The 115,343-nt window shown below is 33.6% G+C and carries 96 protein-coding genes and 1 tRNA gene (2 of these 97 only partly in view); 38 read left to right on the top strand and 59 right to left on the bottom strand.

Annotated elements, in window-relative coordinates; genetic code table 11:
- The 3 genes from FUA24_RS07170 to folD all read left to right on the top strand — a co-directional run.
- On the top strand, positions 1-752 hold the 3' end of the coding sequence (locus tag FUA24_RS07170) for a hypothetical protein (RefSeq protein ID WP_148541003.1). Its footprint begins 1,015 nt before the window's first position; the window shows 752 of its 1,767 coding nt (coding positions 1,016-1,767); its start codon lies off the left edge, out of view; its stop codon occupies positions 750-752.
- A gap of 254 nt (positions 753-1,006) precedes the next feature.
- A complete protein-coding gene (ffh, locus tag FUA24_RS07165; protein WP_148541001.1) occupies positions 1,007-2,335 on the top strand; it encodes a signal recognition particle protein in 1,329 nt (442 codons plus the stop codon).
- A 120-nt stretch (positions 2,336-2,455) separates the two neighbouring features.
- The gene (folD, locus tag FUA24_RS07160; protein WP_148540999.1) at positions 2,456-3,331 is read left to right on the top strand and encodes a bifunctional methylenetetrahydrofolate dehydrogenase/methenyltetrahydrofolate cyclohydrolase FolD; all 876 of its coding nucleotides are present in this window, start codon (positions 2,456-2,458) and stop codon (positions 3,329-3,331) included.
- 96 nt (positions 3,332-3,427) lie between these two features.
- On the opposite strand, the gene FUA24_RS07155 is transcribed toward folD, so the two are convergent.
- The 9 genes from FUA24_RS07155 to FUA24_RS07115 all read right to left on the bottom strand — a co-directional run bounded on the left by FUA24_RS07155 (position 3,428) and on the right by FUA24_RS07115 (position 13,280).
- Positions 3,428-4,849 (bottom strand): DUF1566 domain-containing protein, encoded by a 1,422-nt coding sequence (locus FUA24_RS07155; protein ID WP_148540997.1) that lies wholly within the window; start codon positions 4,847-4,849, stop codon positions 3,428-3,430.
- 176 nt (positions 4,850-5,025) lie between these two features.
- Entirely contained in the window at positions 5,026-5,763 is a 738-nt protein-coding gene (locus FUA24_RS07150; RefSeq protein ID WP_148540995.1) for a LytR/AlgR family response regulator transcription factor, read from the bottom strand.
- Positions 5,763-7,943: a tetratricopeptide repeat-containing sensor histidine kinase gene (locus FUA24_RS07145; RefSeq protein ID WP_148540993.1), complete on the bottom strand. Its 2,181-nt coding sequence runs from the start codon at positions 7,941-7,943 to the stop codon at positions 5,763-5,765. The genes FUA24_RS07150 and FUA24_RS07145 overlap by 1 nt, the downstream gene beginning before the upstream one ends.
- Positions 7,944-8,061: 118 nt before the next feature.
- Entirely contained in the window at positions 8,062-8,943 is an 882-nt protein-coding gene (locus FUA24_RS07140; protein WP_187388200.1) for a leucine-rich repeat domain-containing protein, read from the bottom strand.
- Positions 8,944-9,120: 177 nt separating this feature from the next.
- A complete protein-coding gene (locus FUA24_RS07135) occupies positions 9,121-9,876 on the bottom strand; it encodes a pseudouridine synthase (RefSeq protein WP_148540989.1) in 756 nt (251 codons plus the stop codon).
- Positions 9,877-9,940: 64 nt separating this feature from the next.
- The gene (locus FUA24_RS07130) at positions 9,941-10,768 is read right to left on the bottom strand and encodes an alpha/beta hydrolase (protein ID WP_148540987.1); all 828 of its coding nucleotides are present in this window, start codon (positions 10,766-10,768) and stop codon (positions 9,941-9,943) included.
- Positions 10,769-10,771: 3 nt separating this feature from the next.
- Positions 10,772-11,134 (bottom strand): cupin domain-containing protein, encoded by a 363-nt coding sequence (locus tag FUA24_RS07125; RefSeq protein WP_148540985.1) that lies wholly within the window; start codon positions 11,132-11,134, stop codon positions 10,772-10,774.
- Positions 11,135-11,140: 6 nt separating this feature from the next.
- Positions 11,141-11,698 (bottom strand): hypothetical protein, encoded by a 558-nt coding sequence (locus FUA24_RS07120; RefSeq protein WP_148540983.1) that lies wholly within the window; start codon positions 11,696-11,698, stop codon positions 11,141-11,143.
- Positions 11,699-11,729: 31 nt separating this feature from the next.
- The gene (locus FUA24_RS07115) at positions 11,730-13,280 is read right to left on the bottom strand and encodes a helicase HerA-like domain-containing protein (protein ID WP_148540981.1); all 1,551 of its coding nucleotides are present in this window, start codon (positions 13,278-13,280) and stop codon (positions 11,730-11,732) included.
- 137 nt (positions 13,281-13,417) lie between these two features.
- On the opposite strand from FUA24_RS07115, the gene FUA24_RS07110 reads away from it, so the two are divergent.
- Together FUA24_RS07110 and FUA24_RS07105 are read left to right on the top strand one after the other, a co-directional pair.
- Entirely contained in the window at positions 13,418-14,047 is a 630-nt protein-coding gene (locus tag FUA24_RS07110; protein ID WP_148540979.1) for a 7-carboxy-7-deazaguanine synthase QueE, read from the top strand.
- 10 nt (positions 14,048-14,057) lie between these two features.
- Positions 14,058-14,372 carry a DUF202 domain-containing protein gene (locus tag FUA24_RS07105; protein ID WP_148540978.1) on the top strand — a complete coding sequence of 105 codons (315 nt, stop codon included), beginning with the start codon at positions 14,058-14,060 and terminating at the stop codon, positions 14,370-14,372.
- Between the two features lie 49 nt (positions 14,373-14,421).
- Here FUA24_RS07105 and FUA24_RS07100 read toward each other — a convergent pair whose 3' ends face one another.
- The 5 genes from FUA24_RS07100 to FUA24_RS07080 all read right to left on the bottom strand — a co-directional run bounded on the left by FUA24_RS07100 (position 14,422) and on the right by FUA24_RS07080 (position 21,465).
- Positions 14,422-14,967, bottom strand: coding sequence for a DUF2911 domain-containing protein (locus FUA24_RS07100; RefSeq protein WP_148540976.1), 546 nt, complete (start codon positions 14,965-14,967; stop codon positions 14,422-14,424).
- Between the two features lie 128 nt (positions 14,968-15,095).
- The gene (locus FUA24_RS07095; RefSeq protein ID WP_148540973.1) at positions 15,096-16,406 is read right to left on the bottom strand and encodes a YCF48-related protein; all 1,311 of its coding nucleotides are present in this window, start codon (positions 16,404-16,406) and stop codon (positions 15,096-15,098) included.
- A 45-nt stretch (positions 16,407-16,451) separates the two neighbouring features.
- Complete coding sequence (gene gatB/aspS / locus FUA24_RS07090; RefSeq protein WP_148540971.1) at positions 16,452-19,793, bottom strand: bifunctional amidotransferase subunit GatB/aspartate--tRNA ligase AspS; 3,342 nt, start codon at positions 19,791-19,793, stop codon at positions 16,452-16,454.
- Positions 19,793-21,193, bottom strand: coding sequence for an amidase family protein (locus tag FUA24_RS07085; RefSeq protein ID WP_148540969.1), 1,401 nt, complete (start codon positions 21,191-21,193; stop codon positions 19,793-19,795). The genes gatB/aspS and FUA24_RS07085 overlap by 1 nt, the downstream gene beginning before the upstream one ends.
- A 2-nt stretch (positions 21,194-21,195) precedes the next feature.
- Positions 21,196-21,465, bottom strand: a complete 270-nt coding sequence (locus FUA24_RS07080; RefSeq protein ID WP_187388199.1) for an Asp-tRNA(Asn)/Glu-tRNA(Gln) amidotransferase subunit GatC — start codon at positions 21,463-21,465, stop codon at positions 21,196-21,198.
- Positions 21,466-22,149: 684 nt separating this feature from the next.
- Between FUA24_RS07080 and gyrB the strand changes: the two genes are divergently transcribed.
- Positions 22,150-24,090 carry a DNA topoisomerase (ATP-hydrolyzing) subunit B gene (gene gyrB, locus FUA24_RS07075; RefSeq protein ID WP_148540967.1) on the top strand — a complete coding sequence of 647 codons (1,941 nt, stop codon included), beginning with the start codon at positions 22,150-22,152 and terminating at the stop codon, positions 24,088-24,090.
- A 106-nt stretch (positions 24,091-24,196) separates the two neighbouring features.
- Here gyrB and FUA24_RS07070 read toward each other — a convergent pair whose 3' ends face one another.
- The gene (locus FUA24_RS07070) at positions 24,197-25,234 is read right to left on the bottom strand and encodes a substrate-binding domain-containing protein (RefSeq protein WP_148540965.1); all 1,038 of its coding nucleotides are present in this window, start codon (positions 25,232-25,234) and stop codon (positions 24,197-24,199) included.
- A gap of 144 nt (positions 25,235-25,378) precedes the next feature.
- Here FUA24_RS07070 and FUA24_RS07065 point away from each other — a divergent pair, with 144 nt between their 5' ends.
- From FUA24_RS07065 to secDF, 8 genes are all read left to right on the top strand, one after another.
- Positions 25,379-26,779, top strand: a complete 1,401-nt coding sequence (locus FUA24_RS07065; protein ID WP_148540963.1) for a 3-keto-disaccharide hydrolase — start codon at positions 25,379-25,381, stop codon at positions 26,777-26,779.
- A gap of 14 nt (positions 26,780-26,793) precedes the next feature.
- On the top strand, positions 26,794-28,119 hold the full coding sequence (locus tag FUA24_RS07060) for a Gfo/Idh/MocA family protein (protein WP_148540961.1): 1,326 nt from the start codon (positions 26,794-26,796) through the stop codon (positions 28,117-28,119).
- Between the two features lie 87 nt (positions 28,120-28,206).
- Entirely contained in the window at positions 28,207-29,394 is a 1,188-nt protein-coding gene (locus FUA24_RS07055; protein WP_148540960.1) for a Gfo/Idh/MocA family protein, read from the top strand.
- Between the two features lie 149 nt (positions 29,395-29,543).
- Positions 29,544-30,557, top strand: coding sequence for a DUF6588 family protein (locus tag FUA24_RS07050; RefSeq protein ID WP_148540958.1), 1,014 nt, complete (start codon positions 29,544-29,546; stop codon positions 30,555-30,557).
- A 241-nt stretch (positions 30,558-30,798) separates the two neighbouring features.
- Positions 30,799-31,725, top strand: a complete 927-nt coding sequence (gene mdh, locus FUA24_RS07045; protein WP_148540956.1) for a malate dehydrogenase — start codon at positions 30,799-30,801, stop codon at positions 31,723-31,725.
- Between the two features lie 206 nt (positions 31,726-31,931).
- A complete protein-coding gene (locus tag FUA24_RS07040) occupies positions 31,932-32,576 on the top strand; it encodes a DUF4412 domain-containing protein (protein WP_148540954.1) in 645 nt (214 codons plus the stop codon).
- A 70-nt stretch (positions 32,577-32,646) separates the two neighbouring features.
- Positions 32,647-33,258 carry a hypothetical protein gene (locus tag FUA24_RS07035; RefSeq protein WP_148540952.1) on the top strand — a complete coding sequence of 204 codons (612 nt, stop codon included), beginning with the start codon at positions 32,647-32,649 and terminating at the stop codon, positions 33,256-33,258.
- Between the two features lie 165 nt (positions 33,259-33,423).
- On the top strand, positions 33,424-36,423 hold the full coding sequence (gene secDF, locus FUA24_RS07030; RefSeq protein WP_148540950.1) for a protein translocase subunit SecDF: 3,000 nt from the start codon (positions 33,424-33,426) through the stop codon (positions 36,421-36,423).
- Between the two features lie 68 nt (positions 36,424-36,491).
- Here secDF and FUA24_RS07025 read toward each other — a convergent pair whose 3' ends face one another.
- The 10 genes from FUA24_RS07025 to FUA24_RS06980 all read right to left on the bottom strand — a co-directional run bounded on the left by FUA24_RS07025 (position 36,492) and on the right by FUA24_RS06980 (position 44,079).
- Complete coding sequence (locus FUA24_RS07025) at positions 36,492-37,070, bottom strand: NAD(P)H-dependent oxidoreductase (RefSeq protein WP_148540948.1); 579 nt, start codon at positions 37,068-37,070, stop codon at positions 36,492-36,494.
- 7 nt (positions 37,071-37,077) lie between these two features.
- A complete protein-coding gene (locus FUA24_RS07020; protein ID WP_148540946.1) occupies positions 37,078-37,416 on the bottom strand; it encodes a hypothetical protein in 339 nt (112 codons plus the stop codon).
- A gap of 54 nt (positions 37,417-37,470) precedes the next feature.
- Positions 37,471-38,052, bottom strand: a complete 582-nt coding sequence (locus FUA24_RS07015) for a Crp/Fnr family transcriptional regulator (protein WP_148540944.1) — start codon at positions 38,050-38,052, stop codon at positions 37,471-37,473.
- Between the two features lie 11 nt (positions 38,053-38,063).
- Positions 38,064-38,822 carry a GDSL-type esterase/lipase family protein gene (locus FUA24_RS07010; RefSeq protein WP_246146972.1) on the bottom strand — a complete coding sequence of 253 codons (759 nt, stop codon included), beginning with the start codon at positions 38,820-38,822 and terminating at the stop codon, positions 38,064-38,066.
- Entirely contained in the window at positions 38,770-39,897 is a 1,128-nt protein-coding gene (locus FUA24_RS07005) for an aldose epimerase family protein (protein ID WP_148540942.1), read from the bottom strand. The genes FUA24_RS07010 and FUA24_RS07005 overlap by 53 nt, the downstream gene beginning before the upstream one ends.
- A gap of 40 nt (positions 39,898-39,937) precedes the next feature.
- Positions 39,938-40,405, bottom strand: a complete 468-nt coding sequence (locus tag FUA24_RS07000) for a DUF192 domain-containing protein (RefSeq protein ID WP_148540940.1) — start codon at positions 40,403-40,405, stop codon at positions 39,938-39,940.
- Between the two features lie 2 nt (positions 40,406-40,407).
- Complete coding sequence (gene lgt, locus FUA24_RS06995) at positions 40,408-41,340, bottom strand: prolipoprotein diacylglyceryl transferase (protein WP_148540938.1); 933 nt, start codon at positions 41,338-41,340, stop codon at positions 40,408-40,410.
- A gap of 67 nt (positions 41,341-41,407) precedes the next feature.
- Positions 41,408-42,523: a peptidylprolyl isomerase gene (locus FUA24_RS06990; protein ID WP_148540936.1), complete on the bottom strand. Its 1,116-nt coding sequence runs from the start codon at positions 42,521-42,523 to the stop codon at positions 41,408-41,410.
- Between the two features lies 1 nt (position 42,524).
- Entirely contained in the window at positions 42,525-43,067 is a 543-nt protein-coding gene (gene gldI, locus FUA24_RS06985) for a gliding motility-associated peptidyl-prolyl isomerase GldI (RefSeq protein WP_148540934.1), read from the bottom strand.
- Positions 43,060-44,079, bottom strand: a complete 1,020-nt coding sequence (locus FUA24_RS06980; RefSeq protein ID WP_148540932.1) for a DHH family phosphoesterase — start codon at positions 44,077-44,079, stop codon at positions 43,060-43,062. Before FUA24_RS06980 ends, gldI begins: the two co-directional genes overlap by 8 nt.
- 191 nt (positions 44,080-44,270) lie before the next feature.
- Between FUA24_RS06980 and FUA24_RS06975 the strand changes: the two genes are divergently transcribed.
- Positions 44,271-44,690 (top strand): nucleoside-diphosphate kinase, encoded by a 420-nt coding sequence (locus tag FUA24_RS06975; RefSeq protein WP_148540930.1) that lies wholly within the window; start codon positions 44,271-44,273, stop codon positions 44,688-44,690.
- Between the two features lie 56 nt (positions 44,691-44,746).
- Here the strand turns inward: FUA24_RS06975 and FUA24_RS06970 are convergent, their stop codons facing one another.
- The 5 genes from FUA24_RS06970 to recF form a co-directional block, all read right to left on the bottom strand.
- Positions 44,747-45,520 carry a nuclear transport factor 2 family protein gene (locus tag FUA24_RS06970; protein WP_148540928.1) on the bottom strand — a complete coding sequence of 258 codons (774 nt, stop codon included), beginning with the start codon at positions 45,518-45,520 and terminating at the stop codon, positions 44,747-44,749.
- Between the two features lie 118 nt (positions 45,521-45,638).
- Positions 45,639-45,830, bottom strand: a complete 192-nt coding sequence (locus FUA24_RS06965) for a cold-shock protein (RefSeq protein ID WP_148540926.1) — start codon at positions 45,828-45,830, stop codon at positions 45,639-45,641.
- A 160-nt stretch (positions 45,831-45,990) separates the two neighbouring features.
- Positions 45,991-46,287: a DUF721 domain-containing protein gene (locus FUA24_RS06960; RefSeq protein ID WP_148540924.1), complete on the bottom strand. Its 297-nt coding sequence runs from the start codon at positions 46,285-46,287 to the stop codon at positions 45,991-45,993.
- 1 nt (position 46,288) lies between these two features.
- Positions 46,289-46,972 (bottom strand): 2'-5' RNA ligase family protein, encoded by a 684-nt coding sequence (locus FUA24_RS06955; RefSeq protein ID WP_148540922.1) that lies wholly within the window; start codon positions 46,970-46,972, stop codon positions 46,289-46,291.
- Entirely contained in the window at positions 46,969-48,048 is a 1,080-nt protein-coding gene (gene recF, locus FUA24_RS06950) for a DNA replication/repair protein RecF (protein WP_148540920.1), read from the bottom strand. Before recF ends, FUA24_RS06955 begins: the two co-directional genes overlap by 4 nt.
- A gap of 137 nt (positions 48,049-48,185) precedes the next feature.
- Between recF and FUA24_RS06945 the strand changes: the two genes are divergently transcribed.
- From FUA24_RS06945 to FUA24_RS06910, 8 genes are all read left to right on the top strand, one after another.
- Positions 48,186-48,956, top strand: coding sequence for a tetratricopeptide repeat protein (locus tag FUA24_RS06945; RefSeq protein ID WP_148540918.1), 771 nt, complete (start codon positions 48,186-48,188; stop codon positions 48,954-48,956).
- A 1-nt stretch (position 48,957) separates the two neighbouring features.
- Positions 48,958-49,443 (top strand): 6,7-dimethyl-8-ribityllumazine synthase, encoded by a 486-nt coding sequence (gene ribH, locus FUA24_RS06940; RefSeq protein WP_148540916.1) that lies wholly within the window; start codon positions 48,958-48,960, stop codon positions 49,441-49,443.
- 176 nt (positions 49,444-49,619) lie between these two features.
- A complete protein-coding gene (locus FUA24_RS06935) occupies positions 49,620-49,844 on the top strand; it encodes a hypothetical protein (protein ID WP_148540914.1) in 225 nt (74 codons plus the stop codon).
- Positions 49,845-49,862: 18 nt separating this feature from the next.
- Entirely contained in the window at positions 49,863-50,141 is a 279-nt protein-coding gene (locus FUA24_RS06930) for a riboflavin synthase subunit beta (protein ID WP_148540908.1), read from the top strand.
- Between the two features lie 7 nt (positions 50,142-50,148).
- Positions 50,149-52,032 (top strand): DNA mismatch repair endonuclease MutL, encoded by a 1,884-nt coding sequence (gene mutL / locus FUA24_RS06925; protein WP_148540906.1) that lies wholly within the window; start codon positions 50,149-50,151, stop codon positions 52,030-52,032.
- Positions 52,033-52,035: 3 nt separating this feature from the next.
- Positions 52,036-52,815 carry a rhomboid family intramembrane serine protease gene (locus FUA24_RS06920; RefSeq protein ID WP_148540904.1) on the top strand — a complete coding sequence of 260 codons (780 nt, stop codon included), beginning with the start codon at positions 52,036-52,038 and terminating at the stop codon, positions 52,813-52,815.
- Positions 52,816-52,823: 8 nt separating this feature from the next.
- On the top strand, positions 52,824-53,705 hold the full coding sequence (locus FUA24_RS06915) for a rhomboid family intramembrane serine protease (protein ID WP_148540902.1): 882 nt from the start codon (positions 52,824-52,826) through the stop codon (positions 53,703-53,705).
- 36 nt (positions 53,706-53,741) lie between these two features.
- The gene (locus FUA24_RS06910) at positions 53,742-54,770 is read left to right on the top strand and encodes an endonuclease/exonuclease/phosphatase family protein (RefSeq protein WP_148540900.1); all 1,029 of its coding nucleotides are present in this window, start codon (positions 53,742-53,744) and stop codon (positions 54,768-54,770) included.
- A 1-nt stretch (position 54,771) separates the two neighbouring features.
- On the opposite strand, the gene FUA24_RS06905 is transcribed toward FUA24_RS06910, so the two are convergent.
- The 17 genes from FUA24_RS06905 to FUA24_RS06825 all read right to left on the bottom strand — a co-directional run bounded on the left by FUA24_RS06905 (position 54,772) and on the right by FUA24_RS06825 (position 71,892).
- Entirely contained in the window at positions 54,772-55,080 is a 309-nt protein-coding gene (locus FUA24_RS06905) for a DUF6122 family protein (RefSeq protein WP_148540899.1), read from the bottom strand.
- A gap of 1 nt (position 55,081) precedes the next feature.
- On the bottom strand, positions 55,082-55,702 hold the full coding sequence (locus tag FUA24_RS06900) for a WbqC family protein (protein WP_148540897.1): 621 nt from the start codon (positions 55,700-55,702) through the stop codon (positions 55,082-55,084).
- Positions 55,703-55,742: 40 nt separating this feature from the next.
- Positions 55,743-57,320 carry a signal peptidase I gene (lepB, locus tag FUA24_RS06895; protein WP_148540895.1) on the bottom strand — a complete coding sequence of 526 codons (1,578 nt, stop codon included), beginning with the start codon at positions 57,318-57,320 and terminating at the stop codon, positions 55,743-55,745.
- 164 nt (positions 57,321-57,484) lie between these two features.
- On the bottom strand, positions 57,485-57,661 hold the full coding sequence (locus FUA24_RS26110) for a four helix bundle protein (RefSeq protein ID WP_222861327.1): 177 nt from the start codon (positions 57,659-57,661) through the stop codon (positions 57,485-57,487).
- 58 nt (positions 57,662-57,719) lie between these two features.
- Positions 57,720-58,427 (bottom strand): 4-hydroxy-tetrahydrodipicolinate reductase, encoded by a 708-nt coding sequence (gene dapB, locus FUA24_RS06885; RefSeq protein ID WP_148540892.1) that lies wholly within the window; start codon positions 58,425-58,427, stop codon positions 57,720-57,722.
- A gap of 65 nt (positions 58,428-58,492) precedes the next feature.
- Positions 58,493-59,107: a DUF5683 domain-containing protein gene (locus FUA24_RS06880; RefSeq protein WP_148540890.1), complete on the bottom strand. Its 615-nt coding sequence runs from the start codon at positions 59,105-59,107 to the stop codon at positions 58,493-58,495.
- Positions 59,097-60,008: a ParB/RepB/Spo0J family partition protein gene (locus FUA24_RS06875; RefSeq protein WP_148540888.1), complete on the bottom strand. Its 912-nt coding sequence runs from the start codon at positions 60,006-60,008 to the stop codon at positions 59,097-59,099. Before FUA24_RS06875 ends, FUA24_RS06880 begins: the two co-directional genes overlap by 11 nt.
- 3 nt (positions 60,009-60,011) lie before the next feature.
- Complete coding sequence (locus FUA24_RS06870) at positions 60,012-60,776, bottom strand: ParA family protein (RefSeq protein WP_148540886.1); 765 nt, start codon at positions 60,774-60,776, stop codon at positions 60,012-60,014.
- Between the two features lie 116 nt (positions 60,777-60,892).
- A complete protein-coding gene (gene scpA / locus FUA24_RS06865; RefSeq protein ID WP_148540884.1) occupies positions 60,893-63,040 on the bottom strand; it encodes a methylmalonyl-CoA mutase in 2,148 nt (715 codons plus the stop codon).
- 25 nt (positions 63,041-63,065) lie between these two features.
- Entirely contained in the window at positions 63,066-63,770 is a 705-nt protein-coding gene (locus FUA24_RS06860; RefSeq protein WP_148540882.1) for a hypothetical protein, read from the bottom strand.
- Entirely contained in the window at positions 63,760-65,103 is a 1,344-nt protein-coding gene (locus FUA24_RS06855; protein WP_148540880.1) for a methylmalonyl-CoA mutase subunit beta, read from the bottom strand. The genes FUA24_RS06860 and FUA24_RS06855 overlap by 11 nt, the downstream gene beginning before the upstream one ends.
- On the bottom strand, positions 65,096-65,419 hold the full coding sequence (locus FUA24_RS06850; RefSeq protein WP_148540878.1) for an FtsB family cell division protein: 324 nt from the start codon (positions 65,417-65,419) through the stop codon (positions 65,096-65,098). Before FUA24_RS06850 ends, FUA24_RS06855 begins: the two co-directional genes overlap by 8 nt.
- Complete coding sequence (gene udk, locus FUA24_RS06845; protein ID WP_148540876.1) at positions 65,419-66,024, bottom strand: uridine kinase; 606 nt, start codon at positions 66,022-66,024, stop codon at positions 65,419-65,421. Before udk ends, FUA24_RS06850 begins: the two co-directional genes overlap by 1 nt.
- Positions 66,025-66,182: 158 nt before the next feature.
- Complete coding sequence (locus FUA24_RS06840) at positions 66,183-67,979, bottom strand: hypothetical protein (RefSeq protein ID WP_148540874.1); 1,797 nt, start codon at positions 67,977-67,979, stop codon at positions 66,183-66,185.
- 96 nt (positions 67,980-68,075) lie between these two features.
- Positions 68,076-68,471: a c-type cytochrome gene (locus FUA24_RS06835; protein ID WP_148540872.1), complete on the bottom strand. Its 396-nt coding sequence runs from the start codon at positions 68,469-68,471 to the stop codon at positions 68,076-68,078.
- Positions 68,472-68,476: 5 nt separating this feature from the next.
- Positions 68,477-69,598, bottom strand: coding sequence for a PQQ-dependent sugar dehydrogenase (locus tag FUA24_RS06830; RefSeq protein WP_148540870.1), 1,122 nt, complete (start codon positions 69,596-69,598; stop codon positions 68,477-68,479).
- 2 nt (positions 69,599-69,600) lie between these two features.
- Positions 69,601-71,892 carry a TonB-dependent receptor family protein gene (locus tag FUA24_RS06825; protein ID WP_148541115.1) on the bottom strand — a complete coding sequence of 764 codons (2,292 nt, stop codon included), beginning with the start codon at positions 71,890-71,892 and terminating at the stop codon, positions 69,601-69,603.
- Between the two features lie 104 nt (positions 71,893-71,996).
- Between FUA24_RS06825 and FUA24_RS06820 the strand changes: the two genes are divergently transcribed.
- A tRNA-Pro gene (locus FUA24_RS06820) sits at positions 71,997-72,071 on the top strand.
- Between the two features lie 126 nt (positions 72,072-72,197).
- Here the strand turns inward: FUA24_RS06820 and FUA24_RS06815 are convergent.
- The 6 genes from FUA24_RS06815 to FUA24_RS06790 form a co-directional block, all read right to left on the bottom strand.
- A complete protein-coding gene (locus FUA24_RS06815) occupies positions 72,198-73,346 on the bottom strand; it encodes an alpha-hydroxy acid oxidase (RefSeq protein ID WP_148540868.1) in 1,149 nt (382 codons plus the stop codon).
- A gap of 321 nt (positions 73,347-73,667) precedes the next feature.
- Entirely contained in the window at positions 73,668-74,525 is an 858-nt protein-coding gene (locus tag FUA24_RS06810) for a fumarylacetoacetate hydrolase family protein (protein ID WP_148540866.1), read from the bottom strand.
- A 27-nt stretch (positions 74,526-74,552) separates the two neighbouring features.
- The gene (locus FUA24_RS06805; protein ID WP_148540864.1) at positions 74,553-75,320 is read right to left on the bottom strand and encodes an SDR family NAD(P)-dependent oxidoreductase; all 768 of its coding nucleotides are present in this window, start codon (positions 75,318-75,320) and stop codon (positions 74,553-74,555) included.
- 1 nt (position 75,321) lies between these two features.
- Positions 75,322-76,623 carry an alpha-L-fucosidase gene (locus FUA24_RS06800; protein WP_148540862.1) on the bottom strand — a complete coding sequence of 434 codons (1,302 nt, stop codon included), beginning with the start codon at positions 76,621-76,623 and terminating at the stop codon, positions 75,322-75,324.
- A 19-nt stretch (positions 76,624-76,642) separates the two neighbouring features.
- Positions 76,643-78,304, bottom strand: coding sequence for a UxaA family hydrolase (locus FUA24_RS06795; protein WP_148540860.1), 1,662 nt, complete (start codon positions 78,302-78,304; stop codon positions 76,643-76,645).
- A gap of 168 nt (positions 78,305-78,472) precedes the next feature.
- Entirely contained in the window at positions 78,473-79,351 is an 879-nt protein-coding gene (locus FUA24_RS06790; protein WP_148540858.1) for an AraC family transcriptional regulator, read from the bottom strand.
- 228 nt (positions 79,352-79,579) lie between these two features.
- On the opposite strand from FUA24_RS06790, the gene FUA24_RS06785 reads away from it, so the two are divergent.
- Positions 79,580-83,638 (top strand): hybrid sensor histidine kinase/response regulator transcription factor, encoded by a 4,059-nt coding sequence (locus tag FUA24_RS06785; protein ID WP_148540856.1) that lies wholly within the window; start codon positions 79,580-79,582, stop codon positions 83,636-83,638.
- Here FUA24_RS06785 and FUA24_RS25055 read toward each other — a convergent pair.
- A complete protein-coding gene (locus FUA24_RS25055; protein ID WP_187388198.1) occupies positions 83,627-83,770 on the bottom strand; it encodes a hypothetical protein in 144 nt (47 codons plus the stop codon). The genes FUA24_RS06785 and FUA24_RS25055 overlap by 12 nt on opposite strands.
- Before the next feature lie 487 nt (positions 83,771-84,257).
- Between FUA24_RS25055 and FUA24_RS06780 the strand changes: the two genes are divergently transcribed.
- The 8 genes from FUA24_RS06780 to FUA24_RS06745 all read left to right on the top strand — a co-directional run bounded on the left by FUA24_RS06780 (position 84,258) and on the right by FUA24_RS06745 (position 101,645).
- Positions 84,258-85,847 carry a hypothetical protein gene (locus FUA24_RS06780; RefSeq protein ID WP_148540854.1) on the top strand — a complete coding sequence of 530 codons (1,590 nt, stop codon included), beginning with the start codon at positions 84,258-84,260 and terminating at the stop codon, positions 85,845-85,847.
- Positions 85,848-86,868: 1,021 nt separating this feature from the next.
- Complete coding sequence (locus tag FUA24_RS06775) at positions 86,869-90,105, top strand: SusC/RagA family TonB-linked outer membrane protein (protein WP_187388197.1); 3,237 nt, start codon at positions 86,869-86,871, stop codon at positions 90,103-90,105.
- 24 nt (positions 90,106-90,129) lie between these two features.
- Positions 90,130-91,977 carry a RagB/SusD family nutrient uptake outer membrane protein gene (locus FUA24_RS06770; protein ID WP_148540850.1) on the top strand — a complete coding sequence of 616 codons (1,848 nt, stop codon included), beginning with the start codon at positions 90,130-90,132 and terminating at the stop codon, positions 91,975-91,977.
- A 15-nt stretch (positions 91,978-91,992) separates the two neighbouring features.
- The gene (locus tag FUA24_RS06765) at positions 91,993-94,797 is read left to right on the top strand and encodes a SusC/RagA family TonB-linked outer membrane protein (protein ID WP_148540848.1); all 2,805 of its coding nucleotides are present in this window, start codon (positions 91,993-91,995) and stop codon (positions 94,795-94,797) included.
- An 11-nt stretch (positions 94,798-94,808) separates the two neighbouring features.
- Positions 94,809-96,626, top strand: a complete 1,818-nt coding sequence (locus tag FUA24_RS06760; RefSeq protein WP_148540846.1) for a RagB/SusD family nutrient uptake outer membrane protein — start codon at positions 94,809-94,811, stop codon at positions 96,624-96,626.
- A gap of 34 nt (positions 96,627-96,660) precedes the next feature.
- Positions 96,661-97,530: a DUF1735 domain-containing protein gene (locus FUA24_RS06755; RefSeq protein WP_148540844.1), complete on the top strand. Its 870-nt coding sequence runs from the start codon at positions 96,661-96,663 to the stop codon at positions 97,528-97,530.
- A gap of 373 nt (positions 97,531-97,903) precedes the next feature.
- Positions 97,904-100,414 (top strand): Ig-like domain-containing protein, encoded by a 2,511-nt coding sequence (locus FUA24_RS06750; RefSeq protein ID WP_148540842.1) that lies wholly within the window; start codon positions 97,904-97,906, stop codon positions 100,412-100,414.
- Between the two features lie 391 nt (positions 100,415-100,805).
- Positions 100,806-101,645, top strand: coding sequence for a T9SS type A sorting domain-containing protein (locus FUA24_RS06745; RefSeq protein WP_148540840.1), 840 nt, complete (start codon positions 100,806-100,808; stop codon positions 101,643-101,645).
- A gap of 143 nt (positions 101,646-101,788) precedes the next feature.
- Here FUA24_RS06745 and FUA24_RS06740 read toward each other — a convergent pair whose 3' ends face one another.
- Genes FUA24_RS06740 through FUA24_RS25415 form a run of 3 tightly spaced genes read right to left on the bottom strand, consistent with a single transcriptional unit; the run spans position 101,789 to position 107,512 of the window.
- The gene (locus FUA24_RS06740; RefSeq protein WP_187388196.1) at positions 101,789-102,655 is read right to left on the bottom strand and encodes a family 16 glycosylhydrolase; all 867 of its coding nucleotides are present in this window, start codon (positions 102,653-102,655) and stop codon (positions 101,789-101,791) included.
- 46 nt (positions 102,656-102,701) lie between these two features.
- On the bottom strand, positions 102,702-105,614 hold the full coding sequence (locus tag FUA24_RS06735) for a glycosyl hydrolase 115 family protein (protein ID WP_148540837.1): 2,913 nt from the start codon (positions 105,612-105,614) through the stop codon (positions 102,702-102,704).
- Between the two features lie 26 nt (positions 105,615-105,640).
- Positions 105,641-107,512, bottom strand: coding sequence for a hypothetical protein (locus FUA24_RS25415; RefSeq protein ID WP_222861326.1), 1,872 nt, complete (start codon positions 107,510-107,512; stop codon positions 105,641-105,643).
- 320 nt (positions 107,513-107,832) lie between these two features.
- Here FUA24_RS25415 and FUA24_RS06725 point away from each other — a divergent pair, with 320 nt between their 5' ends.
- From FUA24_RS06725 to FUA24_RS06715, 3 genes are all read left to right on the top strand, one after another.
- Positions 107,833-109,353: a tetratricopeptide repeat protein gene (locus tag FUA24_RS06725; protein ID WP_148540835.1), complete on the top strand. Its 1,521-nt coding sequence runs from the start codon at positions 107,833-107,835 to the stop codon at positions 109,351-109,353.
- Between the two features lie 177 nt (positions 109,354-109,530).
- The gene (locus tag FUA24_RS06720; protein ID WP_148540832.1) at positions 109,531-109,968 is read left to right on the top strand and encodes an RrF2 family transcriptional regulator; all 438 of its coding nucleotides are present in this window, start codon (positions 109,531-109,533) and stop codon (positions 109,966-109,968) included.
- A 63-nt stretch (positions 109,969-110,031) separates the two neighbouring features.
- A complete protein-coding gene (locus tag FUA24_RS06715) occupies positions 110,032-112,290 on the top strand; it encodes a nitric-oxide reductase large subunit (protein WP_148540830.1) in 2,259 nt (752 codons plus the stop codon).
- Positions 112,291-112,563: 273 nt separating this feature from the next.
- Here the strand turns inward: FUA24_RS06715 and FUA24_RS06710 are convergent, their stop codons facing one another.
- Positions 112,564-112,881 (bottom strand): 2Fe-2S iron-sulfur cluster-binding protein, encoded by a 318-nt coding sequence (locus tag FUA24_RS06710; RefSeq protein ID WP_148540828.1) that lies wholly within the window; start codon positions 112,879-112,881, stop codon positions 112,564-112,566.
- A gap of 252 nt (positions 112,882-113,133) precedes the next feature.
- Between FUA24_RS06710 and FUA24_RS25050 the strand changes: the two genes are divergently transcribed.
- The gene (locus FUA24_RS25050) at positions 113,134-113,352 is read left to right on the top strand and encodes a hypothetical protein (RefSeq protein WP_187388195.1); all 219 of its coding nucleotides are present in this window, start codon (positions 113,134-113,136) and stop codon (positions 113,350-113,352) included.
- Here the strand turns inward: FUA24_RS25050 and FUA24_RS06700 are convergent.
- On the bottom strand, positions 113,338-113,724 hold the full coding sequence (locus FUA24_RS06700; RefSeq protein WP_148540824.1) for a group III truncated hemoglobin: 387 nt from the start codon (positions 113,722-113,724) through the stop codon (positions 113,338-113,340). The genes FUA24_RS25050 and FUA24_RS06700 overlap by 15 nt on opposite strands.
- A gap of 245 nt (positions 113,725-113,969) precedes the next feature.
- Here FUA24_RS06700 and FUA24_RS06695 point away from each other — a divergent pair, with 245 nt between their 5' ends.
- Positions 113,970-115,343, top strand: partial view of a triple tyrosine motif-containing protein gene (locus FUA24_RS06695; RefSeq protein WP_148540822.1) — the start only. The gene runs 1,437 nt beyond the window's last position; only the first 1,374 of its 2,811 coding nucleotides appear in the window; the start codon lies at positions 113,970-113,972; the stop codon falls past the right edge of the window.

The raw sequence follows: 115,343 nt of genomic DNA, 5'->3' as shown, positions 1-115,343 counted from the left end.
AAATTTACAATGGTGATGGTGGTAGAATCATCATGAAACGTAATTGTGATGTAGTAATAGATCATACTAAAGAACGTGTTGAGAACTTTTTACAAGAATGTTTATGGAGAATAGCAAGATTGAGCGTAAATGGTGCTGATAATGAAAAAGACTATATTGGAACACCGCTTAAATTCTTTGAAGATAATGTTGTGAAAATTAGAGTTAATGGTGAATTAGTTGAAGGTACTTATGAAGTTTTAGTAAGACCAGCAGGAATTGGTTTAGAAATTAACTTAGAGGGAAGACCAGACTTAAAATTACAATGGCTAATTACATTCTTAGGAGAGAACTTAATTAAGTTAGAAAACGAAAATAACAAAATGGTGTTAATGAGACACTGTCCAGATGTTGACCAAGATATTAACTACATCTTTGATGTATTAGTGTCTAACGTATGGGAGGTAGCTTCATATATGGATCACGATGCAGACTTAACGGAAAATTACATGGGGTATGCATTAGATTTCGAAGAAAATGGGAAGATTAGAATATTTGATCCTAATGAAAACGAAACTAGAGGTTCTTGGTTAGCTTATAGAAATGAAGGTCTTTTCTTAGGTATGAAGTTTGGTGAAGATAATGAGCCTTTCAACGAATTAACTCATAGATGGAAGATTAAAGAAATTACGTCTGATAGAATAGAATTAAAAATCTACAACCCAAATGGGGTTATTGAAAAGATTCTTGTTCTTGAACATGCAGACTGGTAAAAGGTTTATTGATTAGTAACTGTGAAACTTAGATTTTCGGTTTGTTAGGTTAGTTAGCTAAGTTTCTTATAAATGGGCTGTCAAATTTTAAATTTGACAGCCTTTTTTTGATTACATATTTTGTCATTCTCGCAAAGGATAGAAATCTAATAGCTTAACATTATGCGCAGAGCCTAATTATTTTTGCAATAAACAAGCTTTATAAATACAGGTCAATTGATTAACTTTGCAATTCTTAAAATTTCAAGAAAATTATGTTCAATAATTTAAGCGATAAATTAGATAAAGCCTTACACGTATTAAAGGGTCATGGAAGTATTACAGAAGTAAATGTAGCGGAAACTCTAAAAGAAGTAAGACGTGCTTTATTAGATGCGGATGTTAACTTTAAAATAGCCAAAGATTTTACGAATAGAGTAAAGGAAAAAGCCCTTGGTCAAGACGTATTAACAACGTTGCAACCAGGGCAATTAATGGTTAAAATTGTAAAGGACGAGTTAACGGAGTTAATGGGAGGTGATGCCGCTGGGATTAATTTATCTGGAGCACCAAGTATAATTTTAATGTCTGGTTTACAAGGTTCTGGTAAAACTACTTTTTCTGGTAAACTGGCAAATTACCTTAAGAACAAAAAGACTAAAAAACCGTTATTAGTAGCCTGTGATGTATATCGTCCTGCTGCGATAGATCAGTTACATGTAGTTGGAGACCAAATTGGTGTTGAGGTTTTTAGTGACAGAGGAAATAATGATCCTGTTGCAATTTCTCAAGCAGCAATAGCACATGCAAAGTCTAACGGACATAATGTAGTAATTATAGATACCGCTGGTCGTCTAGCTGTAGATGAAGCAATGATGACCGAAATATCTAACATTCATAAAGCTATCCAGCCAAATGAGACTTTATTCGTTGTAGATTCTATGACAGGGCAGGATGCAGTTAACACGGCAAAAGCCTTTAATGATGTATTGAATTTTGACGGGGTTATTCTTACCAAATTAGATGGTGATACACGTGGTGGAGCCGCTATTTCTATTAAATCTGTTGTAAATAAACCTATTAAATTTATTGGTACAGGAGAGAAGATGGAAGCTATTGATGTATTCCACCCATCTCGTATGGCAGACAGAATCTTAGGAATGGGAGATGTTGTGTCTCTTGTAGAAAGAGCTCAGGAACAATTTGATGAAGAAGAAGCTAGAAAACTTCAAAAGAAAATTGCCAAAAATAAATTTGGTTTTGATGATTTCTTAAAGCAAATCCAACAGATTAAGAAAATGGGTAACATGAAAGATCTTGTTGGTATGATTCCAGGTGCTGGGAAAATGATGAAAGATGTAGATATTGATGATGATGCCTTTAAAGGTATTGAAGCCATTATACATTCCATGACACCAAAAGAAAGAGCAAATCCATCCATCATAAATGCAAGTAGAAAAAAGAGAATTGGAAAAGGTTCTGGTACTTCTGTTCAGGAGGTAAACCAGCTTTTAAAACAATTCAACCAGATGAGTAAAATGATGAAGATGATGCAAGGTGGAGGCGGTAGAAAGATGATGCAGATGATGAAGAATATGCGTTAATCTTGTTAGAAGTTAGAAGTTAGAAGTTAAAAGTGGTGTATTGCTGTATTTAAGCGAAACATCTTGAAAATATTTTAAAATAAACTTGGCGTCTTTTGCGCCTTTGCGAGAAATAGTAACATGACAATTTTAGACGGTAAAAAAGTTAGTAACGATATTAAGGAAGAAATAGCTGAACATGTAGCTTCAATGGTTGCAAAAGGCGAAAAAGTTCCTCATTTAGCAGCTGTATTAGTTGGTAGTGATGGGGCAAGTATGACCTATGTGAATGCTAAAGTAAAAGCTTGTGAAAAAATAGGGTTTAATTCAACACTAATTGAATTACCTGAATATACCTCTGAAGAAGAATTGTTAGAGAAAATACATGAGCTAAATACGAATGAGGATATTGATGGATTTATTGTACAACTACCTTTGCCAGAGCAAATAGATGAACAAAAGGTGTTAATGGCTATAGACCCTGATAAAGATGTAGATGGTTTTCATCCAACCAATGTGGGTAGAATGGCATTAGATTTACCAACCTTTTTACCAGCAACGCCATATGGTATTATGGAGTTACTAGAGCGTTATCAGGTTGAGACTTCTGGAAAAAATGTTGTGGTTATGGGTAGAAGCCATATTGTTGGTAGACCTATGAGTATACTTATGAGTCAAAAGCGTAAAGCAGGCGATGCTACCGTAACTGTAGTGCATAGTCGCTCTAAAAATTTAACAGAAATTACTAAAGAAGCAGACATTATTGTTGCTGCTATTGGTATCTCTGAGTTCTTAACTGGCGATATGGTTAAAGAAGATGTGGTGGTAATAGATGTTGGGATAACTCGTGTTCCAGACCAAACTAAAAAGAACGGGTATAGACTTGCAGGAGATGTAGAATTTGAAAGTGTTAGTAAAAAAGCAAGTTATATTACGCCAGTTCCTGGTGGGGTTGGACCCATGACAATTGCAATGCTTCTTAAGAATACATTATTGGCAAGAGAAAGAAGAGCCTGATTTTATAATTGAGTAATAGTTTACTATTGCTTACAATAAAATAAAAACCTCCTTTTATAACTTAAAAGGAGGTTTTTATTTTAAAATAGGGGTATTTTAAAAATCTGTCCAAGTTCGTATTGCTCTTACCTGTAAGGAAGCATTTTTGTTAACTGAATTTAACGAACCATTAGACATGCCAATAAATCGAGCTAAAGTTGTGCTGGTTTCTGTAGAAGTCCAATATGAGTTATTAGGAGATATAGTAACACCTCCATTGGCTGTTATGCCAGCATTAACTTCTGTTAAATTGAGATATATTTCATTCGCTTCGTTCATGCTTGGTAAGAACCAATCATTATAACTATTAAGGTTTAAATTAGAAACTATATCGGCAGCAGTTCCTGCTGTTGAGCAAGAAGTTTCTATTGCAGTTGTGTTTAATTCCCCATCACCAATAGCCTGACCATTGGCTCCAGAAATTGAAGTGCCCGAACATCCCCATGCACCATCAGGTTGACTGCTTGTGGCAACAACCAACCCTTTACTATTATTACTAGCAGGGTCTATCCAAAAAATCACGCCTCCAAATTTAAAATCTCCAATCTCATGTATATCATTTAGTGCTACCAAAGCGTTGGCAGACACAGTTTGAGTACCATTACTTACCGAAATGGTCGCTAACATATTAGGATTGGTTTCGTAATCGAATAAAGAGGCATTGGCAACCGTTAATTCTCCAGTACTTTGATTGATGTCAAATGCTCCGGCAGGGTTTTGAAAGGTAATGGTGTATGTTAAATTTGATCCACTTGCTGTTAAAGTACCAACAACATCGTCGTTTGAGGGGTTTTCATCAATCGTCATGTTTGTTTGTTGTGCTGTTACTTCATCTACATCATTTAGGTTAATGGTAGCTGTGGCTGTTTGGGTGCTTATAGTATTATTAACTTCAATAGTAGCTGTAAGCACAGTGTTGGTTTCATAATCAAATAAATTGGGATTAGAAACAGATAACTCTCCAGTGTTAGCATCTATACTCATTGCTCCTGTTGGTGTTTGAGATATTATACTAAAACTTAATGTGCCGTCTCCTGCTGCTTGTATTGTACCAAGTACATCACCATCGGTTGGATTTTCATCAATGGTAGTTGTAAAATCCTGAATACTTAATTCGTTTACATTAGTTACGTTAATCGTTACATTGGCATTATTTTCTGCACCATCAGCTTCAACCACTGCAGTAATTATAGGGTTGGTTTCAAAATCAAACACCGTAGCATCGGCAACTATTAATTCACCTGTATTTTCATTAATGGCTATAGCTCCGTTAGGTGTTTGCGATATTATGCTAAACGTTAAAACGTTGTTGGTGTTGCTTTGAATTGTACCAATAACTTGTCCGTTTGTGGGGTTTTCATCTATGGTTGCTTGTAAATCTTCTAGGTTAATTTGTGGCGCATCATCGTCACTACAACTATAGGATATCATTAATACTGTAATGAATAACATTTTGATAAATTTGGTGGCTTTTTTCATTTTTTAATAATTTAAAAGTTAAATTGACTTATTAGCTACCAAAAATATTTGGAGAAGGACTATAAAAAAACAGCAATCTTATTTCTGCTTATTCAAAATAAATAAGTGTGCTACCATGGTAAAAATGTGCGAGATATAACGTTAGAAAGAACCCTTCCACTTTAGTTATTAAAGCATTATTTGTTAATCCATCCTAAAAAAGTGTTTAGAAAATGATTCTTTTTTCTGGATGATACAGGAATTTTTTTTCCGTTTTTCAAATAGATGGTTCCAGATTTATCGTATCGGTCTATATATTTTAAATTGACAATAAAGGACTGGTGAATACGTGAAAAGCCAAAGCTGGTTAATCGGTCTTCAAATTCTTTTAAAGTTTTAGAAACTATATATTTGTTATTATTAATGCAATAAAATGTAGTATAGCCTTTGTCTGATTCACAATACATTAGTTCATTTAAATCTATAACTTGAAAACTATCTTGTAAAGACAAAATAAGTATAGAGTCGTCTGAGTTCCAAACCTTTTTTGTGGCTTTTATTTTTTGCTGCTGTGTAGCTACTGTGGTGTTTTTTACTTTTTGCAGTGCTATTTGTAATTCTTCGGCATCTACAGGTTTTAAAAGGTAATCTACAGCCCCAAATTTTAATGCCCTAAGTGCGTACTCTTCATATGCGGTAATAAAAATAACTTTGAAATTAGTGTGTTCTGTTTGATCTAAAAAATCAAATCCAGTGCCGTCAGGAAGGTTAATGTCTAAAAAGACTAATTCTGGCTTACAGGTATTAGATACAACTATAGCATCTTTTACTGTGGTACATTCTCCTAAAATATCAATAGAATTATCAATATGGTGAAGTAAATTTATAAGGCCTTTTCTAATGTATGCCTTGTCTTCTACAATTATTATCTTCATTAAGATTGAATTATTTTATGAGGAATAATTAAAGTTACTAAAGTACCTTGAGAATTATATTCAGTTCTGTCTTCTATTGTAATACTGCCATTTACTTTTAGGTCTTTTGATAAGATTTGTAAACGCTCTGATGTTATAAGTGTAGACATAGATGATTTCTCAGCTACTTTTGAGGTCTTTTGCGCATTTATGCCTATACCATTATCTGCAATTGTACATATTAAATCTTCTTTGGAATAATTTATTGAAATATCTATTTGTTTAGTAGAAATAGTTTCATTAAAAGCATGCTCAATGGCATTTTCAACAAAAGGTTGAATAAGCATTGGCGGGATTTTAAATGCACTTGTATTAATAGCATCAGTTACAGTTATGTTGTATTGGTAGGATGCGTTTTCTAAGTTTTGCAGTGCCAGATAATTTTCTACTGCCAATAATTCCTGAGAAAGTAATACTAATTTATCTCTTGAGTTTTCTAACGTAATTCTAATTAATTTTGAAAATTTTAAAAGATAATTTACCGATTTTTTATCTTCTTTGTTTAATATCATGCCTTGTAATACGGATAGTGAATTGAAGATAAAATGAGGCGTCATTTGTGAGCGTAACAGTTTTTGTTCGGTAACAATTGTCTGGTTTTTGGCTTTTATGGTTCTAAATTTTTGAAAAAAGATAGTAGAGCCTAAGATAATTGATACTGTTAAAAATCCGATAATTGCCCATAAATACTTTTGTTTAGATTTTTCTAAATCTCTGCTAGTTGTAGTAACCTGTTTGGTTAGCTCTAATTCTCTGATATTGGCGGAATCTATGGCTTGTTTGTATTTGTATTCAGCTTCTATTTGCGCAATTTTTTCAACATTCTTTTTGCTAAATAAGCTATCGTTTAGAGTTTTATATAATTCATAGCTTTTAAGAGCTTTTTCATAATAGCCTGTCTTTTTATAAATTTTAGAAAGTGCTTCTAAAGTTTGTTTTTGATACTCTAAAAATCCCGATTTTTCCGAAATTTCTTTTGCTTTTAGCGCATTACCCAGGGCAGCATCATAATTTCTTTGATTTATATCAATTCTAGCTAGCCCAATATAGGCACCACATAATGTTTCTTTGTTTCCTTTTTCTAAGCTTATCTTTTTCGCTTTCTTGAAGTATTGGTTTGAATTTGTATAATCCTTAGATAGCAAATAAATACCACCGATATTATTTAAAATATATGTTGTCTCACTATTGGCTCCAACCTCCTTACTTATGCGCAATGCGTCAATATAATATTTAAGGGCTTTTTGATAATTTCCACTTTCCTCATGTATGTTTCCTATATCGCTTAATGTTGCTGAAATTCTATGTTTGTTATTAATACGCTGGTAAATACCTAAAGATTTTTTAAAGTAGCTTATTGCCTTTTCGTTGTTTTTTTGAATATTATAAGTGTAGCCCATGTTTTTGAAGTTATGAGCAATACTGATACTATCTCCTAACTTTTTGTGAATGGTTAAAGATTTATTAAAATGCTCTAAAGCTAATGGGGTATTACCTTGAATATTATAAATGGTTCCCAAATTATTTAAACTGTAGGCAATACGTTGTTCGTTTTTTTCAACTTTGGCTATAGACAGTGCCTTTTTTAAATACAAGATAGCTTCATCAAAATCTCCCATATCCGAATATGTTGTTCCTAAATTTAAAAGGCTGGCAGAAAGATTGTTACTTCCTATTTCTTCGTTTATCTCAATTGCTTTTTTGAAGTACGTAGCTGCTGTTCTTAACTCTCCTTTATTTTTGTACGTTATGCCTATTGCATTAAAACTGTCTGCTATTCCTTTTGTAAAATCAATGTTTTTATAAATTATTAATGCTTCATTATAATAATTGAGAGCTTGATCGTAATTGGATTGTACCGCTTCGGTTATGCCTTTTATATATATGCTCCTTGCTTTTCCTTTTTCAAAATGTATAACTTTGGCTATTTCATTTGCTTCTTCCAAATATTCAATTGATTTAGGAATATTATTAGTGAAGTGAAAAAATGCAAGTGTGTTTAAAAGATTAACTCTTATTGTATCATTTTCTTTATGGTTTTGTAATTCAATTTTGAGACTATCTATTTTGCTATTTTGAGAAATAACAATATTGGTAAATATTAATAGGAATAGAGTTATGGCAGTGCTGATGATTTTCATAAAAGATGATATGTATGAAGTACTAATAAACAATATATCTAATAAACAACCGCAAGCTATTATTTAAAATTACTTGCGGTTAAATAAATAAGGTGGTTGTTTTTATTTTTGCATAGTTCTATTTTATAAATTTTTTAGCAAGTCTACCTTCATTAAATTGTAACTCTACAATGTATATACCTTTTGATAAAGTTCCAATAGAGATAGAAGTTTCAGAACCTTGAGATATTTTAGCTCCAGTCATATTATAAATGGTATAATTCTTTAAAGTGGCACTATTAGCCGAAGTAACTTCTAAACCATTGTTTCTGTTAATTAATTTAATTTGATTGTTTTTTTCAAAATTCAAGGAGCTTAATGATGTACTTTCTGTGACAGTATTAAAACCTGTCCATAATGCGCCAGGGTCTGTAACATAGGCTCCAGTTGTGCCTACAGGTATTATTAAATCTATTCCACTTCTATTTCCACTACTATGAAACGAGTCATTTATGCTTGTGCTAGTTGTTGTTATTGAAGGAGGTATTGAGGGTAAAGATGTAACTGAGGTTAAAGGGTTACCTATAAAAGCCCCATTGCCAATACTAGTTACATTGCTCGGAATAGTAAGAACAGAAAATTGATTGTTTTGAAAGGCAAAGTCTCCAATGGTTTCAAGGCTACTGGGTAAAACAACAGAAGTTAAGCCAATTGATGAAAAAGCAAATTGACCAATTGAAATAACCGAGTCTGGTATACTTAGGCTCGAGATAGCCTTACTAAGAAAGACGAAGTTGTCAATAGAGGTTACGGTATATGTTGTGCCACCATTTGAAACCGATGCAGGTATAACAACATTATAAGGATTAGAGTCCGATGGTGTATAGAATTTTAAAGAAACTGTACTTGGAGAGGTTATCTCAAACATAAATGAGAAATTGCTGTTTTGAACCGTAAACGTCTGGGAATACCCGATAACACTTATTAATAAAATAGTTAAAAAAAGTAGTTTTTTTTTCATGATGTTCTGGTTTTTAAGAATAAAAAAACCAAGGTACATGACAACTACCTAATGGAACATAGCTAATGTTTATTTGGACATTTTAAAGTAATAAATGCTTACGTTGGCTAAATATTCGAAAAGCCAATTTTTAGATAGAAAAAAGTTAAAATAGATTAGGTGAATAATAACAGTCTATTATTTTCTTTTGATTTTTCTCGGTACAAACTCTTTGGTAGAACCACTTATAAGTTTACTTAATTCTGTAAATTCATTGGTAGTGAGTTCGCGATATTTCCCGTCGGGTAAATCTAAATTAATGTTCATTATTCTTATACGTTTAAGCGTCTGCACCTCATAGTTGAGATGTGAACACATTCTTCGTATTTGTCGGTTTAAACCTTGCGTAAGAATAATTTTAAAAGTGTTGGAGTTCACTTTTTTAACAACGCACGGTTTGGTAGTCTGTTTTAATTCCTCTAGGTATATGCCTTTAGACATGCGCTCTACAAAAGTTTGGGAAATTGGCTTATCTACGGTAACGACGTATTCTTTTTCGTGGTTGTTACTGGCTCTTAGAATTTTATTTACAATATCGCCATCATCGGTAAGAAGTATAAGGCCTTCACTTGGTTTATCTAGCCGTCCAATAGGGAAAATACGTTTATGATAACCAATAAAATCTATAATGTTATCTTTTTCAACGCGAGTGTCCGTGGTACAAACAATACCAACAGGTTTATTAAATGCCAAATAGACAAATTCTTCTTTTTTTGCATTTACAACCTCGCCATCAACAGCAACAATATCATTTGGAGCAACTTTAGTCCCCATTTCTGGGATAACACCATTAATTGTTACTCTACCTTCATCAATCAGTTTGTCTGCTGCTCTTCTTGAACAGTAGCCAGCTTCACTAAGAAATTTGTTAATACGTTTTAAAGTGTTTTCCATGGGGGCAAAAGTACAGCAATTATTTCATTGTGAAATTTACAAAGTCATTAGAACATGTATCTTTTTATTCTTCTAAAAAGTCCAAAATATTTTTGGTAACAGACCTGTCGTTTAAAGAGTGACCAAAACCTTCAGTTGTAATAAGTTTACTGTTTTTGAAACTTTTATTGATGAGTTTTGCATCAGCATACGGAATTATCATGTCTTTTACATCATGAATTATTAAACCTTCCGCTTCAATATCTTTAGAAAATTTAGAAGTTGAAAAATCACTTGGAGTAGCTCCAAATTTTTTCAAAATAATACGATGGAGATGTTTTTCAACTCTTTTGTTGTAGCCTAAAAGTTTAATGTAATTCTTTAGAATACCTGAGAACTCTGACGGAGCTCCAAGTAGTACCATCTTATTTAAAGAGTCTAGTTGGTATTTCTGTTGAAAAAACACTGAAGCCATACCTCCAACGGAATGGCCAATTATTATTTCTGGTTTGTACTTGTTTGCTACTACATTTATAAATTCTGAGTATAACAGTGCATTAAATAACTTACTTCCCGAGGCACCATGAGCTGGGGCGTCTAAAGCAACAATGTTAAAACCTTCTTCAATAAAATGAGTTACCTTATTTTGCCATCGCGCCGAGTTACTTTCCCAACCATGAACTAAAAGAATAGTGGTTTTATCTCCTTGCCAGTGGTAAGTGGCTATTTCAAAATCTTCATATTTTAAAAACTCTTGTTGGGCAGATTCTAAAAATGAAATATGTTTAGGTTTAAGCTTGCCTTTTCTAGGTGTAGAAAACAAATGGAGTGCTTTATTAGCTGCATAGTCTCCCGAAACGTAACTTAAAACGTTTAAATAAGAACCAATAAGTTTTATTATAAACTTTTCCATGTATCAATCTTCTCTATGAACTTTCTCAATAGAAAAAGCAGGAGTGCAAATTGCTAAGTATTCGCAAGTATCTGCAAAAGGATTAGAGTATTGAACTCTTGTATTTCTTTCAATTTTTATAGATTGACCAGCTTCTAAGATTACCTTGTCTCCATCAATTATAAATTGTTTTTTGCCCTTTATAATAAAGGTAAATTCATCAAATTCGGGAGTTTGATAAGGTTCGCTCCACCCTGGGGGTGCTTGCATATGAGCTATACTAATTTGCGAGTCTCCAGTAGTGGGAATACCAAAATGTTCTTTAATAATTTTCCCGTCATTAGTAGGCACAATAAAAGGGTTGTCTTGAATGGTGTACTTTTTCATAAGGTATTAATTATTCCACAATAAGAAAAAGTACTTAATTTTAGCATCATCAGGAATGTGCGCCTCTTGAAATTCTAAATTCAAGTCAAATTGTAAATTTGGAGGTAGTTCCTTCTTATCTATTACAAAACTGGCATTTATTTCTTTAACCGAAATTGCAACAGAATTTATCTGATTATTAATTTTAGAGATCTTGTACGCAGCACTAATATCTTTAAAAGTACTTAAAGTTGAAATGCCTTTAGCAGTTTTATATTGAGGGTCTAGTACTTGAATGCTTTCAATTACAGAAGTTGAATCTAAGACATTTTCGGGGGTTAAAACCAGCATCTTTTCTCCTCCTTTTTTAAATATTTCAATGTTATTAATACTTCCTGCAAATTCATCTCCGCTTATAAATTTGGAAATAGAGTCTGATGCAAATATGGATTCAATATCTTTTACTTGAGTGGAGTCTGTTAACAATCCAATATGTTGTTTTGATATTTCAAAGGGATCTTGAGCTTTATTGCAGTTAGATAACAAAATACAAAGGACTAGTATTAAGAATATAGATTTCTTCATTGATTGGTAATTGATAGTTTAATGCAGATTACTATCTGCGGTTATTCATAACTTTAGTAAGAATGCCAAATACACTTCTTATAAAAGTAGCACTTGTTAGCACTTTTACAACGGGGTTCATTCTAGTGCTTTTACGTCTGCTTGAGCTTTTGGCTTTTCTTTTAGATTCCGCTTTCTCCAGAGCCTCTTTTTCTTTTCTGGCTTTTTCTTTAGCTTCTTCGGCTTCAGCTTTTTTAATTTTTTCGTTTAACAGTTCGTAAGCACTTTCTCGGTCTACCGCTTTGTTATATTTTTTTGACAGTTTAGACTGTGATAACAATGTACGCAATTCGCTATCGGTTAAAACATCCATTCTACTCATTGGCGCACGCATCATAGTGGCAGCAAGAGGTGTAGGGCGTCCTTTTTCATCTAAAGCAGAGACCAAAGCTTCTCCTATACCTAACGATGTTAAAACCTCTGTAGTATCGTAATATTCAGAATCTGGATAATTTTCTGCCGTCAGCTTAATGGCTTTTCTATCTTTTGCTGTAAATGCTCTTAATGCATGTTGAACTTTTAAACCTAATTGACTTAAAACTTCTTCTGGAACATCGGTAGGGTTTTGCGTTACGAAATATAAACCAACGCCTTTACTTCGTATTAATTTCACAATACTTTCAATTTGATTTAAAAGCGCTTTAGAGGCCTGATCAAAAATTAAATGAGCTTCATCTATAAACATCACCAATTCGGGTTGGTCCGCATCACCTTGTTCCGGAAACGTAGAATAAATTTCAGCTAATAAACTCAGCATAAATGTTGAGAAAAGCTTTGGTTTATCTTGTATGTCAGTAAGCCTAATAATGTTTATGTAACCACGTCCGTTATCATCAACTCGCAGTAGGTCATCAACTTCAAAAGAAGTTTCTCCAAAAAATAAGTCGGCCCCCTGTTGTTCTAGCTCAATAATCTTTCTTAAAATAGCTCCAGTTGAGGCCGTAGAAATTCTTCCGTAAGCTTCCGAAAATTCCTTTTTACCTTCTTGGGTAGCGTATTGAAGAATCTTTTTAAAATCTTTTAAATCCAGTAATGGTAATTTATTGTCATCACAATACTGAAAAATAACCGCAACAATACCGCTTTGTGTTTCTGTTAAATCTAAAATTCTTGATAACAGTACTGGTCCAAATTCACTTATGGTAGCTCTTAGTCTCACACCATCTTGCTCAGACAAGGTTAGTATTTCAACAGGAAATGATTTGGCCTCAAAAGGTAGCCCAATTTTTTCATGGCGTTCATCAATTTTAGGATGACCAGGACTTGCTTGTGCAATACCACTTAAATCTCCTTTGATATCCATTAATAAAACGGGTATGCCTTTATCACTTAGGTTTTCTGCTAGTACCTGCAGAGACTTAGTCTTTCCTGTACCAGTGGCTCCAGCAATTAAACCATGACGGTTCATAGTTTTTAAAGGAATTTTTACATGTGCTCCAGTAACCGTTTCGCCATCTAACATTGCAGCTCCAATAGGAATGTAATCGCCTTTGGTTGTATTGCCTTCGGTTATGTAATTAAAAAAAGTCTCCTTGGTGTCCATATCCAGTAATTTTGCATAAAAATAAAGCAAATAAAAAGAACAAAAAAATAGGTTTTGGACACGTTTTTAGCCATATGAGATTGAGTTAATTACAAAAGTTATGGTTTAGCTTAGGGAATACGTATCTTTGCCCACTTATGGATGAAGCGATTAAAATAAAGGTTGATAAAGGCGAAATGTTGCCTTTAATGGAAGAGTTTTATACCATTCAAGGCGAAGGGTATTATAAAGGTACGGCGGCTTACTTTATTAGAATTGGCGGTTGCGATGTTGGATGTCATTGGTGCGATGTAAAGGAAAGCTGGAATGCAGATTTACATCCGCCTACAGAGACATCCAAGATTGTTGAAAATGCAAAAAAGTATAGTGATACTATTGTTGTTACTGGTGGCGAACCTTTAACTTGGGACATGACTGTTTTAACAACAAGACTTAAAGAAGAAGGCTTAAAGACGCATATTGAGACCTCGGGGGCCTATAAGTTAACAGGGCAATGGGATTGGATTTGTTTATCGCCAAAAAAAATGAAATTACCAACAGATGAGGTTTGTGAAAAGGCGGATGAATTAAAGGTGATTGTATATAATAAAGATGACTTACGCTTTGCTGAAGAGCAGGCAGCAAAAGTTAGTAAAGATTGTATTTTGTATTTGCAACCAGAATGGAGTAAACGAGATAAGGTTGTACCCTTAATAGTGGATTACGTAATGCAAAACCCCAAGTGGAAAGTGTCTTTGCAAACTCATAAGTATTTAAATATTCCTTAAAAATTCAAGTATGAAATTGCCAAGTTTAGGAAGACATTTTAAACCCGATGAAAAGGTCATTTTAAGAGATTACCTTGCTATTGAACGTACGCGTTTGGCAAACGAAAGAACATTACTGTCTTATATTAGATCTTCACTGTATTTGTTGCTTGGTAGTATTGCTTTTTTTCAGTTAAAAGATTTTCCTAATTATCAATATTTGGCACTAATAGCCTTGGTGTTTAGTGGCTTGTTTTTTGTTATTGGCTTGTATCGATTTTTAACTTTAAAAAGAAGCCTCAAAAGACTTTATTATATGTCTGAGAATTTGGAGAATAAAAACTAAAAAAGCATCCTAACTTTAGGATGCTTTTTTTTAGGCTTTTTACCCATTATTATTTTGTGAAAGGAACAACCACTCTTGTAGTTCCCCAACCTAAATGCATATCTATGCCATTGTTTCCTTTAGCAAAGGCAATAGAAAATGCTTCAAGTGATTTATCCCCTGAAGTTACTGGAACATTTAACCTAGCAACATCGTTGTCTTGCTTGTAAAAATAAGACCCCCACACATTTAAATCTTTACTAATTATGGCAGTCCACTCCTTATCTCCTGGTATAGCATAAAAGGTGTAAGTTCCTGCTTTTACAGTAGTATTCCCTAATTTCATGTCTTTATAAAGTGTAAGTTCAGCAGCTTCATTAGCACCTAACCTCCATACTTTACCGTTTGGAGCTAGTTTGCTTAAAGCTCTTCCTTTTAATTGTGGGCGGCTATAAACAATCTTAATAGCTTTATTAGCTTCTTTGTAGCTAGCTGGGAAAGCAGCTGCATCCATTGGACTCTTATCTAATTTACTAAATTCTTGAGCAGAAATACTTGAAGAAGTAAGCATAATTAAAGCAAAAGCAAAGGCAGATAGAAATGATAGTTTTTTCATAATACTGGTTTTTAAATTTAATGTTAGGGTATAACGGTCTTGAGCTTCTTTAAAAGCTTACTGTTGTTTTTGTTAAAGTTTCTATAAAATGTGTTAAGATTTTAAACTAGATAACTTTTGCTAATGGGTTACTTTTTTACGAATTTTTTAGAAACCCTACCTAAATTATGATGGAAATCAAGAATATAAGTTCCTGCAGAAAGCTGATTTACATCAAATTTGTATTCTTTTTTACTCTGTTTAGCAATAATATCTTTGGTAAGTTTTATAAGATGTCTTCCATTGATATCATGTAAATTAATTAATAAATTATCAGCCTTTTGGAACTCAATAGTTATTTCTAGGAGATCGTCAATTGGATTTTTGTTCAGATCAATTTTTAGAGGGTTGCCACCGTGAATGCCATCAAAAGTTTCTGTACTTAAAGCTTCTGAAGTAAATTTATATACAGAAGTTCCGGCGGCAAATCCGGTGTCGGAATCAATTATGAAAATTCTATTTAGATTAAAACCAATATTTAGATTGGTCCAAGTCTGTCCACCATCATTGGTTTCATGGAACCCTGTGTTATGGCCACCAACCCAGCCTCTATTTTCATTAATAAACCCAACGGCTTGTAATATACTGTCCGGGGCATCATTACTTATCCAACTGGCACCAGCGTTGGTAGATTTAATTACTTTTCCTGGGTTTGGAGCTACAGCTTCAACAGAACCAAAAATAATATCATTATCACTATCTAAAACTTGTAATTTCCAAACATATTCCCCTGCAATTCCAGAATTAAATATCTCGCTCCATGTATTTCCGCCATTGGTGGTTTTTAAAATTACAGCCCCACTAGAGTTTTTACCTGCAGCATATCCGATAGTTTCCGATATGAATTTTATTTCTACGAGACCAGTTGCATGTGCAGACATGTCTGTATATTGCCAGGTGTCACCGCTATCCGTTGATTTTATAATGTAAGCAGGTTCGCTGTAGGCCCCACATCCAAAGACAGTAGAGCTACCAACAGTGTTTAAACCACATATTGGACCTGGTTGAGGAGTGATGTTACTAACTTGTGTCCAATTTTCTCCGCCATCAATTGTTTTTAATAAACTTGCCGAATTAAATAAGGTGCCTAAAAAGCCAATATTTTCATTTAGAAATTCAACATTTCTAAAATAAAAATCACCTGTTAAACCATTAGAATTTAACTGTTGTTCATTTAGTTGTTCAGTCCAAGTTAAACCACCATCTTCAGTTTTAAAAACTGCAGCATGCCAACCGTTTGCTGCCCACCCCGTATTTTTATTTAAAAAATAAACATCATCAAACCTAGGGCCTCCATTTGTTGGTGTGTTAGCTGTTGTAAGGTTAGGGACTTCTTTCCAGCTAGGCTGCGCAAAAGCGATAAAGCCTATTAAAAATATTAAGAGTTTAATTAGTTTCATACCACAAACATAATTAAAATACCATATCCTTAAATTGAAGAAGACCTATTTATTTATGACTTTAACATTCATTTCCTCCACTTTTTTGTTTGATAAAGCCGAAGGTGCACCAAACAATAAGTCTTCACTGGTTCCAGTTTTAGGAAATGCCATTACTTCTCTAATCGATGCTTTCTTTTCTAAAATCATCATTAAACGATCTACACCCCACGCAATTCCACCGTGTGGTGGCGCACCGTAGTGAAAGGCTTTATACATGGTACCCACGCTCTTCATCATTTCTTCTTTGTTGTAGCCCATGTTTTTGTATGTAGCCTGTAAAATCTCTGGTTTATGAGCACGAACAGAACCACCTCCAATTTCATATCCATTCAAAATTAAATCGTATTGTTGTGCAATTATAGAACCAATTTCTTCTTCTTTGCCGTTTATGTGTTTTTCAATATCATAAGTAGCTGGCATTGAGAAAGGATTATGAGTAAAGGTCCAGTTGCCTTCATCAGTCTTTTCGAACATTGGAAAATCTACAACCCATGCAGGTCTTAATTCCTTAGCGTTTATTAGCTTAAGCATTTTACCCATTTCTTGACGTACTGCGTCTAAAGCTTTGTTAGCTGTAGCGTAGTCTGCGGCAGAGAAGAATACAATATCGCCAACTTGAGCATCTGTTGCTTTTATGATGTTGGCTGCGATATCTTCTCCTAAAAATTTGATTATTGGCGATTGTAAATCATTTTCATTTACAATAATATAGGCAAGTCCGCCTAAACCATGTTCTTGAGCAATGCTGGTCAATTTTTCAATTTGACCTTTAGACATACGTTTCTTGCCTTGTTCTTCAGCAGATACCTTAATGCATTTTACAATACCGCCCTCATCAATAGGCTTGCTAAATACTTGGAATGTAGTGTCTTTTACTATATCAGTTATATCTTGCATTTCCAGACCAAAACGTAAATCTGGTCTGTCGCAACCATATTTATCCATAGCTTCTTTATAGGTAAGTACTTGGAATGGTTTTAAAATCCATTTTTTACCATATATTTTTTTAACAATAGCATTGAACATATCAGTGTTCAAATCTATAATCTGTTGCATACTTGCATATGCCATTTCAATATCTAGTTGCGTGAATTCAGGCTGGCGATCACCACGAGAATCTTCGTCTCTAAAACAACGTGCAATTTGGAAATACTTTTCATAACCACTCACCATAAGCATTTGCTTAAATTGCTGAGGTGCTTGCGGAAGTGTGTAGAATGAACCTGCTTCTTTACGCGTAGGAACAATAAATTCTCTAGCACCCTCATCTGTTCCCGCACTTAAAATAGGTGTTTCAATTTCTAAGAAATCTTGCTCATCCAAAACATCGCGCATGAGCTTAATTACTCTGTGACGGTTTCTAATAACACGATGTACGTCCGGGTTTCTGTGGTCTAAAAACTTATATTGAAAACGAGTTGTTTCATTTGTTTTAGTAGCCCGTTTTATTTCAAAAGGAAGTGTTTTAGAAAGGTTTAGAATTTCCAATTCAGAAGTTTCTAATTCTATAGTTCCTGTTCTTAAACTAGGATTAAAATCGTCCGCTTTACGTTTTACAATTTCACCAGTAACAGAAATAACAGACTCTGGTTTTAGTTTTACTAAATCATCTAAACTACCAAAAGTTTCACTGCTTAAACGTACTTGGAAAATCTCATTGCTAGAATCTCGTAAATCAATAAACATAAGTTCTCCGTGATCCCTAACACTAGAAACCCAACCAGATAACGTGACTTTATCAGAAATTGAGTCCTCAGATAGTTCAGAAGCAATGTGTGTTCTGTAGATATCTTTTACTACAAGCGGAATTTCAGGTAAAACCTCTTCTGGCTGAGTAGTTATTGCGTCTTGTTTGTTAGTTGTTACTGATTTTTGGTTTTGAACTTGCGTTTCTAAGCTTCCAGTTTTGTCTCCGGAAAGCATGTGTAATATACCTTCACGAATCACTTTTCCAGAAGCACCTTTACCGATAATACCTATAACCTTACCAACTAAAATACCTGCTTTTCCTTGGTTTCCTGCTTTAATATCATTAGCAACCGCAGCGTTTTCAGAGATAACTTTTGATATAGCTTCATGTATCGTATCCTCCGAAATTGTGTTGTCTTTAAAATACGTTGCATAATCAAAAGAAGCATCAGCTAACAGGTTCTTAATGGCATTTTGAGCTAAAACAGGTGTCACCTTGTCCTCTTTAAAAAGGGTGAAAACTTCAATAAAATCGTTAACGTTTTCAATTTTACCGTAGTCTTCTGGCTTTAAATTGTTGGTTAAGGTTTTAGCAACAAAAGAAGGGTCATTAATTGTGTTGTTAATGGTAACAAAAGTTTCAGAACGTAAAGAATCGCCAGTAAAGAATTTAGCATCTTGCGGTAGTACACCACCTTTAATTAAAATACGTTCTACAGCGTAAGGTAAAGTACTTGTATCAACATCTATTGATGCGACAACATCTTTAATATTTACAAACGGTAAGTCTGGTTCGGAGATGAAACGGTAATCTGCTTCAAACTCCTTTTTACGCATAGTTTTAGTCTGTTTTAAATCTGCATCAAATAAAACTGTGGTTTGATCTGGTCTAAACTTCTTGTGCTCCAAGTAGTAGTTCAGTTGTTTCTCAACTTCTTCCTTGAGCGCCTCAGTCATGAATTTAAACGAGTTGAGGTTTTTAATCTCTGTTCTAGGATTTAACTCGTAACTGCGTTTTTTTCTAAGCGAAACGGAAACATCAGATTTAAACTCTCCTTTTTCGAGGTTAGCTTCAGATATTTTTAAATTTTGAACAATACGTTGAAGGTATTGTGCATAGGTTGAAGCATCCTCGATATGGTGAATACAAGGTTCGGTAACAATCTCAATTAATGGTACACCAGCTTTATTAAAATCTACAAGAGAAACGTTTTTCTCGTGAATTAATTTAGCAGCATCTTCCTCAATATGAACTTGAGTTAGATTAACAGTAAACTCGCTTCCATCATTTCTAAAACACGATACTTGTCCGTCTGGAATCACAGGATTGTGAAACTGAGTAATCTGGATATTCTTTGGATTATCTGGATACTCGTAATGTTTTCTATCCCATGAAATTACTTCATTACTAAACGTAGATTTTACAGCTTTTCCGAAGTAAATGGCTTTGGTTATGGCCTCTTTGTTTACTGCTGGTAAAACACCCATTTGTCCGGTGCAAACAGAACAAATATGTTCATTGGGAGTTTCGGTCTCTTCATTAGGACAAGAACAGAATAATTTCGTTTTGGTATTTAATCGGATGTGTGTCTCTAGTCCGATAACCAATTCTAATTCGTGGGCTTTTAGTGCCTCATTTAATTGTTCTAAATCCATTATATCGTATCTTTTAAGAAGTTAGCAAACTTCAAAACAAGTTCGTCGTTGTCTTTTGCGGCTGTAAGTTGTAAGCCCGTTTCTGTACCTTGTGGTACGGTTAAAGTGGGTAATTGTCCCAAGCTAAATCCAACAGTATATGCATCGGATAAATACATAGCCAATGGATCTTTTAAGCTATCACCAATTTTTGGCGGAGCCATAGGCGTAACAGGGGAAATTATAATATCAACTTCGTTAAAATCGTTTTCAAAATTTTGCGAGATTTGATCTCTAAGGGCTAATCCTTTTAAGTAGATTTCATCACTAAAACCTTGGGATAGTACCTGATTACCTCCAACAATTCTTCGTTTAGTTTCTTCCGAAAAGTTTTCAGAACGTGTAACAGAATAGCTCTCCTTTAAATTGTCGGCATCAATTCGATTTCCGTAGTTTGTGCCGTCTAATCGCGAAAGGTTAGAGGCCGTTTCAGCCATGGCTAATGTATAATAGGTTGAAACCAAAGTATCGGACTTAAAGAAATCAAGTGCTTTTACTGCAATGCCTTTAGCCTTTATTTTTTCTATTGCTGATAGGAATTCCTTTTTGATGTTTTCATCAATAGCTTCACTTTCAATAAAGTTCTTAAAGTATCCTACAGATGTTATATTATCTGAACTTAAAATAGAATTTTGTTCAATTTCTGAAGAAGTGTAAGTGGTTTGGTCTTTTACATCCTTGCCGCTCATGGTATTCAGTACAATACGGATATCTTCAATAGATTTAGCTATAGGACCAACACAATCCGTAGAGGAGGCATAAGCCATTAATCCGTACCTAGAAATACGCCCGTAAGTAGGTTTTAATCCGTAAACATCGTTATACCCAGCTGGCTGACGTACAGAGCCTCCAGTATCACCTCCAATAGAAAATACAGTATAATCTTTTGCAACATTCACAGCAGAACCACCACTAGAACCACCACCAACTAATTCTGGGTTTTTGGCATTTTTCACAGCGCCAAAAATGGTGTTTTCACTAGATGATCCATGACCAAAACTATCACAGTTTTCTTTAACTAACGGAATAGCACCTGCATCTAATAACTTTTGTATTGCTGTAGCTGTATAAGCCGATTTATAATGCTTTAGTAAATCTGAGCTTGCTGTGGTATAGGTGCCCTCAACCATGTAGACATCTTTAATACCAAAAGGAATACCTTCCAGAAGCCCTATAGTTTCTCCACTAGCTATTTTCTCATCAACTTTAGACGCCAGTTTTAAAGCTGTTTCATCTAATAAACTGTTTACAGTGTTATGAGTATTCGGTTTTAATAGCTCTAGCTTTTCTTTTATTAAATCAACACAAGAAATCTCCTTGTTTACCAGTTGTTGGTGAATTGAATGTATTTGAGACTCCATAATTATTCTTCAATGACTTTAGAAACTACCAAATACCCTTTCTTTTCTTTAGGAAAGTTTTCCTTAATAATAGCTTTTTCAGTTGCAGAACTTTCAATGACCACATCTTCCCTTAAATCGTTAACAGAAACGGCATTAACGCTGTTCGTATTAAAAGTGTTATTATTTGAGGTGTGTGCATTTTTAATTACATCAAATAACTGACTTACGGCCTCAGAGGGTTTTGCGCCTTTAATACTCGACAGAATGTCGACTGTCATAATTTTACTCATTGTTCTATTGTATTTAAATTAAAAAAAGCCTTCCGTAAATTTGGAAGGCTTTTTAATATTTTATTATAACAATAACCTTCCAGATCCTATAAATTAGGATTATTGAAATTATTATTGTTATTATTGTTTCTCATAGTTAAATCGCCCCAAATATATAGAGAATATACGTAGTAAGCTCATTTTTTTTTAGTTGCGATTTCATTATTGTTAAATTGGTAAAAAAAATGATTTTAAATTGTAAGTTCTTTAAAAAATTAATGAAATAGTTTATATCAATTATAGAGTTTATAGTATAATATTATTACTATTCTGTTGTATCGCGTTTCGTTTTTTCTAATTATGCAAACGCAAATCTTAAAAAAGAACCTCTAAGCCATTTTAGTTAAAATTGTTGTTGGTGAATTTTATTTTTTTAATAAAAATTGATTTTAAGGTGGTTTTTAAGCGTTTTAAGCAACTTTTGTTTAATTAACAATTGTTGATAATTTTTGGATAAACTCATTTAAATGCTTTTAAAAAGCTTCTTTATTTCGTATCTTTGTTATATAGGGAAATGATGCATATGCGTCATTTTTTTATGTTAATGAAACTCTATTTTTCAAAACAAAGTTTAAGAAAAATAGTTGGTTGAACTATTCCCGTTGAAAAGCGAGAACCAATAAAAGAAGATAAAATAAATAAAATATGAGCGAAGAAGCTAAAAAGCATAATTATTCTGCGGATAGTATTCAGGCCCTAGAAGGAATGGAGCACGTACGTATGCGTCCATCAATGTATATCGGTGATGTTGGGGTTAGAGGTTTACACCATTTAGTATATGAGGTGGTAGACAACTCTATTGATGAAGCTTTGGCAGGACACTGTGATACCATAAAAGTTACCATTAATGAAGATAACTCTATTACAACCGAAGATAACGGACGTGGTATTCCTGTAGGTTTACACAAAAAAGAAGGTGTATCGGCTCTTGAAGTTGTAATGACCAAAATTGGAGCAGGTGGTAAGTTCGATAAAGACTCTTATAAAGTATCTGGTGGTCTTCATGGTGTTGGTGTTAGTTGTGTTAACGCATTATCAGAACACTTAAAAGCCACGGTACATAGAGATGGTAAAATATGGGAGCAGGAATATGAAAGAGGAAAAACACTTTATCCCGTAAAAACTGTAGGGGATTCAGATATATCAGGAACTATAGTTACTTTTAAACCAGACCCTCAGATATTTCAGCAAACCTTAGAGTATAACTATGATACACTGGCAAGCCGTTTACGAGAGTTGGCGTATTTAAATAAAGGGATTACAGTTGTTCTTACGGATTTAAGACATAAAGATGAGGAAGGAAATAATATAACCGAAACGTTTCATTCTGAAGAAGGTCTTACGGAGTTTGTACAGTATTTAGACGCAACCAGAGAGCCTTTAATGAAAGATGTTATTGCTTTTGAAGGTGAAAAGAATGGTATTCCTGTTGAGGTTGCTATGATTTATAATACCTCTTATGCAGAAAATTTACATTCTTATGTTAACAATATCAATACGCATGAAGGTGGTACGCATTTATCAGGTTTTCGTCGTGGATTAACACATACACTTAAAAAGTATGCAGACGGTTCTGGAATGTTAGATAAACTAAAATTTGATATTTCTGGTGATGATTTCCGTGAAGGTTTAACGGCTATTATTTCTGTAAAAGTTGCAGAACCTCAGTTTGAGGGTCAGACAAAAACTAAATTAGGAAATAGAGAAGTGTCTGCTTCTGTAAGTCAAGCGGTTTCAGAAATGTTAACCGATTACTTGGAAGAGCATCCTGACGATGCCAAAACTATTGTTCAGAAAGTAATTTTAGCAGCTCAAGCACGTCATGCAGCTCAAAAGGCTCGTGAAATGGTGCAGCGTAAAACCGTAATGAGTATTGGTGGTTTGCCTGGAAAGTTAAGTGATTGTTCCGAACAAGACCCAGAAAAATGTGAGGTGTTCCTAGTAGAGGGTGATTCTGCAGGTGGAACAGCTAAGCAAGGACGTGATAGAAACTTTCAGGCTATTTTACCATTAAGAGGTAAGATTCTTAATGTTGAAAAAGCAATGCAACACAAGGTGTTTGAAAATGAGGAAATTAAAAACATCTTTACGGCATTGGGTGTAACTATTGGAACAGAAGAAGATAGTAAAGCATTAAACCTTTCAAAATTACGATATCATAAAATTGTAATTATGTGTGATGCCGATATTGATGGTAGTCACATTGCAACACTTATCTTAACGTTTTTCTTTAGATATATGCGAGAGTTAATTGAAAACGGACATATATACATTGCAACACCGCCATTATATTTGGTAAAACGTGGCGCTAAAAAACGCTATGCATGGACAGATAAAGAACGAGATGAGGTTGTGGCAGAATTTGGTGATGGTAGTAAGATACAACGTTATAAAGGTCTTGGAGAGATGAATGCTGAACAACTTTGGGATACAACAATGAATCCTGAATTTAGAACTATGCGTTTAGTACAAATTGATAATGGTTCTGAGGCAGATAGAATCTTCTCTATGTTAATGGGAGATGAAGTGCCTCCGCGTAGAGACTTTATTGAAAAGAATGCAATTTACGCAAATATTGATGCGTAATTCCATAACTAAATAAGACAATTACTAAATCCTCATAATTATATTATGGGGATTTTTTTTAAGTTCACTTTAGAGTAATACGTATAATTCAAATAGAGACCAGAAACTAATACGCTTCCATGTTTTCTCTCGTAACAATTGTAATTGCAGAATGATACTTTCCTTCAGGCATCTTATTCATTACCAAATAATCGCTTAAGAGTTTTATGCCATTGAATCCTTGTAAATAGGGATTCTGACATATTAAAAAGTCAATAATATCCTTCTTTAAGTATTGAAGATTTTCTTGATTGGTGTCATAACCAATAAGTCTGATGTTTTTAATATTAGAAGATTCTAAATACTTTGAAATTAAATAAGTACTACTAGATGGTACAAAAATACCTGCAATGTTAGTTTTTTCAAACTCCTTATCTAATGAAGATTTAATAACCTCAAAGTTGTTTACATCGGGAATAACGGTGTTAGAAATTTTTACAGAAGGCCTTTTTTCCTCAAAATAGGATTTAAAACCATTAATTCTTTCATAAATACCAGCATTATTGTCGGTGTTTAATCTAAAAACAGGTACCAAGACTTCATCGGTATCGGCAATCATAACACTCATTAGTTTGGCTCCTAAATACCCACTTTTAAAGGAATCTTGTCCAATAAAAGAAATAGCATTTAAACTATTAATTTGGATATTTATAAATACATAGGGTATGTTCTTCTTGTCTAGTGCCTGCGTAAGCTGAGATGTTTCTTTTTGAAAAACTGGAGCAATTAGCACTGCATCAAATTCTCCCTCTAATATATTTGAGAAGGCTGTAGTATAGGATTGGCTATCAAATTGGTTAAATAAAAAGAAAGATGTAGAAACTCTGAAGTTTTTAATGTCCTCGGTAGCTTTTTCAATACCTTTTTTAGGTTCAGACCAAAACTCGTTTTCCGAAGAGGCTTCAGGTATTAGAACCCCAATTTTATAACTTTTATTAAGGGCTAGAGTACTGGCAATAGTATTTATTTGAAAATTATGCTCCTTAATAATTTTCTCAATATGGGCTTTAGTTTTCTTAGATACTCCAGGTCTGTTATGAATAACACGATCTACAGTACCCGTAGAAACGTTTGCCTTTTTTGCTATGTCTTTAATCGTTGTCAATGTACTTCAAAAATAAAAACGCAGTATTCTGAGTGCAAAATAACATAAAATTGTGTATTTATTTGATATACTAAAAGTAAATTTATAATTTTACGTGCACGCACACGAAAACTAAGTATTAACATAATAATTAATTATTTTAAAATGAATTCAAAATTTAAATGGTTGGCCATTGTTGCTTTGATGATTGCCTTAGTTCAACCTACGGAAACCTTTGCGCAATCGAGTAAAGATGGATGGAAATCACTTTTTAATGGGGAAAACCTAAAAGGATGGAAACAATTAAATGGAAAAGCAGATTATAGCGTGGTAAATGGAGAAATTGTTGGAACTTCAAAAATGGGAACTCCTAATAGTTTTTTATGTACAAAAGATATGTATTCAGATTTTATCTTAGAATTTGAAGTTATGGTAGATCCCATTCTTAACTCTGGAGTACAATTCAGATCTAATAGCTTTAAAGATCATAACAAGGGAAGAGTGCATGGGTATCAATTTGAATTAGATCCAAGTGCTCGTGCTTTTAGCGGAGGAATATTTGACGAGGCTAGAAGAGGTTGGATATACCCTTTATCTTTAAACGAAAAAGGAAGAAAAGCGTTTAAAAATGGTCAGTGGAATGCATGTAGAATAGAAGCTATTGGTAATTCTATAAAGACTTGGATTAATGGTATTCAATGCGCAAACTTAGTAGATGATATGACGGCATCTGGTTTTATAGGACTACAAGTTCATAGTATTGGCAGTAAGCAAAAAGATGGGAAGCAGATTAAATGGCGAAATATTAGAATAAAAACAGAGGGGCTTAAGGAAAGTGCTTCTTTGCAGGATCAGGAAGTTAGAGAAATGAGCTATTTAAAAAATCAACTAACCGAAAATGAAAAACGTAATGGATGGCGTTTACTTTGGGATGGTAAAACTAGTAATGGATGGAGAGGAGCTAAGAGAGATGATTTTCCAAAATCTGGTTGGCAGATTAAAGATGGTGTACTAACTGTTTTAGCAACCGACGGAGGGGAGTCTACAGGCCCTGGAGATATTGTTACAACTGATATTTATAGCAATTTTGAGTTAGAACTAGAATTTAATATTACAGAAGGAGCTAATAGTGGTATAAAATATTTTGTAGACCCTAACCTTAATAAAGGAGCTGGTTCTGCTATTGGTTGTGAGTTCCAAATTTTGGACGATAAAAAGCATCCTGATGCTAAAAAAGGGACTAATGGTAATAGAACAGTAGGCTCATTATATGATCTAATAACAGCTGAAAATTATTCGGTTAAAGAACGTAAGAAAGTCTTCAAAGGAATTGGAAACTGGAATAAAGCTAGAATCGTTGTAAAAGGAGGTAAAGTAGAGCATTGGCTAAATAATATTAAGGCACTAGAATATGATCGTTTTTCTCATATGTTTAGAGCCCTTGTAGCATATAGTAAGTATAAGAAGTGGGACAATTTTGGGCAATGGCCAGCGGGTCATATCTTACTACAAGATCATGGAGATACTGTACACTTTAGAAGTATAAAAATTAGAGAATTCAACTAAAAAGACATAAATAAATGAAACCGACTAGAAGACAATTTATAAAAAAAGCATCAGCAGGAGCTTTAGGAGCTACAATACTGCCTAATTTAAGTTTTGGTAGTACTAGTGTTTTTGGTGCAAATGAAAGAATTAATGTAGCCGTAATTGGGGTACGCAGTAGAGCCAAATCTTTAATGCAGGCCATCAATAAATATTCAAATGCTAAGATTATATATACATGTGATGTAGATGATAATATTATTGCTAAGAATAATGAATGGATGGTGGAAAATCTAGGTTATAAGGCAAAAGTTGAGAAAGACTTTAGAAAAGTACTAGAGGATAAGCATGTTGATGCCGTTTTCATTGCCACGCCAGAACACTGGCATGCGCCGATGGCTATTTCATCTTTACAAGCTGGTAAGCATGTTTATGTAGAAAAGCCATGTAGTCATAACCTTTTTGAGAATGAGTTATTGGTAAAAGCCCAGAAGAAATATAACAAGGTAGTTCAGATGGGTAATCAGCAGCGTTCTGCAATTACCAGTCAACAAGCTGTTCAAGAAATTAAAGAAGGTATAATTGGAGAGCCGTATAAAGGAGAAGCCTACTATTCTAATAACCGTGGTTCAATAGGAAAAGGTAAAATAGTTGATGTGCCAAGTACTTTAGATTGGGAGTTATGGCAAGGACCTGCGCCAAGAGAAGCATATAGAGATAATGTGCACCCATATAATTGGCATTGGTTTAAAACCTGGGGTACAGGAGAAGTACATAACAATGGAACACATGAAATAGACGTTTGTCGTTGGGCATTAGGCTTAGATTTGCCAAATAAAGTAACCTCATTTGGAGGAAAATATACTTATGATGATGATTGGGAGTTTACAGATAACCAAGAAGTATTTTATGAATATGAAGGAGGACAATATATTAAATGGGTTGGTCATAGTCGTGGAAGAGTAATCCCAAATCAACCAGGTAGAGGGGCCACAATTTATGGAAGTAAAGGCTCTATTGCTTTAAGCAGAAATAGTTATCAGTTATTTGGTTTAGATGGTAAGCTAATCAAAAAAGTTGATGAAAAAGAAAAAAGTGCTACTTTAAATACGGCAGGAGCTGGAAGCCTAGATGTAAAACACATAGCAAACTTTTTTAATGCAATTAAAGTAGGGGAAAAACAGAACTCTCCAATTTCTGATGCAGCGATAAGTACTGCATTATGCCATTTAGGAAATATGGCTCAAGAAGTTGGAAGAACACTTCATGTTGATACTAAAACAGGGAAGGTATATAATGATGATGAAGCCATGACCTATTGGAAACGAGAATATGAACAAGGCTGGGAACCAAAATTATAATAGTATTAAAGAAAAATAAGAGGCAATTATGCCTCTTATTTTTTTTCATTAATCAATTGATATTGAAATTAAAGTTTTTTAGAGATTATGAAGAGAAGAGAGTTTGTTGTTAAAAGTGGTTTGGCTTCGGCTGGTATTGTTGCTACAACATCAGCTTTAGGTGCCATATCATGTACAACCGGGTTTAATAAAAGTTTTGTGAATATTGCCGTTATTGGAACAGGAGGTAGAGGATGTGGTTTAATTCCCCTAATAAATAATATTGATAATCTAAATGTTGTTGCCGTATGTGATGTATTACCTTTTAGGTTAGAGGAAGGATTGGCCAAGACTAATAATACAGCTAAAGCATATACAGACTACAAAGAAGTACTAAAAGATGACAATGTAGATGCTGTGTTAATTTCAACTCCCTTTAGTACACATTATGAAATAGCAATGACAGCCATTGAGGCAGGAAAGCACGTATATTGCGAAAAAACCTTAGTAAAAGGTTTAGCTGAGATAAATAAATTAGTTGAAAGGGTGTCCGCTTCTAACTTAACGTTTCAAACTGGACATCAGTATCATAGCTCTAGATTGTATACGCATGTGGTTGCTATGCTCAAAAAAGGAGAAATAGGTAATATAAAATCTTTTGAATGCCAGTGGTATAGAAAAGGAGATTGGAGAAAACCTGTAGCAGAACCTAAATACGAACGTGCTATAAATTGGCGTATGTATAAGGAGTATTCTGGAGGAATGACAGCTGAGTTAAGTTCTCATCAAATTGATTTTGTTGGTTGGGTATTAGATGAGAACCCCAAAAAGATTATGGGGACAGGAGGAATAGACTTCTGGCAAGATGGCAGAGAAACTTTTGATAATACGCATTTAATTTTTGAGTATCCTAGCGGTGTCAAAGCTCATTTTAAATGTTTAACAAGTTATATACCTGGCGGTTATCAAATTAAAGTGATTGGAGATAAGGGGACGATAACCCTAACTACCGGTATGGCTTGGATTAACTATTATAAAAAACCTGAAAAGTCTAAGCTAACAGATGTTGATGGTGTTTCGGGAGCTACAGCACCTGCCAATTATATTCCCGAGAAGGGAATGCCAATAAAAGTTGAACATCTAGATCCCAGTAAACAAGCATTAATAGATTTTAAAGATGCTGTTATTGGAGGAACGCAACCTATTTCTAATTTAGAAACAGGGGCAAATACGGCAAAGGCGGTTCAATTAGCGCTAGATGCCATGTACAATGAAAAGATACAATATTGGCAATAGTATTTGTAAATTTTTAGAAAGTATAGGAGCCGTAACTACTTGTTACGGCTTGTTTTTTGGATAAAAACACGATTAAATGTAAAATTTTATCGATAAAGTGTTGTTTTATTCAGAATTTTTTCTAGATTTGTTGTACCCAAATTTATGAAATGAAAAAAATTACCTTACTTATGTTATTGTGTTTTATAACACAGATATCTAAAGCCCAAGAATTAGAAAGTATATTCTTAGCTTCGAGAGAAGATGCTAATAAGCTTACTGAGGCTTATATGAACCCTGCAATGAATGGGTTAATATATGGAATGAATAGTGGTTGGTATCATACAGCCAAAGTTCATAAAAAATTAGGTTTTGATATTACCATTGGCGCAAACGCTTCCATGGTGCCAACAAAAGATGAGGTCTTTAATTTTGCAGATTTAGGTTTAAGTGACTTTGTTCAGCCCAATGCATTAACAAGTGCTACTGTTGCTGGTTCAGGTAATGGAGCTTCATTAAGTTTAACACACGATTATAACGGACAAACGTTAACCAGCCCTGAGATTATTAGTATGCCAGATGGTATTAGTGATGATTTACCATTAAATGCAGTACCAACACCTGCTATTCAGGCTGGAATAGGACTTCCTTTTAAATTTGATGTAATGGTAAGGTATGTGCCTGAGGTTGGTGATGACGATGTTAAAGGACAGTTGTTTGGTGTAGGTCTTAAGAAGGAAATAACTAGCATTTTTGGACCTTTAGATAAATTACCATTACACGTTTCATTATTAGCTGCATATACAAATATGGATGTTAATTATAATATGGACGGAACGGCTGTTGCAGGAAGTAATCAAACCGCAGAGTTTAAATTAAATGCTTATACAGCACAAGTGATTGCCTCTATTAACTTCCCAATCATAAATGTTTATGGTGGTGCAGGCTATAGTGGAGGAAATTCAACATTAAAAATGTTAGGAGAATATCAACTTGAATATGATGACGGAGCCAATTCGCAAATGATAACTATTCAAGACCCAGTAAATTTAGATTTTAATACCAGTGGTTTTAGAGCTACACTAGGTGCTAGAATAAGCCTAGGATTCTTTAAAATATTTGGAGACTATACTATACAAGAGTATAACACCATATCTGGAGGTATTGCATTTAGTTTTAGATAAAAATTACGTGCATTTATTAAATAATTTTAAAAAAGAATGTTTTAATTTTAGTTAGTTTATATTTAGTTTTTTGTTTTAAAAAAGTACAAGATTTAATCTTGTACTTTTTTTATTTAGAGCATTTTAATTCTTAATTTTGTCTGACTTAAATCATAAGATCTTTCTTTTTAAATAATGAATTTCGTTCTGTAAATTCTTTTAAAAAGAATCATTCGAAATAATATAACAAACAATAAAGAACATGAAAGTAACAGTAGTAGGAGCAGGAGCAGTAGGTGCAAGTTGCGCTGAGTATATTGCTATAAAAGATTTTGCTTCAGAGGTAGTTTTATTAGACATTAAAGAAGGTTATGCAGAAGGTAAGGCCATGGATTTAATGCAAACAGCTTCATTAAATGGATTTGACACTAAAATAACTGGTGTTACAAATGATTATAGTAAAACTGCAGGTAGTGATATTTGTGTAATTACTTCAGGTATTCCAAGAAAACCAGGAATGACTCGTGAAGAGTTAATTGGTATTAATGCTGGAATTGTAAAATCTGTATCGTCTAGTTTAATTGAACATTCTCCTAATACTATCATAATAGTAGTTAGTAACCCAATGGATACTATGACTTATTTAGTTCATAAATCTACTAACCTGCCAAAAAATAAAATTATTGGTATGGGAGGAGCTTTAGATTCTGCACGTTTTAAATACAGATTAGCAGAGGCTTTAGAAGCACCAATTAGTGATGTAGACGGTATGGTAATTGGAGGTCATAGTGATAAAGGTATGGTACCTTTAACTAGTCATGCAACTAGAAATAGTATTAAAGTATCTGAATTCTTAAGTGAAGAAAGATTAGAGCAAGTTGCTGCAGATACTAAGGTTGGTGGAGCTACGCTAACTAAATTACTAGGTACTTCTGCATGGTATGCTCCAGGAGCAGCTGTAAGTGGTTTAGTTCAAGCTATAGCTTGCGACCAAAAGAAAATCTTCCCATGTTCTACTTTATTAGATGGTGAATATGGCTTGTCTGATATTTGTATCGGTGTTCCAGTAGTTTTAGGAAAAGATGGTATTGAAAAAATAGTAGATATTCCTTTAAGTGAAGATGAAAAAGCACATATGCAAGCAAGTGCGGAAGGTGTAACTAAAACAAATGGATTATTAGAATTATAAGCTAATAAACTTCCAAAATAAATCAAAGCCTCAAACTATTGTTTGAGGCTTTTTTATTGAGTGAAATAAAGATTTTTCTTAAATAGAATCTTATATTTACCACAGGAAATAATTATTGTGAAATGAGCCGTAATAACTAAATGGGGATACCCAATGAAATGTTTAATGGCGAATTACATCTGAAAAAAAACTAAAACTTTAAATAGATGAAAAAGACACTTACACTTTTAGCGCTATTATTATCAGTATCATTTTTTGCCCAAACAGAAATTAAAGAAGGGGTCATTACATTTTCTCAAAAGATGTCTTCGCCAGATGAGCAAGTTAAAGCGCAATTAGCAATGCTTGGTGATATGACTAGTGTTACCTATTTTAAAGGAAGTAAATCTCGGTCTGAGATATCTAATCCAATGTCTGGGAAAATAATTAATATCAATGATGTTAAGACTAATGAAGCTTTAATGTTAATGGATAATCCAATGTTAGGTAAGAAATACAAATTTCAAACTAGCACGGAAATATCTAAGCAATTAGAAAACGCAGACATAACTAAAGGAGATAAAACCAAAACCGTTTTAGGTTACGAGTGTCAACAATATTTAGTAAAGGCTCAACAAGAAGGTGTAGAAATGAGTATGGAAATGTATTTAACCGAAGCTATAGTTGCAGCAAGTCAACATGGTTCTATTTTAGGAGAAAAAGTAAAAGGGTTTCCATTGTACATTGAAACTAAAATGAATCAAATGGGAATGGAAATGATTATTTATACCGAAGCTACAGAAATAAAAAAAGAAGCTGTTTCAGATGATTTATTTAGTTTAACACCTCCTGAAGGTTACGAGAAATTGTAAACTTATAGGAGAGTAATACAATCCAGTTTATAAAACTTTAAAAATCAACTTTATTGTTTATATTTGGCGCATGAACGCAAAATGGTTCTTTAGCACATTTTTAATTGTATTAGCATATTTTGGATTTTTCCAAGATAAGGACTTAGCACCTAATCAACAGGTGGTGTTGGAGTTTGTTAATACTGCCGTAGCTAAAGAGGATGTTCAAAAAGCTATTGAAGATGTAAGGCAGCAACTACTCGATGCAGGGGCAACAAACATTAAAGTTCAAGAAGCTAAAGACAATACTTTAAAAATAAGCTATTACAGTGTTGTTACTGTTGCAAATATAAAACAAGTCCTAACAAAGGATCAGTCGTTAGTAATTGATTATGCTTCCAATACTACAGACAGCAATAGTAGCTCTTCGCCGGTAGATTCATCATCGAATTATAATCTTGATGTTCATGAAATCAAAGCAAGTTCGGATGCTTCAAATTTAGGCGGTAAATATGTTTTAGAGGTAAAATACGATTCTGACAGGTTTACAAATCCAAATGTCTATTTTCCTTTAGTAAATACACAAGTCAATAAAACAGATCATATTGTTAAAACAGCGTATAAAGTAAATAAATATGTTGTTGTAGCTATAGATAATACTTCACATAAGGAACCAGAAGTTAGAGCAGGGCCTATCGGTTAAAACTTTAGTTGTGTATTTTCGAAGGAATTTATACAATGCTCAAAACCTACCATTAAAAGAGGCGTTTGCGCTCTTAAATCAATTATAACATAAAAAAATAATTGTCAAATCTCTCGGGATACGATACATTTGCCCGTTTTAAAATTTGACTATAAATTAATAATAATGCAAAACAAAGGATTAGTAAGATTGTTTGCTATACTATTTGGTTTGGTAAGTATTTACCAATTATCATTTACGTTTAAAGCAAACCAAATTGAAGGAGATGCCGAAACTCAAGCTATAGAGAAAATAGCGGAGACTGAGGATGATTACCGTTCAAAGAGAAGTCAAGATGAGGCTAGTTATTTAGCATCTATTGCCAAAGATACCGTTTACAACATTGGTGTAGCTAAATACACTTATGATGAGGTGAAGTCTAATGCAATGAACTTAGGTTTAGACTTAAAAGGAGGGATAAACGTAATTCTTCAAGTTTCAGTAAAAGACATCTTAAAAGGATTAGCTAATAATACAAAAGACCCAATTTTTAATCAAGCTTTAGACAATGCTTCAGAAGTACAAAAGAATAGTCAGAATACGTATTTAGAAGATTTCTTTGCTGAGTTTGACAAAATTAAAGGCGATACTAAGTTAGCTTCACCAGATATTTTTTACACCAAAGATTTAGACGGAGAGATAGACGGAAGTATGACGGATGAAGAGGTGCAAAAGATTATTCAAACAAAAATTGATGAGTCTGTAGTATCTGCTTTCGAAGTATTACGTAAGCGTATTGATGGTTTAGGGGTAACTTCTCCAACCATTCAGCGTTTAGGAAACTCTGGTAGAATTTTAATTGAGTTACCTGGTATAAAAGATATTGAAAAAGCAGAGCGTAATTTCACTACTATGGCGCAATTACAGTTCTGGGATGCTTACAAAGGACCTCAGTTTTTAGATTTCTTAGGACAAGCTAATGAGGTGTTGAAACCTTTAGTAGAGCAAGAAAAGCCAGAAGAGGTTGCAGAAAGTAATGATTCTGAAGATGCAACAGCTCAAGATGCTGTGGATGAACTTTTAGGTGAAGCTACTACAGATTCTACGGAGGTAGCAAGTACAGTGAACCCAATTTTTGATTTAATTAAAAACATAAACAGAGACCCAAGAAGTCCTGTTGTAGCAACTTTTGCTTTAAGTGATAAAGAAACCATTCTTGAATATTTAAACAAAAAAGAAGTTAGGGCTTTATTACCTGCAGAATTACGTTATACTAAGTTTGCATTTGGTAAACCTGTAAAAGGTTCTGAGCTTGTAGATTTATATGCCTTAGCGGGTAATAGAGAAGATATTCCTCAATTAAGTGGAGCGGTTGTAACAGATGCTCGTGTAAGCTTTGGTTTAACTGGAGAACCGGAAGTATCAATGCAAATGAATGCAAAAGGTGCTAAGATTTGGGAAAAAATGACAGGTGATGCATTTAACAATAGAAGTCAAATTGCTATTGTTTTAGATGACGTTGTGTATTCTGCACCTGGAGTTACAAAAGGCGCTATTTCTGGAGGTAATTCTTCTATTTCAGGTAATTTTGATGTAAGCGAAGCAGATGATTTAGCAAACGTATTACGTGCAGGTAAATTACCGGCTTCAGCAGATATTATTTCTAGTGAAGTTGTTGGGCCTTCTTTAGGTCAAGAAGCTATAGACAGCGGTACAATGTCTTTCATCATTGCTTTAATAGTAGTGTTACTTTGGATGATTTTCTATTACGGAAAAGCAGGTGGATTTGCAGACATTGCAATGCTATTTAATATCTTATTAATCTTTGGTATTTTATCTGGTCTTGGCGCAGTGTTAACATTACCTGGAATTGCTGGTATCGTGTTAACTATTGGTATGTCGGTTGATGCTAACGTACTTATTTTTGAACGTATTAGAGAAGAGCTTACAAAAGGAAAAGGTTTAAAAGACTCTATTAAGGATGGATTCGGAAATGCATTATCATCAATTTTAGATGCTAACATTACAACAGGTTTAACAGCATTAATCTTATTTATTTTTGGTTCTGGACCAATTAAAGGATTTGCTACTACCTTATTAATTGGTATTGGTACATCTCTATTTACTGCAATCTTTATTACTAGATTATTAATAGATTGGTATGTAAACAAAGGAGGTCAATTATCGTTCTCTACGCCAATTACTAAAAACCTTTTCAGAAACATTAATATTGAGTTCCTAAAAAAGCGTAAAGTTGCTTTTATAATTTCAGGAATCTTGATTGCTTTAAGTTTAGGGTCTTTATTTACAAATGGATTAGATCAAGGTGTAGATTTTGTTGGAGGTAGAACATACCAAGTGCGTTTTGCTAATGATGTTAATGCTTCAGAAATAACTAGCGAGTTATCTAAACCAGATATTTTTGGAAGTGCAGAGGCTAAAACTTTTGGAGCTGCTAACCAATTAAAAATTACAACAAAGTATAAAGTAGATGAAAGTGGGGCTGAAGTAGATGCAGAAATCAAAGAGAAGCTTTACAAAGGATTACAACCTTATTTAGAAGGTCTTACTTTAGAGAAATTCCTTGACTTAACAGATGATACCAAACAAGTTGGATTAATGCAATCTGATAAGGTGAGTCCTACCATTGCAGATGATATTAAGCAGAATTCTGTATGGGCGGTTCTAGGTTCGTTAGTTGTAGTATTCCTTTATATTTTAATACGTTTTAAACGTTGGCAATACTCTCTTGGTGCTGTAGCTGCAGTTTTCCATGATGTATTAATTGTATTAGGTATATTCTCTTTAACATATAAGTTTATGCCATTTAATATGGAAATTAACCAAGCTTTCATAGCGGCTATCTTAACAGTAATAGGTTACTCATTAAATGATACCGTGGTTGTTTTCGATAGAATTAGGGAGTTCTTTAATGAACATACTAACTGGAAGTTTGATCGTGTTGTAAATGAGTCTCTAAGCAGTACATTAAGTAGAACATTAAATACATCTTTAACTACTTTAGTGGTGTTATTAGCTATCTTTATTTTTGGTGGCGATTCTATTAGAGGATTTATGTTTGCTTTAATTGTAGGTGTAATTGTGGGTACATACTCATCGTTATTTATTGCAACTCCAATTATGTACGATACAGTAGATAAATTAGATGATAAAAAGAAAAGCTAAAGAAGCTCAATCTTAAATAAAAAAAAGCCTGTTAACGAAAGTTAATAGGCTTTTTGTTTTGTGCTACATTACTTGTTCTTTTTACCAAGTTGTTCTACTTTTTTTAACCATTTTAACCTGTAAGCTTCCTTGGATAACCTCACCGAACCAATAGGAGTGATTCTAACTTTTTTTACACCAATAAACTGCATTGTTAATTTTTTCATGGCTTTGTGGCTTGGACTGCGGTAAATTAGCTTATAATACCAACTGGGTTGATCCATAGTGCAAATTAAGTGGGCAGTTTTTCCTAAAAAGTATTTATCCCACCAAACTGAATTTTCTCTTTTTTTAAAGGCAAACCCTGGTAATAACACTCTGTCTAGAAACCCTTTCATAGTAGCGGGGACGGAACCCCACCAAACAGGATATATCCAGACCAAATGGCTTGCCCATTTAAGTTTGTTTTGAGCATCAATTAAATCTGGTTCTAGTTCGGTTCGTTTTCTATATCCGAATTGAAGGTTAGGGTTGAATTTTAAATCCCTAATACATATTTCTTTTACCTCGGCATTTGAAGCGTAAGCCCCACTTTTGTAAGCTTCAGACAAAGCGAAATTGAAACTTTCTTTATCTGGGTGACCATTAATTATTAATATTTTTTTCACTGGTTTGTTAGAGGATTTTTTTAAATCTATTCTCAAGTTTTGTTCCTGTCATATTGTAAGATTTAAAGAATCTGAATAGAACAAAACTCGTTGGTACAGTTAAAAAAACTATACAGATAAGAAACGTGAGTGATGTACAAAATAGGGATAAGATTTGAGCGCCTATTTTTCCAATGTAGCTTACTATAAGTTCTTGTTTATTTAATAAGTAATTATAAACATCTTCAGAATAGGAATAAAACCGAATAAAGGTTTCGTAGATTAACCATGCTGGATAAAACCACTTTCTAAGCGGTTCCCACCATTTACCCCAAATAGACTCTAGTTGTTTGTTTTGTGCTTCCATTTTTTTACTTTTTACAAAGTTTAAATGGATTGAAGTTTTTTCATTTGATATAAATCAAATTCCGTTTTTGGGGTTTCTAATTCTACTTAGAGTTTCGAGAGTAATCCCTAAATATGATGCGATATGGGTTAAAGGGATTCTGTTAGTAATGTTAGGGTAAATACTCAACAAATGCTTATAACGTTCTTCGGCTTTGTTAAATTGAATGGTATAGAGTCGTTCGCAAAGTCCTAACATAGTTTCGGTAACCACCTTACTTATAAAACGTTCAAAATCATGATATTTACAAGATAAAGCATCTAAAGTGTCTTTGGAGAACTCCAAAACAGTAGAGTCTTCAAGAAATTCTACATAGTGTGGACTGGGAGCTTCACTAAAAAAGCTTACAATTGGCGCCATAAACTGATTTTCAAAGGAAAACCAATCTGAAATGTCTTTTCCTTCTTTTAAATAATAAGCCCTTGAGCATCCATTTATAATCAAATACGCCTTTTTTGAATACTGCCCTTCTTTAACCACAACATCACCTTTATTGAAAGCGCATAATTTGGATTGGTTTATTAAATCTTGTTGGCATTCCTTTGGTAGCGGCGCATATATGTTTTCTATATGATTAAAAATGTTCTCTAGGTTCATTTTTAAGAATGTTATTTATTCAAATAAGGTTTAATAACTTGACACCAATTAGTATATCCGGCATTATTTAAATGTAACCTGTCTCTGTAGAATTCGGTTTTAACAAGATCGTTTTCAACAAAAGCACTATAGAGGTCTATAAGCTCATAACTACTCTTGTCTTGATGTTTTAAGATAGCATTTAAATCTGTTACGAATGGATTTAACTGGTCGTCTAACGTTGGTAAAATGGTTTGAACAAATATCTTTGTCTCAGGACTTTTTTCATGTATCTTATTGACTATTTTAAGAATGTTATTGGCTATATACTGGGTAGAAGGAATTTGTTTTTCATAAACAAGATTATCTATATCATTTATACCAATTAGCAAAAAGGCAACCTTTGGTTTAAAAAATGTGATTTCATCTAATCGTTCTAAAACACCATCTGCTATGTCGCCGCCAATTCCTCTATTCTTAATGTTTGGAATATTCAATTTTTTACTCCAATCTCCACCGCCTTCTGTTAGACTATTACCAATAAATACAATGTCCCCATGTTGAAGCGGATTTTTCTTGAAATCTTTAATGCGCTTTGGATAATGTCCTACTGCATAGTCGTTATGAAACTTGATTTTTAAATTTTGATCGGGGTACAGTGACATTTTGGTCTTTTCTGCTTTTTTGGTATCACAGTTATAGATAAAACTAATTATAAATAAGCCGAATACAATGTGTTTAGTCTTTTTGAATTCCAAAGCTATAGATAACATGTTCTTTATACGTTTCATTTGGTTTAACCAATGTTGTTGGGAAGTTAGTTAGGTTAGGTGTATTTGGTAGGTGCTGAGTTTCCAGACAGAACGCTGAATGCGGCTGATAGGTTACATCATATTTTCCTGTTATTTCATTACTAATTCCATTTCCGGAATAAAATTGAACACTAGGTTGCGTTGTGGTTACAGACATGGTTCTTCCAGATTTTGGTTCAATAACCTCTATGACTTTTTTATATTCACTTAACGCCTTATTAAACACATAACAGAAGTGATAGCCATTGTTGTTGAGTTTGCCTATGTTTTTACCTATTGCAGTGAGTGAGGTTAAATCCATAACTGTATTTTTAACCGGCGTGAATGTTCCAGTTGGAACAATATCTTCATCTATTGTTGTAATATTATCAGCATCAATTTTAATCTCATGGTCATAAATTAATTTATCTGTTCCAGCTAGATTGAAATAACTGTGGTGTGTTAAATTAATGTGGGTGGCTTTATCAGTGTTTGCTTCGAAATCAATTCTTAAATCGTTGCTGTCCGTTAAGGTATAAGTTACCGTTACATCTAAATTTCCTGGGAAACCTTTTGTCCCGTCTTTTGAATGGTATTTAAAAATAACACCATTTTTCCCTTCATCTGTAAAAGTCTTGCCTTCCCAAACGACTTTGTTGAATTCTTGTCCGCCGTGAATGTGGTGTTCTCCAGCATTTTTTTCTACTATATAAGTCGTGGAATCAATGACAAATTCTGCATTTCTTATGCGGTTAGCAAATCTACCAATGGTAGCACCAAAGCAAGGGTTGTCTGCCACGTATTGATCCAGATTATCAAAACCAAGAACGACATCAGTTAGATTATTATTCTTATCAGGAGTAAGTAATGCAGTTAAAATTCCGCCAAAATTGGTCAGTTTAGCTTGCATACCATTTGCATTGGTAAGCGTGTAAAGGTAAACAGGTTTGTTTTCAACTTCTCCCCAATTTTCAACCTGTATGGCAACTGCTGAATTAGTAGAGGTTTTACAATTTAAAAGTAGAAAAAAAAGGCAATTAAGCGTTAATAGCCTTAGGCATTTAAATGAGATCATAATTGTTTAGTTAGTAGCACTAAAGATACTACTAAACTATTTAAAAACTCAAACTGTCACCAACAGAAAGGCCCCAATTATCAGCTAATCCTGCATTTAGTTCTAAGACATATTTTGCTGGAGCATTAGAGGGTAAAGAGCTTTCATCAAAAGGTTTAGCGTTCTTTTGAAAACTAACAATCTGTTTATTACTGTTAATATAGATTATGTCTAAGGGTATTTTTGTGTTTTTCATGTAGAAATACCGTTCAGTTTCATCCTCAAAAACAAAAAGCATACCCTGTTTTTGTTCCATAGAATTTCTATACATTAAACCCGTTTGAATGTCGTACTCTGTATCTGCAATTTCAATATCTAGCGAAATTTTTGTGGAATCCGTAGCAATTTTATGAATAGTTAATTCCCCTTCTTTTGTAAAGTGTATTTCGGTTTGTTTAATAACCTTTTTATCTTCTTTACAATTATAGAAACATAAGGCAATTAAAAGATATGCAATAGCTTTTTTCATGCTTATTTTATTGCAGATTTAGGTTTAAAACCAAACATGAAATACAAACCAATGAGAATAAATGGAATACTTAACCACTGCCCAGTATTTAAACTAAGCCAATTAATATATTCTTCACCTTGAGGTTCTTTAAAGAATTCTATTGCTAGTCTAATGGACCAAAGTAAAACTAAAAACAAACCAAATAGGAAACCAGATTGTTCTTTTTTGGTTGTTTTAGTATAGAAATACCATAAAATAATGAACACAATTACATAGCAAAATGCTTCATAAATTTGAGCCGGATGTCTATAAGGGACTTTTTCTAGTAATTCAACAAATTGAGGGTTGTCTGTTACCGCATTATATGCTTTTTGCACATCTTTAATTCCTGTAAGTTGGGTAATTTGACTTTTATGATAATAATCTTGAATAAAACGAACGCCTAAAGCAAAGTCTTCAGATTTCTTTCCTATGATTTCCGAATTAATGAAATTTCCAAATCTAACAAAAGCGGCACCTAAAGCTGTACAAACTACAAATCGGTCTAGTATCCACATTAAAGATTTGTACTTGTACTTTTTTCTGTATAAGTACATACCTATTATAATACCAATAGTGGCTCCGTGACTAGCAAGTCCTTGGAAACCGGTAAATTTAAATCCGTCTTTAAAGCTAAATGGTAAGAAGATGCTGAAAAAGTCATCACTAATTAATTCGGATTGATAAAATAACACATGGCCTAATCTGGCGCCTATCATTGTAGAGAGCACAGAGTAAATAAACAAAGAGTCTAAATAATCTAAAGACACCTTTTCCTTAGTAAAGATACGCTTCATTATATACCACCCCAATACAAAGGCTATAATCCACATAACGCTGTAAAAGTGAAGCTTAAAATTGCCAACTATATCTATACCTGTTACAGGATTCCAATCGAATTTTAATGAGTGCATGCTATTTGTAGTTTTTCGCTGTAAATATAAGGGTTTGCTGTAACTTAAGTGTTAAAAAAATGTTGGGTTATTTAGCTAACTCAATAACCTCTACTTCAAAAATTAAGTTAGATTTAGGCGGGATGCCTTGTCTTCCTGCTTCTCCATAAGCTAAATGATAAGGGACAAAAATAGTTGCTTTATCACCAACATTTAATTGCTGTAACCCTTCTTTAAATCCTGGGATCATATCTGCATCAGGACTTATATCTGCTATTATTGGCTGGTAACCATTTTGGTTTTTGCGCTGTTCATTAACCATTTCTAGAGCTTCGGCTGTTTTGAGATTGCTGGTTTTTATTAGCGTACCATTTTTAAAATACACTGCATAGTGTACTCTAATTAAATCATCTTCAGATAATTTTTCACCTTCACCTTTTTCGGAAATAAAATACCTTAAGCCAGAGGCTAAAGCTATAGCTTTTTCTTCTTGTTCGTAGAATTTTTCATTTGTGGCCCTTGTGATTTCTTTACGACGTTCTTTGCGCTTTTTTTCCTTTTTGGCTTCACTTATTAAGAAGTCTTTAAACACTTTAGGAGCATCAAAATCTTTAGCTTCACTTCCTTTACGAATAATGTTTATTTCCTCAATAATTACAGGGTTAATAGCTATTTCTCCTACTGTTTCAATATTAGAAATACTGTCTTGAATTTCTATGCCTAAAACCAACTCTCCAAAAACACTGTAACGATTATCAAGATCTGGTCTTGGGACTTCAGTAATGTAAAACTGACTACCATTTGTTTTTGGTCTGCCAGCATTTGCCATTGCTAAAATTCCAGGTTTATCATGTTTTAAATCTGGGTGAAATTGATTTCCAAATCTATATCCAGGGTTGCCTTTGCCGTTTCCCCATGGATCTCCTCCTTGAATCATAAATTGATCTACGACTCTATGAAAAGTTAAGCCATTATAAAACTTTTTATCCTTATATAGACTATCAACAATCGTATTGTTTCCTTCAGCTAATGATACAAAATTGGCTACTACAGCCGGTACTTTGTCAAAGGCTAATTTTGCGACCATTGTTCCTTTAGTGGTCTTTATTTCTGCATATAATCCGTCTTCTAAATTTGAATATGGAGATTTACAGGATGTAACCAATACTAATATAACTACAGTTAGTTTAAAAAGCTGTTTCATTTTAATTAACTGGGTTTTTGATAATAGAGTTTACTGTAACTTCACAAATAATTGGCATATTAGTGCCTATCTTATTTTCATCACCATAGTATCCATAAGCTTTTTGAGATGGGAACAAGAATGTAACGGTTTCTCCTGTTTTCATGAGTTTTAAGCCTTCTCTTAATCCAGTAAAAAGCTCTTCCTTGTCCATAGCATAGTTCTGAGTTTTTGTCTCTTCTTTAGAATAGATAAGATTGCCATTTAGTGACTTAACATTGTAGTTATAGTTTACTATGTCTCCAAAAATTGGAGTTTTAAGAGAATCTGCCTCAATCTTAGCGTTGTAGAAATACCAAAATCCGCTTTCCGAAGCAATGTAATCATGATTGTTTTTAGCCATAATGTCTTCAATTATAGCTTTTTCTTTGGCGTTTAAGGCCTTATTTCGCGCAATAGATTCGTTTATAAACGAACCAGATTTGGAAGATATTGGTCTTCTGGCTTCAGGAGATTTGCAGCTAAATACCAATAGAACCAATAATATAGGTACAAGTTTATTCATTATTTAGGGCGTTATTATATTCTGGTAAGATACTAATAAATTTTTCAACGGTTTCTTGCAACGTTTTTTCACTTCTTCCGCCAGCAGCATTAGTATGACCACCGCCATTAAAGTGTGCTCTAGACATTTCGTTTACTGAAAAATCTCCTTTAGATCTTAACGAAATTTTTATAATACCTTCTTGCTTGTCTTCAATAAATATAGCCGCTAGTACTATGCCATCTAGAGAAAGGCCATAATTTACAACTCCTTCGGTATCTCCTTTAGTGTAGTTGTATGTGTTTAGCTCATCTTGAGAAAGCGTTATGTATGCTGTTTTAGATTCTGGAATAACTTTAAGATTACTTAATGCACAACCTAAAAGTTGAAGTCTGTTGTAACTATTAGAATCATAAACATTATTATGTATTTGTGTATTGTTAGCACCTTTTTCAATTAAATTGGCCACAATTCTATGCGTAGTACTTGTAGTTGATAAAAACCTAAAAGAGCCCGTATCTGTCATTATGCCCGTATATAAACAAGTGGCGATTGTCGCATCAATTTGGGCTACATCACCTAACATGTCAATAAAGTGATATATCATTTCACAAGTTGAACTCATGTTTACATCGCTAAACATGTAAGTAGCATAATCATCAGGAGCTTGATGATGGTCTATCATTATTTTTATGGCTTCACTTTGTTCTAATACCGTTGCCATATTTCCTGTTCTATGAAACGCATTAAAATCTAATGTAAAAATGATATCTGCTTTATGTATTAAGGCTTCACATTCTGCTGGTTGGCTATCGTGTTTTAAGATAGTGTCTTCACCTGGAATCCATTTTAAAAAACTTGGATAGTCGTTAGGTGTTAAAACATTAGTGTTGTGATTGCCTTTTATAAGGTAGTGATATAAGCCGAGCGTAGAACCAATGGCATCTCCGTCAGGGTTTTTATGAGGAACAATTACTATGTTTTTTGGTGAAGATAGTAACTGTTTTATACTGTAGATGTCGTCTTTATTCATATCCAACGAATATACAATTTAATAATATACGCTTAAAAACTTATCTCGTACATTTACTTAAAATTTGAATAAATTGAAAAGGCCTTTGAAGAAAGCAAAGCCTAATTGATTGCAATAAAAATTAATACAAAACTATTAATAGCGTAAATAAATATAAAACAGTATTTTTGCGCAAAATTTAAAATTTAAAAATGGCAACAAATAGAACATTTACTATGCTAAAGCCTGATGCTGTAGAGAAAGGGCACATTGGCGCAATATTAGAAAAAATTTCAGCTTCAGGATTTAGAATTGTAGCTATGAAATTAACTCAAATGACAAAGGCAGATGCTGAAACGTTTTACGCAATACACAAAGAGCGTCCGTTTTTTGCGGATTTAGTTGAGTACATGACTCGTGGTCCTATTGTAGCAGCTATTTTAGAAAAAGATAATGCAGTAGAAGATTTTAGAACATTAATTGGTGCTACAAATCCAGAAGATGCAGCAGAGGGAACTATTAGAAAAATGTATGCTGATTCTATTAGTGAAAATGCAGTACATGGTAGTGATAGCGATGAAAACGCTGCTATTGAAGGTGCTTTCCATTTTTCAGGAAGAGAGCAGTTTTAACAAAACAATATAACTATTAAAAAGCCCGCTTTATGCGGGCTTTTTTGATTTTAATATTAATCTTGTTTTAGTACTTCATCTACTATTTTGTTGTTTTCTCTAACAATCATTTTAGAAATTTTTCCTTTGGTATCTTTTAGGAATTCGAATGTCAAAGGAGCTTCTTTACTAAAGAAGGTAGACTCAGAATTTGGATAAGCTTTAATTAACATGTTACCACTTTTTATTTTGAGTATGCCTTTTTCGTTACTAATGACAACATCACCTAAATTAGGTGCATAATACTTTCCTGATAGTGCATGTAAAAGCGTTCCAGAAACAATGATCTCCTTTTTATCAAAATTTTGAGGCGCTGGTTTATGGTCATAGCTTAACACACGGGTCATTTTCCAATTGCCGTCTTTATAATGCCAAAGGTTGCTAAATTTTGCAATACCATCTAAAGACTCTTGGTTGCCATTTTGTGAAATGTAAAATACATGCTCACCCGAAATTATAGCGCCATAATTTTTAATTGGGTAAATATGAATAGTTTCCTGTAGAGCCTTTCGTCTCATTTTAAAATTTGAGTTGCTACATAAGTTTTGCTCAACTGTTTTAATAAATACTTCGGAACCAATAGTTACTCCATTTTTGTCATGATAAAATTCCAAATCATCTGAAACATAATTCTTTACAACCTCAATATCGCAGGAGTTAAAGCCATTCCAAAAGACGCTATCATTATAGGTGATAGCTTTTTTTAATTCTTCGAGAGAATTAATACTGTTTTGAGAGTAATTAAATAAAGGAATACATGCTAATACGAGTACTAGTGTTTTTTTGATCATAGTTTTAATTTGATTGATGAATATAAATTAAGACGACCAAGAGCAATGAATGGTTACAAAAAAAGCTCGCAATAATTGCGAGCTTTTACTTTGTAAATAAAAAGTGAAATAATTTATATTAGATTACCTTTACGTTTACTGCGTTTAAACCTTTTCTACCTTCCTGTAAATCAAATTCTACTTCATCACCTTGCTTAATCTCATCAATTAATCCAGAAATGTGAACAAAATGTTCTTTGTTTGAACCTTCTTCTACAATAAAACCAAAACCTTTAGTATCATTGAAGAATTTAACTGTTCCTTTACTCATGTTTTAAAAATTAAATATTATTTGTGGCTAAGTTAATGTTAAAAATGATTGAAAATCACTTATTTATGGTTAATTTTTGATAAAATTTTTATTATTGGCTTCAATCCCTTTAAAACTAGGGGGTAAGACAAAATATTAAATGCAAAAAAAATTAGGGTATTTATCTTAAAATTAACTTTTTTACAATTTCTTTACCTAGCTCCTCATTAATTAAGTCAATTATTTTCTGTTTACCATAACTTAATTCTTCTCTTAAAACACTAGAACTTAGTTGAACGTATAAGGTGTCTCGTTGCAGATTAATTGAGGTAGTGTAATTATTAACGCCATTACCCATAAGTTTTGCCCATGCTTCGGCAATATTAACTTTGTCTAAACCCGTTTCTAGGTTGTTGGTTTCAACAAATTCTTTAAGGGCATCTTTAATACTGATATGTTCGCTGTGGCGTTTGGGCATTTTAGTATAAGTTGAACTTATGTAATTTTTTTACGAACTTTTTTCTTTGATACCAATCATTAAAAACAAGTTCGAGGTTATCTACTTCAAAAGTACCAAAATTATGTGTTCGATAGCGTTCTATAAGCTTTAAAAATTCTGATTTGTTATTTAGAGGTGCTTTAAATCTTAATACTGTAGCATGTGCAGTTTGTATGGTATACCTTTTGTCTATAGACTGTTCTAGGTGAGAAGTTTTAAAGGTCTTCCTCAGGTTGTTACGTACTAGGTTTAAGGTGTTGTCTTCCATAAAGCCCTGAATCATTAGTCCAGAAGATGCTGCTGTTATGCCTTCAAAACTAATTTTAAAACTAGTAATAGTCTTCAAACTTTCATTAATCAGATGGATGTAATCTTCAATATTAACATGTTGCAGTTGAAATCCGTTATAACACGAAATAATAGACATTACGGTGATATGAATATCGGTGTTATTGTAATAATATTGCTTGGGTTCAACAATTTTTACTTCGTTAAGAAACTCTTGAATAGCTTCTTTAATCTCAATTGGCGGTCTTGCTAAAAGTGTAATGCCAAACCTCTTATCGGAAGGAGATTCTATTAAACTGTCAATGGAGTAGGTGTCATTTTTAATGCTTTCAACGGCATCATTAAAAAGAAGGTCATAATGAGTTTTTAAACTCATAGCTTAAAAATTTCATAAGATTGGTGCACTTGTTTTACCGCATTTTCAGTACGTTCTGCATGGGTATCACTAATAAATAACTGCCCAAAATTTTCATCATCTACCAATTTTATAATTTGAGCTACACGTTGTTCGTCTAATTTATCAAATACGTCATCCAGTAATAAAATTGGATTTACGCCACTTTGTGCTTTTATAAAATCGAATTGAGCCAATTTCAATGCAATTAAAAAAGATTTTTGTTGTCCTTGACTCCCAAATTTCTTTATGGGATGTGTTTCAATATTAAAGTTTAAATCGTCCTTATGTATACCTACACTTGTATATTGCACTGTACGATCTTTTCCTAAAGCGTTCTCTAAAAGTGTATTCAGATCATCATCAAACAAATGACTTTTATAAACTAAATCTACCTCTTCATTTCCGCTGCTAATAGCATCGTAGCGCTCTTTAAAAATAGGAATAAATTCTTCTAAAAAGTCGCGTCGCTTTTCAAAGATGTGTGTGCCATATTCAGTTAATTGGCTATTATAAACTTCAAGGGTGTCCTTGTTAAACGTATGGTTTAGAGCAAAATATTTCAACAATGCATTGCGCTGGGCCAATACTTTGTTGTAGTTAATTAATTGATTTAAATAGGTTTTGTTGCTTTGAGAAATAACACTATCAATAAATTTTCGTCTGGTGTCACTGCCTTCTATAATTAAATCTCTATCCGCAGGAGAAATTATTACTAAGGGTAAAAAACCAATATGTTCACTGAATTTTTCGTAGGCCTTCCCATTGCGTTTAATGACTTTTTTTTGTCCCCGCTTTAGACTAATAACAATTTTTTCGGTTTTCTCTTCTTTATCGTATTCACCATTAATTACAAAAAACTCTTCACCATGTTTTATGTTCTGGCTAGCAACAGGATTAAAGTAACTTTTACCAAAGGATAAGTGATAAATGGCGTCTAATATGTTGGTTTTTCCAATACCATTATTACCAACAATACAGTTAATTTTACTGTTGAAAGTAAACGATTTACTATCAAAATTTTTGTAGTTGAGTAAAGAGATAGATTTTAAAATCATTTACCAAATGCTATATTTTGAATCGATTTAATGGGAAAACCTTTAAAAAGAAGTGCAAATTATTGAAAAATATCAAATAAATAGCCTTTTAGTTATGAAGAAAAATTATATTTTTGCCCCGCATTAATTTTTAAGATATGGCAACGTACAAGAAGAGAGGATATAAACCTAAAACTAAAGTAGAAAAGCAAATAGAACTTGAGGAAGAATCTACAACAGCAGAGGTTTTTAATACCCTAGATGAAGGAGCTTCAAAAACAGAAGCTTTTGTTGAGAAAAATCAGAAATACATTTTTGTTATTATAGGTATAGTTGCGGTTGCAGTATTAGGATCTATTGGATATAGAGAGTTTATAGCAAATCCTAAACAAACTACTGCTATGAACGATATGTTCCAAGCGCAAAAATATTTTGACCAAGCTACTACAGCTGTGTCAAAAGATTCCTTATACAATTTGGCATTGAATGGAGGTGAAGGAAAATTTGGTATGCTAGATATTATTGATGAGTATAGTGGAACAGATGCTGCTAACTTAGCAAGTTATTATGCAGGTACAGCTTACTTAAGATTAAAAGATTATAAGAATGCTGTTGAGCATTTAAGTAACTTTAATGGTAATGATGAGGTTTTAGCTCCATTAGCTAAAGGGAATATTGGTGATGCTTTTGTACAGTTAGGGCAAACAGAGGATGCTTTAGATTATTATGAGAAAGCCGCTAATATGCGTGATAATGAATTTACTACGCCTATGTATCTATACAAAGCGGGTAACATTGCTTTAGATCTTGGGCAAGCTGATAAAGCATTATCTTATTTTGAAAAAATAAAGGCTGATTATTCAAAGTCTACGCAAGCAACAAACATTGATGTGTTTATTGGAAAAGCAACTGTACTAGCCAACAAATAATATGGCAACCGAAAATAAAAATTTATCAGAATACGATAAGACACTAATCCCAGACGCGAGTAAATTTCGGTTTGGGATTGTTGTTTCTGAATGGAACGATACTATTACTGAGCCTTTATTTCAAGGTGCTTTCGATGCGCTTGTTGATAATGGTGTTTTAGAGAGTAATATTATCCGTTGGAATGTGCCCGGGAGTTTTGAGCTTATTTATGGAGCCAAAAAAATGCAAGAGCAGATGGTTAATGCTGTAATTGTTATTGGTAGTGTTATTCAGGGAGAAACAAAGCATTTCGATTTTGTTTGTGAAGGTGTAACACAAGGCATTAAAGACTTAAATGTAATGCGTGAAACACCTGTTATATTCTGTGTACTTACAGATAACACGTTACAACAAGCTATAGACCGTTCTGGTGGTAAACATGGTAACAAAGGAACCGAAGCTGCCATTGCCGCTATTAAAATGGCTGAACTTAGAAAGAATAGCTAATATTAAAATTCCGATTAAAAACTTTAAACTTCAAAACATATCAATTTTAAAATAGTTGATATTTGGAATTTTCGTTTTTGAGTATTGCCACAGATGTTTTGTTAACAATTTTTGGCTTTTCAAAAGTATAACTCTACCTATTTTTAAGTATTTTTGAAAGAATAAGCATTATTAATTTGTTTAAGCAACGTAAACATAGAACGTTTAATTATAAACCAAGATTTTCTAGTGAGAATCAGTCTGATTCGGAGGAAACTCAAGAAAGAGACTTTATTTCTAAATGGAAAGAAGCCAAAGAAGGTAAACGAAAAGTAAAAGGTGTTTTACCTATTAGAACTTTGATTTTGGCTTTGGTATTATTATTGATTCTTATGTATGTATTAGAGAAAAAATTCATGTAACCTAAAAATTCTAACATCATGGGACTTTTAAAATTACGTAAGAACAAAAAATTTAGTTATGAACCACGCTATTACAAAGGCGAGGGTAACCCGTTTGAAATTAAACACAAGTTCGATGAACACAGAACTACTGTTGGGAATAACTCTGGACTAAAAACTAAAATTAATAATGCTGTAAACGATTTTAAACATAACCCAGATAGAGACGCCAATAGAAGAGTATTAATAATTGCTGCTGTTTTAGTATTAATCTTTTTATTTATTATTGGTTTCGATTTATCTATTTTCTTTTCATAACTAATACATGGCAGACATCATACAGCTTTTACCTGATCATGTAGCAAATCAAATAGCCGCTGGAGAAGTTGTACAACGTCCTGCCTCTGTGGTAAAAGAATTACTTGAGAATGCTATTGATGCTGGTGCTTCAACTATAAAACTAATCATAAAAGACGCTGGAAAAACCCTTATTCAAGTTATTGATAATGGTAAAGGTATGAGCGTTACAGATGCAAGATTAAGTTTTGAGCGTCATGCTACGTCTAAAATCAGGAATGCCGAGGATTTATTTCAATTACACACCAAAGGCTTTAGAGGTGAAGCTTTAGCAAGTATTGCAGCTATTGCGCATGTGGAGTTAAAAACAAAACAAGAGCAAGATGATGTTGGTACCAGTATAGTTATTGAAGGCAGTAATGTTGTTTCTCAAGATGTTGTTGTTACACCCAAAGGGACCTCGGTTTCTGTAAAGAACTTATTTTATAACATCCCTGCGCGAAGAAATTTTTTAAAGTCTAATGCCGTGGAATTACGTCATATTATTGACGAGTTTCATAGAGTGGCTTTAGCACATTGCGATTTAGGTTTTGCATTGTATAATAATGGCAGTGAAACATTTAATTTACCAGTTAGTAATTACAGACAACGAATTGTAAACATCTTCGGTACTAAAACTAATGAAAAGTTGGTGCCTGTTGAAGAAGATACAGAAGTGTTAAAAATTTCTGGATTTGTTGGTAAACCAGAGTACGCAAAAAAAACACGTGGAGAACAATACTTTTTTGTAAATAATAGGTTTATAAAAAGTGCCTATTTAAATCATGCCATTGCTTCTGCATTTGAAGGTTTACTTAAAAGTGGAACCCATGCAAGCTATTTTTTAAACCTTAGTGTAGATCCGCAAACTATTGATATTAATATTCATCCGACTAAAACGGAGATAAAGTTTGATGACGAACATACCTTGTACGCACTCCTACGCTCAGCTGTAAAACATAGTTTAGGGCAATTTAATATTGCACCAGTTCTGGATTTTGAACGCGATGCTAGTTTAGATACGCCATATGATTTAAAAGGAAAACATACTAGTGCGCCTACTATAGAGATTGATAGAACGTTTAATCCGTTTAAAGATGAGGTTGAACCGGTACAAAGTAAATCGTTTTCTTCGCCTTCCTCTGGAGGTGCTTCTTATAAGAAACAACAAACGGCAAACTGGGAAAGTTTATATGTTGGTTTAGAATCGAAGAGTAACGATTTTGAAACTGAAACCGATTTTAGTGAAGTACAGTTTGAAAGTGAAGAGACTAACGCTTCAATTTTTGAAGATGATTCGGCTGTAGAGCAAGTAAATACTACCTATCAACTTCATAATAAATACATAGTAAGCACTATTAAATCTGGTATGTTGTTGATAGACCAGCATAGAGCTCATCAACGTATTTTATATGAAGATTTCTTAAAGAATATAACAATAAAAGAAGCGGTAAGTCAACAATTATTATTTCCGTTACAGCTTCATTTTTCTGTACAAGAAATTCAAATATTAAAACAATTAAAAGACGATTTAGAACATACTGGTTTTGTGTTTTCTAACGTTTTAGAAGAAGCCGTAGAGATTACTGGTGTACCTGTTAGTGTACCTGAAAGTGAGGTGTCTATTATCTTGGAACAGCTTATAAGTGATGTAGAAAATGAAGTGCCAGATGCGCATTTTAGCGCAGCGGACTTATTGGCAAAATCTATGGCTAAAAGTTTGGCTATTAAAACAGGTCAGGGCTTAAAGAAAGATGAACAAGAGCATTTAGTAAACAAACTATTTGCTTGTAAAGAACCCAACGTTACACCTACTAATAAAATCACATTTATTACGATGAGTGTAGATGAATTGGATAAAAAATTTATTTAGAGTATGATGCGAATTTCAGAAACCGTAAAACATTTAATAATCATTAATATTGTTTTTTGGGTTGGAACATTAACAGTTGGACAATACGGTAGTACATTCGATAACCTTTTTGCAATGCATTTTCCAAAAAATGATATGTTTAAGCCATGGCAGGTTATTACTCATATGTTTATGCATGGATCCTATGTAGATTATGGTAGTGGTCCATCGATTTTTCCTTTGCATATTTTGTTTAATATGTTAGGACTATGGATGTTCGGTACACCACTTGAGCAAATGTGGGGAAGGAATAAATTTTTATTTTTTTATATTTCCGCGGGGCTAGGAGCTACTTTATTACCATTAGCAATAGATTATTATAATTTTTATTCAATTACAGCTCCTTTAGTTGATCAAGGATTAGATACTGATACCTTAATTGCCGCTTTAAATGAAGGGAAATATAATGAACGTTGGGTAGAAATAATAGGAGAGGATAATTGGAGAACCCTTTTACAAATATTTTTAGGCAAGAGTCTTGGTGCATCTGGATGTATAATGGGAATTCTTGTAGCTTTTGGTATGATGTTTCCAAATAGTGAGTTAATGTTATTGTTTTTACCTATACCAATTAAAGCCAAGTATTTTATTCCTTTATTATTAGGGTATGAAATTATAGCTGGTTTCTTTGGAGGAACTTCAATGTTTGGATTTAGTATTGGTCATTTCGCCCACATAGGAGGTGCTCTAATAGGGTTATTAATTATGTTATATTGGAGAAAAAAAGGATTTAGATATAGATAGAAATAGTTATGTGGAAAGAACTAAAAATAAAATACAATCTAGCTGCTATTCATGAAAAATTGATGATACTAAACATTGGTGTTTTTGCAATTGTTTCATTAATAACCACTTTAGTATTTTTATTCACAGATTCTAAGACGAGCTTTTTTACAAATTACTTTGCCGTTCCTGCCAATATAGGCGAACTTATTTTTAAACCTTGGACTCTTGTCTCATATTTCTTTTTACACACCGAGTTTTGGCATTTACTTGGAAATATGGTGGCATTGTATTTCTTTGGAAGAATATTCCTGAGTTTTTTCAGTTCTAAACTTTTACTAAAATATTATATTTTAGGTGGCCTTGTTGCGGGCATTGCTTATATCTTATCATACAATATTTTTCCGGCTCTAACGAAAACCAACGGAAGTATCCTTTTGGGAGCTTCTGGAGCTGTTTTTGCCGTATTGTTTGGTGTTACAGCTAAGGCGCCTAATTATATCTTTAATTTTTTTAATATTCTAAGAATTCCACTTTGGGTACTTTCAGCTTTATATACAATTTTATTTATTTCTTCAATTCCTATTGCCAATGCGGGTGGAGAACTAGCGCATCTTGGAGGTGCGTTTTTAGGCTACTTTTATACAAAACGACTTGAAGCAGGGAAAGATATTGGTAGTTGGATTGAAAAATTAATGAATTCATTATCTAACATGTTTAAGGCTTCAAAGAAAAGTAAATTAAAAACAGTTCATAAAAATAAAAGTAAAGTAGGCGGTTATACTAAAGCTGATTTTAATGAGTTTAATAATCAGAAAAAAATTGATGTAATTCTCGATAAGATTAGTAAAAGTGGTTATGATAGTTTAACGGCTGAAGAAAAAGACTTACTTTTTAGAGCGGGAAAATAATTCTTAAATTTAGATAACCTAACAAATTAATGTTTAATGAAGAGACTTAGTTTTATAAATAAGATCATCTACTTCATTAATATTCTATTTGCTCTGGTTTTACTATTGTCTTTTATACTTCCTTTTTTACCACCAAAAGCATTTTCATTTTTATCGGTTCTTAACTTAGGGGTATCTCTTCTAATTATTGTTAATATCATATTTGCATTGTATTGGGGAATTAGATTAAAAAGGCAATTCTTCTTGTCTTTTGCTATTTTATTTCTCGGGTATATTTGGTTTGGTTCTTTGTATAAGTTTGCATCAGCAAAACGTGTAGAAAGTCCTAATAACATTAAGGTAATGAACTATAATGTTAGATTATTCAATTTGTATAATTGGATTAAAGAGGATAATGTTGAAGAAAAGATTGAGGGTTTTTTAAGAACCGAATCCCCTGATATTCTAAGTGTTCAGGAATATCACCCTCATAAGAATATAGATTTGTCGTTTTTTGAATATAAGTTTGAAAAATTATCAGGTAAAAAAACAAAATACGGACAAGCTATCTTTTCACGTTTTCCAATTATAAACTCGGGTTCCATTGAATTTCCAGATACTGGTAATAATGCTATCTATGCCGATGTTGTTCGTGCTAATGATACGTTTAGAATTTATAACATACATTTGGAGTCTCTAAGAATTCGCGCTGACGTAAAGCACTTAAAAAACGAGGATTCTGAACGACTCATAAAACGGGTAGGTAATACATTTAAAATGCAACAATTTCAAGCAGAATTGTTCTTAATGCATAAAGATCAGTGTAAGTACAAAACTGTGGTTTGTGGCGACTTTAATAATACGGCCTTTTCGTATGTGTATAGAAAGATAAAGGGTGAGGATTTACAAGACGCCTATGCCATTGCGGGTTCAGGGTTTGGACGCACCCATGAGTTTGAGTTTTTCCCTATGAGAATTGATTTTGTTTTAGCGGATAAAGACTTTAATGTAAACGGATTTAAGTCTTATAATACGCACTATTCTGATCATTTTCCAATTATGGCCACAGTAGCTCCAAAAGAATAGTTTACATGAAGGAGCAGTCCGTTATATCTGCAATTATATGGACCACTAACCCTAAGCCAATTAATCTAGTTTTCTTTGGAAATAATAATATAATGTAAATGCCTATAGCATAATAGGAGTGAAGTGGATGAAAATTAATACTACATCTGTTTGGATCAAATATTGGTGTGGCCAATAAATGGTCTAAGTCTATTAATATACCTAAAAGCATTATAAAATATGCCTTTACCCAAATGGGCTTATACCATATGAACGCTATGGCTAGTGGTAGTAAAAAATGACATCCATAATGAGCAAGTGGTTGTAGCATTTTATAAAGTGACGGTTTGAGATTCTAGATAATTAACAGCGTTTGGTCCTTCATTAAAAAGTAAATCTAAAATACTAAGGTTGCTAATAAACCCATGTTTATTAGAAAATACTTGGGTATACATATCAAATTGCTGAGGTTGCTCCTTTTTTGCGTTTACAAGAGGTCTAAAGTCAACTTTATGTTCTATCTCCTTTTCAAAGACTGTAGTCTTAGACAGATTTAAATCTAATTGTAAACAGTCACAAACAGTTTCAAAACACTTTAAATTAAAATCTAAAACAAATTCTACTTTTTCAGTAAATAAGGGCTGCAGTTCATCAGCATAATATTCAAAAAAAGGAGATGTACTATAAGCTGAAAGTAAGGATTTCCAATGATTGGCTTGCCACTTGTCTTCATTAAAAACTTTTACATCCCTATACTGCTGTCTATTTTTTTGCGAGTAAACAACAGGAATATTCAAGGATATTTTACCATTGGCACCATAAATGTATGCTCGATTTCTATAGGTCTGTTTTATAAAATTGTCTTCAACCTCTAGACATACAGTTTCAGATTTGGCCATAGCAACAAAATGGGCTATGCTTGGAAAATATGTTGGATGTATAATAATATTCATCTCCTAATGCTATTCCAATCTTGGTTGGAACGACAGGTGTTTAAGCCTTAGCAGCCTTGCGTTTACGCCATTTATTAAATCCTATTGAACCAGCTAGGAAAATTAAAAATGGAATTAAGTATGATGTTGGTTCACCACTACCGCTTACAGTTGTAAAGAAACGTTTCCATCTACCGTTAGGGAAACCATCCCAACTCATCCAAATGAAAACAGGTTTACCAAGTACATGATCAAATGGTACAAATCCCCATCGTCTTGCATCTATAGAGTTATGGCGGTTATCACCCATCATCCAGTAGTAATCTTGTTTAAATGTATAGCTATTAGCTAGTTCTCCATTAATGTAAATTTGATTGCCTTTTACCTTAAGGGTATTATGTTCATACTCTTCAATTATTCTTTTGTAAAGTGGCAACACATCTAAATTAAGATCCACTGTTTTTCCTTCTTCAGGAATATATAAAGGACCAAAGAAATCTATATTCCAATCATAATTGGAGTCGTGAGGGAAAATATTAGCATCTCTTTCTCCTTCTTTTTCTTTATTGGGTGTAATGCTAACTACGTTAGGGTCGCTTTTAAATTTAGCAAGAGCCTCATCTGAAATGGCAGAGAAATAATAGGTGTTTTCTTTGTTTACAATACCAAATCCGTCTGTAATATCATATTTTTCTTTTACCGTTTTAGGGTTGAACATATGAGACTTAGGTTGTACGTAGTAACTAAATTGTAAATGAGCTCTATCTGGCAATTCATTTTTCTTACCATTAATGTATACAAAGCCATCCTTAATTTCTAATGAGTCTCCAGGAATACCCACACAACGTTTTACCAAATTGGTCTTTTTGTCAATCGGTTTGTAGTAGTTTCTATCTGGATTAAAATCATCCATATTTCTTAAAGTATCCGCTGGTTGATTAAAAACAACAATATCGTTTCTTTTTATTTTTTGAAACCCCGGAAGTCTTAAATATGGCAATTGTAGTTTGTTTATCCAAGAATCACTGTCTTTATGATCATCAAACAAATACGATTTATTTTTAAGTACAGGAATGGTGTCATGAACCATAGGAGCTGCCACTGTTGTCATTGGTACTCTAGCGCCGTAGTGAAATTTACTAACAAACAAGAAATCTCCAACTAGTAACGATTTTTCTAAAGAAGAAGAAGGTATGGTGAACGGTTGCATAAAGTACGTATGTACAATAGTAGCCGCCACAATTGCGAATAGTATAGAGCTGGTCCATTCCCCTGAAGACGACTTAGGGTTAATATCCCTGTTTTCAACATAGGAGACATCTGCCACATAATTTAGGTAATAATTATAAAACCCTAAAGTTATAACGGCCAGAAAGGTATCGGTGTATTGGTTTTTACCAAAACTTCTTGCTGTTTCTACCCATATAATTACCAACATGAATAAATTTACAATCGGTAGGAATAGGAGAATAATCCACCACCATGGTCTATTAATTATTTTCATTAAAACAACCCCATTATAAATAGGGACAAAAGCTTCCCAAGCTTTTCTTCCTGCTTTAATGTATAATTTCCAGGTGCCTAATGCATGAACAACCTGAAGAATTAAAATCAATATAAACCATTGTGATAAATTCATAATTTATTTAATTGATAATTGTCTATTGACAATTGATTAATTTTTAAGTTCAAATTTGCAGTTTTTCTAGATGAAATAAAAATTCTAGTTAATTGATTAGCTTCATTTAACAAAGTTTTACAAGAATCTTTAGGAATTCGTCCTTCATCAACAATAAATTCAATTCAAAAGTAACTTTTATCTACTTCTTCAATTACAATGCTGATTTTAGATATAGAGCTTTTTTTAGTTTTAGTCAGACAGGATGCTCTATAATTGGCAGCCACGGAAGAGGAGGATCTAATTAATTGTTTCTTAATGTGATTTCCTAAAATAATAGGGTTTGAACAGGTATTACACAATTATGTGCAAATATCTTGGTTCTAATTTTTAAATCATTAATCAATCAACAATTGTCATTTACAGACCTAACACGTCTTTCATAGAAAACACACCAGTTTTATCTTTCGATAACCATTCAGCCGCCACCACAGCACCAAGAGCAAAACCTTGTCTGTTATGCGCTACATGTTCTATGTTTATGCTGTCAACTTCACTAGCGTAATTAATTGAATGTGTTCCTGGTACATCGCCAATACGTTTTGCAACAATTGGTATAGATGTTTCAGAATTAGCTGTATCTAGTTCCCAAGCATTATAGTTACTGTTGTTTTCAATAACACCCTCTGCTAATGTTATGGCTGTTCCGCTTGGAGCATCTAATTTTTTTGTATGATGAATCTCCTCCATGGTAACATTGTACTCTTTTAAATTGCCCATCATTTTAGCCAAAACTTTATTAAGTTCAAAAAAGATGTTTACACCTAAACTAAAATTAGAAGCATAAATAAAAGCACCATTCTTTTCTTTACACAGCGCTATGGCATCATCATATTTTTCTAGCCATCCAGTAGTTCCAGAAACCACCGGCACACCATTGTTTAAGCAATTGGTAATGTTGCCATAAGCTGCAGAAGGTAGGCTGAAATCTATAGCTACGTCGGCAACGGTAATGTCATAATCAGTATCATCTTTATCAATTTTTAAAACAACATCATGTCCTCGGCTTATTGCTATTTTCTCTATGGTTTGTCCCATACGTCCGTATCCTAGTAAAGCAATTTTCATATAAAGTTTTTTGTCATTCCCGTATTAAAGAGAATCATTAGTTTTTTTAATGACTTGTAAACAGTCTAAAATTTAAAATTTAAGGTTAATCCGGCATTTCCCGTGCCATCAAACTCATTAAATTTATAATGCGGAGACAAAGATAAGTTTTCATCAACATTATATTGTAATAAATGAGCATCAACATTAGCATCAATGATATTTAAGGCATAAATACCAATGGTTACTAACAAGGAAATATCTTTATTTCTTCGGTAAAAATTTTGAGCACGTTGTAAACCGTCTAGAGTTACACGTTCTGTAATAGAGCCGTCTGGATTCTGAGTTAAAAACTCATCATTAGTAAAACCTGCAAGCCTACTTTTATAGGCATCTCTATATCTGTTATATTCCTTGTTATTTGTGGTGTAAAAGTAAATTCCAGCTCCCATGGCTCCCCAAACAATAGGGACTTTCCAATACTTCTTATTATAGATTTGTCCTAAACCTGGAAAAATAGCCGAATAAAACGCAGCTTTTGATGGGGCCAACGGGTTTATAGGCTCTCTTGTAATGACCGAGTCAATTACAATTTCTTTAGAAAGTTTTTTGCGCCTTGATTTTCTCTCTTTTTCTTGAGCAACAACTGAAAAACAAAATAAAAAGGCTAATACACTAACAATTGTGAATTTATTTAGCACCTTGAATTAATTTTTTAATACGAATGAAATCTTCTTCAGAATGAAAAGGAATCGAAATTTTTCCTGAACCATTCTTAGAGACTTTAACGTCAATTTTGTGCCCAAAGTATTCTGAAAATACACCAATCCCTTTTTTGATAAATTTTGGTGTTTCTTCTGGCTCTGTTTCTTTTGATGGAAGTTTAACTTCTTTGGTTGTATTGAAGTTTCTAATTAAGTCTTCGGTAGCTCTTACAGATAGCTCATTTTGAAGGACTTTTTCATAAATATCTAACTGAGTGTTAACGTCTTCTACAGCGATAAGTGCACGACCATGTCCCATAGAAATAAAACCATCTCTCATTCCTGTTTGAATGATAGGGTCTAGTTTTAATAAACGTAAATAATTTGTAATTGTAGAACGTTTTTTACCCACACGTTCACTCATTTGCTCTTGAGTAAGATTAATTTCATCTATTAAACGTTGGTAAGACAATGCAATCTCTATAGGGTCTAAATCCTGACGCTGAATATTTTCAACCAATGCCATCTCTAAAGATTCTTGATCGTTTGCAATTCTTACGTACGCAGGTATGGTTTCGAGGCCAATTAATCTGGCAGCTCTAAAACGTCTTTCACCAGAAACTAACTGGTATTTATTAAACTCTAACTTTCTAACAGTAATTGGCTGTATAACACCCAATTCTTTTATTGAAGTAGCTAATTCTTGAAGTGCTTCCTCATTAAAACTTGTTCTTGGCTGAAATGGATTTACTTCTATAAAATCTAAATCCAATTCAATAATATTTCCCACAACCTTGTCTGCACCTTCATCTTGTGCAGATTTGATGTCGTTTTCTGGGTCTTTTAAAAGTGCCGACAAACCTCTTCCTAAAGCTTGCTTCTTATTTGCCTTGGCCATATTTTAAGCGTTTTTATTGATGATTTCTTTTGCCAAACTTAAGTAATTGTTGGCACCTTTGCTACTAGCATCATAATTAATTATACTCTCTCCGTAACTTGGAGCTTCACTTAAACGTATATTTCTTTGAATTATGGTTTGAAAAACCATATTGTTAAAATGCTTTTGTACTTCTTCTACAACCTGATTAGATAACCTTAAGCGAGAATCATACATGGTTAGCAATAAGCCTTCTATATCTAAATTTTTATTGTGAATCTTTTGTACACTTTTAATAGTGTTTAAAAGCTTTCCTAAACCTTCTAACGCAAAATATTCACATTGAATTGGAATAATTACAGCGTCTGCTGCGGTTAGGGCATTAAGCGTTAATAAACCTAATGATGGCGCACAGTCTATCAGGATGTAGTCATAATCATCTTTAACATCTTTAATAGCCTTTTTTAACATGTACTCCCTAGACTCTTTGTCAACCAATTCAATTTCGATGGCAACCAGATCAATATGCGCTGGAATGATATCTAAATTGGGTGTATCTGTTTCTAAAATGGCTTCTTTTGGTGAATGCGAGTGTTCTAGAAGTTGGTAGGTGCCCACTTCAACAGATTCTACATCTATACCAATTCCCGAAGTTGCATTTGCTTGAGGATCAGCATCAATTAACAATACTTTTTTTTCAAGAACACCAAGGGAAGCGGCTAAATTAATAGAAGTGGTAGTTTTGCCCACACCACCTTTTTGATTAGCAATAGCTATTATTTTGCCCATTAATTAGAAAGGTTTATTTAATGGTAAAAATACAATTATTTATGAGGAATAAAAACCTATTTTGTTAACAAGAGATTAATTGTTGAAATGATATGATTTTAATCGAATAAGTCGTTTTAATCGATAAGAATATTAAGCATTTTAATAGCGGCATCACTAATTTTTGTACCAGGGCCAAATACAGCTAAAGCTCCTGCATCAAATAAGAATTGGTAATCTTGTTTTGGTATTACGCCACCAACAATAACCATAATATCATCTCTACCAAAATTTTTAAGTTCTTCTATAACTTGTGGCACTAAGGTTTTATGACCAGCAGCTAAAGATGACACGCCTAAAATATGTACATCATTTTCAACGGCCTGTTTAGCGGCTTCCTTAGGAGTTTGGAATAGTGGTCCAATATCTACATCAAAACCAATATCTGCATAAGCTGTAGCCACAACTTTAGCGCCGCGATCGTGACCGTCTTGTCCCATTTTTGCAATCATAATTCGAGGCCTTCTCCCATCTTGATCGGCAAAAATATCGGCTAATTCTTGTGCTTTTTTAAATGATTTATCGTCTTTCACTTCTTTGCTATATACGCCTGAGAATGATTTAACTTGAGCTTTGTAACGACCAAAGACTGTTTCTAAAGCATCACTAATTTCCCCTAATGTAGCTCGTTCTCTTGCGGCATCTACTGCTAAAGCTAATAAATTCTTGTGCTCTGACAAAAGAGAATCTTTAGAATTAGTCCATGCTTTTGCTGCCTGAGTTAATTTTGAAAGCGCTGTTTGTACTTTTTTAGTGTTTCTTTTGGCTTTGATCTTGTTTAATCCATCTATTTGTTGGTTTCTTACGGTCTGATTATCTACTTCTAAAGTAGTAATCGGAGCTTCCTCTTGTAATATGTATTTGTTTACGCCAACAATAATATCTTGACCAGAATCTATTCTTGCCTGCTTTCTAGCGGCGGCCTCTTCAATGCGCAATTTAGGGATACCTGCCTCAATGGCTTTGGTCATACCGCCCAAGGCTTCAACTTCTTCAATTAAAGACCAAGCTTTTTGAGCAATGTCGTGCGTTAGTTTTTCAACATAAAAGCTTCCTGCCCATGGATCAACAGTTTTTGTGATTTTAGTTTCTTCTTGGAGATAGATCTGAGTGTTTCTTGCTATTCTAGCAGAAAAATCTGTGGGTAAGGCAATGGCCTCGTCTAATGCGTTGGTATGTAAACTTTGAGTGCCTCCAAAAGCAGCCGCAGCTGCCTCAATAGTTGTTCGCGCTACATTATTGAAAGGGTCTTGTTCCGTTAAACTCCAGCCAGAGGTTTGGCAATGTGTTCTTAAAGCTAAAGATTTTGGGTTTTTAGGGGTAAATTGTTTTACCAATTTAGCCCAAAGCATTCTGGCAGCACGCATTTTAGCTATTTCCATAAAATGATTCATGCCTATAGCCCAAAAGAACGATAATCTTGGAGCAAAGGTGTCTATATCCATGCCTGCCGCCAACCCTTTTCTTATATATTCTAAACCATCTGTAAGGGTGTAGGCTAATTCAATATCACATGTAGCACCTGCTTCCTGCATATGGTACCCAGAAATACTAATGCTATTAAATTTTGGCATGTTCTTGCTGGTAAATTCAAAAATATCAGAAATGATTTTCATTGAAGGTGTAGGAGGGTAGATATAAGTATTTCGTACCATAAACTCCTTAAGAATATCATTTTGAATAGTTCCAGAAAGTAATTCTGGTTTTACACCTTGTTCTTCTGCAGCCACAATATAAAAAGCCATAATTGGCAATACCGCACCGTTCATGGTCATGGAAACCGACATTTTATCTAACGGAATCTGGTCAAAAAGTATTTTCATATCTTCAACCGAATCTATTGCTACACCTGCTTTTCCAACATCGCCAACCACACGTTCATGATCACTGTCGTAACCTCTATGGGTAGCCAGATCAAATGCAACAGATAACCCTTTTTGTCCAGCAGCTAGGTTTCTTCTGTAAAAAGCATTGCTTTCTTCTGCTGTTGAAAAACCTGCGTATTGTCTTATGGTCCAAGGCCTGCGCACATACATCGTGCTGTAAGGTCCTCTTAGATTAGGGGCAATACCTGCTGCAAAATCCAAATGCTCAATAGCTTGTAAATCTTCTGAGGTATAGGTCGATTTTACATCAATACCTTCTGCGGTTTCAAATGATGTTAAATCGGAATCCTCAGAATTTTTATTGGTTTTAAGGGTAATATGTTGAATGTCTTTTCTCAATTAAATGTTTGGCAATTTTTAAAATTTATGAACTTGAATTGTTTTTAGGGACTTTGTTAAAATCTACTTTTTCCATTTTTGGCTCCTGCGCTTTTGGTGCTATAGTAGTTAAGTCTACATCAAACAGCTTTGAATAATAAAGGTCTAGCGCAATGTATGTGGCCAAATGTTTATCACTTAATGCATTTTTTGAGTTTGAAGCCAAAGGTGCTCCAAAGAGTTTTGGACTTAAATCGTCAATGGAAAGTAACGCGTTAAATGAAGTGTTCAGGTTTTCGTTTTTTATGTTTTTGGCAATGCAAGAAATCACATCGCTATCGTAATTTAAATGGCTTTTAGTGTTTTCGGCATCCCAAAGCGTGTTATCGTTTTTAAGCGCTTTGAAAACCTCTAAGGAATGCTGAGATACAACACTTTCATAAGGGACTCTACTATAAATAGCATTTCTTACAAATAAGTTATAGGCATAGGTTAGGTTTGGTAATGCATTTTCATTTCTATTGTTTTTACCGTAGAAATTTAGAATATCCATTTCAAAAGAATACAAAGCTTCCTGATAGAGTTTTTTGTTTGTAACTTCACAGGTAACGGCTTCAGGCATGTTGGAAAATTTATATTCCATATCTATAGTTTCATTTTTACAATTAAATAAAACAACAGTTAAGGTAAGGGCTAAAAGTTTAAAAATTGATGTCATGGATTTTATTTGTGATATAGCTTTAGGCTTCATGTTTTAAACGTTCTTGTTCAATAGTTTCTGCCAATCGTTTTTCTAAAATAGGTTCTAATAATGTTTTTCTTTTGTTATGCTTTAAAAAAGGATACAATTCTAAGTCATCCTTCATTTTGTCATTTTTATTGGGGTGTTTATTTGTTCCTAATAAAATGTTTTCACCATTATCGAATTGTTCTTGTTCTTTATATGCACTTTCTTTAATCTTTCTCTGAATAGTGCCATCTTTTAACTGGTTTAAAAAGCCACCATTAGCTTCAATAGTTTTGAACAATATAAGCGCCTTATGGGCTAGTTGATTTGTTAAAGATTCAATATAATAGGCACCATCGGCAGGATTGTTTACTTTGTTAAAATAGCTTTCATGTTTTAACACTAATAGCTGATTTCTTGCTATTCTATTTCCAAATGCATTGCTTTTATGGAAAACAGCATCGTACGGTAGGTTAGAAATAGTGTTTGCTCCTCCCAAAATAGCACTCATGCATTCTGTTGTGGTACGTAACATATTGGTGTTGTAGTCGTATAGAGTTTTGTTTCGTTTTGTGGGGGAAACAAAAATTTGGCAGTCGGAATTAGCGTCATAAGTCTCGGCTAAGGTTGCCCAAAGCAATCTGAGCGCTCGTAGTTTTGCAATTTCAAAGAAATAATTAGAGCCAACAGATGCAGTAAAGCTTACTTTAACAGTATGGGTATCTAATAGGTTTAGGTATTCATTTGCATGAGCAAGAGCATAAGCTAGTTGTTGTATCATATTTGCTCCAGCATTTTGATACAAAGCAACATCTACATTAAAACTATTTGTTTTATGTATTATTTCTTTTTGATAAGAGAGGTCATCTTTTAAATTATTATACCAATTACCTGATCTGGCCAAGTTTCCAATAACGTCAACGTCTACTTGGATGCCTTTGGATGCTTTTAGTTTATTAACAAAATCAATAGATAAAAACTGAAGCTGGCAATACACCGGTGTAGAAGAAGTGTCTATATCTTTTAACAAGGTGTCTAAAACAATATCTTGCGAAGGAATAATGAATTTGATGCTTTCTGCTCCTTTATTAAGTGCATGAATTGCTGATACATTAGATTTTTCTTCATCTGCCACAAAAATAGTTTCGCAAATCTGCCATTCTGTAGCTTTTGTCTTAGATGTAGAATGAGGTGAGTTAAAATCTTCTGAGTGATAAAAGGGTTTAACAGAGATGTCGTCATTTGTATGCCAAACAAGGGAATCATTATAATCAGCTCCCTTTAAATCGAACTGAATTTTTTGTTTCCATTGTTTTGCTGAAACCGAATCAAACGCATTAAATAACCTTTTACTCATTAGTTTTAACTTTTAAGCTATCTTCATATTCGATAATAAAAATTTCTTCATTATCACGTTTCATGTAATATTCTTCCCTGGCAAATTTTTCTAAGCCTTCTTTGGTGCTTAATTCTTTAATTTCTTTATTGTCTTTTTCTGTTTCCTTTTGATAGTATTCTTTCTCATTATTTAAGTCATCCATTTCAGAGTTTAAATCCTGATGAATTAAAAGAGAGTTAGAATCAAAAAAGAGCATCCAAACTACAAACACTACCAAAAAGATAATGAATACGTTTTTAAATGGTTTAAAGAATTTGTGTTTGAAAAATGACATTATAGTTTTTCGTTTATGATAGTTCTAACTATATCTATGGCAACAGTATTGTATTTGTTGTTAGGAATGATGATATCCGCGTACTCTTTCATGGGTTCAATGAACTGATCGTGCATTGGTTTTAAAGTGTTTTGATAACGGGATAATACTTCATCTAAATCTCGTCCGCGTTCTGCAATATCTCTTTTTAAACGTCTAATTAAACGTTCGTCTGAGTCTGCGTGTACAAAAATTTTAATGTCAAACATATCTCTTAATTCTTTGTTAGTTAGAATTAAGATGCCTTCAACAATCATAACTTTTCTAGGGTGTGTTAAGATTGTATCTCCTGTTCTGTTGTGTTTTACAAAGGAGTACACTGGCTGATGAATGGGAGTTCCTTTCTTTAGCTCATTTAAATGTTCTCCAAGTAATTCAAAATCTATAGATCTTGGGTGGTCAAAATTTATATTTACACGTTCGTCATAGGTTAAATGAGATGTGTCTTTGTAATATGAGTCTTGAGAAATTACACCTACTTCGCCTTCTGGCAATTCTTTAAGAAGCTGATTTACAACAGTGGTTTTTCCGCAGCCTGTTCCTCCTGCTATTCCAATTATTAACATACGTGATTTGGACTAATCTAATAAACGCAAATTTAAAATTAATTATTTAATTTTCTTAAAAACAAAGGTGTTTTGCTGAGAATTATTAAATAAAAAACAAGTTTTTGTTGTTTTAATTAATTTTTTGGTTGTCTGAATTCAATTGAAATCTCATGAGATTACCAACCAATTCTTCTTACTTTACCATTAACTAAAATGATATCTCTTCCTTTTTTTGCTGTTTTTAGTTTAACTTTTCCGTTTTTCTTATATGTATTAATGTCTTTTGTTTCTCCTATTTCAAATCTGTTTACCGTATAATTAGAGCCATTATTTTCAAAATAAATAGTGCTATTACCATTTACTTTTAAAGGACCATCTGAAGTCATAATATCTGAACATTGAGTAATATAGAGCGTTGACACTATACTTGTTTTAGGTTTGAATTTAATTGAGGTTTTGTTAACGTTACCGGGAGCTATGGTTAGATTTAAATTTGCAATGTCGTAGTCCAAATTTTGGGCTAGATTAATTTGCAAGATTTGGTCATCAATAAATTTAATGAAGCTATTTGAAGCTACTGGTATAGTGTGTGAGCCAATGCTAAAGTCCTTATCTTTAGCTGTGGTAAAATCAATCAATTTACCACTATCTGTTAAGGTGATGTCGTACTTTTCAAGATGATTTGCCTTTACAATCACTTCTCCGTATTTAGTGCTTATCGGCGTATTTTCTTTTAAATGAAAACCTGTTACTCTATAAGGTGAAAATCTAATTTGTTCACCATCTTTCAGGGTTAAATTACCGTAATCTGTAGCAATAGTTTGATCTCCATTTGCTACAGCTGTTATAATATGCTTTTTAGTAGCATTAAAGTTTATAGCTGTGCCTCCTTTTAATTGTACAGTTTGGTTAGCAACTGTTACCGTAGCATCTTTTAACAGGGTACTTTTAAAACTTCCTTTTATGGAGTCATTTGGAACTTTTGCTAGTTCAAGGGTGCCTTTGTGTTGTTTTAAGGTATATAGGTTTTGGTTAAGGGGAGTTTCCTCTTCTGTTTTTAGACTTTCCTTATCTAAATTGGGGGGTGTGTCTGTTTCTTCAGATGGAACAGTTGTCTTTTCGGTTGTTGCTGTTGGTGTAAATTCTTTAACAATTTTACTTAGAGGAGCATCTACTTTACCTTCTTCACCAGAATAGTGGTATTGCGCATCCATTCTTCTTCTGGACCTGTTGTTTTCTACATAATATTTTGCCCATATAAAATTGCCAAAATTGGTTCTAAAGGAAATCATAGCCTCAATAGGTTCTGATGGCGCTATAAGTGAACCGAGGGGCGCTTTTGCGAAAAGTCTTCCTTTTTGAGAGCCATTTAGAACAATTTCACTCATGTACTTTTGCTGCGAGCGGTTTTTAAGTTTGATAGAAAGTCCACCATTTATTAATATTTCTTCTCCATTTTGAAGGCTTCCAAGAACATTGGGGTTAATCTCTTTACCAGTCATAATAATCTTATAACTAGGTTTTGTTTCTGGTTTTCCTTCAACCGAAGAGTATTGATCTAGTACGATAGGATCGGTTAAATTAGAAGGCGTTCTCCTAACTTGAGTCCAGATAACATTGCCATAGATTGTACCAGCTCTAACTTGTATTATTACAGGTTTGTTTAAAGTATAGTACTTGCTCTCTTTTTTTATTTTTACAACAAGTCCTTCTGTGTCATAGTGTTTCGTCTCAGGGTTATAATTTACCTTATAAATTTTACTTGAGTAATATGGCCATCCTTTTTTACCTTCATTTCTTAGGCTTATGGATATATTGTTTAAACCAAAGTCGCTTGGAATGACATCATAAGGCAGTATTTTTTTTTCAATTTCTTTTGAAATACCCGCTACAGGAATTTCAATATATTCTTGAGCATAAAAAAAATTTAAAAACAAGAGAAATACAAAACAAACTAAAGTGTTTTTGTTCATGATTATGAGAGGATTTAGGGTTAGGTTTATGTTGACTAAAATATTGAATTTTCAGTAACTAAATATTGTTTTAGTTTTAAGAAATATTAAAACGGGTTACTTTTTAATTTTTGCAACCTCTTCTTCTGTTATTAACTTGTCATTTTTATTACCCCAGCTATTGGTTATGTAATTCATAACATCTGCAACTTCATCATCGCTTAAACCCATAGCGGCCATAGCGCTGTTATAAGTTATACCATTAACAGTAAGTTCGCCAGATTGTCCAAATTTAATGCCTCTAATGCTGGCTTCTCTGTTTTTAAATAGATAGTCAGATTTGGCTAAAGGAGGAAACACGTTTGGTGTACCTTCGCCATTAGGCATATGGCAGGTAACACAAAAGTCAAGATAAATTTCCTCTCCTCTTTTTTTGCTTTCTTCAAGATTTTGAGCAGAAAGGATAGTGCATGACAACAAGGCGATAAAGCTAAATAAATAGGTTTTTTTCATTTTTATTAGTTTTCAGGAACAACTCTTACAATACCATGGTTTTCAATACCAACATAAATATAACCATCTGGAGCTTGAATAACATTTCTAACACGTCCCAAACCTTCAAATAGTTTCTCACGTTTAACCACTTGATCGTTTTCTAAAATTAGGCGCTCAAGATATTCGAATTTTAGGGAGCCAACCAGAATATTACCTTTCCAGTCTGGATATTTTTCAGAGCTCACTATGGTCATTCCACTTGGTGCAATAGAAGGAACCCAATAAAAAAGTGGCTGTTCCATGCCATCTTTTTCAGTAATATCTGTGAATGAAGTACCGTTGTAATTGATACCATAGGATATAACTGGCCAACCGTAGTTTTTTCCTTTTTCAATGATATTAATTTCATCTCCACCTTGAGGGCCATGTTCATGTATCCATATATCTCCAGTAAAAGGATTTTTAACCATACCTTGAGGGTTTCTATGGCCGTAGCTATAAATGGCAGTTTTAGCATTTTCTGTTCCAACGAATGGGTTGTCTTGAGGTATACTACCGTCATCATTTAATCTGTAAATTTTACCACAATCTCTTGTAATGTCTTGCGGGTTTACGTCGCGGTTTCCTCTGTCCCCAACTGAAAAATATAAGTACCCCTCATTGTCAAATGCAATTCTGGAACCAAAATGTTGTCCTTTTTTTGTGTTTGGCTCTGCCTTGTATAAAAGTTCTAGGTCTTTAAGTTTGTCACCATCCAATTTTGCTCTAACTAACGCTGTATTACCACCGTCACCGTCACCTTCTGAAGAGGCATGAGTCATATAAATCCATCCGTTATCAGCATAGTTAGGGTGTAAAGTAATATCTAAAAAACCTCCTTGACCGCGAACATACACGTTTGGAGAACCCTGAATAATTGTTTTTTGCCCTTCTTTAAAATGAACAAGTTCTCCGCTTTTTTCAGTAATAAGTAGACTGCCATCTGGTAGAAAGGCCATCCCCCATGGAATTGTTAAATCGGGAACAATGATTTGAGTAGTGTAACTAATATTTGTAGGTTCTTCGGCTTTTACCTCAGATTCTATTTGTTGAGCACACGTAACACATGAAATAAAAACAATAAAGATTAGACTAAAATTTTTCATGACTAAAAAGAATAATTAAAGTTAATACCACCAAAATAATTAAAAGGATTTCCTGGATAATAATATCTTGGGGCTCTACCTCCAAAACCTGAAGCATTTATCAAAATTTGAGAGGCATACTTTGTATCAAAGATATTATTTAAACCAATAAACAGATTTGTTTTTAGGTTTTTATTTATATTTTTTTTGAAACCGAGCTTTAAGTTGGTGATTGTGTAATTGTCTGAATATAAGTTGTTACTGTCTGTTATTGGTATTCTTCCAACATATTGAAAGTTTATATTCCCATAGATATTTAATCTAGAAGAAAAGTCTATAATAGCATTAATAACCTCTTTAGGGACTCCTGTTAAATCGTTACCGGAATAGTCATTTTCATCATCAACAAAATCTTCAAATTTATAGCGGTTTAAAGTTGCGTTAATAGTGGTGTTTAGGTTAAAAAAAGGTGATGAGATTACTTTGTAATTTAGGGAAGCTTCAATACCATCATGATGTGTTTTGCCAGCATTAATACCAATGAATTGATCCTCGGATGTTCTTCTAGCAACTAATAGATTTTTTACGCTCAATCTGTAAAGTGATAATGTGTATTGTAGTTTTTGGTTAAATGCATTTCCTCGGGATCCAATTTCAAAATTCCAACCTGTTTCTGGCTTTAAACTGTTATTTATTTGTCCGTCTGGTAACAGCGTTTCTTCTAAAGAAATAGGAGAGAAGCCATGACTAACATTAGCGTAAAAAGTTGAATATCTGGAAAATTGATGTGATAGTCCAAATTTCGGAGAAACTATAACGTTAAAATCATAAGATCCAGATTGGTCTGCGTTATTTTGAGATACGGTGTATCTATCATCTAATGTATAGGATGTTTTATTTAGATTTATCCCAAAGGATACTATGGTTTTCTTTGAAAGGTTCTGATTAATTTCTGAAAATATATTGTAGTAGCTTCGGTTTTCTTTAAAGTTAGATAATTCATTACCTTTTACACTTCCATTACCCGGAGGAAAATCTTGATATAGATTTTCGAAAGTACTATAGGTATGAATATCTTTAAAGAATTCACCTCCTAAAGTCCATTTTAAGTTCTGGTTAAATAGTTTTGAGTCTCCTAATAATCTGCTTCTTATACCGTAAGCTTTGGTGTTTTCTTGTAAAATGTTAAAAGGTCTAGGTTCGTAACCATCTCTAAAAGAAGAGAAAATGCTCGTTATTTGCTTTAAATTGGGTTTAAAGCTATGCGTCCAAGAAATTCCTAAAATTCCACGTTGTGTATCCTCAAATCCTTTAGCGCTATTCCATGTAAAAGCGGCTTTAGTTGGTGTGTTTAAATAATCGTCTTCATTTAAGGAACTAGGTATAAAAGCCTTTAAATCAACAAAACTTCCTAAAATCGCAAGTTCATTTTTTGGAGTCAAAAAATGTGTAGAATTAAAGGTAAGGGTTTGCCTATTGTAAGTGTTGTTATCACGGTACCCTTCACTTTCTGTAGTACTATAAGTAAGGTTAAATCCACTTTTTTTCGTGTGAAGATTTAGTTGCGTAAGGTTTTTAAGTAAACCAAATGAACCAAAAGTAAATTCATTGTTGAGGTTATGATGGCCAAATATAGTGGGTTTGGGCATTAAAGTTATTGTACCACCTAAGCCAGCGCCGTAGATACTAGACACTGCTCCTTTATTTACTTCTATTCTTCCAATAGAGCCCAATTCAAAATCTTCTAAGGCAGTATTTCCACTTCCATCTGTTAAGGGGATGTCTTTAAAATAGGCTCTTATTTTTGAGGTGCCAAATAAGTTTCTTGAACCTATACCAAGTATCGTAATTCTATTGGTGTTTAAAGCTCCAGTTTGCATAAATATGCCAGGAGTTCTATTTAGCGAAGAAGTGATATTAATGTTATTTGATCTTTCAATATCCTCGGTCGAAATAATGCTAATACTCGTGCTTGTATTTTTTAGCTTTTTAGGAATATGGTTAGCGTTTACAATAACTTCATTTAGTTGGGATGTATTTGGCTTTAGTTTAATTAGGTATAACTTACCAGATCTAAGCTTAAGGTTTTGGAAATGATAACCTTCTTTAGAAAATGTGTAAATTCCCTCTTTCGGCAGTTCAAAATAGCCATTAGCATTACTAAAGAATTGTTGTTTGGCAGTATTTGTAACTTCAACGTTTTGAAGAGGTGTGTTATAAATGTCTAATATTCTACCAGTAACACTTGATGACTGACCAAATAAGTGGGTGGTAAATAGAATTAGAATAAGGGTTAAAGTTCTGTATTGGTGCACCAAAAGTTTATTTTTTGAGCTCTAAAATATGTATTTATCATAATTTTTAGAAAAAAGCTTAGTTAAATAAATAAAAAAAGTATATTTGCACCCCGTTACAATTACGGGGTGTAGCGTAGCCCGGTTATCGCGCCGCGTTTGGGACGCGGAGGTCGCAGGTTCGAATCCTGCCACCCCGACTAGAAAAACCTGATAATGAAAGTTATCAGGTTTTTTATTTTCTCCTAGTTCATACTATTTGACTTTTATTTTCAATATTAAATATAGAACACGTGGTTATATATATTTAATCACTTTCCAAGGTTCTATATAATTAAATGTTCCTTGAAATCTCCTGTGTTTTCGCAGCAAATTTGTTCCATAACTTGTTGAACTTCTCTTTTTAGCATCGAAATTGTATGGTTGCCTCCCTTTTTTCCCAAAGCGCCTACACCGTACATAAAGCTGCGCCCCATAAAGGTAAACTCGGCTCCACTAGCCATTGCTCTCGCAATATCGGGGCCTCCTCTTAAACCAGAGTCAACCATTATTTTTATCTGTTTCCCATATTTTTTGGATAAACGGGTCATTGGGACAATTGATGACTCCCCACAGTCTAATTGTCGGCCTCCATGGTTAGAAACTATTAATCCATCTACCCCAAGTTTAATAGCACGTTCGGCATCTAATTCATTCACAATTCCCTTTATAATTAGCTGTCCCTTCCATTGATCTCGTATGCTCTTAATTCTATCTTCACTCAATCTTCCTGAAAATGTATCGTCCATGAATTTGGCTAATTGTTGTAAGCTTATGCCTTTTTTCATGTAGGGTGCTAAAGTTTGAAAATTTGGGATACCATGTTTTATCGTTTCAAATGCCCAATGTGGATGTTTTAAGACTTCTATTATATTCTTCATTGTCATTCTAGGTGGCATTCCTAATCCATTTTTAGTATCTCTTGGTCTTACTCCAAAGGTTGGTACATCGGCAAGGATTACCAAAATATCCATACCCGAAGCTTCTGCACGGTTTAGGATATCAACTTTTACATCTTCCTTTGATGGATGGTATAATTGAAACCAAGATTTTCCTTCCGTTATTTCAGCTATCCGTTCTATGCTAGAAGTAGTAACGGTACTTAAAATAAACGGGATATTATGTTCAAAAGCTGCTTTGGCTAGTATTTCAGGAGAATTTGGCCACATTAAACCCTGCAGTCCAACAGGAGCTATTCCAAAAGGAGCATCATAGGTGTGTCCGAATAATTCGGTTTTCATTTCTGATTTCTCAAAATTGGATAAATATTTTGGCATCAATTGTATTTTTTTTAAGTCTGTCCTATTGATGTGTAGGTTTACATCCTCATTGCAGCCTCCATCTAAATACTCAAAAGCAAACTTTGGCATTTTTTTCTTGGAACGATTTCTTAAATCGTCTACTGAGGGATACTTTGCGTTGATAAATGGTTCCATATGTCTTTTAAATAATATCTTAATAAATTATTGAATCGAATCTGAAGGAATAAATTGTTTACATATTACTTCTAAAACGAGCCTTGCATTTTATGAATACAAAGTTAATCTTGGTGTTAGTACGCGTCTTCCTAAAATTTGATAGCTATTGATGTTATTTTTGCAGTTTTGTACAAAGTGAGTTGTATTTGATAAATATTTTAATCGAAATGTATCATCAATAATGGTAAGTCTTTCGTTTTGTTTAGAGGTATAAAAAAAGGATTTGATACCGTAATAAATGCAGTATCAAATCCAAATTAATTAAATATGCAGGTTCTTTTACTTTTTGTAGGACTTACAAACTTGTCTAGAAACTCCCAATCCTTCAATACCTAATTCCATAATATCGCCTTCCTTTAGGTATCTCTGTGGGGTGAATCCAAAGCCAACACCTGAAGGTGTTCCAGTAGAAATGATATCACCAGGTAATAAGGTCATAAACTGGCTCAAATAACTAACTACTTGTTGGATGTTAAAAATGAAATCTGAGGTAGAGCTATGTTGTAAAACTTCTCCATTTAATTTTAGCCATAGGTTAAGATTATTTGGATCTTGAACTTCATCGGCCGAGGCAATAAATGGTCCTAAAGGTGCAAAGGTATCACAGCTTTTTCCTTTTACCCATTGTCCGTATCTTTCTAATTGAAAGCCTCTTTCACTTATGTCATTATGCAAAACATATCCCGCTACGTGGTTCAATGCATTCTCTTCCGAAACATACGATGCTTTTTTGCCAATAACGACAGCTAGTTCAACTTCCCAATCTGTTTTATCACCTCCTTTGGGAATAATAACGTCATCGTTAGGGCCAATAATAGATGATGTAGCCTTAAAGAAAATAACAGGCTCTTTGGGGATTTCCATACCGCTCTCGGCAGCATGCAAAGCATAGTTTAAACCAACGCAAATTATTTTTGAAGGTCTTGTTAACGGTGGTCCTAGGCGTACGTCATCATCTACCTTAGGACATGATTCTTGATTGGTTTTTAGCCATTCGGAAAGTTTTTCAATACCATCATTACCAAAAAAATCTTCATTGTAATCTGATCTAAAAGAGGATACGTCTATTCTTGTTCCGTTAGCTAATTGAACTCCTGGTTTCTCTTCCCCAACAGCTCCAAATCTTATTAATTTCATCTATTTATTTTAATTTTCAATTGATTATTATCCGTTTAGTGTTACAAAACCACCATCAATAGGGTAGTTTGAGCCAGTTATAAAACCAGCTTCATCTGAACACAAGAAAAGTACCAGATCTGCTATTTCTTGTGTTGTTCCCATTCTACCTATAGGTTGGGTTTTTGATAATCTTTCAAAATTTTCTTTTTCTTTTCCTGGGAAGTTTTTGCTTATGAATCCATCAACAAAAGGCGTATGTACTCTTCCTGGAGCAATACAATTACATCTAATTCCGTCATTTATATAGTCCTTGGCAACAGAGTAGGTCATGGTTAGTACGGCTCCTTTGCTCATAGAATAAGCAAAACGATTGTCTAAACCAACTGTAGACCCAATAGATCCCAGATTTAAAATAACGCCGCCGCCATTTTTTAATGATGGAATTGTAGCCTTAATACAGTTATAAATACCTTTAATATTTACTTTATAGAGTCTATCCAAATCTACTTCTTTAACAGATTCTACGTTGCCCACATGAGCAATACCAGCATTATTTATTAGTATGTCTATTTTTTCTTTTTTAGTAATGTTTTGGACAATATTATTGACCATTTGCTGGTTGGCCACATCACATTCATGGGCTTCTGCATCTATCCCAATTTCAGAAACGGTTTCTTGTGCTGCTTCTAAATTGAAATCCAAAATATGCACCTTAGCTCCCTGTTGGGCAAAGGTTAATGAGATGGCCTTTCCAATGCCACTTCCACCACCAGTAACAATGGCCACTTTGTTTTTTAAACTAAATTTTATCATCTTATTTTAAAGTTATCTCAATAATAGTGTCTATAGGGTCTAGTGAACTTTCAGGTAGTTTTAAGGTTAATCCGTAGTCATCTTTTTTAAACTTTAACTTTTGGTTACTTCCAAATAGTTTTATTGAATTTATTTTTTTATCAAACCTAGGAATAAAGATGATGTTCTTTTGGTTGTTTAACCAATGCAGATAAACGGTATTCCCCTTTTGGGTAGAGACCCGTTCTGTATTGGGAGGGATGGGGCCTGCTTTTGTTCCATAGATAGTTTGGCCATGGATCTTTAACCAATCTCCAATTTCTAATAATGATTGTACGTGCTTTGGTTGGATTTTTCCGTTTGGCATAGGACCTACATTCAACAATAAATTACTTCCATAACCGGCTGCATTGATGAGGTATTGAATAAGCTCTTTTTTGCTTTTGTGTCTTCGGTCTTGCAAATTAAAACCCCAAGACCCATTAATGGTTTCACATACTTCCTTTGGAAGGTTGCCAATGTCTTCAGCTTTACTTGCGAAATTTTGAGTAGATTTTCCCGGCAAATCTTTTTCAAACATTTGAAAATCTTCTCCTTTTTTTACAGCCTCATGATGGTTATTTCCAATTAAACATTGTGGTTGCAAATCATGAATGAGTTTGTAGATTTCATCATAGTGCCAATTGGCAGTTTTCTTGTCCCAATCGCCATCAAACCAAATGCCTCCAATATCCCCATAATTGGTAAGTAATTCAGTTAACTGCGCTTTCATGAAGTTAATATAGGAATCCCATTTCCCTTGTTTTCTTCCCATAATACCTGTTCCGGTTCGTCCTCTTGGGAAATAGTCATCTCGGTTCCAATCCAAGAGTGAATAATAAAAAAATAGCTTTATACCTTCTTTTTTGCAGGCTTCTGCTAATTCCTTTAATACGTCTTTTTTGTATGGAGTGCGTTTCACGATGGTATAATCTGTTGCATTGGAGTCAAACATTGAAAAACCATCATGATGCCTACTGGTAATAGTAATGTACTTCATTCCGGCACTTTTTGCCATTTGTACCCATTCTTCAGCATTAAATTCAATTGGATTGAAAAAATCAGGTAACATCTCATAGGCATCCTTGGAAATGTTCTGTTTCTGCATTACCCATTCGCCGTCACCCAGAATACTATAAACGCCCCAATGAATAAATAATCCAAATTTGGCATCTTCAAACCATTGTCTTGCTTCTAAATTGGATGCTGTTGGAATATAGTCTCCTTGAGAATAGTTCTTGAACCCCATAAAGGCTACGAGTATTAGAAGAATTGATTTTTTCATTTTGTTGTGTTTTAGTTTATTATAATGACATACCACGTTTCCAGGGAATAAAATCATCCTGTCTCAATTGTTTAGCCTTGGTTAGCTTGCCACTGGCTACTTCAATAACGAAGTTCAATAAATCTTCCCCTGTTTGTTCAATGGTACTGGTTCCTTCTATGATAGTTCCTGTATTAAAATCTATTATATCGGGCATGTTTTTGAACAACTTGGAATTAGAGGAGACCTTTACTACTGGGGTAATAGGATTTCCAGTAGGTGTACCCAAACCTGTGGTAAATAAAATAACATTGCATCCAGATCCTGCCAATCCAGTTGTGGATTCAACATCATTTCCTGGCGTGCAAAGTAAATTCAAACCTGGAGCTGTTACTTGTTCTGTGTAATCCAGAACATCTTCAACTGGAGAAGTTCCGCCTTTCTTAGCTGCGCCAGCAGACTTAATGGCGTCTGTAATTAATCCATCTTTGATATTTCCTGGTGATGGATTAGCATAAAATCCTGCTCCCAATGCATCGGCCTTTTCATTGTAGGTAGACATGATTTTAGAGAATTTCTTGGCCTTTTCTTTACTAACACACCTATTGATTAATTCTTGCTCAACACCATTCAGTTCGGGAAACTCAGATAGTACGGTTGAACCTCCCAATCCAACAATTAAGTCGGATACATAACCTAAAGTTGGGTTAGCGGAAATTCCTGAGAATCCATCAGACCCGCCACATTCCAAGCCTATAACAAGTTTGTTTAAATGTGCTGGTTTGCGTTCTGTTTTATTGGCTTCAATGAGCCCTGTAAATGTTCTTTTTACAGCTTCGGCAAGTAACTCCTGTTCAGATTTGCTTTGTTGCTGTTCAATGATGTAAACAGGCTTTTTATGGTCTGGAGACATTTTGTTCAAAGCACTTTGTAGAATACTAGCTTGGGCATGTTGGCACCCTAAACTTAAGATGGTGGCTCCTGCAACATTGGGGTTATTAATATAACCAGCTAATAGGTGACATAAAGCTATGGCATCAGATGTAGCTCCTCCGCAACCACCCTCATGGGTTAAAAAGTGAATACAGTCTATATTGGGAAATAAAGGGTTCTTATGATATCTGTTTTGAGGTTTTATAATGTCTCTGTTTAATAGTGTTTCTATTGAAGCTCCGTTTTTGTAATCATCAATTAGGGAATCAATATCGAATTTCAAATGTTGGTGTCTGCCATAACCCAGTTTTTCAACCAAGGTGTCTTTTAAAACTTCCACATTTCTATTTTGGCAAAATACTAGCGGAATAATTAACCAATTATTTTCAGTTCCAACCTTGCCGTCTGGTCTGTGATAGCCATTAAATGTTTTACCTATAAAATTTGATGTGTCTGGGGCTTCCCACTTTATTTTATTTGTTAAACCCTCTGCGCTATACTTTTCAGTATCGTGTTCCAGATTGGTCGTGCTTATTACTTCTCCTTCCAGAATGGTCTTCTTTGCTTTTCCAACAACAACGCCATACATATACACAATATCACCTTTGGCAAGGAGTTTCGTAGCAAACTTATGTTTTGCAGCTATATCATCTTGAATGCGGTATTTTCTGGAATTATAGGTAACACTTTCGCCTTTCTTTAAATCTAGTAAGGCTACCAATACATTATCTTTTGGATGTATTTTAATTATTCTATTTTGACTGTTCATGCCAAATTGAATTTCATAGTTTTGATAGTACAATACTACACGGAAATACAAGGCCCATCTTATGAAATTTTGACAGATGATGGTATTTTCTTTGCTTTTTGGGTAGGCCCTGCCTCTAAATTGGCAAATTTTATAGATAAGTAATCATTGCAATAAGGATTATAAGTACTATTCTAAAGAGGTTCTATTTTTATAATTCCTTAAATATTCAGTCGGGGTGGCGTTCATTACAAGTCTAAATTGCCTGTTAAAATTGGATATGTTCTTAAACCCCGATTCATAACAAACTCCTGAGATATTCAAATTGTTCTCAATAAGAAGTTTGCAGGCGTATCCAATGCGAATTTCCGTTACATAGCGAGAAAATGTCTTCTTATTTACACGTTTGAAATATCTGCTGAAGGCTGAGGTATTCATGTTAGCTATTTTAGCCGCTTTTTCTAGGGTAATATTCTCTGTGAAATTGTTGAAAATATATGCATGCACTCTATCTTGGGTGTCACTTCTGGTAGCTTTAAAGGAATTTACAAAGCCCATGCTAGATAACTGTTTAATGTTCTTATGTTTTGCTAATTTGTTCAGAATAACCAGAAAGGCAATGGTTTTTTCGAAACCCTTAAGCTGTATCATGCTCTGGATTTCTGAAATTATCGTTTTGTCGATGTTCAAAAATTTAATGCCTAATTTGGCTCTGTCAAATAATTTAAATATGTGAATCATTTCGGGTGTTTCAAAAAAAGGACGCCCTAGGTAATCTTTTTTAAAATGAATGGCTATGGCTTTAGCCGTTTGTATAGAATCGTTTTTGAAATAGCTCTCGTTATTAAGCCACATATGAGGTAAATTTTCTCCTATTAGAACCACATTATTTACTTCAAAATTCTCAATGCTATCACCAACAAAACATGTGCCTTCACTTTTTAGGATTACAACCAATTCAAGCTCACTATGATAATGCCAAATTTTTAAAAAATATGGGTATTCATTCACTTTTGTGGTAAATGAACTGTTAGTTGTACTGCTTCTATCTAATTTATGAAGCTTCATAAAATTCTAATGGTATTTTGGCTTAATTTTGCGTCTTTATTCAAAAATAGCAAAATTATTATTGATTTAGATTTTCTTTGAGTTTGTTAGTAGTTTGATGATATTAAAGACAATTAAATTAGATCAGGACTTTTTAATAATTAATCAAGCAAAGTTTTTTTAATGTTAAATAGCTTTATATTTACTTTTAAAGATATCAGTTGAATTTTGCCGGGAAAAAAGTAAAAAATGACATTGTATTCTAAGATTAAGATATTTTTATTTCTTCTACTTGCAGGGAGTACTTTTATAGCTAGTTCGCAATCACAACCTGTTTTTAAGAAAATTGACCAATCAAATAATTTGTCTAATGGGAGAGTAAATGCTATAGTGAAAGAATCTCATGGATTTGTTTGGATTGGAACTAATAACGGACTAAATCGTTATGATGGAAATCAAATAAAAGTATACAACAAACAAAATAGTAGAATCAATTCAAACCAGATTTCTTGTCTATTTATAGATCATAAATCCAGATTGTGGGTTGGTACTTTAGGAGGAGGACTATGTTTATACAAAGCAGAAGAAGATACGTTTATTACTTATCGGCATAATAGCAATTCACCCAACTCAATTGCTTCGAATGAAATAAATACCATATTCGAAGATTCTAAAGGGCAGCTATGGCTGGGAACAAAAAATGGTTTGTCACTTTTTAAGGAAAGTGACAATATATTTATGTCTTACGGACATAAACTCAATGATTATAATTCCTTAAGTCATAATGATGTAAGAAGTATTTATGAAGATGTTAAAGGAAACTTATGGATTGGAACTTACGGAGGTGGTTTAAATAAATTTATAGTGGAAGAAACTAGATTTATTCAAGCTACTTCTACTAAATCTATTGCTTCCGATTTTATTCATAGTATGGGAGGAGTAGATAGTAAGACATTAATAATTGGTACTCATGGAGGCGGATTATTAGAATTTGATTTAAATACCTTAGAATTTTCGAGATCAGCATTAAGTGATGGAGCTCCTATAAATATTGTACGATGTATTCGAAAAGATAGGAAAGGTAATTTTTGGATTGGAACCGACGGAAATGGTCTTTTTGAAGTAAACTATAAAAATGGCGAAACTAATATCATTAATAGTTATAGTTATGATTCTCTTTTAGAGTCATCCATATCTAGCAATGCTATTTATAGCATTTTCGAAGATGAAAATTTTAATGTATGGATAGGAACAGCATGGGATGGGGTAAATGTTCTACTTCAAAATAGAGATTTCACGCTATTACAAAGTACAGCAAAAGAAGAAACATCAGTATCCGTATTATCTATTTATAAGGATCGCAACCAAAGTTTTCTTGGACTAGATGGGAAAGGGTTAACAGTTTTAAATACAAATAATCAATTCTTAAAAAGATATAGTAAAGAAACAAGTAAAAGCGCAGGAGGCGATTATATTCAATTTATAAAAAAGGGAAGTAATAAAACATATTGGCTTGGGACATTTGTGAACGGACTGGTAAATTTTAATCCGGAAACCGGTGTCTATTCGCGTTTTCAATACGAAATAAATAATAATAGGTCTTTGAGTTACGATGATGTACGTTACATAGTTGAAGATGCATCCAATAATTTATGGGTTGCTACTTGGGGAGGAGGCTTGAATTATTTTGACATTAAAACGAAAGAATTTAGTCATTACAGACATGTCTCTCAGGACTCACTATCTATAAGTAGTGACAATATTATTTCAATGCAAAAGGAGGGGAATAATCTATGGCTAGCTACGTTTGGAGGAGGAGTTAGTTTATTCAATACTAAAACAAAAAGAAGCAAGCACCTTAAATACTCTGAAAGTAACACTAATTCTATTAGTAGTGATTATTTAAATTGTATTTTGAAAGATTCAAAAGGAAATCTTTGGATTGGAACTGCTGGAGAGGGAGCTACCCTATATAATCCCAAAACAAATACTTTCAAAAGATTTAGTGAAAACGAAATCATTAATTCGCAAAGTATCGTGTCAATTATCGAGGATAATACTGGCGTAATATGGTTTAGTACTAAACAGGGAATTTTTAGTTATAACTATGAGACTAACCAGTTTGAAAATTTTTCCAGTTTGGCTGGAGAATATCATATAAATGCCTCTTTTAAAGATGATGAAGGGCTTTTGTATTTTGGAAGTTCTACTGGGTTAATTATGTTTAATCCAGCTTCTATTAGCTCCAAAAATATAAATCCAGAAGTTAAATTTACAGGCTTTAAACTTTTTAATGAAGAAGTCCCAATTGGAGAGACCGAAATTCTGCAAAAGAACATTGATTTTCAAAAACAAGTTACTTTAAAACATAATTTAGATGTCATTACTTTTGAGTTTGCGGCTATGGAATTTCCATTTTCTAAGAATTGCGAATACGCAATAAAACTTGATGGTTTTGATAAAAATTGGAGAAATATTGGAAAAGAACGGTCTGCTACTTATACAAATCTTTCACCAGGAGATTATGAATTAAAAGTAAAGAGTAGGGGAAAAGGAAGTAACTGGGGTAATAAGGCCACTACCGTAAAAGTTAAGGTGCTAAAGCCCTTTTGGTTAGAGTGGTGGGCTTTTGTAGTTTATGGAATTTTTATAGTTCTGGCTTTTTATGTTTTTAGAAAGTACGTTGTAGCCTGGGAACAGATGAAGTCTAAACTAGAACTAGAAAGGTTAACACATGAAAAGGATATTGAGGTCTATAATTTAAAACAAGAGTTCTTTACTAATATCTCTCATGAGATAAGAACACCCGTCACCCTTATTTTGGCATCAATTAATAGAATCATAAATACAGACGCTAATGAAGGAGGTTTTAAGTTAAACGCCATAAGTACTTTAAAAAAGAATAGTAGCCACCTATTAAATTTAGTGAACGAACTTCTTGATTTTAGAAAGCTTGAACAAAATGAAATTAAATTAAAAGTATCTCAAGAAAATTGGGTGAAATTTTGCGAGGAAATCTATTTGTCATTTTTGGAAACTGCCAAGCAAAAAAATATATCATTCTCTTTCGAAACAATGAGTCCAAATATGATGCTTTGGATAGATAGGGCTCAAATGGATAAGGTAATGTACAACTTATTGTCAAACGCTTTTAAGTTTACTCCTAATAATAGCTCTATTAAACTTGCATTACTGGAAACCGAAGAAAACGTAACAATGGTTCTGGAAGACACCGGAGTAGGAATTTCTAAAAAACAACTATCAAAAATATTCAATAGGTTTCACCAGTCTGATGCTATAGGTGCCCTTCAGAGTAAAGGGTTTGGACTTGGACTATCAATTACAAAGGAAATTGTAGCCTTACATAGTGGAGATATTCAGGTAGAAAGTAAAAAAGGAGAAGGAGCCACTTTTACAGTAATATTAAAAAAGGGTAGAGCCCATTTTAAAGAAGAACATCTTATTGGAAAAGAGATGGATGCGGAGCGAATTGAAAATTATTTAATCGATACCAAAGCGTATGTTAAAAAAGTTCCTGCAGATATTAATACCCACAAAGATGAAACGTTGTTAATTGTTGAGGATAACCATGATATTAGAGCTTATATAGCAGACTTCTTGTCTAATGAATTCAATATTATTGAAGCTAGTGATGGGGTAGAAGGTTTAGAAAAAGCTAGAAATGTGTTACCAGATTTAATTATTAGTGACGTCATGATGCCAAATATGAATGGTATTAAGTTTACCCAAGAGTTAAAAACAGATATAATTACTAGTCATATTCCTGTCATTCTTTTAACCGCCAGAGCTTCTACCATGCATCAAATGGAAGGCTTTAATATTGGAGCAGATGAATATGTTACAAAACCATTTAATGAGTTATTACTGCGTTCTAGAATTAAAAATTTAATTAGAAACAGAGTATTACTACATAAAAGATTCAAATCGGAAGAGATAGTGCCTGTTAGTGAGCTGGCAAAAAATAAAGCAGATCAAGACTTTTTGCATAGACTTGGGCGCTTAATTGAAAGTAATATAGATTCAGAATCCCTTAAAGCCAATTTCGTTGCCAAAGAGTTAGGAATGAGTCATTCCGTAATCTATAAAAAACTAAAGGTACTTACAAGCATGTCTTTGGTTGAGTATGTCAGAGACTATAAATTAAAAATAGCCAAACGTTTACTTATAGAAAAAGGCTATACCGTTGCAGAGGTGGCATATCATGTAGGGTATTCAGATAGAAAGTATTTTAGTAAACTTTTTAAACAGCGCTTTGGTAAAAACCCTTCATCTTTTCTAAGGAAATAACAGTTTTTCAGAAGAAAAACGAATTCTTCTACCAGGGGAAATGAATTCTTCTCCCTCCATTTTATCAAGCATACCCTTACTTGCAGTATTATTATTTGAAGTCATCCAAAAAACTGAATGTGTTGACAGCATTTAAGTTGGTTTTAGTTAAATCTAGCAGCCTAATCTAGTTCATCTTGTTATGGTTGAATCTAGTTTAGTACAACTAGTAAGTAAGGGGTGTAAATACCAAAATTTATTCTCCTTACAGCTAAAACTTAAAATCCAAGAAAATTAATCACTGCAATTAATTATGTGCAAGTTTTTGTAAAAAGGATTCGCATTTAAGTAAGTCCAAATATACTTTTAAGGAAGAAGGCTTATTGATATGTTCAAAATATCTGTCTATGTGTCTACTGCTTCATGAATTATTATCTCGTAGTTCTCTTGATTAGAATAAATATGTTAATTGTTTGTTTTTGAGTGTGCTGTGTTGGTTTTTGAATCCGTTTTTCACTCAGCATATTGCGGTAAAAAACTTAGAATTTACTTAACAATGCATATTTTAAGTTTTAAAAAAACTTAACAGATTATATAATTTTTAGTTTTGTTTAATGTCTAAATTTTCAAAACAAGTTAAATGATAACATTAAATAGTTATACGCTACGAGAAATTTTATACCTATTTATGGGGCTTATGTTTTCTTGTCAACTTGCACAAGCCAAAATATCAAACTTAGTAATAGACAATTATAATACGATTAAAGATGCTGCCGTTGTACTAGATTCTAATCCAAAAGAGGTAAACACTAAAGTAATTGACACTTCAGATTATGTCTTAGATCTATTGAATAAAGGCGTAAACTTTAAAAAGAAAGGACACTATAGTGCTGCATATAACTTATTATGGGAGGCTTTAGTGATAGCTGAAGTTTCAGAGGAAAATAAGGTTTTAGCAGAATGTCACTACGAAATTGGTATGCTCTATGAAATTTTCAACAATTTTGAAGAAGCTATTAGCCATATGACAATGGCTCTGGAATTAAGAAAAGAACTTTACAATACAGAAGAAATCTCTCAAAGGGACCTTATAAGAAACTACTTTGGCATAGCAATCAGCTACTCCAGGTCTGAAAACTTTTTAAAAGCAGAAGATTATCTTGATTCTTGTGCGGTTATTGCCAATCGTTATAAAGTTAACCCTAAATACATTATGGCCGAAAGAGCAAATATTGCTATAAAGGGTGAAAATTTAGATAAAGCCGAAAATTTATTAAACCAAGTCATGCCATATTTTCTAGAAAGAGAAAGTCCTTATAAGGTTATGGTTGATATGTTTATGGGGAATTTGAAGATGAAGCAGAACATGTTCGATGAAGCCCAATTTCATTATAATAGAGGTTTAATAAATATGGATAAATATGATGCACACATAAATTTTAAACCTATAATACTTCAAGAGCTTTCAAAAATTTATGAATATAAAGGAGATGCTCAAAAGGCCTATGAAGCCATTCTTAAGGCAAAAGAAAGCAATGACTTATTGTTTAATGTTAAAAACAATATTGAACTAATGGAGGTAAAACGCAGGTATAGGGAAAAGATGCAGGAAAAAAATAGAAAAGTGGTTATTCAGCAAAATCAATTAGAGTTAAATAGAGAGCAAAACTTTTGGCTTAAACTTACATTAGGGATTGTTGTGTTACTAATAATTTCTAGTTTTTTGTTGGTGAAATATTGGTATCAACAAAGGAAATTAAAGGAAAAGAATGAAAAAATCATCATGAAATCCAAACTGGAAAAGGAAAAGCAAGAGGAAATAATAAACATAAGAAACAAAGAAATAACATCATATACCTTACAATTGATAGATAAAGAACGTGTGGTTGATTCTCTTTTAGATGAGTTAAAGGTGTACCAGAATGAGGTGGAATATAGAAGAACGTTTAACACTACTAAAGATGTTAGTAAAAATTTATGGGGAGAGTTTAATGAAAGATTTACGAATGTTAACGTGCATTTTTATTCGAAATTACAAAAACAATTTCCTTCGCTATCGCCGACTGAACTAAAACATTGTGCTCTAATTAAATTAAGATTTAATGGTAAAGAGATGGCACAGTTGCTTAATATTTCACTGCCTAGTGTTCATGTTGCTAGGTCTCGTTTAAGGAAAAAGTTTGGACTCCAAAGAGAGGATAGTTTAACCAAGTTTATTTCTAATATTTAGAAGAATCTATGCTTCTTTACAATCTGTATTTGTCTTACCTTTTTTTATTATGACAATACATTGCAGAAAAAAGAGATACCCTAGCAAGAAGAAATACAAAAGTTCTTATGCCAAACAAATACCATATATCTTAAAATCTCAAGAGGGATTTAGGGTTATACCACCAAGGTGATATACTTTATTATTTTAAAGTCTTTTTAGTATCAAGTTAACTTTTTCTTTGATGTAGAACTTGGTGTAGACTATGTGAAAGTGCACAATCAAACTTAACTTTCCTAATTAAATAACCGCCAAATAGGCTTTAGATGCTAAGTAAATTGGGGGAAAAACTATTTTGTCAAAATTTTAGTAGTAAATGCAGGTCAATCGAATGGATTAATTAATAAGTTAAGTTTTTGTATGCGCCTGATAAGTTTTTTTTAAGTTTTTTTTTATTGAGCAACTCTAGTGTTTATCTAAGTTTGCTGATGACCAAAATAACTAAACTAAATTAAATAAACTTTGAAAAACTCTCATATTGAATAAGGTCTTAATGCCAAATGTTTAAGGAATACACCGATGTAAATTTCCAAACTATGCAAACATTGTACATTAAGAAACTATTTAATGCTAATCTGAGTTTAATTATTTAAAGGCATTCAGAATTTTTACTTTTAATGACTTTAGATTTTTAGATTACAAACTAACTAAGTATTCAATTTTAGAATACTTCTTCATCGAGATAGATTTCTGGTTATTTTAATTATTTAGTGTTGTATTAACAGAACAACTAACTAACAAATAATAATTAAAAAAAGTATGAAATAGGAAAACTACGAAACTAATAAATCGTCCTTCACAATTAACAGACTTACATATTAATCTAAAATAAAAAACCGGAAAATGCGGACACATCAACCGGTTTAGGACGTGATTAAATTAATAACCAACGTTAACAACTACAAAAGTAATGAAAAACCTTGTTCTTCAAAGGGAAACTATTCTCTTTTTGTTACAATGCAATTTAAAAATGAAATTGACTATGATGTTTGTAACACTAGTCATTTTTCAAACATATGCAGAAGCGTCTTCTACTATTGCAGATTTACCACTTAATGCAAAAAATGAAGAAATCAATTTAAATATATCTGATAATTTGGTTAAACCTAAAAAGGCAAAACCTGCAGATTTAAAGAGTGAAAATGAATTAGTTGCTAAGAAAATCTCTCAGCAAGGAAAATTTAAAGTAAGTGGAATTATTTCAGATGAATTTGGACAACCATTAACTGGAGCCAATGTAATCGAAAAAGGAACTATAAATGGAGCAACTGCCGATTTTGATGGTAACTTCGTAATTAATGTCACCAATGGTAATGCAACACTAGTAGTGTCGTTTCTTGGTTTTGTAACTAAGGAAGTATCAGTTAACAATCAGGCCAATATAAATGTTACATTAAAGGAAGACCTCTCTGAGTTAGATGAGGTTGTTGTTGTTGGTTTTGGTAGCCAAAAGAAAGAAACAGTGGTTGGGTCTATTACCCAGGCTAAGGGAGAAGAAATTCTTAGAGCGGGTAATGTTGGTACAGTGTCTGAAGCACTTTCTGGTATCATGCCCGGTGTATCCACAATGCAAGCAGCAGGACAGCCAGGATCTACAGCTGCTAATATATTAATACGTGGACAATCTACATGGACTAATAATACACCTTTATTTATCGTAGACGGAGTGGAACGTGATTTTAATGATCTTGATCCAAATGAAATTGAATCCATTTCGGTTTTAAAAGATGCCTCAGCTACTGCTGTTTTTGGTGTTAAAGCAGGTAATGGTGTAGTGGTTGTAACCACAAAAAGAGGTAAGAAAGGTGAAACTAAAGTTAACTTTTCTACAAGTTGGGGTATTAAATCGCCAACAATGGATACAGATTATTATGCCGATTACGCTACAACATTAGAAGCATTTAACGAAGCAGCTATGAATGACGGCTTCTATGATAACTTAGTACCTCAAAGTGTAATTGATACTTGGCGAGATCCGAATAGAGATAAACGCTTGTATACGTATACTACATGGATAGAAGAGCTGTTAGGCACTGGTGTTGCATCTCAGCATAACCTTAATGTATCTGGAGGTAATGATTTTGTTACCTATTTTACATCTTTAGGATACCAACACGATGGTGACGTATTTAATCTTGAGAAACAAGATGATTTAGACCCTAGAACATTTCAAAAACGTTACAACTGGAGAACCAATTTAGATTTTAACTTTAGTGAATCAACAAAGTTTAAGGTCACTTTAGGAGGTAACTTTAAACAGTGGAATGGTAACTCAATTACAAGGTTAACGAATGATGGGGTAGCACCAGGAGGTGGAGATAGCTTTACCAGAGTTTGGCAAACACCTATGGCTGGTCCAATACCTGTCTTAGAAGATGGAAGATTCACAACTATATTAGGAGCCACAGTAAATCCTAACTTTGCTAGAATTCAAGAAGAAGAACAGTGGAAAAGACGTAGTAATACTATGTACACGGATTTTCAGTTAGTTCAAAACATAACGCCTAACTTTAAAGCTAGTGCTAAACTGTCTTATAACTTCAGTCAGTCTTATAATACTGGAGGTGGAGCAGCAATTCGTAGAAATTTACTGTATTATTATTATGACGAAGATTTAGGTGATTTCACTTTAGAAAATAATCCAGATGCTGTAGAAGGTCCACTTGTAGTTAGAGGTGAAAGTATTTCAGGATCAAGTAATAGCCTTTACTACGAAGTTAGGTTAAACTATGATAAAACTTTTGGAGAAGATCATGATGTTGGGTTAATGGGATTATTTAACAGACGTAGAGCTCAAAGCAATACCAATTTCTCTCGATTTGAAGAAGCTTGGATTGGTAGAGCCACCTATGGGTACAAGGGTAAATATTTAGCAGAATTTAATGGAGCATATCAAGGTAGTGAAAACTGGGCACCAGGATTACGTTTTGGTTTCTTCCCATCTGCAGCTATTGGTTGGGTAGTGTCTAAAGAGAAGTTCTTCGAAGACAACGTTAAATTCCTGGACTTTTTAAAGTTTAGATATTCTTATGGTGAAGTAGGAAATGATAATGTTAGAGTTGGTGGACAAGAACGTCGTTTTCTTTACCAATCGGTTTTTGAGTCCAGAAACGCAAACAACAATGCATTCTACTATGGTGATCCTCTAATAAATTACGGAGGTGGTAGTTTTAGTATTTTCAGAGAAGGAGATCCTGCTGTACCCGCTAATACCTGGGAAACTGTTACAAAACAAGATTTAGCAGTTGAATTTGGAACCTTAAATAACAGGTTAAGAGGTACAGTTGAACTTTTTGATGAGAAAAGAAAGGATATCATCATGGAGCGTCGTACAATAGCGCCTTGGTTTGGTAATTCATCACCTCTGGCAAATATTGGTAGGACTAAAAATCATGGTATAGATATAGAATTAAAGTGGAATGATAGAATAGGTAAAGATTTTCAATATTTCGTTAGAGCTAACATGTCTTTAACAGAAAGTAGAATTGTTGAGCGTGATGATCCTGCAGCTACCGATGAACATAGGAGATTAGAAGGAAAGCCAATTGGTTGGACTAGTGGTTTAATTTCTGATGGATTGTATCGCTCTTGGGATGAGGTTTACAATAGTACACCTTCACTTTGGATAACAGACGATAAGAATGCCATTCCAGGTATGTTAAGCTATGTGGATTATAATGGAGATGGAATTATAAATGATAATGACTATGTGCCAATTAATGACCCGTCTTTTGCTACAAAATCTTATGGTTTTAGTTTAGGGTTTACCTATAAAAACTTTACTGTACATGCCCTGTTTAATGGTATGTTCGATATCTCTAAAAACCTTGCTAACATATACTTGTTTGAGTATGAAGCAGCTACAGTAACTGGTTTCCAGTTTTTAAATAATGAGCAAAGAGATGCATGGTCATTTAGTAATCCAAATGGAAAGCACCCTGCATTAAGAACTACAGGTTATGGTCATGATACACAAAGAAGTACTTATACCAATAGATCAAGTGATTTCTTAAGATTTAAAACTATGGAGATCAAATATAAGTTTGGTAAAAAACTAAACCAAGCTATAGGTCTATTTGATTCGTTTGAAGTGTTTGCTAATGGTAATAATCTGGCTACTTGGTCTGATTTACCAGATGAGTTCGATCCTGAACAAAGACAATTACTAGTATATCCACTTGTTAGAAGATACAATTTTGGAGTGAGAGCCTCATTCTAAATACTTAAACAAAATATAAAGATTATGAAAAGATATTATACAAGATTACTGTTGGCGTTAACCGCAGTATCCATTTTAATTTCGTGTGAAGATTATTTAGATGTGAGCCCTGAATTAGGTATTAGTTCAGAGGAAGTTTTTACAGATTACTTTAGTGCAAGAGGAGCTGTTGATAGAGCAAGTCGTTTAATACATAACTCAGTTTATAACGGTACGGACTGGTCTAGTGAAATAGGAGCTATGTCAGACGAATGTCAAATGGCACAAGCAAGATTCCCAACACATAGAATATTAAATGCTGGTGTGTGGATGAACTCAAATACCAAAGAAATTGGTGGAATGAGATACATCGGTGCAGGTGGAGAATTTAATGGCAGTGACTTTAGTACAGAGCCTACATCTAAAGCATTCTTAGCAATACGTGCAGTAAATACGGTTTTAGAAAATATAGACCAATTAGAAGAATATCCAACCGAATTAGGATTTTCTCCTCAAGAGCTAAAAGATCAGTTAGTTGGTCAAAGTTATTTTCTTAGAGCATTCCATTATTTTCAGGTTATTAGGAGATATGGTGGTTTTCCAATCTTAAACAAAGTTTATGATACCAGTCACGATTTTAATGAGGTAAGACCTTCATATTTAACATCTACAGACTCTTTGGTTGCAGATTGTGATAGAGCTATTCAAAGACTACCAGAACGATGGAATGATCAGAATAATGGTAGAGCTACAAAAACCTCGGCAAGAGCGTTAAAGGCTATGGCACTTTTATATGCCTCAAGCCCTTTAATGAATCCTGATTTAAATCCTTACGGATCAAATTCAAGAACGTATAATACAGCTTATGCTGAAAAGGCAGCTGCAGCTGCTGCAGATGCAATAAATAGTTTCACTGCAGGTGGTTATGAGATGTATACCATGGAAGACTACAAAGAAAATTGGCTTAGTAGAACTCCTGGATTTCCTAAGGAAGCCATAATTGTACCGCCATTCTCAAGGCATTCAGATCCAGCTGGAGGTTTGGTTGGGCAAGGCTGGATGCTACCTCAATTTGCAGGAGGTTGGTTTGCTGAAAGTCCACCTACACATAATGCTGTAGAGTGGTTCGAAACGGCAGATGGATATGATGTTAATGACCCAGATGCTATTGCTAACGGAAGTTTTGATCCAACCGATCCTTACTCTAATAGAGATCCAAGGTTAAAAACACTAATATTTACGCATGGTGATGAAATGTTTGAAGGGTTACCAAACCCAGGAGATACAAGAATAAGAGTTTTAGATGCAACAAATCCGAGTGGATGGCATTACAACTTTGATGTTTCAAAAAACAAAATGTTTACTGGATATTACCATAAAGGTAAGCACCGATGGATTGGATGTGATAGATGGAACCGCAGAGGTGGTTGGTACCGTTCTTTTCCTCATATAAGAGTAGCGCAATTGTATTTAGATTATGCAGAGGCTGTTAACGAAGCTTATGGTCCTAATGGAACGGCGCCAGGAAGCTCTTTAACTGCTGTTGAGGCAATAAATGTTGTTAGAAGTAGAGCTAATATGCCAAATGTATTAGCAAAATATACTTCTAGTAAAGATGAATTCAGAAAAAGAATTTACAATGAAAGAGCTGTAGAGTTATTTCATGAGCAACACAGATGGCATGATTTAAGACGTTGGAAATTAGCTAAAGAGGTATTAGGAGAGGGTAACATTTATTCTGTAGACATAAGAGTGGTTAATGGACAAACAGTTTATGGTAAAAAAGTAATCCAAAATGCCATTAGAGTCTTTGAGGATAAACATTATTGGTATCCATTCCCTCAAAATGTTATGGATATTATGACAGAATTTGAACAAAACCCAGGCTGGTAATTAAAATTAAAAAAAATGAAATACTATATATTATTATTTTTAACGGCCTTTATGGGGGTTGTATCTGCACAGCAGAAAAATGATACGGTAAAAGTTAGAGTAGATTCAGATAAGGTTGCTCTTCCCTTTGCTCATATTGATAAAGATAAAGTTGTTGGAGCCATAGACGTTATAGATGGTAAAGACCTTTTACATTCTTCAGACTATAACGTAGAATCAATATTAGCAGGACAAGCACCAGGTTTAATTGCCTTTGAAGGGAGTGGATCTCCTGGATTAGATAACACTTGGATGAAAATTAGAGGGCTTTCAAGAGGAGGTCAAGACGATCACCCTTTAATTGTAATTGATGGTATTGCCAACAGAGCATTATCTAGTATCGCTATAGATGAGGTTGAAAGCATTCAAATATTAAAAGATGCTACAGCTAAAATGCTATTTGGAAGTAAGGCTGCTAATGGTGTTATTATGTTAACGACTAAACGTGGTTATAATGGTAAATCTAAAGTCTCATTTTATCACGAATATGGCGTAAAAACACCATCTAGATTACCAGAATATTTAAATTCTGCGCAATATGCAAGTTTATATAACCAGGCCAGAATTAATGATGGATTAGATCCAATTTATTCAGCTGAGGATATAAATAACTATGCTAACAATCCATCGGTGTTATACCCTAATGTGAATTTTTATGATGAACTATTAAAAAAGAGTACTTCTTTTCAAAGGTTCAATGCCCAATTAATTGGTGGAGATGACAGAACCAAATACTTTTTAAATCTTGGTTATATTCATGAAGACGGACTTGAAAACCAAGGAAAAAACCAAAAGTTTGACCGTTTTAATATTCGTGGTAACCTAGATTATGATGTAAATAAAACAGTCTCAATGTTTTTAGATTTGGCTGGAAGAATGGATGTTTGGGATAGAGCAGACATAACTAATGGTGCTTTCTTTGGAGCTTTATCTTCGCATCGTCCAAATGACTACCCGCTTTATGCAGGAGCCGAGGGAGATAAAGATAATTTGGGGTATAGCCCAAGAGTAGATACTAACCTTTTAGGAGAACTAGCAAGATCTGGCTATGTAAACAACAAAAACTACTATGCTCAAACCAATTTAGGTATAGATTTCAACTTAAATTCCTTAGTAAAAGGACTTAGTGCAAGTGGGTATGTTACTTTTGATGTTTTCAACAATATAGCCATTGGTAAATCTTTAACCTATTCAAGAATTAGATTTGATGACCCAAATGATTTATCTGTAACCACTAGGATAGGTACTGATAGACTTGATGGTGATGAGGATAGAAAGGGAGATAACTCTACACAGAATTTAGGGATAGTTGCTAAAATAGATTTTGAAAGATCATGGGGAGACAATGATTTACTAATTAATTTGGTTGGAGTTAACCAAACACTTACTAGAAAATCTACTTTAGATGGTCCTACAACTCAGCAAGATGACAAAAGTGCTAATATTGGAGCAAGGGTAAACTATACCTTTAAAGACAAATATACTATTGAAGGGTCTTCATCTTATATGGGCTCCGATAAGTTTACTAAAGAAAACCGTTGGGGGTTATACGGTGCTGGAGGTTTTGCTTGGTTAATATCTAATGAGGACTTCTTAAAAGATAGCAAAAGCATAAACTATCTAAAACTTAAAGGATCTTATGGTATTATGGGCTATGACAGACAAGGTTCCGGAGCTTTTGATTACTTATTGTTTAGAGACTTTTATCAAGGTAGTGGTTCTTTTAGAACAGGACCTCAAAATTCGGCTGCAGAGTTTGGTTGGAGAGCTGGTCAAATAGGAAATCCAAGTCTTACGTTTGAAGAGTCTAAAGAGCTAAATTTAGGTATTGAAGCCCGCTTGTTTAACAATAAAATAGATTTAGAAGTAAACTATTTTAATGAGTTAAGAACTGGAATTCCTGTTGTATTAAGAAATGCATTACCAGACTATACAGGAGAACTAAAACCAATAGGTAACTTTAATGAAGTATCGAATAAAGGTGTTGATTTATCTATTGGGTATACAGATAATATCGGAAACCTGAACTTTTCACTAAGAGGAAATCTAATTTATTCCAAATCTGTTAATGAAGTATTCGATGAAATCAATCAATATGCACACCTTAATAGAACAGGACAAGTAACAGATGCTATCTGGGGATGGCAAGCAGATGGTTTATATCAAAACGATTCGGATATAGCAAGTCATGGTGTAACATCTTCTTATGGAGATATCATTCCTGGTGATATAAAGTTAGTTGATATTACTAATGATAGAGGAGATAATGTCATAGATCAATTCGATAGAAAGAACATTGGTAATTGGTTCCCTAGAGTAAATTATTCATTAAATCTTAATCTGGAGTATAAAGGTTTAGAATTATATGTTCTAGGTCAAGGAACTTCAGGATCTGATAAGCTATTAAACAACTCATACTATTGGAACACGGGTGAAAATAAATACTCTGTTCAAGCTTTAGGTTCTGCAACACCAGGTGCTGTTGCTGGGGCAACTTCGCCAAGACTTACGTCATTATCAGAATCTCATAGTTATCGTGATTCTAGCTATTGGCTAACAAGTGGAGACTTCTTTAAGATTAGAACAGCAGAATTGGCTTATAATTTTTCAGAGCGAATTAGCAACAAATTTGGAGCAACAAACTTTAGACTCTTTGTTAGAGGTAATGATTTGTTAACAATCTCTAAAATAAAAGATTTAGATCCTGAAAGTTTAAATTCCGGAATTAACAATTATCCAGGGTTTAGAACATTGTCATTAGGTTTAAAATTAACGTACTAAACTAGTTTGTTATGAAACAAAAGATAAAAAGAAAAGAAAACCCTAATCAACGAATTCAAGGTGTTTTCAAAAAGAAATATTCAATGAGAAATTTAGTGTTTGTTTTAGGTGTCTTAGTTATGTTTTCTTCCTGTGAAGATTACTTTGATCCTAAATTAACAAATGAAAGAACATTTGATGTGCTTTTAACGCAGCCAGATAATGTTAGAGGTTTATTAACCTATGCGTACAGAGCCATTCCGTCTAGTTATGATACCTTCAATTCAGATTTTTTAGATAGCGCAACAGATAATGCACTTTCTAATAATCTTACAAATAATATCAATCAGATGATTACAACTGATGGTTTTTGGACCGCAGTTAATAATCCTTTAGACAATTGGCAGGCAAGATATGACGACTTAAAAAATGTGAATTTATTCATGGAAGTTGGTTTAGATGGTACTGTACAATATTACAGATCTAATCCTACGAGAGATGAGACGTATAGACAGCGTTTAAAAGGAGAGGCGTTCTTTTTAAGAGCATATATCCATTTTGAATTGTTAAAAAGGTTTGGAGGCGTTGATGTAAATGGTCAATTAATGGGAATACCTTTAATGACAGCGAGTATAGATATTGATAATCCGGACTTGTTGAATTTACCAAGAAATACCTACCAAGAATGTGTACAGCAAATATTAGATGATATTAATACTGCACTTGGAGCAGGATTACCAGAGTCTTATACAGATGTTGATCCAGATTTTGATGAAACAAATTTAGGAAGACCTACCACTGTGGCTTGTAGAGCATTAAAATCTAGAGTACTATTATATGCAGCTAGTCCAGCATTTGAAACATCTACTTACGCTGAGGCAGCTCAGGCCGCTAAAGACGTTATTGATGTTATAGGAGCTACATTACCAGATGCCTACAGCGTTAATAATATTAACAATGTCTCTGATGTGTATTTTAACAATGATGAGAGTGATGAGCTAATAATGAGAAGAGTTAGTGGAGAGGCAAATGGTAATACAAATGCATTAGAGAGAAGTCATTTTCCTCCTGGTGCTGGTTTAGAAGGAAATGGTAATTGTAACCCATCTCAAAATCTTGTAGACGCATTTCCTATGGCAAATGGGTATCCTATTACAGAAGGAGCAAGCGGTTACAGTGAAAGTGATATGTATGCGAATAGAGATCCACGTTTTTACATGACCATTATACACAATAATCAATCATTCAAAGGTAGAACTATTGAGACGTTTCAAGGTGGCGCACATATGGTTGGAGCTCCTGGTGTAACCGTAGAAAACGCAACAAGAACAGGGTATTATTTAAGAAAATGGATTAGCACAGATGCTAATTTAGTTTCGGGTAACGTTGTAAATGACGTTCATTATAATGCCATCTTTAGAAAAGCAGAAATGTTTCTAAATTTTGCTGAAGCAGCTAACGAAGCTAATGGTCCAGATGATACTACTTATGGTATGTCTGCCAGAGATGCTATTGCTGAAATTAGAAGAAGAGCAGGTATTGCTTCGGGTGGAAGTGATGATTATTTAGCATCAATAACTACAAAAGAAGCTATGAGAGAATTAATAAAGAACGAGCGCAGAATAGAACTTTGTTTTGAAGGTCATAGATTTTTTGATTTAAGAAGATGGGAAGATAATTTAAATCAGCCTGTATCTGGTGTTACCATCACAGATAATGGAAATGGCACATTTAATTTTAGTAGATCTACTATACTAACGCCCAATTATAAAGGGTTTATGAATTACGGGCCAATTCCTTTTAATGAAATTTTAAGAACCGATAATATCACTCAAAATCAAGGGTGGTAATTTGATTAAGTTAATAATTTGAAAATTTAGAAAAATGATAAAAAGAATAGCAGTACTTATGTTTATCGGAACTTTTGTGCTCTTACAAGGGTGTTATGATGACTATAAGGAGGATTTTGAATATACAACAACGTACTTTCCTCGTCAGTTTCCATTAAGAACTTTAGTTGACGCCGATGGAGAGGATTTAAAATTTGAAGTAGGTGTCGTTTTAGGAGGTAAATATTCTAATGATACTAATGAAGAAGTAGGCTTTATTGTAGAAGATACGTTATTAGATGCCTATCCAGAGTTAACTAAACTACCAGATAATTATTATTCTATGAATGCTAGTAGTTTTACAATCCCAAGCGGTAAGTTCAAAGGAAGTGTTCCGGTTACTCTAGATAAAGATTTGTTTATGAATGATGCGCTGGCCGTAGGGAATAATTATGCTTTACCACTTCAATTGGTGACAACAACTACAGATTCTATTTTGCAGGACAGGCATTATACTATTTTAGTATTGAAATACTTTAATAAATACCATGGATGGTATTATGTAAAAGGTACGGATACTAATACACAAGATAATAGTGTTGAAACCTATTCAGAAACAGATTTAGTTGAAAACGAGGATATGTTGTTACAAACCATAGCCAAAGACTCCCTAGCCGTACCTTATGCTGGTAATCCTGATGTTTCTGGACGTGGTATGAAAATGCAAATATCTGAAAATGGTAATGTAGTATTGTCTGATGGCTCTGGTAACATATCTTCATTAAGTGGAACGGGAACCTACGATTCAAGTACAAGGAATTTTGTACTGCAATATAACTACACAGATGAAAATGGTGCTGTACATGCTGTAGAGGAGGAACTTATTTACAGAAATACAGAACTTAATTTAGAAGAGTGGCAATAAAAATATTTAAAGTTTAAATATGAGGATTTCTACAGAAAACAAGTAAATGTTAGAAGTTTTATTATTTAGTTAGTTTGAGTTTTGGAACCCTAAAGAAATTTAGGGTTCTTTTTTCCAATGTATTTAAAAAAAGGAAGACAGTCTTTTGTTTACAAAATATGTGCATTGCTTTAACCAAGTAGAAGAGATCCTCAAATTTATATAACAAGAAAACATCTAAATGTAGAACTTCAAAGAAGTTCTCATAAATAGAACTATCCTATCCCTAGTACAATCATCAATTATAGTGATGAATTAGAACAGATATCTCCCCTTTTGCATCTTCCTACCTTCTTGTGTTAACAACTGTATAAACATTCTAAAAAAGATAGTAATGAAACATTTTATTAAGATTAATGTATTCGTAATATGCGCATTGTTTTCTTTAAGTACACAGGCACAGTTTTATGAGAATACTACCGGGTATACAGAGTTCAATGCCTCCTCTATGGGGTACCCAAGCCAAAATCAGACGTTTTGCGATGGTGTAGATAGACCCAACCAACAGGCAGATTGTAAATTTAAAACCTGGGATAAACTACCCGATGGAACCCCTACACCTGGTTTGGTTAAAGTAAAAAAAGCTCCTACAGTAACAGGTAATCCAGATTTGGATTTGAAGAATGATTTAAACCAAGCAGGTTTGAGTAATGGATTGACCACAGAACTTCTGGATTCAAAGGCTAGATTAGTTGAAGGTTATTTCAAAAAAAACATTGCAGAACAGGCAGGAGCAAAAAATACACTCAATAACCTTAAGTCAAGGCCAGAAACGTATACTGGTTCTGGAACTATAATTAGTTCCCTAACGCAACTTAATAGTTTTAGAGCCGCTATAGCGCAAGATCATGCTTCAATGACTACGTATGTTTTTAGAGGGACTATAGATATAGATCAGGGTGCTCCTATTCAAGTAGGTAGCAATACGACACTTGTTATAGATGGCATATTGATTTCGGATAATGAGATACCCAATACTGGCGCAACTGCAGGTACTCCAAGAGGCGAAAAAGAAGGTGGTATAATTGAAATAGTAGGCCCCAACAATAGCAATAGAAAAAACAACGTGAAAGTCATTGGAACAAAAAGAGGTCAACTTGAGTATAAGAGACAAGTTGGTAATGCTATTTATGCAGAATTTGTAAATAATCTAGAGATTAACGGGGTCGAAATGTATAACTGCTACAATAGCCTCCACCTAAAACAAATATCTCAGAATAGTATTGTACAAAATAATGTGATAATGGATGACGGAAGAAGAGCTATTCATATGAAAGTTTGTAGAGACTTAGTCGTTAAAAACAATTTAGTTTTTGACGCATGGCAAGATGGCGTTGATATAGATGCATTTACAGAAAGGGCAAACGTAATAGAAAATCTATTAATTAAATGTGGTAATAGGTTTATGGTATGGACTGAAGTATCATCAACCAATAACCTCATAGAGAATAATGTTGGTATTCATTACGAAGGAGATGATAGTAACGGAGGGTTCTCTGAAAACGGGTCTAATAATGATTGGGAAAAGCCCACGGCTAACAATACATGGAGGTATAACCATGTATTCTACGCTCATGATGGATTATCTGGAGTTAAAATGAGAAATCAATTTCAAATTAATAGGCCAAGTTGTACTTTTTTTAAAAACTATGTATGGACATTAACCAATTTACCATGGCATAACCCTCAGCCTCACGATAACATAAAGGATGATGTCTATTATTTGTCAAAAGAAGGTCCAGACCCTAGTCCTTTTACTGTGTCATTTGTAAAACCCAATAATTTACAAACTTTCGATGTTGGTAGCAATCTGGAAGTTGAAGTAAATGCAAATGATGAGGATGGAACTGTTACAAATGTGAAGCTATATTTAAATGATGCTTTAGTCCGTCAAATAGATACGGCGCCATATGAGTGGGGAGAGCCAGGACAAAATGACAATGTATTAGCGAATATGCAAGATGGGACTTATACCTTAAAAGCCGTAGCTACAAATAATGTTGGAGCAACCAAAGAAAGTACGATTTCTGTTGTGATTTCGGATGATGTGGGCGATAGAACGTTAAATATTGAATATGTGTCTGTACCTTCCGTTTTTGCAGGTGATGGTGCAGGTAACTACGGCCCCGCTGTAGGGCAACCAGACTTGGTTGTTAAGTTTTCAAATATCACTTTAGATAATTCTAACGTTACAACCGCAGGTATGTTCTCTCCGATACGCTTAACATCAAATATTCAAAACAGTTTGTCAGGTAAAACCATAACCAGTACAAATATTACAAGTATAACCAATAATCCAGGAGCTCCTAATGCAGGAACACCTTTATTGGCACCTCAGGGTGTTAAACCTGGGGGAGCTCTGTCTTCTGAAACTTACGTCCTTGAAGGCCCTACGGTTTTCGATAATGGTGATGGTACTAGCGATGTTTCCGTCACACTTGTTTTTTATAGATGGGAAGGAACTTATGTTAATGGTCAGTCGTATACTATGGTGAATAGATGGTTTTCAACCAAAGAAGGAGATGCAGATGGTTTGGAATCTATTCCAGTTGTAGATAATGGAAGCGGAACTTTAGTCGTTCAAGGCATGACATATGATTCTAGTGCAACTTTAAGTACTAGCTCTTTAAAAATGATAAGGTCTTTAGTAACTTCAGCTAATCCTGTAGAGACTAAAATAACATTTGCAAATAACTCAAATGGAGCGAGTTTTTATATAGCCAATATGTTAGGTGTAATTGTTAAAAAAGGTACATACACAGATACTATTGATGTTAATGAATTAAGTAATGGCGTTTATATTCTAGCAATAAGAGAGGGCGTGTACAAATTCGTGAAAAAGTGATTGCGTAAAAAGAAGATGATACTTTTTTCAAGTAATAGAAAACCGTTTAAGACATATGTCTTAAACGGTTTTTTTTTAACCATGTTAGGTTTGGATATGCGAAATAATCTAAGCGCTCCTAATAACTAATTATTTTTTAAAACATAAGGTTAGGCATAAGACAAACTGGAGAAAAATCTTTTAGTGTAATTAATTTTCTAGTGAAAAAAAATGGCGATTGTATTTTATTTAGAAATTAAGAGGTTCAAAAACTTACAAAATACTTAACAAATGCTTTTTGAGGTTTTAAAATGTTGATTTGTATTGGTTTACTTTTAGGTAGTTGTCTATTTTGCTTTGTGAGATTAGCTAAAGTTTGCTTTAGATTATTTACTAACTTAATTAATTCATTATGAAAAAAATTACACTGTTTTTATTGCTTTCAATGTATTGCATGTTACTTAAAGCGCAAACAATTGAATACGTATCTGTACCAGCAACTTTTGCTGGTGATGGAGCTGGTAACTATGGCCCTGCTGTAGGGCAACCTAATTTGGTAATAAAATATACCGACATTACTTTGTCCAATGCAAATATTGCAACTGCGGGTCTTTTTTCGCCAATACGTCAAACCTCCAATGTACAAGCTAGCTTGTCTGGAGAAACAATTACTGGCCCTAACATTACCAGTATAACAGGTAATCCTGGTGCTCCTAATGCTGGTTTACCCATATTAGCGCCTCAAGGTGTAGCACCAGGAGGAGCTTTGGCTTCTGAGAGTTATATTCTTGATGGACCAACCATTACAGATAATGGTGACGGTACTAGCGATGTATCTGTAACTATTGCGTTCTCGAGATGGGATGGAACTTACACAAATGGAGTGCAATATACCATGGTAAATAGGTGGTTTTCAACTAGTGAAGGTGATGCTGATGGACTGGAATCCGTGCCTGTTGTAGATAACGGTAGTGGGACATTAATAGTTCAAGGTATGACATATGACTCTAGTGCTACTTTAAGTGCAACTTCCTTTAAGAGTATTTCTTCTTTGATTTCTTCGGCTAACCCAGTGGAGAAAACAATCACTTTAAAAACTCAAGGGAAAGGTTCTAGCTATTATATAGCAAATATGCTAGGGGCTATAGTAAGAAGAGGAACCTATACAAAACATATAGATGTTGAGGGACTAAAACAAGGGATTTATATTTTATCTGTGCAAGAAGGTGTTTATAAATTTGTTAAGAAATAATTTAATGGAGTTTAGTCGTCTGGAAATTTGCTTTCAGACGACTTTCTCTTTTTTATCCTAATGCAAAGCATCCAACAAGAAAGTTACTCTTGATAAATTTAAGGACGAAAAATAGTTAGGGTCGTCTCAAATACCAATTATCCTTATTTAGAAGTTTTTTGTCTAGGGTCTTTTGGATAATCTGTGTTTTTATCTCCTTTGGAGATGCCCTCTCCACCAGTTATACCTCTTTTATCATGTCTTAGTTTAAAAGTACGAACCCAGTCAACATATTGTGTGTTTTTAGTTGAATCAGCTAAGTCTTCCTCTTTAGGTGCACCCCACCAACCAAAAACTTCCATATCAAAAAACATGTACATGGGTTGTGTAAACTCACTTTTTGTAGTTACACGATGTACTTCTTTTCCATCCAAATAAAAGATTATAGTATGTTCATCTTTCCACCAAACACCATATACATAGTAAGTTTCATCACAAGCATAAGGTTTAAGAATAGCACTGCCGTTGTGCCAAGGTGATTTTTCATCATTTTCCCATCCGTTAGCAAAGTAATGCGTGTTTACAAGCATTCTATAACGGTCTTTGGTATGGTTTGTTGGCTTGCCAAAGTTTTCAATAACATCAATTTCTGATTCTGATCTATTTTGAAACCAATATGCTCCTGTCATAGACATTGATGGGCACCATATTCTTGCCTCCGAATAGTACCCTTTTTCAAATTTTGGGTTTTGAGACGAAACGCAAGCTGCATCAATTCCTTTCTTACCTCTAGTAGATTTTAATCTTAAAGAACCATTTTCTACCCAAACATTATAAGGCCTAAAGGTACTACCTCTTCCTGTCCAGTAGGGATGGTAATTACGCCATTTTTTAGAATCTAAACTATTTGCGTTAAATTCATCGGATAAGGTTTCAACTAATTCCCATGACTTTCCAGTAGGTGCTTTTGGTTGCGACCATAAGCTAAAAGATATGCAGATAAAAGCCCATGTAAATAGTGATTTTTTCATAATCATGTGTTGTTTTGGATATGTAATTACTTTATAAACTGTTTGTCTATTTTATCTGTGTAGTCTCTGGTCCTAAATACGACTGTTTTAATCCACCAAAGTCCATAACGGCTTTATCTACAACAACCCCAGGATCTAAATAATAGATTTTTAAGGTATGCTTTCCTGGCTTTGAGATATAATGAGAACTGGTATGAATTGAAGAATTTCTGCGTACATTTTGTCGCCATCTATCACTATCAATAGCTGCGCCAACATATATGGTTTTCGGAGATTCTTCATCTACAGAAATAGCAAAACGATGTAACTCAAAGCCATTAATAGGGTAGGTTGGAAGTACGTAAGTTGAAATATCAAATCTACCAGAATTAAAGGTGTAGAAGTCATACTCTACATGAGCAAACTTATCGCTTTTGGCCCAATGTCCGGCTGATTTAGAATGGTTGTTTTCTGTCGCCAAACTAGCTCCTGTTATACCTAATCCGTTCTTAATAATCCAGTTTACATCGTCTTTATCTAACTTTCTGTGAAATTTTTCTAAAGGAATGGATATGTAACCATTTTTCTCAACGAATAAACTTTTACTTTCTTCTATTTCGGGGATTTGTGTCTTAAAGGCTTTTACGAAAACCGTTTTTTCATCGTTACCGGCATTAATAGTTATTGTCCCGCTATTGTTTTGAGTTAATAGTTTTGGCCAATTAATAGAAACTAGAAGGCGTTGTTCCTTTTGGGTTTCTCCAGAAGTTTCACTAATCGTTATCCAATCTGCACTTGTTGAAGCCGACCATCTTAAAGTTTCAGTTCCAGTGTTAAAGATATCTATAGTGTAAGTTTCGTTGTAGTAAGAGGTAAATACAGGAAGCGAATAGGGTGTATTTACACCATTAATAATATCGTTTTCTTCTACAATAATACCTAAACCGGCTTTTTGCGAAAGTGTAATTTCTTCATATGGAGGCATAAAAGCAAACGTAGCACCAGTTGATTGCACTTCAGACATCATTTCTTTCCATTTCCCTCCGCGTAAGGCTTCATATTCATGCGTAATAATACGTGTACTATCATGATAAGCCTTAATTGATTTTACGAGATCATTGGTGCCTGCATGCCCTAATTTGGCATACCACCTATTCTTTTGAGCCAGTAATAGCTTATGGTTCATATAATGGGCGCCCTTAATGGGGTAATACACTAGCTCGTAAAAAGCAGGTTGGAGTTGTTCTGGAATTTGTTTTTTTAGTTCCGATACCTTTTCGCTTAGTATCCTAAACTTTTTAAGTCTAAGTTCTGCCTCTTTATAGTTAGTAAAACTAAAATTGGTATCTTCTATGCGTTCTTTCCACCTTGTACTTGAATATTCTTCACCCCAACCCATGAATTCTGGTTTACGTACAAAATTGTTTTGATAAAAATCATACATTAAATCAGAACAAGCCTTTCCAAATTCATTGCCAAATGCCTCTTTAAACCAATTATCCATATGGTTATAGACTGTCTCATGATTTACGGTATTTACATTCCAAGCTAAATCAAGAAAGAAATTAGTATTATATTCAGAAGGTTTAATATCGCCTACATTAACCATCCAAACTCTATCAGCTTTATAGTCATAGGCTTTTTTCATCTCTTTGTAAATAAGAGCTGGGTTTGTTGTATTAAGCCAAGTATACTCATGAGGATTACCTAAGTAAGCAATATGGTAATAAACCCCACTTCCTCCTGAACGGTTTTGTTCAATAGGATCGCTTAGTCTTCTAATGTAACCATAGTTGTCATCTACCCACATAAGGGTAATGTCTTCTGGAACTTTTAAACCATTGTTATACAGGTGTAATACCTCTGCGTATGGAACAAATATTTGAGGGATTTGTTCAGGAGATTTCTCTAAATGTTTCTCTAATATATCTCGCTGGTCTTTTATGGCCTTTTCTACCAATTCAATTTTCTTTTCTATGGGGAAATCACCCTCCATTTTGTGGTCGTGAATTCCGCGTATACCAATAGTATAAAGATTTTCATAAGGCGCGTTTTCAGACACACGTTTATCAAGAATGTTACAAATGCCTTCGCGATTTGTAGCATAGTTCCATTCTCCCATAGTCTTTTTATCCCATTCTGTTGCATTATTAAAAAGCAATGGTTCGCAATGAGAAGACCCCATAACAATACCGTAGTTGTCTGCTACTATTTTGTTTTGTTCGTATTTATTAAATGCCCCCGAGCATTCGTGCATTGCTGGCCAGAGGTAGTTTGCTTTTAACCTTAAAAGTAACTCGCAAACTTTAGCGTAGGTTTTAGGGCCAATATCACCTAATTCTGGTTCAAAGGTTTTTGAGCTCCAAGGTTTTAACCCCCAATCTTCATCGTTTATAAAAATACCTCTGTATTTTACATCAGGAGATTTGCTCTTATGAATACCACCTTTTACAATAACTTTATGTTTCTTTTTAATTGGCACATCGCTCCACCAGTACCAAGGGGAAACTCCCATTTGTTTAGATAATTCGAATAATCCATAAGCGGTGCCGCGTCTATCGCTACCAAAGATTACAAGTGCTTTTTTATGCTTAGCCCAAGGGTTTTTTATAGTTTGTATACTATACTTTTCCCAAGCACCTGTCATTCCAGTGGTGTCAATAGCTTTTAGTTCTATGAGTTTGGCTATTTCTTTACTCTTGTTTAAAGAGCCAATAATAATGAGGTTATCTTTTCTTAGGTTTCTTGAATGAATTACTTTAGGCTTATCATTACAAACTGCGTTAACATCTTCAATAAAATGTTGAATAGAGAGATGAATTAAGTTATCATCTTCTTTATCAAAAAGAATTCTAGCGGTATGTCTACCATTATTAAGGATGAAATCATTTTTTTCAGCCTTATGCTTTATTAGGTTTTGGGAATAAGAGCTAAGACTAAATGTAATGTAAAAAAACGTAAATAAACTGAATAATCTCATAGGAACATTAGGTATTAGAAATACGCTTATTTATTTAATTTAGCGACGATTTTATCAAAATTAATGTCCTTGTAAAGGATAACTTTATCAATTTCAAGGAATTCAGAACGTCCCGATAACTGAAGCGTATAGATACCTGGTTTGTTAAATTTTACCTTCATCCAGGGTTGGTCTCCATGTAAATCTAGTTGACCATTACATTTAAAACGCTCTTTACTTCTTCCTACAAACTTATGAAAGCCCGTAAGTGGTTTGCGGCCTATTTGCGTGGCATCAGGAAAATTAATCCAAGCATCATTAGATTTATCACCTTCGGCTTCAAGAGGCTGTCTCATTAGCCATTTTACTGTGTAAGTTCCTGGCGAGGAAATTTCGAATTGTGAAATAATTGTTTCTTTAGAATCTACTTTTTGGTAATTATTTGGTCCAAAATAGGTAATGTATTTTTGTCCGCTGGCTATATTATCCTGTACCATTTTCCAGTGTCCATGTAAATCGAATTTCTCACCTTCAATTGTAACGATTTCACCTTCTTCTTTTTGTGGGATATCTTTTTCTACACAATGAAAATTTAATTTAGTCCACCTACCACGGGAGAATGCAAAGGTGTTTCCTTCTGGTACTTTACCATTAGAATGAGAATTAAAAGCAATTTGAATATCGCTGGTTGCATTTAATCTTACATTCCTGAAACTGTGTTTTTGAGGAGTATAGTCTTTGTGGGAGCTTTTATTGTTAACTTCTCCAATTAGTTTACCATCAACGAATAATTTATATGAAGATTCTCCATCTATTTCGTTTAATGTGGTAAGGGTAATGTAATACAGACCTTTAGGAGCATTTAGCCTTACTTTACTTGCGGCATAGACATTTTGGTGTTTAGAGGCATCAATAGCCATTGCAGTCCTATGAGGGTCTATATATGGCTTAGCATATCCAGGGATTTTAATAATAGGGAAGTCTTTAGTGGCGTCCAAGTGAAATTTGCCATTGGCATCTAATGTTTTTGTCTTAGCAATACCTTGTACTGAATTGGGAATGCCATTACCAAAAAATGCTTTAAATTTTTTAGGAGAGCCGTTTTCGTCTTTAGTAAGTAACCAATATAGCATACCAACATCTGAAATATCGGCTTTACCAGTGTCATGAGCTTGCATTCTTGAATATAGCCAACGCAAACTTTCATCTTTATGATCACGCATCCAGTACCAAGGCGAAAAATCTTTTCCAGAACACCAAAGGATGTTAGGTGTTCCACAGGCATTTTGATCTTTAATTTTATAATATTGAATGCGGTTATTGCAAAGCGTTTTTATATCTGCCCAGGTGCGATGCCATTCGCGTCTTTTTTCATTTTCATTAAATCCACTATGAGAAATTAATTTAACATGGCGCAATCCTTCAATACCACCAATTTCAATTGTTTTTTCAACAACTTGATAGATGAATTCAGAAAGACCAGCATGTAAAAAATAAAGAGGGTCTTCTTTTGTAGATTTAGCCATTTCTTTGGCCAAATGCAATTTGGCATCCTCTTTATGTGTTGTAACGTCAAAAAAGTTATTTGCGTTAAAATGCCACCTTATAATTCCGCCATCGCAACTTATTTTATTTTGATTCTCATAATCAGGACCACTGGGTGCGTCTATAAAATTATTATATGAAAAATGAACTAGTTTATCTTGTAATTCCATTTTAGCCAAAACGGCAAGTATTGCTGCGTTGGCTCCCCAGTCATCTGGGTCTCCAATAGGCCACTTGTAGGCGTGGTCTGGAGCGCTATTGCCATCTGCGCTTATAGCAATTCTGTTGTTCTCGTAATTGTAAGTTTGAGCAAAAATTTTGTTTTGGATACAAAAGATCGAAATAACTATTAAAGTTATACTTTTTAAGTTCATGTTTATTTATAAATTAATTGGTTTAGAAGCTATGCCTAATGCATTTACATGCCTAATTTTAATCGTACACAGCACCTACAAAGCTCTAGATATTTACTTCCTTTAAAGGGTTTTAAAACTTAGTATTAACTTAACAAGACCAGTTTTAGGGTTTACAAAAACTTTATTGCTTACCATATTTTTTATTTTTGAAATACTAGTGAGCTTTAATTAAGCTAATATTTAACATGCAGAATATGAGGGGTAAACAGTTATTTTATTCATTTTTTTTATTGATGTTGTTTTGTGGAATTTCAAATGTTTGCGCAAGTTCAGTTAAAATGAACTTTGTATTGGAACTTAACAAACAGCATTTCAGAGAGATGGGAAATAGTCAGATAATTGAAGATGACTCATTTCAAAATCTTGATGAAAATTTAGAAGATGATAAGTTCAGGGCCAAGTTTATTAATAAGCTAATGGATAATGCTGACAGAGAAGAAAACTCGGGAAGCTATACAAAGGCTTATGATTATTTATGGGAAGCCTTACTTATAGCTGAAAAATATAATGATACTAAGTTTTTAGTAAGGTGTCATTACGAATTAGGGTTGCTATACTTAGTGTTTAATAAAGAGGAAGATGCTGTGGGGCATATGCAGCAAGCACTCAATCTTAAAAAGGAACTTCATAAACTTAACATTGTACCAGAGCGAGAGCTTATAAGAAGTTATTTAGGTTTGGCCGCTAGTTATACGCGTTCTCGAAAATTCGAAAAAACCAATAAGTATTTGGATTCTTGTTTGGTAATTGCAAAAAGGAATAATGTAAAACCTTATTACATTTTAGCTGAAAAAGCGAACATCGCTATTTTGCAAGGTAAATTGGAGCAAGCGGAAGGGTATCTTAATCAAATTAATCCTCATTTTATTGATAGTGGACATAATTTTGAAGTTATTGTTTTATGGTTTAATGGAAACCTAAGATTTAAAAAAGGTGAATTAAATGAAGCGGTTGGCTATTATACAGCATGTTTAGATGCTATTAAAAAATACAATGCTCATAACGATATTAAACCCGAAGCTCTAGATAAACTGGCAAAGATATATTCAGAAAAAGGAATGACTAAAGAAGCTTATTCCGTTTTGTTAGAATCTAAAAAATTAAACGATAGTCTTTTTAGTGCTAAGAATAATGGGAACCTTTTAGATGTAAAAAATAAATACAGGGAAGTTGTACAGCAGAAGAATGAGGCAATGGCTAAGCAACAAAAGCTCTTAGAACAACGAAAGGAGCAAAATTTTCGACTTAAGATTTATTTGGCTTGTATTGTTTTGGTGATAATAAGTGGTGCCTTACTTATAAGATCATGGTATCAGCGTAAAAAGTTTATAGACCATCAGCAAAAGGCGGAAATGAAATCCAAACTAGAAAAAGAAAAACAGGCAGAGGTTATCGTAGTCCAGAACAAGGAAATTACATCTTACACGCTTCAATTAATAGATAAAGAGCGAATTATAGATGAGCTTTTAGATGAATTGAAAAAGTACCTTGATGAGAATAAGTTTAGAAGAACCTTAAATGCAACTAAGGATATCAATAAAAACCTTTGGAATGAATTTAACGAACGCTTTACTAAGGTCAATTCAGAATTTTACAAAAAACTTCAAAAAAGTTATCCATCACTTTCGACTACAGAGTTAAAACATTGTGCACTTATAAAACTAAGTTTTAACGGAAGTGAAATGGCACAGTTGCTAAATATTTCAGTGCCTAGTGTACATATTGCAAGGCACAGGTTAAGAAAGAAATTTGGTCTAAAAAGAGGGGATAATTTAGCAAAGTTTATTTCGGAAATATAACAGATAAACAATTACAGAATTACTTCGTTTAACTTAAGGTCTAATTTATAGTCATAATAAGAACCTTAAAAACGTTCTTAGTCATTATTTGAATTGAAATGATTAGTGGTTAAAATTTTATAAAGGATATTTTTATCTTTTATAAAAAGTATTAACTTTGCACCGAAATTTTATTTTATGTTTTCAAAGTCATGTGAATATGGATTAAGAGCTGTCATTTTTATTGCGGAACAATCTGTTATTAATAATAAGGTTGGACTAAAGGCAATAGCAGAAGCCGTTGATTCACCCGAAGCATTTACAGCTAAGATATTGCAGCAGCTTACTAGAACTAATATTATTACGTCTATTAAGGGGCCTTATGGCGGCTTTTTTATGGAGAAAGAAAAGCTAGAGAAGGTAAAATTGAGTGAAATTGTATCGGTTTTAGATGGCGATAATGTTTATACCGGATGCGGTTTGGGCTTATCGCAATGTGATGCCAAAAATCCATGCCCTTTACATCATAAATTTGTTGAAATAAGGAGAAATTTAAAAGAAATGTTGGAAGGAAATACAATTTACGATTTACTATATTCTAATGGTGTTGAGAATAAATTTTGGTTGAAACGTTAATATTTATACGCAAAAAGGATAAAAATACCTTTTTGTCCTTTAATAATTTTATAACTAATAATTATGAGAAAAATTTGGATAGGTTTTATAACAGTAGTGGTGTTATCATTTGCTGCTTTAATATGGGTTGGCACAGAAATATATCAAAAGCAACCACCATTACCCGATAGGGTTGAGGTACAACAAACGAACGAGATCGTTTTTACATCAAAGGATATTCAAGAAGGTCAGAATATTTGGGAGTCAATAGGAGGAATGGAAGTTGGTTCAATTTGGGGTCACGGAAGCTACGTGGCTCCAGATTGGACTGCAGATTGGATCCATAAAGAAGCTCTATTTCTATTAGATTATTGGGCTAAAAGAGATTTTTCAATGTCTTATGAAGACCTTTCAAATGAAAATAAAGGTGCGTTAAAAGTACGGTTGGTTAACGAAATAAAAACCAATTCTTTTAATGAAACTAGCAAGGTCATTTTTATTTCTGAAGAGAGATTGAGTGCTATCAAGGAAAACTCTGAGCACTTCGCTTCCATTTTTTCTAAGGGAAAAGAAGAATATGCTATTCCAGAAGGGGTGCTTAAGGACGCAGAGAAACTAAGAAAGCTCAATGCGTTTTTATTCTGGACCTCATGGGCGGCAAGTACCAACAGACCAGATCAAGAATATACCTATACTTCTAACTGGCCTCATGAACCCTTAATTGATAATACCATTACCCCGAGTTCTCAATTGTGGTCTGGTTTTTCAATTATTCTTTTAATACTCTTTATAGGTATACTGGCTTATTATTATGTGAGAAATCATGAAAAAGGAGAGGCGATTACAAAACCTACAAAAGATGCCTTGTTAAATATTTCACTCTTTAAATCGCAAAAGGCTGTACTTAAGTACTACTTTGTAGTTTGTCTTTTAATTGCTCTACAGGTTGTTTTTGGTATTATTACTGTGCACTATTCAGTTGAGGGGCAAGCCTTTTTTGGTCTTGATATTTCCCAGTATATACCTTATTCAATAACGAGAACATGGCACACCCAACTAGCTATATTTTGGATTGCCGCCACATGGTTAGCAACAGGCTTGTTTTTAGCCCCAATGATAAGTGGAAAAGAGATGAAGTTTCAAGTTTTTGGAATAAACTTCCTTTTTGTTGCACTACTTATCATCGTGTTAGGGTCTATGGTAGGTGAGTGGCTAGGTGTTCATCAATTTTTAAGCTTAACAGCGAATTTCTTTTTTGGTCATCAAGGATATGAATACATGGATCTTGGAAGGTTCTGGCAAATATTTCTTGCTATAGGAATGATTTTATGGATGATTCTGGTTGGAAGAAACGTACTCTTTGCCATAAGAAAGAAAGACGAGTCAAAACACTTATTAAGTATTCTATTAATAGCTATAGTCGCCATAGGTATGTTCTTCTTCTCTGGATTAATGTATGGAGAAAATAGTTCGTTACCGGTTATAAACTATTGGCGATGGTGGTTAGTGCACCTTTGGGTTGAAGGATTTTTTGAGGTTTTTGCAACGGTTGTAATAGCATATATGTTTTCTCAAATGAAAATTGTTTCAACAAAAACAGCAGGCAAGGTGTCTATTGCATCGGCAAGTATTTTTTTAGCTGGTGGAATTATAGGTACACTTCATCATATTTATTATTCAGGAACTCCAGTACAGGCTATAGCTTTAGGAGCAACGTTTAGCGCATTAGAAGTAGTGCCTTTGACTTTGATGGGGTTTGAGATACGTGAGAACTGGAATCTACTAAAAGAACATAAATGGATTCAGCGCTACAAATGGCCTATTATGTTTTTTATTTCAGTAGCCTTTTGGAACATGGTTGGTGCAGGAGTATTTGGATTCCTAATAAACCCACCAATAGCACTTTATTATATTCAAGGGCTTAATACTACGGCGGTACATGCGCATACATCGTTGTTTGGGGTTTATGGTCTTTTAGGCATGGGATTAATACTTTTATGTTTAAGAATTTATTCAAAAAACCTATGGAACGAAAAGCTCTTAAAATATGCGTTTTGGACTTTAAATGGAGGGCTTGTACTTATGGTGGTTTTAAGTTTATTGCCAATAGGTATTATTCAGGCATATACATCAATAACAGAAGGGTACTATTTTGCTAGAGAATCAGACTTACTTTATTCGCCTACAGTTCAAGTTTTAAAATGGATGCGTATTGTTGGTGATATCGTGTTTTCTATTGGTATAGTATGTTTTTGCTGGTTTGTTACTAAAGAAACTGCCGCTTGTTTAAGAGGCAAAAAAACGATTAAACCGAAAACAAATTTTGCCACGTTTGTCAAATGATATGTTTGGAAAGTTTATAAAAGTTAGACTATTCTTAATGAATAGGATCTAGGTGACTGATTTATAGCTTTGATTAAAAGCCTCTTTCATAAAAGGGGCTTTTTTATTTACTCTATTTAGGATGAGCTAATTTTTGATTGTTGGATAGGGCGTATAGGAAAACAAAAAAAAGGAAGCGTGTTTTACTGCATTTCTGTTAACCAATGATAGAACGCGTTTAAGTAAAAATAAATGAGAATAGTTGATTTTAAACGGTTAACATATGTACAAGAACTAGTAATTATCTATTACTTTGAATGTACTATTGTTAAGCTTTGGTGTTAACCTAATCTGACAAGCTAGTCTTAGGTTATTACTATTACCCAATAATTGTTTTAAAATTAGCCTTTCGTTAATATCTAATTCTTCTTTTAAGAGCTCTTCGTTATCGGTTTCAACAACACATGTACCACATAGACCTCTTCCTCGACATTCTCCAATGTCTTCATAATAGCTATTAGCAATAAGCTCCATTAAATTAGGGTATTCGTAGGTCTTAAACTTCAACACATGTTTTTCGTTAGATGAATCAATAACAATTATTTTTCCCATATATTCAGAAGTTAAGAGTTCTATAGTGTTTTAAAGTTTTGATGGGTAAATGAGGAAAGAAGCAATAATTTTATAGCCTCAAATGCTACGTAATAAAGGTGTAAGTAGGATTTAGCTAATTTGAATCCATCTATTATTTGTTCAGCTCTATAATCTAGTTGGGGTAGTAAATAAATAGACTGAATTATCAGGATTATAATAATAAGAAGAAAAGATATATTTCGTTTCTTAATTATGGATTGTTTACTTAATATGAAGGCAGTAATAATTACTAAAGCCAAGAAAATTTCAACTTTGTTAAGTGCGAAAAAAACAAGTTTTCCAATGCTGAGCCCTATTTCTAGAGTTACTCCTGTAGCTCTAAACTTTAACCAAGATTCCATAAAGCTAATTGCCCCAAGAAAGCCAATCCATATTAATGAGGCCGAAATCATGATTTTACGAGATGATTTAATGTTAGATGTCATTTGATAAGGATTTATAGGTGCTGATTTTTAGTTGAAACATTTGGGCCATTTTTCTTGCTTTATCTATTGCGTTTTCCGCTATATCTCCAATAAAGAGGTTGTTAACGGTGCCTTCAAAGTGTTTTAACCAAATACCAAAATGTTCGGGTTTTATAGGTAAATCTAAATGGGGCTTTAAGGGTGAACCTCTGTACGCCTTTTTATGAAACAAAACTGTTTGCCAGAATTTGTACATTTTGGACAAGTGATTTGCCCAGTCGTTCTCTATTTCGTTTTCAAAGACATATGCTATTTGGGAATCGCGTCTAATTTTGGTGTAGAATGAATCTACCATTAGCTTAATATCATCTATAGAGGTTATTTCTGTCTTTTCCATTCAAGTCTTTAAAATAAGTTCTGTATTGCAAAACTACTTATTATTTTATAACGGACAAGAATATCCTTTATTATTTTATTATGTCTTATAACACTAAGGTATTTCTTATGTTTTAGAAGCCTTTGTTCTTAATATTTCGAGGACTTTAGTATTGGATTTACCCAAACAAAAAATACTATTTTTCTTATTTTAAGGTATTTCCTGTATATTGTATACACAACAATTGTGTATAGTTGCTCTTTTTTATGAAATTTAAGTTAAGACTTGTTTTTAGTATAATTCTATTATTGAGGCTTTCATTAAGTGCTCAAGTATTACCACCAATACAATCTTTTTCTCCAGAAGTGTATGGGGCAGATAATCAAAATTGGGCCATAGCACAAACCAGCGACAAGCTTATATATGTAGCTAATAACAAAGGACTTCTTGAATTTAATGGTGAAACATGGAAGTTATATGACTCTCCAAATGGAAAGATGAGATCTGTGGCGGTAATTAAAGATAAAATCTACACGGGTTGTTATAAAAACTTTGGCTTTTGGCAAAAAGACAGTATTGGAGATTTGAATTACAAGTCCATTTCGGAGCGGTTGAAAGTACAATTTTTAGAAGATGAAGAAGTTTGGAATATCATAGGATTAGATGATTGGGTTTTGTTTCAATCTCTAAACAGGATTTATATTTACAATACGCTAGATGAATCCTATGACATAATTGACTCAAATACTATAATACATAAAATATTCAAAGTTGAAGGTGTTGTATACTTTCAAAAGGTAAAGGAAGGGCTTTATAAAATAGAAGGAGGGAAACCTGTTCTGGTGAGTGATGAGACCTTGTTTAAGGAGAGCTTTATCGTAAACATTTTTAAACACGAAAACAGCCTTTTAGTGGAAACCGAAGCGCATGGGTTTTATGTTTTGAGCGAAGACCAATCTATATCAAAATGGGATATTCCTGATGCAAACGTTATTTCGCAACTTAGTGTATATAGAAGTAAAAAGCTTAGCACTAATAGTTATATACTGGGTACAAGGTCTAATGGCATTTTTCATTTAAGTGAAAAAGGTAAAATAGATTATTCCATAGACTTTTCTAATGGTCTGTTAAGTAACTCTATTCATTATGTTTTTGAGGATTCAGAGCATAATATTTGGTTAGCTTTAGAGAATGGTATTAACTGTATTAATGTAAAATCCCCATTTTCGTTTTATCATGACAAAGAAGGTAAAATAGGAACTACCTATGCATCTATAATACATAAAGATGTTTTATATCTTGGAACTAACCAAGGCTTATTTTATAAGGATTTGGATGATTCTTCTTCGGAATTTAAGTTTGTTTCGGGAACAGAAGGACCAGTTTGGTGTTTGGTTAGTTACCAGAACACATTATTTTGTGGGCACAACCTTGGTACATTTATTATTGATAACAAAAGAATAACAAGTAGAATAGATGTACATGGCACATGGAATCTAATTCCCATTCCTGGTAAAGAAAATCAACTATTAAAAGGGAATTATGACGGTTTAAGCGTAATAGAACTTAAAAACGATAGGTGGCAGCTAAGAAATAAAATAGATGGTTTTAACACCTCTTGTAAATTTTTTGAAATTCAA

The sequence above is a fragment of the Seonamhaeicola marinus genome, from assembly GCF_008085455.1.
Note: the sequence above shows the minus strand (reverse complement) of the source record. Positions and strands in the feature narration are given on the sequence as shown.

Bases quoted from the DNA above. Each gene is read 5' to 3' on its own strand.
- FUA24_RS06740 (WP_187388196.1), bottom strand. From the start codon at position 102,655: ATGAAAAAATCACTATTTACATGGGCTTTTATCTGCATATCTTTTAGC.
- gldI (WP_148540934.1), bottom strand. From the start codon at position 43,067: ATGAATAAACTTGTACCTATATTATTGGTTCTATTGGTATTTAGCTGC.
- FUA24_RS07135 (WP_148540989.1), bottom strand. From the start codon at position 9,876: ATGGAAAACACTTTAAAACGTATTAACAAATTTCTTAGTGAAGCTGGC.
- FUA24_RS07085 (WP_148540969.1), bottom strand. From the start codon at position 21,193: ATGGAGTCTCAAATACATTCAATTCACCAACAACTGGTAAACAAGGAG.
- FUA24_RS07145 (WP_148540993.1), bottom strand. From the start codon at position 7,943: ATGAAAATCATCAGCACTGCCATAACTCTATTCCTATTAATATTTACC.
- FUA24_RS07100 (WP_148540976.1), bottom strand. From the start codon at position 14,967: ATGAAAAAACTATCATTTCTATCTGCCTTTGCTTTTGCTTTAATTATG.
- FUA24_RS07050 (WP_148540958.1), top strand. From the start codon at position 29,544: ATGAAAAAAATTACCTTACTTATGTTATTGTGTTTTATAACACAGATA.
- FUA24_RS07120 (WP_148540983.1), bottom strand. From the start codon at position 11,698: ATGAAGAAATCTATATTCTTAATACTAGTCCTTTGTATTTTGTTATCT.
- FUA24_RS06930 (WP_148540908.1), top strand. From the start codon at position 49,863: ATGGGACTTTTAAAATTACGTAAGAACAAAAAATTTAGTTATGAACCA.
- FUA24_RS07150 (WP_148540995.1), bottom strand. From the start codon at position 5,763: ATGAAGATAATAATTGTAGAAGACAAGGCATACATTAGAAAAGGCCTT.
- FUA24_RS06780 (WP_148540854.1), top strand. From the start codon at position 84,258: ATGATAACATTAAATAGTTATACGCTACGAGAAATTTTATACCTATTT.
- FUA24_RS06800 (WP_148540862.1), bottom strand. From the start codon at position 76,623: ATGAAAAAATCAATTCTTCTAATACTCGTAGCCTTTATGGGGTTCAAG.
- FUA24_RS06955 (WP_148540922.1), bottom strand. From the start codon at position 46,972: ATGAGTTTAAAAACTCATTATGACCTTCTTTTTAATGATGCCGTTGAA.
- FUA24_RS06755 (WP_148540844.1), top strand. From the start codon at position 96,661: ATGATAAAAAGAATAGCAGTACTTATGTTTATCGGAACTTTTGTGCTC.
- mutL (WP_148540906.1), top strand. From the start codon at position 50,149: ATGGCAGACATCATACAGCTTTTACCTGATCATGTAGCAAATCAAATA.
- FUA24_RS07130 (WP_148540987.1), bottom strand. From the start codon at position 10,768: ATGGAAAAGTTTATAATAAAACTTATTGGTTCTTATTTAAACGTTTTA.
- FUA24_RS06745 (WP_148540840.1), top strand. From the start codon at position 100,806: ATGAAAAAAATTACACTGTTTTTATTGCTTTCAATGTATTGCATGTTA.
- FUA24_RS07035 (WP_148540952.1), top strand. From the start codon at position 32,647: ATGAACGCAAAATGGTTCTTTAGCACATTTTTAATTGTATTAGCATAT.
- FUA24_RS07060 (WP_148540961.1), top strand. From the start codon at position 26,794: ATGAAACCGACTAGAAGACAATTTATAAAAAAAGCATCAGCAGGAGCT.
- FUA24_RS07110 (WP_148540979.1), top strand. From the start codon at position 13,418: ATGGATGAAGCGATTAAAATAAAGGTTGATAAAGGCGAAATGTTGCCT.
- FUA24_RS07015 (WP_148540944.1), bottom strand. From the start codon at position 38,052: ATGAACCTAGAGAACATTTTTAATCATATAGAAAACATATATGCGCCG.
- FUA24_RS06975 (WP_148540930.1), top strand. From the start codon at position 44,271: ATGGCAACAAATAGAACATTTACTATGCTAAAGCCTGATGCTGTAGAG.
- FUA24_RS06965 (WP_148540926.1), bottom strand. From the start codon at position 45,830: ATGAGTAAAGGAACAGTTAAATTCTTCAATGATACTAAAGGTTTTGGT.
- FUA24_RS06860 (WP_148540882.1), bottom strand. From the start codon at position 63,770: ATGAAGCCTAAAGCTATATCACAAATAAAATCCATGACATCAATTTTT.
- FUA24_RS07065 (WP_148540963.1), top strand. From the start codon at position 25,379: ATGAATTCAAAATTTAAATGGTTGGCCATTGTTGCTTTGATGATTGCC.
- FUA24_RS07155 (WP_148540997.1), bottom strand. From the start codon at position 4,849: ATGAAAAAAGCCACCAAATTTATCAAAATGTTATTCATTACAGTATTA.
- FUA24_RS06735 (WP_148540837.1), bottom strand. From the start codon at position 105,614: ATGAGATTATTCAGTTTATTTACGTTTTTTTACATTACATTTAGTCTT.
- FUA24_RS06905 (WP_148540899.1), bottom strand. From the start codon at position 55,080: ATGCTACAACCACTTGCTCATTATGGATGTCATTTTTTACTACCACTA.
- FUA24_RS07105 (WP_148540978.1), top strand. From the start codon at position 14,058: ATGAAATTGCCAAGTTTAGGAAGACATTTTAAACCCGATGAAAAGGTC.
- secDF (WP_148540950.1), top strand. From the start codon at position 33,424: ATGCAAAACAAAGGATTAGTAAGATTGTTTGCTATACTATTTGGTTTG.
- FUA24_RS06715 (WP_148540830.1), top strand. From the start codon at position 110,032: ATGAGAAAAATTTGGATAGGTTTTATAACAGTAGTGGTGTTATCATTT.
- FUA24_RS06805 (WP_148540864.1), bottom strand. From the start codon at position 75,320: ATGATAAAATTTAGTTTAAAAAACAAAGTGGCCATTGTTACTGGTGGT.
- FUA24_RS06750 (WP_148540842.1), top strand. From the start codon at position 97,904: ATGAAACATTTTATTAAGATTAATGTATTCGTAATATGCGCATTGTTT.
- FUA24_RS06770 (WP_148540850.1), top strand. From the start codon at position 90,130: ATGAAAAGATATTATACAAGATTACTGTTGGCGTTAACCGCAGTATCC.
- FUA24_RS06910 (WP_148540900.1), top strand. From the start codon at position 53,742: ATGAAGAGACTTAGTTTTATAAATAAGATCATCTACTTCATTAATATT.
- FUA24_RS25055 (WP_187388198.1), bottom strand. From the start codon at position 83,770: ATGCTGTCAACACATTCAGTTTTTTGGATGACTTCAAATAATAATACT.
- FUA24_RS07020 (WP_148540946.1), bottom strand. From the start codon at position 37,416: ATGGAAGCACAAAACAAACAACTAGAGTCTATTTGGGGTAAATGGTGG.
- FUA24_RS06835 (WP_148540872.1), bottom strand. From the start codon at position 68,471: ATGAAAAAAACCTATTTATTTAGCTTTATCGCCTTGTTGTCATGCACT.
- FUA24_RS06850 (WP_148540878.1), bottom strand. From the start codon at position 65,419: ATGTCATTTTTCAAACACAAATTCTTTAAACCATTTAAAAACGTATTC.
- FUA24_RS06810 (WP_148540866.1), bottom strand. From the start codon at position 74,525: ATGAAATTAATAAGATTTGGAGCTGTTGGGGAAGAGAAACCAGGAGTT.
- FUA24_RS06840 (WP_148540874.1), bottom strand. From the start codon at position 67,979: ATGAACAAAAACACTTTAGTTTGTTTTGTATTTCTCTTGTTTTTAAAT.
- FUA24_RS06980 (WP_148540932.1), bottom strand. From the start codon at position 44,079: ATGAATAAAGACGACATCTACAGTATAAAACAGTTACTATCTTCACCA.
- FUA24_RS25050 (WP_187388195.1), top strand. From the start codon at position 113,134: ATGAAGGCAGTAATAATTACTAAAGCCAAGAAAATTTCAACTTTGTTA.
- ffh (WP_148541001.1), top strand. From the start codon at position 1,007: ATGTTCAATAATTTAAGCGATAAATTAGATAAAGCCTTACACGTATTA.
- FUA24_RS06790 (WP_148540858.1), bottom strand. From the start codon at position 79,351: ATGAAGCTTCATAAATTAGATAGAAGCAGTACAACTAACAGTTCATTT.
- FUA24_RS06990 (WP_148540936.1), bottom strand. From the start codon at position 42,523: ATGAAACAGCTTTTTAAACTAACTGTAGTTATATTAGTATTGGTTACA.
- FUA24_RS06960 (WP_148540924.1), bottom strand. From the start codon at position 46,287: ATGCCCAAACGCCACAGCGAACATATCAGTATTAAAGATGCCCTTAAA.
- FUA24_RS07080 (WP_187388199.1), bottom strand. From the start codon at position 21,465: ATGAGTAAAATTATGACAGTCGACATTCTGTCGAGTATTAAAGGCGCA.
- FUA24_RS06700 (WP_148540824.1), bottom strand. From the start codon at position 113,724: ATGGAAAAGACAGAAATAACCTCTATAGATGATATTAAGCTAATGGTA.
- FUA24_RS06830 (WP_148540870.1), bottom strand. From the start codon at position 69,598: ATGAAAAATTTTAGTCTAATCTTTATTGTTTTTATTTCATGTGTTACG.
- FUA24_RS06920 (WP_148540904.1), top strand. From the start codon at position 52,036: ATGATGCGAATTTCAGAAACCGTAAAACATTTAATAATCATTAATATT.
- lepB (WP_148540895.1), bottom strand. From the start codon at position 57,320: ATGAATTTATCACAATGGTTTATATTGATTTTAATTCTTCAGGTTGTT.
- FUA24_RS06710 (WP_148540828.1), bottom strand. From the start codon at position 112,881: ATGGGAAAAATAATTGTTATTGATTCATCTAACGAAAAACATGTGTTG.
- FUA24_RS07005 (WP_148540942.1), bottom strand. From the start codon at position 39,897: ATGATCTCATTTAAATGCCTAAGGCTATTAACGCTTAATTGCCTTTTT.
- dapB (WP_148540892.1), bottom strand. From the start codon at position 58,427: ATGAAAATTGCTTTACTAGGATACGGACGTATGGGACAAACCATAGAG.
- FUA24_RS07115 (WP_148540981.1), bottom strand. From the start codon at position 13,280: ATGGACACCAAGGAGACTTTTTTTAATTACATAACCGAAGGCAATACA.
- ribH (WP_148540916.1), top strand. From the start codon at position 48,958: ATGGCAACCGAAAATAAAAATTTATCAGAATACGATAAGACACTAATC.
- FUA24_RS06795 (WP_148540860.1), bottom strand. From the start codon at position 78,304: ATGAACAGTCAAAATAGAATAATTAAAATACATCCAAAAGATAATGTA.
- FUA24_RS07010 (WP_246146972.1), bottom strand. From the start codon at position 38,822: ATGAAACGTATAAAGAACATGTTATCTATAGCTTTGGAATTCAAAAAG.
- FUA24_RS07125 (WP_148540985.1), bottom strand. From the start codon at position 11,134: ATGAAAAAGTACACCATTCAAGACAACCCTTTTATTGTGCCTACTAAT.
- gatB/aspS (WP_148540971.1), bottom strand. From the start codon at position 19,793: ATGGATTTAGAACAATTAAATGAGGCACTAAAAGCCCACGAATTAGAA.
- gyrB (WP_148540967.1), top strand. From the start codon at position 22,150: ATGAGCGAAGAAGCTAAAAAGCATAATTATTCTGCGGATAGTATTCAG.
- FUA24_RS07140 (WP_187388200.1), bottom strand. From the start codon at position 8,943: ATGAAAAAAAAACTACTTTTTTTAACTATTTTATTAATAAGTGTTATC.
- FUA24_RS06900 (WP_148540897.1), bottom strand. From the start codon at position 55,702: ATGAATATTATTATACATCCAACATATTTTCCAAGCATAGCCCATTTT.
- FUA24_RS06855 (WP_148540880.1), bottom strand. From the start codon at position 65,103: ATGAGTAAAAGGTTATTTAATGCGTTTGATTCGGTTTCAGCAAAACAA.
- FUA24_RS07040 (WP_148540954.1), top strand. From the start codon at position 31,932: ATGAAAAAGACACTTACACTTTTAGCGCTATTATTATCAGTATCATTT.
- FUA24_RS06870 (WP_148540886.1), bottom strand. From the start codon at position 60,776: ATGGGCAAAATAATAGCTATTGCTAATCAAAAAGGTGGTGTGGGCAAA.
- FUA24_RS07000 (WP_148540940.1), bottom strand. From the start codon at position 40,405: ATGAAAAAAGCTATTGCATATCTTTTAATTGCCTTATGTTTCTATAAT.
- FUA24_RS06765 (WP_148540848.1), top strand. From the start codon at position 91,993: ATGAAATACTATATATTATTATTTTTAACGGCCTTTATGGGGGTTGTA.
- folD (WP_148540999.1), top strand. From the start codon at position 2,456: ATGACAATTTTAGACGGTAAAAAAGTTAGTAACGATATTAAGGAAGAA.
- lgt (WP_148540938.1), bottom strand. From the start codon at position 41,340: ATGCACTCATTAAAATTCGATTGGAATCCTGTAACAGGTATAGATATA.
- FUA24_RS06815 (WP_148540868.1), bottom strand. From the start codon at position 73,346: ATGGAACCATTTATCAACGCAAAGTATCCCTCAGTAGACGATTTAAGA.
- FUA24_RS06875 (WP_148540888.1), bottom strand. From the start codon at position 60,008: ATGGCCAAGGCAAATAAGAAGCAAGCTTTAGGAAGAGGTTTGTCGGCA.
- FUA24_RS25415 (WP_222861326.1), bottom strand. From the start codon at position 107,512: ATGAACTTAAAAAGTATAACTTTAATAGTTATTTCGATCTTTTGTATC.
- FUA24_RS06725 (WP_148540835.1), top strand. From the start codon at position 107,833: ATGAACTTTGTATTGGAACTTAACAAACAGCATTTCAGAGAGATGGGA.
- FUA24_RS06775 (WP_187388197.1), top strand. From the start codon at position 86,869: ATGATGTTTGTAACACTAGTCATTTTTCAAACATATGCAGAAGCGTCT.
- recF (WP_148540920.1), bottom strand. From the start codon at position 48,048: ATGATTTTAAAATCTATCTCTTTACTCAACTACAAAAATTTTGATAGT.
- FUA24_RS06970 (WP_148540928.1), bottom strand. From the start codon at position 45,520: ATGATCAAAAAAACACTAGTACTCGTATTAGCATGTATTCCTTTATTT.
- udk (WP_148540876.1), bottom strand. From the start codon at position 66,024: ATGTTAATAATTGGAATAGCAGGAGGAACAGGCTGCGGAAAAACCACT.
- FUA24_RS06915 (WP_148540902.1), top strand. From the start codon at position 52,824: ATGTGGAAAGAACTAAAAATAAAATACAATCTAGCTGCTATTCATGAA.
- FUA24_RS06785 (WP_148540856.1), top strand. From the start codon at position 79,580: ATGACATTGTATTCTAAGATTAAGATATTTTTATTTCTTCTACTTGCA.
- FUA24_RS07055 (WP_148540960.1), top strand. From the start codon at position 28,207: ATGAAGAGAAGAGAGTTTGTTGTTAAAAGTGGTTTGGCTTCGGCTGGT.
- FUA24_RS06945 (WP_148540918.1), top strand. From the start codon at position 48,186: ATGGCAACGTACAAGAAGAGAGGATATAAACCTAAAACTAAAGTAGAA.
- FUA24_RS06760 (WP_148540846.1), top strand. From the start codon at position 94,809: ATGAAACAAAAGATAAAAAGAAAAGAAAACCCTAATCAACGAATTCAA.
- FUA24_RS07095 (WP_148540973.1), bottom strand. From the start codon at position 16,406: ATGAAACTAATTAAACTCTTAATATTTTTAATAGGCTTTATCGCTTTT.
- mdh (WP_148540956.1), top strand. From the start codon at position 30,799: ATGAAAGTAACAGTAGTAGGAGCAGGAGCAGTAGGTGCAAGTTGCGCT.
- FUA24_RS06720 (WP_148540832.1), top strand. From the start codon at position 109,531: ATGTTTTCAAAGTCATGTGAATATGGATTAAGAGCTGTCATTTTTATT.